We start from the raw sequence: 114723 nt of genomic DNA on the forward strand, positions 1-114723 counted from the left end.
GTCCCGGCGGCTTCGGCGGCCCCGGCGGCCGTCCCGCCCCCGGCGGCCGTGGCCGCGGCGGCGGCACCGCCGGCGCGTTCGGCCGTGCGGGCGGCAAGCCCGTCCGCGGTCGCAAGTCCAAGCGCGCGAAGCGGGCCGAGTACGAGCAGCAGCAGGCGCCGGCGATCGGCGGCGTGCAGATCCCTCGCGGTGACGGCTCGACGCTCATCCGTCTGCGCCGCGGTGCGACCCTCACCGACTTCGCCGAGAAGATCGATGTCAACCCCGCGTCGCTGGTGACCGTCCTGTTCCACCTGGGCGAGATGGCCACCGCGACGCAGTCGCTCGACGAGGACACCTTCGAGGCCCTCGGCGGCGAGCTCGGCTACGTCATCCAGATCGTGTCCCCCGAGGAGGAGGACCGCGAGCTGCTCGAGGACTTCAACATCGACATCGAGGCCGAGCTGGCCGCGGAGACCGATGAGGAGCTCGAGGCCCGCCCGCCGGTCGTCACCGTCATGGGTCACGTCGACCACGGAAAGACCCGCCTGCTCGACGCGATCCGCAACGCCGACGTCATCTCCGGCGAGGCCGGCGGCATCACCCAGCACATCGGTGCCTACCAGGTCCACACGACCCACGAGGGCAACGACCGCGCCATCACGTTCATCGACACCCCGGGTCACGAGGCGTTCACCGCCATGCGTGCCCGTGGTGCCCAGGTCACCGACATCGCGATCCTCGTGGTCGCGGCGGACGACGGCGTGATGCCGCAGACCATCGAGGCGCTCAACCACGCCCAGGCGGCCAACGTGCCGATCGTCGTGGCGGTGAACAAGGTGGACAAGGAGGGTGCGAACCCGGCCAAGATCCGTCAGCAGCTCACCGAGTACAACCTGGTGGCGGAGGAGTACGGCGGCGACACCATGTTCGTCGACGTGTCCGCGCTCAAGGGTCAGGGCATCGACAGCCTCCTCGAGGCCGTCCTGCTCACCGCCGACGCGGGCCTCGACCTGCGCGCCAACCCGAACAAGGACGCCCGCGGCGTGGCCGTCGAGGCTCACCTCGACAAGGGCCGTGGTGCCGTGGCGACCGTCCTGGTCAACTCGGGAACGCTCAAGGTCGGCGACGCGATCGTCGCGGGCACGGCCTACGGCCGCGTCCGTGCGATGTTCGACGAGCACGACAACCCGGTCCAGGAGGCGCTCCCGGCGCGTCCGGTCATGGTCATCGGCCTGACCTCGGTGCCCGGCGCCGGCGACACCTTCCTGGTGGCCGACGACGACCGCACCGCGCGTCAGATCGCGGAGAAGCGTGCGGCCGCCGAGCGTGCCGCCCAGCTCGCGAAGCGTCGCAAGCGCATCTCTCTCGAGGACTTCAACAAGGCCCTCGAGGAGGGCAAGGTCGAGACCCTCAACCTCATCATCAAGGGTGACGTCTCCGGTGCCGTCGAGGCGCTCGAGGACGCGCTGCTCCAGATCGACGTGGGCGACGAGGTCGACCTGCGCATCATCCACCGCGGTGTCGGTGCGGTGACGCAGAACGACGTCAACCTCGCGACGGTCGACAACGCCATCATCATCGGCTTCAACGTGCGTCCGGCCGAGCGCGTCCAGGACCTCGCGGATCGCGAGGGCGTGGACATGCGCTTCTACTCGGTCATCTACCGCGCGCTCGAGGACGTCGAGGCGGCGCTCAAGGGCATGCTCAAGCCCGAGTTCGAGGAGCGTCAGGTCGGTGGCGCGGAGATCATGGAGATCTTCCGCTCCTCCAAGTTCGGCAACATCGCCGGTTCGCTGGTGCGTACCGGTGTGATCCGCCGCAACGCGAAGGCCAAGGTGGTGCGCAACGGCGTCGTCATCGGCGAGCCGACCATCGAGACGCTGCGCCGCTTCAAGGACGACGCCACCGAGGTGCGCGACGGCTACGAGTGCGGTATCGGCCTCGGCAAGTTCAACGACATCCAGGTCGGTGACATCATCGAGACCTTCGAGATGGTCGAGATCCCGAGGGACTGATGGCTGACAAGGCACGGGCTCTGAAGCTCGCGGGCACGATCAAGAAGATCGTCGCCCGCGCGCTCCAGACCGAGATCAAGGATCCGCGGCTGACGTTCGTCACCGTGACCGACGTCCGTGTGACCGGAGACCTCCAGCAGGCCTCCGTGTTCTACACGGTGCTCGGCACGGACGAGGAGCGGGAGGACGCGGCGAAGGGCCTGGCGAAGGCCAAGGGCCGGCTGCGGTCGATCGTGGGCTCGCAGCTCGGCATCCGGCTCACCCCCACGCTCGAGTTCCACCTCGACGCGGTCCCCGAGACCGCGGCGAGCCTCGACCGTGCCCTCCACGAGGCGCACGTGCGGGACGAGGAGCTCAAGCGGCTGCGCGAGACCGCGCAGTACGCGGGGGAGTCGGACCCGTACAAGCACCCCGACGAGGACGAGTCCTAGTTGGGACGCAAGGGCGGTCCCGAGCCCGTCCCCGGCCTCGTGGTCGTGGACAAGCCGGCCGGCTGGACCTCGCACGACGTCGTCGCGCGGGTCCGCCGGCTGGCGTCCACCTCCAAGGTGGGCCATGCCGGCACGCTCGACCCCATGGCGACGGGCGTGCTGGTGCTCGGCATCGGCAAGGCGACCAAGCTGCTCACCTACGTCGTGGGGCACGACAAGTCCTACGACGCCACCATCCGGCTCGGCCAGTCGACCGTGACGGACGATGCGGAGGGAGAGGTCACCTCGACCGCGGACGCGTCCGCGGTGGGGGACGAGGCCATCCGTTCCGCCATCGCCCGGCTCACGGGGGACATCCTCCAGCGACCCAGCGCGGTCAGCGCGATCAAGGTCGACGGCAAGCGGGCGTACGCCCGCGTGCGAGGGGGAGAGGACGTCGAGCTGCCCGAGCGTCCGGTGACGGTGTCGCGCTTCGACCTCCTGGAGGTCCGGAGGGACGATGCCGTGGTCGACCTGGACGTCCGGGTGGACGTGTCGTCGGGCACGTACGTGCGCGCGCTCGCGCGCGACCTGGGTGCCGCGCTCGGCGTGGGCGGTCACCTGACCGCGCTGCGCCGCACACGCGTGGGCGGCATCGGCCTCGACCGTGCGAGGACCCTCGAGGACCTGGGCGCCGTGGTCGACGGCGGCGAGCCGCTCCCGCGGGTGCCGCTCGCCGACGCCGCCGCGGCGACCCTGCCCGTGCTCGAGGTGACGGACCGCGACGCGGTCGCGTTGTCCTTCGGGCAGTGGATCGACGCCGCCGTCGACGGCCCCACCGTCGCCATCGCGCCCGGTCCGCGGGCGGTCGCGATCGTCGAGCCCAAGGCGGGCCGCGCGAAGCCGACCATCGTGTTCGAGCCCGCCGCCGCATCGTCCCCCGCCGCTCCTGCGGCAGAATGACCCGCATGCACGTCTGGCGCTCGCTCGCGGAGATCCCCGACCTGGGTCCCGCCGTGGTCACGCTCGGGAACTTCGACGGCGTCCACCGCGGCCACCAGGCCGTGCTGCAGGCGATGGTGGCGGACGCGCGTGAGCGCGGCCACGTCGCCCTCGCGATGACGTTCGACCCGCACCCCAAGGCGGTGCATGACCCGGCCCACCAGCCGGAGCTCATCACGGGCCTCGACGACCGCCTCGAGCGGCTCGCGGCGACCGGCCTCGACGGGGTGCTGGTGGTGCGTTACACGCTCGACTTCGCGCGCCAGACGCCCGAGGAGTTCGTGCTCGACTACCTGGTGCACGGCCTGCACGCCTCGTGCGTGGTCGTGGGCCGCGACACGCGCTTCGGGCGTGGCAACGCGGGCGACGTGGGGACCATGCGCGAGCTCGGGGCGCAGCTGGGCTTCGCGGTGGACATCATCGACGACGCGTGCGCGATCTCGGAGTCCGGCCGACGCTGGTCGTCGACCTGGGTGCGCGAGCTGCTCGACTCCGGGGACCTGCCGGCGGCGACCGAGGTGCTGGGCCGCGAGCACCGGCTGCGCGGCACCGTCATCCACGGCGACGCGCTCGGCCGCGAGATCGGGTTCCCCACCGCGAACCTCGACCACACCGCCGGGATGATCCCGCGCCACGGCGTGTTCGCGGGGTGGCTCACGGTGCTCGACGGGCATGCCAACGCGCGCGCCGGCGCGCTGGTCGGGGAGCGCATGCCCGCGGCCATCAGCCTCGGCATGAACTACACCGTGGGCGGCACCGACCTGCGCATCGAGGCGTACGTCATCGACCGCGACGGGATCGACCTGTACGACGCGGAGGTCGCGCTCGACCTCGTGGAGTGGCGCCGTCCCATGCTCGACTTCGGGTCGCTCGAGGCGCTGGTGACGGCGCTCGGCGAGGACGTCGACTGGTGCCGCACCGTGCTCGCCGTGCGCGCCTGACGCTCCCGGTCGCGCGCACCGCCCCGCGTCCTGTACCATTGACAGTCGCCGTCAGAACGGCCGCGGATCCCAGTGCACCGGAGAACATGCCCGGTTGCGCCGCGCAACGAACCGAAAGAGAGACCCCAGTGGCACTCGACGCAGCAGTGAAGCAGTCCATCATGACCGAGTACGCGACCCACGAGGGCGACACCGGCTCTCCCGAGGTTCAGGTCGCCGTCCTCACGCAGCGCATCAAGGACCTGACCGAGCACCTCAAGGAGCACAAGCACGACCACCACTCGCGTCGTGGCCTGCTCCTCATGGTCGGCCGTCGCCGCAACCTCCTCAACTACCTCGCGAAGACGGACATCAACCGTTACCGCTCGCTCATCGAGCGTCTGGGCCTGCGCCGCTAAGCGCAGCCCCTCCCGGCGTCTGCCCGGCCGCTCCCCTCAGGGGTCGCAGCGGCCGGGCTTTCGCGTACCCGGGGACGATGCGCGGGCCGGGCCCCGCACGAACGTCGCCGCGCGCGCCCGCGGGGCCCCCGCATCGTCCCTCCCTGCTGTTAGGATTGTCGCGGCCCGGTTCGCCGGGCCGACCAACACAACCTGGCAGGCCAGCCGGATGCTGATCCTCGGTGGTGACCCCCAGAACCCCCTCCCGCAAGGGGACCGTTCTGAGCGTTTCGACTGACGATCAGTGACGCGGCGTGAGCCGCATCCGCCTGCCTGCCACGAATAGGCAAGGAGCAACTCCTGATGGAGGGTCCTGAGATCAAGTTTGCCGAGGCCGTCATCGACAACGGCGCCTACGGCACCCGCACGGTCCGCTTCGAGACGGGTCGTCTCGCGCAGCAGGCCGCGGGCACCGTTGCCGCGTACCTCGACAACGACACCATGCTGCTGTCGGCCACCACGGCCGGCAAGAGCCCCCGCGACGGCTTCGACTTCTTCCCGCTGACGGTGGACGTCGAGGAGCGCTCGTACGCCGCGGGCAAGATTCCCGGCTCGTTCTTCCGCCGCGAGGGTCGCCCGTCGACGGACGCGATCCTCACGTGCCGCCTGATCGACCGTCCGCTGCGCCCGACCTTCGTGTCCGGCCTGCGCAACGAGATCCAGGTGGTCGTGACGGTGCTCGCGATCAACCCGGACGACGCCTACGACACCCTCGCGATCAACGCGGCCTCCGCGTCGACGCAGATCGCCGGCCTGCCGTTCTCCGGCCCCATCGGCGGCGTGCGCATCGCGCTCATCGACGGCCAGTGGGTCGCGTTCCCCAAGTACTCGCAGAAGGAGCGCGCCGTCTTCGACATGGTCGTCGCCGGCCGCATCGCGGGTGACGACGTCGCCATCATGATGGTCGAGGCCGAGGCGACCGACGACGCGTTCGAGCTCATCGCCGAGGGCGCCAAGGCCCCCACGGAGGAGGTCGTCGCCGAGGGTCTCGAGGCCGCGAAGCCGTTCATCCGCGCGCTGTGCGAGGCGCAGATCGCCCTCGCCGCGCAGTCCTCGAAGGAGACCCGCGAGTTCCCGCGCTTCCTCGACTACCAGGACGACGTGTTCGCCGCCGTGTCGGCCGCCATCGAGGGCGACCTCGCCGCTGCGCTGCAGATCGCTGACAAGCAGGAGCGCGAGAACCGTCTCGACGAGATCAAGGACGCCGCGCACGCGCAGTTCGACGGCCAGTTCGAGGGTCGCGAGAAGGAGATCTCCGCGGTGGTCCGCGCGGTCACCAAGAAGACCATCCGCCAGCGCATCCTCAAGGACGGCGTCCGCATCGACGGCCGTGGCCTCAAGGACATCCGTCCCCTCTCGGCCGAGGTCGCCGTGGTGCCCCGCGTGCACGGCTCCGCGATCTTCGAGCGTGGCGAGACCCAGATCATGGGCATCACCACGGTCAACATGCTCAAGATGGAGCAGCAGATCGACTCGTTCAACCCCGAGACGCGCAAGCGCTACATGCACCACTACAACTTCCCGCCGTTCTCGACGGGTGAGACCGGTCGTGTGGGCAGCCCCAAGCGTCGCGAGATCGGCCACGGCGCGCTCGCCGAGCGCGCCCTGGTGCCCGTGCTCCCGTCGCGCGAGGACTTCCCGTACGCGATCCGTCAGGTGTCCGAGGCGCTCGGCTCGAACGGCTCGACCTCGATGGGCTCCGTGTGCGCCTCGACGCTCGCGCTGCTCAACGCCGGCGTGCCGCTGAAGGCCCCCGTCGCGGGCATCGCGATGGGCCTCGTGTCCGACACGGTCGACGGCGAGACCCGCTACGCGGCGCTCACCGACATCCTGGGCGCCGAGGACGCGTTCGGCGACATGGACTTCAAGGTCGCCGGCACCTCCGAGTTCGTCACCGCGATCCAGCTCGACACCAAGCTCGACGGCATCCCCGCCTCGGTGCTCGGCGGCGCGCTGTCGCAGGCCAAGGACGCGCGTCTGCACATCCTCGGCGTGATGGCCCAGGCCATCTCCGAGCCCGACGAGATGAGCCCGCACGCGCCCCGAGTGATCGCGGTGCGCATCCCCGTCGACAAGATCGGCGAGGTCATCGGCCCCAAGGGCAAGATGATCAACCAGATCCAGGACGACACGGGCGCGGACATCTCGATCGAGGACGACGGCACCGTGTACATCGGCGCCACCGACGGCCCGTCGGCGGAGGCCGCGCGCGCCGCGATCAACGCGATCGCGAACCCGCACGTCCCCGAGGTCGGCGAGCGCTTCGTCGGCACCGTGGTGAAGACCGTCGCGTTCGGCGCCTTCATCTCGCTCAGCCCGGGCAAGGACGGCCTGCTGCACATCTCGCAGATCCGCAAGCTCGTGGGCGGCAAGCGTGTCGAGAACGTCGAGGACGTGCTCGGCGTGGGTCAGAAGATCCAGGTGGAGATCACCGAGGTCGACCCGCGCGGCAAGCTGTCGCTCGGCGTGGTCGAGGAGGCCGGCGCGGAGTCCGCGGAGGCCGAGGAGACCGTCGAGGCGTAAGCGCCTCAGGTTCTGACGCTCGAAGGGCGGTCCGGTGCGCCGGGCCGCCCTTCGGCGTTCCTGGGCGCGTTCCCGCGCGGCACGTTGCAGGACCACGCGGCGTTCCGTCCTGCATACGGGTCGCCGCGACCCGCATGCAGGACTGTTGCACCGGTGAACCTGCATGCAGGAGTCGACCGTGCCGGGCGCGGCCCACGGACCCGGACACCGCGCGCGGCGAGCGGGACTAGGCTCGCCCTCATGCCTCACACCCTTCCCCTCGTGCACGCGGGAGCGCTCGGCTCCGACCTCGCCATCGAGCAGGACCACGGCGCCGTCATCCGCCGCAGCATCCTGCCGGGCGGCGTCCGCGTGCTCACCGAGCAGATCCCCGGCATGCGCAGCGCGACGCTCGGCGCGTGGATCGGGGTGGGCTCGCGCGACGAGGCCCCCGAGCACGCCGGCTCGACGCACTTCCTCGAGCACCTGCTGTTCAAGGGCACGCAGCGCCGCACCGCGCTCGACATCGCGGAGGAGTTCGACCGCGTCGGCGGCGAGTCCAACGCGCTCACCGGCAAGGAGTACACCTGCTACTACGCGCGGGTGATCGACACCGACCTGCCGATGGCGATCGACGTGGTGCTCGACATGGTGACCTCGGCTCGCCTCGACCAGGCCGACTTCGACATGGAGCGCGGGGTCATCCTCGAGGAGCTCGCCATGAACGAGGACGACCCGGGCGACGTCATCCACGAGCGCTTCACCGAGGCGGTGCTGGGCGGCCACGTGCTCGGCCGGCCCATCGGCGGCACGCCGGAGATCATCGAGGCCGTCACGCGCGACGCCGTGTGGGCCCACTACACGCAGCACTACTCGCCGGCAGGGCTGATCGTCACCGCCGCCGGGGGAGTGGATCACGACGCCGTGTGCGCGTGGGTGCACGATGCGCTGGTCGCCGGCGGCTGGGACCTCGCGGGCGACGCGGTGCCCGTGGGGCGGCGCGACCGGTTCGCGCCGGTCGAGGCGACCCTCACGCCCGAGGTGCGGATCCGCAGGAGCGAGCTCGAGCAGGCGCACGTGCTGATCGGCACGCGCGGCTTCTCCGCGACCGACGACCGCCGCAGCGTCCTCGCGGTCTACAACGCGATCCTCGGCGGCGGGATGAGCTCCCGCCTGTTCCAGGAGATCCGCGAGAAGCGCGGCCTCACCTACTCGGTGTACTCGTTCGGCGCCCCCAGCACCGAGACCGGGGTCTTCGGCATCTACGGCGCGTGCACGCCCGCGAAGGTCGACGAGGTCGAGCGCCTCATGGCCTATGAGCTCGAGCGCATGGCCGAGGGCGTGACGGAGTCCGAGCTCGAGCGCGCGAAGGGCCAGATCGCCGGCGGCATGGTCCTGCGCCTCGAGGACTCGTACTCCCGCATGTCCCGCCTGGGCAAGGCCGAGCTGGTGTACGGCGACCTGTGGTCCATCGCGGAGATGCTCGGCGACGTGCGGGCCGTGACGGCGGACCAGGTGCGCACCCTGGCGGCGGACCTGGCGGGCCGCGACCGCGTGTCGGTGCGGGTCGGGCCCGCGTAACCGGCGCATCGTCCCTGGTCAGCGCCCGCATGGCGGGTGCTTATGCTGGCCTTACACAGTTGCCAGGCATCTCCCAGGTTCCGTCCATACGGTCTCACCGACAGTCGGTGATGATCGAACGGATGGACGATGCCCCACAACCCTTCCCGATGGACGCGCGTACGGACGTGGGGGGTCCCCGCGGGGGCCGTCCTCGCGGGAGTCGGGCTCGGCGCGGGCGCGATGGCGCTGTGGGGACCCGAGGACGACCCGCAGGGCCGTGACGCCCTCGCGGCGGACGGCGGCGGCACGCAGACCGTCACGGTCGGGCTGCAGACGCTCGAGGAGTCCGTCTCCGCCACGGGCACCCTCGCGGCCGTCGCCTCCGACTCGCTCGCCTTCGAGGCCTCCGGCACCGTCACGAAGGTGAAGGTCGAGGAGGGCGACGTGGTCGAGAAGGGCGACGTGATCGCCACCATCGACACGTTGCAGCTGACGTCGTCGCTGCGGTCCGCGCAGGCGGAGCTCGCGCAGGCCAAGGCCACGGTCGCGAACCTCGAGGACGCCGACGACGGCTCGGACTCGAGCGCCGCGCAGATCTCGGCCGCGACGGCGCAGGTCGCGGTGCTCCGGGAATCGGTGGCGGACGCGAGGGACGCGATGAGCGACGCCACGCTGACGGCCGACATGGCCGGCCTCGTCACCTCCCAGCCGTACGAGGTGGGGGACGTCGTCTCGGGCGGCTCCTCGTCCTCGTCGTCGTCCTCCGGGTCCACCACGCAGCCGGGCGCCGCCACGGCCGCGTCGACCGCCTCGACGGACTCCGGAGTCACCATCGTGGGCCAGGACGAGTGGACGGTCTCCGTGAGCCTGTCCGAGGACGAGGTCGCCGAGATCGCCGAGGGCAACCAGGTCACCTTCACGTCGGATGACGTCGACGGCGAGTTCTTCGGGCTCGTCACCGACATCGCGAACCTCCCCACCACCACGGGCGGCAGCGCGACCTACGCCGTGGAGCTGCAGGTCACCGGCGACGTCGACGGCCTGTACGAGGGCACGTCCGTCACCGCGGAGATCGTCTACCTGCGCGAGGTCGACGTCCTCGCGATCCCCACCAACGCGGTCACCACCACCGATGGCGTCTCCACGGTGACGGTGGTGGACGATGCGGGGGAGACCGAGCAGCGTGAGGTCACCCTGGGCGACACGATCGGTACCTACACCGAGGTCACCGATGGACTCGAGGAGGACGAGCAGCTCCAGGTCACGGTGATGGCATCCGGCGGAACCGGGACCGACGACGCGCAGGACGCGTTCGGCGGCCAGTTCCCCGGTGGCGGCGAGTTCCCGACCGACGGGACCTTCCCCGGCGGCGGCCAGATGCCTGCCGGCGGCCAGATGACCGGCGGGCAGGGCTGATGAGCGCTCCCGTCATCGAGCTGACCGGCGCTCGCAAGACCTATCACACCGGGGACATCGAGTTCGAGGCGCTCCGGGGGATCGACTGCAGGATCTTCCCCGGCGAGTACGTGGCGATCGTGGGGCCGTCCGGGTCCGGCAAGTCGACGCTGATGAACATCCTCGGCTGCCTCGACGTGCTCACCTCAGGCAGCTACGTGCTGGCCGGCGAGGACGTGTCGCGGATGGACGAGGTGGCCCTCGCCTCGGCCCGCAACCGCCGCATCGGCTTCGTGTTCCAGCAGTTCCACCTGCTGTCGAGCCTCACCGCGCTCGGAAACGTCGAGCTGCCGCTGATCTACGCGGGCGTCGCGCCGGCGGAGCGTCGTGAGCGCGCCATGGTGGCGCTCCAACGGGTCGGGCTGGGCGACAAGAGCCGCAACCACCCCGGCCAGCTCTCGGGTGGCCAGCAGCAGCGGGTCGCGATCGCGCGGGCGCTCGTGACCGAGCCCGCGATCGTGCTCGCCGACGAGCCCACCGGCAACCTCGACTCGCATTCGACGCGTGACGTGCTCGGCATGCTCGACGAGCTGCACGCCGAGGGCTCGACCATCGTGCTCATCACCCACGAGTCCGACGTCGCCGCGCGCGCCGGGACCGTCTACAACGTCACCGACGGGCAGTTCGTCGGCGCGGGAACGGGGATCGCCAAGTGAGACCCGCCGACCTGCTCGCCAGCTCCTGGAGGGCGATCCGCTCGCACAAGATGCGCTCCGCGCTCACCATGCTCGGCATCGTCGTGGGCATCGCGTCCGTGGTGCTCACCGTCGGTCTCGGCCTCGGCACGCAGAAGGACGTGTCCGAGCAGATCGCCGCGCTCGGCTCGGATCTGCTCATCGTGTCGCCCGGCTCCTCGACCGACGAGAGCGGCATGCGCGGCGGCTTCGGCAGCGGCGAGACCCTGACGCTCACCGACGCGGACGCGCTCGCGTCCGAGATCGCGGTGCCGGACGCCTCGGACGTCGCCGCGGAGAAGACCGCGAGCCTGTCGCTCGAGTACGGCGAGAGCAACTGGACCACCGACGTCACGGGAACCTCGACCAGCTGGACGGAGGTGCGGTCACGCGACCTGCTGTACGGCAGCTTCTTCACCGAGGAGGAGGCGACGGCAGGGGCCTCCGTCATCGTCCTGGGTGCGGAGACGGCGCAGGAGCTCTTCGGCACCACGAGCGTCGTGGGCCAGGACGTCACCATCGACGGCGAGGCGTACGAGATCGTCGGCGTGCTGGCCGAGGCCGGATCCTCCGGCGAGACCTCGCTCGATGACATGGCCGTGGTGCCGATGACCACGATGGTCGAAGGGCTCGACGCGTCGGGCAACAGCGAGTCCGTGGACACCATCTACGTCAAGGCTGCGTCCTCCGACGTGCTCAGCGCCGCCTCGCAGGAGACCACCGGCCTGCTGCTCAACCTTCACGGCCTCGCGTCGGCGGACGACGCGGACTTCACCGTGGAGGTGCAGGACTCGCTGCTCGACGCGGCGACGTCGGTGTACGAGAAGCTCACCGTGCTCCTCACCGGCATCGCCGCGCTCGCCCTCCTGGTCGGCGGCATCGGTGTCATGAACATCATGCTGGTCTCCGTCACCGAGCGCACCAGGGAGATCGGCCTGCGCAAGGCGCTCGGTGCGGCGCCCGCGCACATCCGCAACCAGTTCCTCATCGAGGCGATGATCCTCGGCCTCAGCGGCGGCGCCGTCGGCGTGATCCTCGGCGTCGGGCTCGCGCTCGCGCTGCCCTCGGTGCTCGGCTCGACCATCGTGATCTCGGGCCTCGCGCTCGTCGTGTCGGTGGTGGTGGCGGTGGGGATCGGCGCGGTGTTCGGCGTCTACCCGGCGGCGCGCGCCGCCAGGCTCGCCCCCATCGACGCGCTGCGCGACCAGTGAACGTGACGACCACAGAACAGGACACCCACATGAACAAGACCCCGATGACCCTCATGATGACCACCCTCGGCGTCGCGCTCCTCGCGGGATGCTCCGCCGGCGAGGCGGCGACCGTGGACGCCTCGGCGCCCGCCGCATCGTCCGACGCGGTGCTCGGCAGCGTCGGCGGCGACGGCGGGCAGGGCCGGGAGCCCTCCGGCGTCACCGGCGAGATCGCGTACGTCGCGGACGGCGTCGCCCAGGTGCAGGACGGCTCCACCCAGACCGCCGTGAGCTTCGGCGACGACACGGCGTTCACCGCGCAGGTCGAGCTGGCGCTCGCGGACATCGCGGTCGGTGCGTGCGTCACCGCGACGCTCGGCGACGACGACGCCGCCACGGCGATCTCGGTCACCGAGGCCGATGAGGACGGTTCGTGCTCGGTCGGCTTCGGCGGCGGCGGGATGCCCGACGGCGACCGACCGGACGGCGACATGCCGACGGACATGCCCACCGCGATGCCCGACGGTGGGGACGTGCCCGCCGACGCGCCGACGGCGATGCCGGAGCTCGGCGACGGCGCGGACGGATCGGGCGGCATGCCGCAGGGCGGGTTCGACATGTCCGACCGCGTGGTCGGCACGGTCACCGCGATCGACGGCGACGTGCTGACCGTCGAGACCTTCTCGGGCGAGGAGTCCACCGTGACCGCAGCCGCGGACGTGACGGTCACCGGCACCGAGGACGCCGACGCGGACGCGGTCGAGGCGGGCCTGTGCATGACGGCGACGGGCGAGGCCGACTCGTCCGGCGGCTATGCGGCGACCTCGGTGTACGTGTTCGACGGCGGCGACGAGGGGTGCGTGTCCGAGATGAGCTTCGGCGGCGGTCGCGGCGGCATGCCCGGCGGTGAGATGCCGGGCGGCGACCAGACCGGCACCTCGGAGCCGGCGCTCGAGAGCGCGTCGTGACCCGCGCGGGCCTGCCGGCGGTGCGCCGGCGTTGGCTGATCGCCGCCGCGCCCGTGGCGGTCGGTGCGGTGGCCGCGACGATGGTGCTGACCGGCGCCTCGTCGGCGTCCGCCACGTACCGCACCGCGGCGGCGCAGACGGGCGACGTCACCCAGACCCTCACGGCGACGGGGGCCATCGCGTCCGCGAGCCGCGACGACCTGGCGTTCCAGGTCGACGGCACGGTCGCGAAGGTCAAGGTGGGCGTCGGGGACACGGTCGAGGCGGGCGACGTGCTCGCGCGCCTCGACGCGGCCGACCTCGAGGACGCCGTCACCGAGGCCGAGCAGGCGCTCGCGGACGCGAAGGAGGCGCTCGCCGACGACCTGGAGGCGCAGAGCGAGGGCACGTCGAGCTCCTCGGGCACAACGACGGCGAGCTCGGCGGCGTACTCGACCGAGGATGCGTCGGGAGGCGGGACCACCGTGGCACTGGCCGTGTACGTCCCGGGCGACACCGGCATCGTCGCCACGGCCGCCGGCGCGGGCTCGAGCGCGGTCGACGAGGCGCGTGCCGCGTTGGTCGAAGCCCAGGACGCGCTGCTCGACCAGTACGACGTCGCCCAGGCGCTGCTCGCGGCGGCGCAGCAGTCCTCGGCTGACGCGCAGGAGATCTGCGCCGCGTTCACGGACACCGATGCGTCCGATGCCGATGCGGGCGACCCCGGCGACGGCACGGGCACCACCGCCGCCGACTCGCTGGCGGCATGCCAGGAGGCGACCGATGCCGCGCTCGACGCGTCCCAAGCCTCGATCGAGGCCCAGGCGACGCTCATGGACCTCGCGGCGGCCGTCGACGACGCCGTCGCCGCGCTCCAGGACGCGCTCGCGGCGGAGTCGGGCTCGACCGCGACGCCCGACGGCTCCGACACGGGCTCCGGCTCGACGGGATCCCTGCCCGACGGCTCCGATGCCGGTGCGACCGGCGGCGCCGCCGGCGACCAGCCGTCGCAGGGCGACACCTCGGTGGGCGGCGGCGCGTCGCTGCCCGGCACGTCGGACGACGCCACCGGCACCGGCACCACGGGATCCGACACCGGCTCCGCCACCGGGACGACGGGCGGCATGAGCGGCTCCTCGACGGCTGCTTCGGTGCCGAGCGCCGCGGACATCCTCGCGGACAAGGCCGAGATCACGGCGGCCCGCGCGGCGCTGAGGGTGGCGCAGCAGCAGGTCGAGCATGCCACGCTCACCGCAGCCGTCGGCGGCACGGTGGTCGCCGTCGGCATGGCGGCCGGCGGGTCCGTGACCGCGGGCGACACGAGCACGGGGATCACGGTGGTGGCAGACAACGCCTATCTGGTGGAGCTCTCGGTCGGGCTCACCGAGGCGCAGCTGCTCGAGGTCGGTCAAGAGGCCGAGCTCACGCTCACCAGCAGCGGCGAGGTCGTGGACGGTGCGGTCTCGAGCGTCAGCACCGTCAACTCGGGCAACGACTTCGCGCAGGCATATGCGGTCACCATCGCGGTGCCGGACCCCGGGTTCTCCATCCGGATCGGCGCCGCCACCCGCATGACCATCACCGTGGCCGGCGCGACCGGGGTGCTCGTGGTGCCGACCTCCGCCGTCGCGAACGCCGCGGGCGACGCGACGGTGCTGGTGGTCGGGGACGACGGGACCGCCTCCGAGGTCGCGGTGGAGACCGGCGCCGTGGGCGCGGTCTACACCGAGGTGACGTCCGGCCTCGCGGCCGGCGACGAGGTGGTCCTCGCCGACCTGACCGCTGGTGTGACCTCCGGCGACGAGGAGGCGAGCGAGTCCACCGGGTTGCTCGGCGGTCTCGACAGCGGCTCCGACGACTCGACGGACCAGCAGATGCAGTTCCCCGGCGGCGGTGCCGGCGGGGGAATGGCGCCGCCCGGGTTCCAGGGCTAGGGGACCGGACGGCGCCGCCCGAGGCGCCCGGTACGCTCGACGCATGATCTCCGTCGCCGTGCTGGGCGCCTCCGGGCGCATGGGTTCCCACGTGGTGGACGCCGTGAACGGCGCCCCCGACCTCGAGCTCGTGGCGGCCCTCGACCACGGCGACGACGTCGCCCAGGCCGCGCGTGCGGGCGCCACGGTGGCGGTGGACTTCACGGTCCCGAGCGCCACCGAGGCGAACGTCCACGCCCTCATCGACGCCGGGATCCACGCGGTGGTCGGCACCACGGGCTGGACGGCAGAGTCCCTGCTACGCGTCGAGGAGCACCTGCGCGAGCGGCCCGAGCTGGGCGTGCTGATCGCGCCCAACTTCTCGCTCGGCGCGGTGCTCGCGATGCGGTTCTCCGCCGCGGCGGCGCGGTACTTCGAGTCCGTCGAGATCGTCGAGCTCCACCACCCCGACAAGGTCGACGCGCCCTCCGGTACCGCGACCCACACCGCGCAGGGGATCGCGGCCGCGCGGGCCGCCGCCGGCATCGGCCCGTCGCCGGACGCGACCACGCACGACCCGGACGGGGCCCGCGGCGCCGTGGTCGACGGCGTCCACGTGCACGCGGTGCGCCTGCGCGGCCTGGTCGCGCACGAGGAGGTGCTGCTGGGCAACCCGGGTGAGCAGCTCACCATCCGCACCGACAGCTTCGACCGCATCAGCTTCATGCCGGGCGTGCTGCTGGGCGTGCGCGAGGTCGCGGGTCACCCCGGCCTCACCGTGGGCCTCGACCGGTACATGGCGCTGTGAGCGTGGTCCGGTGAGCGTGATGCGGCGCCCGGCGTTCCTCGCCGCGGTCGCGACCACGGTGCTGCTCGCGCTGCTCATCGGCGTGGTCGCGAACATCGCGTTCGCGCTGCTGCAGACGCCCGGCGTCATCGCGAAGCTGCTGGGCGCCCTGGTGCTGGTGCTGCCCGTGATCGCGGTGTGGTTCCTGTTCCACGAGTGGCGCACCGGCGTCACCGTGCAGCGGATGGCGACGCGTCTCGAGGCCGAGGGCCGGCTCCCGCTCCATGACGGCGCGCGCGACGCCCAAGGCCGTCTCACCGAGGAGGCCGCGCGCGACATCTATGAGGTCGCGCGCACCGGCGTCGAGCTGGAGCCCCAGAGCTGGTCCGCGTGGTTCCACCTCGCCTGGGCCTATGAGGGCGTCAAGGAGAAGGCCGAGGCGCGAAAGGCGCTGCGTCACGCCGCCGCGCTGTTCCGCGCGCAGGCCTGACGGCGCGTCTCGCTCCGGGCGCTGATCCACACGCCACGGCCTCGGTACGCCCGATTCCGGTCATCCCTGCGCGCGTAGCCGAGGTCTGTGTGGATCAGCGCGGAAACCGTGTGGATCAGCGGTCGGGGACCGGGCGACTGGTCAGAGCGCCGCGCGGTACATCAGCTCCACGAGCTCGCCGCCGGGACCCTCGAGCGTGCGCCGCAGCCCGCCCTCCGCGAGGCCGGCGGAGGTGAGGAAGGCGCGCCGCGCATCGTCCCCCTCGAGGGACCAGGCGCGCACGTCCTCGCGGCCCTGGAGCCGCAGCGTGTCGATACAGGCGGACAACAGGCGCGAGCCGTGGCCCGCGCGACGGTGCTCGGGTGCGACCTCCAGCGCCATGATCTCGCCCGGAGTGATGGCGGCGAAGCCCACCACCCGAGGGCCGTCGCACGCCACGAACACCCGGTGGTCTCGCGACGGTGGCGCCACGATCGCGGCGGCCCACTGCGCGAGCACCTGGTCCGCGGGCAGCGCGTCCGCGGCCTCGCCCATCCAGTCGCGCCAGGCGGCGAGCTGGATCGCGGCGATCGCGTCCTCGTCGCCGGGGACGGCGGGGCGGGCGGAGACGTCGGCGTGGATCATGCGGACAAGCCTAGGGCGGCTCAGCCCCACCCGAGCGCGCGCAGCCCCGCCGCGACGCCCGCCGCCGCGACCACCACCACGATGAACGGTGCGCGCCGCCACAGCAGCACCGCCGCGACCACCAGCGCGGCGACGCGGGCGTCGAACACCAGCGAGCGACCCGACGCGAAGGTCTGCACCGCGACCAGCGCGGACAGCAGGGCCACGGTCACGAACGCCGCGATGCGGTGGACGCGCGGATTCTCGAGCCACGCCTCGGGCACGGAGTGGCCCGCGTCCTTGGTGGTCCAGGACAGCACGCCCGCCGCGACGATCGCGACCCACATCCACGCGTACGCGCTCACTCGGGCACCTCCTCGGGTCGCGGGTGACCCCAGCCGGCGGCGATCGCGACGAGCGCGGCCGCGAGTACCGGCACGCCGGGCGGCGCGACGGGCGTCAGCGCGAGCGCCAGGAGGGACGATGCGGCCGCGACCGCCCGCGCACGACGGTGGGCCAGGCGCGGCCACACCAGGGCGAGGAAGGCGGCTGCGGCCGCGGCGTCGAGGCCCCAGTCCGCGGGGTCGCCGATGCTCGAGCCCAGCAGCGCGCCCAGGAGGGTGATCGCGTTCCAGGCGACGAACACGCCCACGCCGGTCCACCAGAACCCGGCCCGGCGCGCCGGGGGGTCCTCGGCGGGCTGGGCGAGCGCGACCGCGGTGGACTCGTCGATGGTGACCTGGGCGGCCCACGCCTTGCGCCAGCCGCGCATGGGACGCAGCACCGGGGCGAGCCCGACGCCGTAGAAGCCGTTGCGGAGCCCCAGGAACGTGGAGGTGGCGACCGCGGCGGCGGCACCGCCGCCGGCGCCGATCACGCCGACGAACGCGAACTGCGAGCCGCCCGAGAAGATCAGGAGCGACAGCGCGCAGGTCTGCCACAGGTCGAGCCCCGCCGCGACGGACAGCGCCCCGAAGCTGAGGCCGTACGCGCCGGTCGCGAGCGACACCGACAGCGCCTGCTGGCGCGTGCGGTCGAGCGTCAGGAGGGCCACGCGAGCTCCGTGCCGTCGACGTCCGCGAGGCGGGGGAGAGGCGTCGAGACCAGCGGCTCCCGACCGAGCGCCGAGACGTCCGCGACCCAGTGCTCCATCTCGAGCCCGTCGTCGGTATCGAGCGTGCGCCCTACATGGGTGAAGCCCGCACGCCGCGCGACAGCGCCGGAGCGCGGGTTGTCCGGCCGGTGGAGGATCTCCACCGTCTCTGCGGCGGCGTACTGGAGCGCGACGCGCGTCAGCGCGAGGACGGCCTCGGTCACCAGCCCGCGTCCCTCGTGCGACGCGGCGATCCAGTAGCCGACCTCGAGCCCCGGACGGTCGTCGAGCGGGTGAAGGCCCGCGCTCCCCAGGTACTCGCCGCTCGCGCGGTCGAACAGCCCCATGGTGAACTCGACGCCCGCCTCGTGCGCCGTGATGTTCTCCGCGACCTTCGCCGCGCGCTCCTCGGGCGAGGAGGGGGCGCCCCGCGCCCACGACAGCGAAGCCGCGAGACGGTCACGGTTCGCCTCGATCACCCGGTGGACAACCGCGGCGTCGTCCGCGCGGAAGCGACGGATCTCCAGGCGCCCCGTCTCGATGACCGCGGGCACGGGCCACACGCGCCAGTCCAGCTCGGTGCCGTCCTCGTCGCGAAGGACGGGCAGCGGCGTCGACGCGGCGGGCTCGCGGGTCAGCGTGGAGAGGTCCGCGGTCCACACCGCGAGCGCGACGGCGCCACGTGCCTCGATGCCCCGGCGCTCGAACCCGCAGCGCTCCGCGACCGCGTTCGACCTGCTGTTCGCGGGCTCAGCGTGGATCTCGACCCGCGCCGCTCGCGCGCGCAGGAGCGCCACGGCCGTGAGCGCGACCACGGCCTCGCTCACGAGCCCCTCGCCCTCGCGGTCCGCGCGGATCCAGTACCCGATCTCGAGCGCGTCGGGGCCCACCCGCGTGTGCAGCCCCGCGCCTCCCACGAATCCGCCCGTGGCGCGGTCGAACATGCCGAACGAGAAGTCGGTGCCCGCGTCGAACGCCGTGGCGAACTCGGCGACCTTGGCCGCGCGCTGCTCGATGGTCTGCGGCTCGAGCGGCGCCCACGGGATGAACGCCAGCAGGTGGTCGATGTTGGCGAGGATCACCCGGTGCATCGCAGGGACGTCTGCGGCCTCGAGCCGCCGGATCACGAGCCGCTCGGTCTCGATGCGGGCGGGCACGGTCCAGGTCATGGCGTCCATCCTGGCACCGGCCCAGAGAGCCACCGCGCCGCGACCCGGCACCGTCTCAGTCCTGGCGGTGACGCTCCGACGGCACGTACGTGACGAATCGGTAGGTGAGCCCCGACGCGGACACCGCCGGCTCGGTGGCGGCGTCCACCGCCCAGTCCTCGGGAGGCAGCGGGGGAGCGAACGTGTCGCCCTCGACCACCGCGTCGATCTCGGTCACCTCGAGAGCGTCCGCGTGCGCGAGCGCCTCCGCGAACAGGCCCGCCCCGCCGATCACCCAGCGCGCGCCGCCCGGGGCGTGCTCGGCGGCCACGGCCAGGGCATCGTCAAGCGAGGTCGCCCGGAAGGCGCCCTCCGCGACCGGGCCCGACGTCACCACCACGTTGACGCGTCCCGGCAGCGGCCGGAAGCGCGGCGGCAGCGATTCCCACGTGCGGCGGCCCATGATGACGACGTGGCCGCGCGTGAGGGACTGGAAGCGCGCGAGGTCCTCCGGCAGGTGCCAGGGCATGGCGCCGTCGAGCCCGATGACGGGGCGTCCCACCGCGTCGCGGGCCTGCGCCCAGATGGCCTTGACGGTCACGCGGGTCAGACGGCCACGGGCGCCTTGATGCCCGGGTGGTGCTGGTAGTTCTCGATGACCACGTCGTCGATGTCGTAGTCGAACAGCGAGTCCTTCTTCTCGAGCCGCAGCGTGGGGTACGGGAACGGCTCGCGCGCGAGCTGCCGCTCCACCTGCTCGACGTGGTTGGAGTAGATGTGGCAGTCCCCGCCGGTCCACACGAAGTCGCCGACCTCGAGGCCGGTCTGCGCCGCGATCATGTGGGTGAGCAGCGCGTACGAGGCGATGTTGAACGGGACGCCAAGGAACAGGTCAGCGGAGCGCTGGTACAGCTGGCAGCTGAGCTTCCCGTCCGCGACGTAGAACTGGAACAGCGCGTGGCACGGCGCGAGCGCCATCTGCGGGATGTCCGCGACGTTCCACGCCGACACGATGAGGCGGCGCGAGTCGGGGTTGCCGCGGATCTGCTCGACCAGCTCGGAGATCTGATCGACATGACGGCCGTCCGGCGTGGGCCACGACCGCCACTGGTACCCGTACACCGGGCCGAGCTCGCCGTCCGCGTCCGCCCACTCGTCCCAGATGGTGATGCCGCGCTCCTGCAACCAGCGCACGTTGGTGTCGCCGCGCAGGAACCACAGCAGCTCGCCCACGATCGAGCGCGTGTGGACGCGCTTGGTGGTGATGAGCGGGAAGCCCTGTGACAGGTCGTAGCGGAGCTGACGGCCGAAAACCGAGACGGTGCCGGTGCCGGTCCGGTCGCCCTTGGGGGTGCCGGTCGCCAGCACCTCGCGCAGCAGGTCCTCGTACGGGGTGGGGATGGTCACGGGGTCAAGGGTACGGCGGCGGCCCCGACTCGCCCAGCAGCCCGCGCCCGAACATCAGCTCGACGCTGCGATGCCCCAGAACGCGTACTTCTCCGTCACGACGTACGCGCCGTTCCTCCGCTCGAACCTCACCCCGACGGTGCCGCCGCCGTCGTTACGGATCGGCCATTCGACCAGGATGGTGCGACCCCACTGCGAGTACGACTCCTCGGTGATGTGACCCGCGGTGCCGGCGATCTCTCGCACCCGCGCGAGCCGCATGCCCTTAGCGATCTGGCGATATTCCGCCTTGGTGACCTTGTCCGCCTCGGAGTCGAGGGGTCCGTCGAGCCAGATCGCCGACTTGATGACCACCCGCCACACGCCGTCGAAGCGCCTGACGTCGAGGTTGACCACGCCGTAGGGGCTCGTGGTGGGGACCCACCTCATGGTCCGGTACTCGATGCCGCCGGCGTAGTAGCTGTTCTCGTGCACGCCCTTGGAGTCGAAGACCGCGCGCGCGGAGGCGAGCGTGTCGCCCAGCTCGATCGCGTCGAACTCGGCACGGTCCACCTTGCCGGTGTCGTCAGCCGTTGCCGCGGTGGCGCCCGACAGTGCCAGGGCGACGCCCACGGCCGTCGCGACGATGACCTTCAGTCTCATATCGATCCTTCTCAGAGCGCGTGTGCGCGCGGCTGGTCGGTTCACTGGTGTCAGGATGACACCTACTAGGCGCCAACATTGCAGGTAGAAGAAGCATTTCGCAAGGGGCGGCGCACCAGTGGCGCACATGTCACGGCTCCCGCGCGCGCATCTCTGCGCGGAGCGCGTCCGCCCTCGCGACGCCGAGCCGGACCGACTCCATCAGCGTGCCCGTCGCGGCGACGACGTTCGCCGGACCGAGCGCGTCGAGCGCACCCGTTCGCTCGAGCAGGGCCTGAAGCCGTGGCGGCACGCCGCAGATGACGAGCGCGACACCGTCCGCACGCATCTCCGCGGCACGCCGCCCGAGCATCTTGAGGAAGGTCGCCGACGGCACCCCGAAGGATCCGCGGGCGGAGACCACCAGCGCCGCGTCGTTCGCGCCCGTCATGTCCGGCCACTCGTCGTCGAGCCGGCCGATCTCGGCGAAGAAGCCATGCCCGCTGTAATGCACCACCGTGGTGCGGTGCGACGGCAGCACCGCCGGTGCGTCCCCGATCGACCAGCCGTCGTCCTCGCGCACGAGCTCGACGAGCTCGCCGGCGCGGCTGTTCTGGACGGCGGTGAGCAGGATCGACAGCGCCGCACCGATGAAGATGGCCTGCTGCAACGGCAGCGCGGTGGTCGCGACGAAGGTCACCACCATCGCGGCGAGCGACGCCGTCGACGTCCGTGCCACCAGCCGGATGTCCGGAATCCGGCCCTCGACGATCTCGGCGCCGACGATGAGCATGAGCCCGCCGATCACCGCCATGGGGATCTCGCCCGCGACCGGCCCGATCAGGACCACGATGAGCCCGAGCGACAGGCCCGCGAAGATGCCCGACCACCGGGTCCGCGCGCCCGCGCCGGTCGCGACGCCGGTCCGGGACAGCGAGCCGCCGGTGGGGAGCGCGCCGAAGAACCCGCCTACGAGGTTCGCCGCGCCCTGCGCCGTGAAGTCCTTCGACGCGTCGGCGCGGGTGCCGTCGGGGTTCGCGACCGCCGCGCTGATCCCGGCCGCCTGCGCGAGGGCGACGAGCGCGACGGCGATCGCGCCCGTGACGAGCGCGGGGAAGGCAGCCGTGTCGGGGATGGTGAACGGGGGCAGCGAGCGCGGCACCGCGGCTATGTCGGACACCGTCTCGACGTCGCGCGCGAGGACGAACGCCGCGATGCTGGCGACGATCAGCGCGACCAGGGTTGCGAGCGCCCGCAGGCGCGTGACCCGGCGCGCCGCGAACCACACGGCGACGGTCCCGAGGGCGACCGCGACCGTCGGGGCGTGCCAGTCGCCCACGTGGGCGACCGCCTCCACCAGCTTGCCCGCCGTGTTCGACGAGGCGGGCGCATAGCCCGTGGCGTCGGTGATCACGCCCGCAAGGATCTGAACCGCGATGCCGGTGGTGAAGCCCGTCATGACGGCGGTCGACACGAAGGCCATCACCGCGCCCATGCGCAGCAGGCCCATGATCAGCATGACAACGCCCACCAGGACCGTGAGGGTCGCGACCCCGCCGACGTCGCCCGGGTCGAGCCCGGCCGAGGCCATGACGCTTTGCGACGACAGCGCGATCGCGCTGGTCAACGTGGTGACCATGAGCACCGTGCGGGCGAGCATCGAGCCCACGATGGTGGGAACCACGCCGGACCACAGCCCCAGGGGCGCGGCGAAGCCGCCGATGCTCGCGTAGGCCATGCCCTCCGGGATGGAGAACAGGCCCGTCACGAAGCCCGAGGACACGTCGCTCCACCTCGGCAGCGTGAAGCGTCGCTTCGTGTGCGCAGCCGCCGGCTGCCCACTGGCCATGTCCTCACGCTAGCGCCGAGCGAGCGACGATGCGAGGGGCCGGTGCACTTGCGCGCGGACCCCCGCGGGTGAAGGCTGGAGCGTGGGTCCCCTCATCGCCGGAGGCTGCCATGCGCCAGAACGACCCGATACCCGCGATCGAGGAGGCGCACGCGAGGCACCTCGCGACGCTCCCATTCGAGGATGAGCGCGACTTCGAGGACGCCGACCGCGGCTTCCTCGGCACGCTCCGAGACCCGGTGATCCGGGACGCCGACGGAAAGGTCGTGTGGGACGCGTCGACCTACGACTTCATCGAGGGCGAGGCCCCGACCTCCGTGCATCCGAGCCTCTGGCGGCAGTCGACGCTCGTGGCACGCCATGGACTGTTCGAGGTGGTCGAGGGCCTGTACCAGGTGCGAGGCCTCGACCTGTCCGTGATGTCGCTCATCGAGGGCGACACGGGAGTGATCGTCGTCGATCCGCTGATCTCCAAGGAGACCGCGGCCGCCGCGCTCGAGCTCTACCGCGAGCATCGGGGCGACCGGCCGGTGACCGGCATGATCTACACGCACGCGCACCTCGACCACTTCGGCGGCGCGCTCGGCATCGTCAGCGCCGAGGAGGCGACCGAGCGCGCGCTGCCGATCATCGTCCCCGAGGCGCTCGTCGGGCACGCGGTCGCCGAGAACGTGTACGCCGGCACCGCCATGGCGCGCCGTGCGGGCTACATGTACGGCGCTGCGCTCGCACGCGGGCCGCGCGGCCAGGTCGGCGCGGGCCTGGGCCAGACCACCTCGACCGGGCATCCGGGGATCGTGGTGCCCACCCACGAGGTGACCGCCACCGGGGAGAAGGTCACCGTCGACGGCGTCGAGCTCGAGTTCCAGATGGCGCCCGGAACCGAGGCGCCGGCGGAGTTCCATTTTCTGGTCCCTCGCTACGCGGCGCTGTGCATGGCGGAGAACGTCACCCACAACCTCCACAACCTGCTCACCCTGCGTGGCGCGCTGGTCCGCGACCCGAACCTCTGGGCGCACTACCTCACGGAGGCGATCGAGCTCTTCGGCGAACGCGCGGACGTGATGTTCGCCTCGCACCACTGGCCCACGTGGGGTCGCGCGCGGCTGATCGAGTACATCGCGATCCAACGCGACCTCTACAAGTACCTCCACGACCAGACCCTGCGCATGCTCAACAAGGGGATGACCGGCGCGGAGATCGCGGAGACGATGACCTTGCCGCCGGATCTCGAGAAGGTGTGGGGGACGCACGGGTACTACGGGTCGGTGTCGCACAACGTCAAGGCGATCTACCAGCGGTACATGGGGTGGTTCGACGGCAACCCCGCGCGGCTGTGGCCCCATCCGCCCCAGGCGCTCGCGGAGCGCTACGTGGCCGCGATCGGCGGCGTCGACAGGGTCGTCGAGCTCGCGCGCGGCGCCTATGACGCGGGTGACCTGCGGTGGGCGGCGACGCTGCTCGACCACGCGGTGTTCTCCGCGCCGGACCACGCGGCGGCGCGCGGCCTCTACGCCGACACCCTCGAGCAGCTCGCGTACGGCTCCGAGAACGGCACCTGGCGCAACTTCTACCTCTCCGGTGCGACCGAGCTGCGCGAGGGCACCTTCGGCACGCCCACGGCCACGGCCGCACCGGACCTCGTCGTGCAGCTCAGCCCGGAGCAGATCTTCGACGCGATCGCGATCACCGTCGACGGCCCGGCCGCGTGGGACCTGGACCTCGCCATGGATGTGTCGCTCGTCGACCTCGACCGCACGTTCCGCGTCACGCTGCGCCACGGCGTGCTCGTCGCGGAGGAGGAGGCTGCGGGCGGCCGCGACGTGCCGCTGGCGCTCGGGCTCACCAAGGTGAGGCTCCTCGGGCTGGTGGCGGGAGACCTCGACTCGCCGGGCATCGCGGTCACGGGCGACATCACCGTGCTCCGGCGGTTTCTCGAGGTGCTCGATCCCGGTGACCCCGACTTCGAGATCGTGCTGCCGTAGCGGAGCAGCGGACGATGCGCTTGACTGGGCCGCAGGGACACCCGCCGGGGTCAGGGGGCCGGGATGGACGTGCAGGGACTCGCCGAGGTCGCGGATGCGCAGCTCGAGCTCGCGCGCGTCGAGACCAGCGGCCGCCACGCCGTCACGCTCATGGGGGACCGCGACAGCGACCTCCGCCAGACGGTGATCGCGCTCGCGGCCGGCCACCGACTCCACGATCACGAGAGCCCCGGCGAGGCCACCTTGCAGGTGCTGCGCGGCGACGTCGAGCTCACCACGGCGAGCGCCGACGAGACGCTCGGCGAGGGCGACTACCTGGTCATCCCTCCGGAGCGCCACGGCCTCACCGCCGTCACCGACTGCGCCGTGCTGCTCACCGTCGCGACGCGCGCCTGAGCGCCGGCGCCGACCCCTGACCATCCCCGGCGCGCGGTAGGTTTGGCCCATGACTTCCACCTCCCGCCCGTTCGGCACTGTGCTGACCGCGATGGTCACCCCGATGCACGAGGGAGGGGCGCTGGACCTCAAGGCCGCGCAGGAGCTGGCCCGGTTCCTCGTCGCGCATGGTTCCGACGGCCTGGTGCTCTCGGGCACCACCGGCGAGGCGCCCACCACCCATGCGCCCGAGAAGGTGGACCTCATCCACGCCGTGCGCGAGGCCGTGGGCGCGGACGTCACGATCCTCACCGGCGCCGGCTCGAACGACACCGCCCACGCGGTCCGCATGGCCGAGCAGGGCGAGGAGGCCGGAGTCGACGGCATCCTCGCGCTCACGCCGTACTACTCGAAGCCGTCGCAGGCCGGCGTCGTCGCGCACTTCCGCGCCATCCTGGGCGCCACAGGCCTGCCCGCGATGCTCTACGACATCCCGGGCCGCACCGCGCTCGCGATCTCCGACGAGTCCTACGACGAGCTCGCCGCGCACCCGCGCGTGGTCGCCGTCAAGGACGCGACCGGCGGCGTCGAGAACGCCAAGGCGCGCATCGAGCGCACCGGTCTCGCCTGGTACTCCGGCGACGACCCGCTCACCCTCGACTTCCTCCGGGCCGGCGCCGTGGGCGTCGTGTCCGTCTCGTCCCACGTGGTGGGGCGGGAGATCGCGGCGATGATCGCCGCGCATGACTCGGGTGACACGGCCGAGGCCGACCGCCTGCACGAGTCGCTCCTCCCGGTGCACCAGGCCGTCTTCACCGGTCCGGGCGCCACCAACGCGAAGTCCGCGCTGCACTGGCTCGGGGTCGTCCCGAGCCGCGCGATGCGCCTTCCGCTGCTTCCCAACACGCCGGCCGAGCACGACGCGCTCATCGCGAGCCTCGAGGCCGCCGGCATCCATCCCTGACGGAGACTTCATGACCTTCAATCCCGACCTGCTCCCGCCGCCCGCCCTCGAACCCGGCACCCTGCGCCTGGTGCCGCTCGGCGGGCTCGGCGAGGTGGGCCGCAACATGCACGTCCTCGAGCTCGACGGACGCCTGCTCATCATCGACTGCGGCGTCCTGTTCCCCGAGGACCACCAGCCCGGCGTGGACCTGATCCTGCCCGACTTCGGCTACATCGAGGACCGTCTCGACGACGTCGAGGCGATCGTGCTCACGCACGGCCACGAGGACCACATCGGCGCCGTGCCGTACCTGCTGCGCATGCGCCGGGACATCCCGATCCTCGGCTCGCAGCTCACGCTCGCGTTCGTCGAGGCGAAGCTGCGCGAGCACCGCATCAACCCCGTGACCCTCGCGGTCAAGGAGGGTCAGCGCGAGAAGCTCGGCGTGTTCGACCTCGAGTTCCTCGCGGTCAACCACTCGATCCCGGACGCGCTCGCCGTGTTCGTGCGCACCTCCGCCGGCACCGTGCTCAACACCGGCGACTTCAAGATGGACCAGCTGCCCCTCGATGGTCGCATCACCGACCTGCGCGCGTTCGCCCGCTTCGGTGACGAGGGAGTCGACCTGTTCCAGGTCGACTCCACCAACGCCGAGGTCCCCGGCTTCACCACGGCCGAGGTCGAGATCGGCCCCGTGCTGGACCGCCTGTTCGCGCAGGCCACGGGTCGGATCGTGGTCGCGTCCTTCGCGAGCCACGTCCACCGCGTCCAGCAGGTGATCGACGCCGCCGAGTCGCACAAGCGCAAGGTCGCCTTCGTGGGGCGCTCGATGGTGCGCAACATGGGCATCGCCGCGGACATGGGCTACCTGCGTGTGCCCGACGGCATCCTCGTCGACCCGAAGAAGGCCGACGACATGCCGGGCGAGCAGGTCGTCTACATGTCGACCGGCTCCCAGGGCGAGCCGATGGCGGCCCTGTCGCGCATGGCCACCGGCGACCACAAGGTCACGGTGGGCGAGGGGGACCTGGTGATCCTCGCATCGTCCCTCATCCCGGGCAACGAGAACGCCGTCTTCCGCGTCATCAACGGCCTCATGCGCCTGGGCGCGACGGTGGTCCACCAGGGCAGCGCGCGCGTCCACGTGTCCGGCCACGCGAGCGCGGGCGAGCTGTTGTACTGCTACAACATCCTGCGCCCGAAGAACGTCATGCCGATCCACGGCGAGGTCCGCCACCTGCTGGCGAACGGTCACCTCGCGATGCGCACCGGCATCCCGCACGACAACGTGATGTTCGCGGAGAACGGCACCGTCGTGGACCTCAAGGACGGCGTCGCCCGCGTGGTCGGCGCGGTCGAGGTGCACAACGTGTACGTCGACGGCTCGTCGATCGGCGAGATCACCGACGCCGAGCTCAAGGACCGTCGCATCCTCTCCGAGGAGGGCTTCGTGTCCGTGTTCGCCGTGGTCGACTCGACCAACGGCCGCGTGGTCTCCGGCCCCGAGGTGCACGCCCGCGGCCTCGCGGAGGACGACTCGGTGTTCGACGCGATCCTGCCCGACATCAAGAAGGCCATCGAGGAGGCCGCCCGCGGCGGCTCCACCGACACCCACCAGCTGCAGCAGGTGGCGCGCCGCGTGCTCGGGCGCTTCGTGGGCACCAAGCTGCGCCGGCGCCCCATGATCATCCCGGTGGTCGTCGAGGCCTGACGGCCTCCCCGCATCGTCCCTCGGGACGATGCGGGGGTCGGGCGGGGTGGCAACCTCGCCTTGTCGGCGGTGGGCGCTACCGTGCTGTGCCATGGCACAGACGCGACAGACCCGACCCGCGACGAAGGCTTCGCGCTCTTCGTCGTCGAGCTCGCGCGCCGCTCAAGAGAAGAAGCGCCCGCCGGCCGTGCTGCGCGGCGTCGCCGCGATCGGCCGCGGCACGGCGAACGCCGTCGGCTCCGGCGTGCGGGGCATCGGCCATGGCGCGCGTGACGTGCCTCCCGCGGTGCGCCGCGACGGCCAGGCGATCATCCTCATCATCCTCGCGATCCTCATCGCCGCACGCGAGTGGTTCCAGCTGACCAGCTGGGCCGGCACCGCGATCCACTTCGTCGCCGCCGGCCTGTTCGGCGTCCTCGCGTACGGTCTGCCGGTGATCCTCACCATCATCGCGGTGCGCCTCATGCGCGCGCCGCAGGAGGAGAACGCGAACCACCGCATCACGTTCGGCGCGCTCCTGCTCGCCATCACCGTGGACGGCATTATCCACATCGCGCACGGTCGGCCCAGCCCGGCCGGCGGCGTCGAGGCGCTCCAGGACGCCGGCGGCATCCTGGGCTGGGCGATCGGCACGCCGCTCGCGGGCCTGGTGACCGCGCCCCTCGCGGTGGTGGTGCTGGTGCTGCTCGCGCTGCTGTCGGTCCTCATCGTCTTCGGGATCTCGCTGCGCGAGGCCGCCGCCTGGGTCGCCGAGGTCACGCACAAGGTGCGCCACGACGGCGCCGGGAGCGACGCCGCGGACCACGACGAGCTCGATCTGCCCGAGCACCGCACGCTCGAGCGCCCGGGCGAGGCCCAGCAGAAGAGGCCCCAGCACAAGCGGACGGGGAAGGCGAAGCGGCTCATCGAGCGCGCGCTGCACGGCGACCCGCCGGCGGAGGACACGCTCGACTCGTACGAGGCTGATGAGGCGTTCGCGCACGCCGCGACCGTCGACCCGCGCGAGTTCGACGAGATCATCGACCCCGACGCGCACCGCCGCGCCGTGACCGAGCAGATCTCGCCGTACGCGGTTCCCGAGGAGGACCCGGCCCCGTGGGACGACGCCCCGTGGGACGAGCCGGCCGCCGCATCGTCCCCCGACGCGACCACCCAGCTCATCGCGGTGCCCGGCGAGGAGGCCGCACCCGCGGCCCCTGCGACCACCCACCTCGTGCCGCCGGGGGAGCAGGGCGAGCTCGAGGACTCCCGCCCGTACGTGCTGCCGTCCCTCGAGCTGCTGGTCAAGGGCGCGCCGCACAAGGAGCGCTCCGCCGCGAACGACCGCGTCGTGGCCGCCCTCACCAACGTGCTCGAGCAGTTCGGCGTGGACGCGGAGGTCACCGGGTTCACGCGCGGCCCCACGGTGACGCGGTACGAGGTCGAGCTCGGCTCGGGCGTGAAGGTCGAGAAGATCACCCAGCTGAGCAAGAACATCGCCTACGCGGTGGCGAGCGCGGACGTGCGCATCCTGTCGCCCATCCCCGGCAAGTCGGCGATCGGCATCGAGATCCCGAACGTGGACCGCGAGACGGTCGCGCTGGGCGACGTGCTGCGCTCGCCGGTCGCGGCGCGCAACGACCACCCGATGGCGATCGGCATCGGCAAGGACGTCGAGGGCGGCTACGTGATGGCCAACCTCGCGAAGATGCCGCACCTCCTGGTCGCGGGTGCGACCGGCGCGGGAAAGTCGTCGTTCGTCAACTCGATGATCACGTCGATCCTCATGCGCGCCACCCCGAACGAGGTGCGCATGGTGCTCGTCGACCCCAAGCGCGTCGAGCTCACCATCTACGAGGGCATCCCGCACCTCATCACGCCCATCATCACCGACCCCAAGAAGGCCGCGCAGGCCCTCGAGTGGGTGGTGAAGGAGATGGACATGCGCTACGACGACCTGGCGCTGTTCGGCTTCAAGCACATCGACGACTTCAACAAGGCCGTCCGCGCGGGCAAGGTCAAGCCGCTGCCCGGCTCCGAGCGGAAGATCAAGACGTACCCGTACCTGCTCGTGATCGTCGACGAGCTCGCGGACCTCATGATGGTCGCGCCGCGCGACGTCGACGAGTCGATCCAGCGCATCACGCAGCTCGCGCGCGCCGCCGGCATCCACCTGGTGCTCGCGACCCAGCGCCCGTCGGTCGACATCATCACCGGCACCATCAAGGCCAACGTGCCCTCGCGCCTCGCGTTCGCGACCTCCTCGCTGGCGGACTCGCGCGTGGTGCTCGACATGCCGGGCGCGGAGAAGCTGATCGGCCAGGGTGACGCGCTGTTCCTGCCCATGGGCGAGTCCAAGCCCATGCGCGCCCAGGGATCCTGGGTGTCCGAGTCCGAGATCCACGCCGCCGTCGAGCACGCGAAGCGGCAGGCGGACCCCGAGTACCGTGAGGACGTCGTGGCGCCCGCCGCGGGCGCGGCCGGCGCCGTCGCCGAGGACATCGGCGACGACCTCGAGGACCTGCTCGCGGCGGCGGAGCTCGTCATCACCACGCAGCTCGGCTCGACGTCGATGCTGCAGCGCAAGCTCAAGATGGGGTTCGCGAAGGCGGGCCGCCTCATGGACCTCCTGGAAACCCGCGAGATCGTGGGTCCGTCGCAGGGATCCAAGGCGCGTGACGTTTTGGTCACACCTGACGAGCTGGTGTCCACTCTTGCTGTCCTACGAGGGGATTCTGGCGCTACGGTGGGCACCACCAACACGCACCAGCCTGAGGACGGGGAATGGGTGGAGTCCTAGACCTCTTCGCGCAGCCGGCCTTCGTGGCCGTCGTCGGCGCGCTCCTCATCCTGCTCGCGCTGAGCGCGTTCTACTTCTTCTGGCGGTCCGGCCGCGAGCGTGCAGCGCGCGATTCGGCGCTGGCGCAGGAGCGCGCGCTGCGCAGCCAGTTCGAGGCCGTGATGACGTCCTCGCGCGACGGGGTGGTCATCCTCACCCAGGCGGGCGAGGTCGCGCTCATGTCGGACACGGCCTGCACGATCCTGGGCCTGCGCCAGGCGGACGTGCTGGGGGTGCCGCTGTCGCGACTGCCCATCCGGTCGGTCGACGCCCACATGCGGCCCATGATGGCCACGGAGGCGTTCTCGCGGACCGAGGACGGCCGTCCGCGCGTGGTCGGCGTCCCCGGCCGGCGCGGCGTGGACGACATCCGCTGGCTGCACGTGCGGTCGCGACCGGTGGACGATGCCGCGGGCGGGCGTCCCCTCTCGATCGTCACCGTGATGGACACCACCGGTCTGCGCGAGGCCGCGGAGGCCATCAGCCGCTCGGACGCGCAGTTCCGGCGCGCGATGGAGAACGCCCCCACCGGGATGGCGCTGGTGGACCTCGAATGGCGCCTCATGGAGGTCAACCGCGCGTTCGCCGAGATGATGGGCTCGACGGTGGCGGCGCTGCGCGGCACCCCGTTCAGCGCGCTGTCGCACCCGCAGGACCTCCACGCCGAGCGCGACCAGATCCAGCGCCTCTACGACGGCCACCAGAACCACTTCGCGGTGGAGAAGCGCTACGTGAAGACGGACGGCAACGTCGTGTGGGCGGTGCTCGACGTGGGTCTCGTGCGCTACGCGGGCGGCGCGCCCGACCACTACGTGGTGCAGGTGCGCGACACCACCGAGGTGCGCATGCGCTCCGAGCTCATGCAGCACCGCGCGATGCACGACCCCCTCACGGGCCTCGCGAACCGCAACCTCTTCCACGAGGTCCTCGACGACCTGCTGGCGCAGCCCGATGCGGACTCCCGCGTGGGGGTGATCGCGGTCGACCTCGACGGCTTCAAGGGCCTCAACGACCGATTCGGCCACGCCATCGGCGACAACGCCCTGGTCCACGTGGCGGGCGTGCTGCGCGCCGCGACCGGGGGCCGCGGCACCGTGGCCCGTCTCGGCGGAGACGAGTTCGTGATCGCCGTCCAGGACACCGACTGCTCGAAGGCGCTGTTCGAGATCGCCGCGGCCATCCACGACGGCCTGCGCGCGCCGCTCGCCGTCAAGCGGCACCAGATCCAGCTCGCGGCGTCGCTCGGCATCGCGATGGCTGACGAGGACACGGTCGCCGGCGGCGGGGCGTCGCTGCTGAGCGCCGCCGACGCCGCGATGTACCGCGCGAAGGCCGCCGGCAAGAGCCGCACCGAGGTGTACGAGCCGTCGATGCGGATCGCCGACGACAACCAGTCCGCCCTCGCGGCGGAGCTCGCGCGTGCGATCGAGAACGGCGACCTGGTGCTGCACTACCAGCCGATCCTCGAGCTCACGACGCGCACGGTGGTCGGGTACGAGGCCCTGGTCCGCTGGCAGCACCCCACGCGCGGGCTGCTGCTGCCGGCCGCGTTCCTGCCGCTGATCAGCGACCGTGGGCTCGCGGCCACGCTGGGCGCCGCGCTGGTCGAGCAGGCGGCACAGTTCCTCGAGCGATCGCCGTCGGACACCGTGTGGGTGTCGCTCAACGTGTCCGCGGACCAGCTGGGCGACTCGTCGTTCGCGGACGGCGTGCTCGCCTCGATCGGACGCCACCACCTCAGCCCGCAGCGCGTCGTGGTCGAGCTCACCGAGGCCTCCCTGGTCAACCCCAACACCCGCATCCGGCACGAGCTCACGGAGCTCCGCAACGCCGGCGTGCCGATCCTGCTCGACGACTTCGGCACCGGCGTGTCCCCGCTGTCGTACCTGCGCGACCTGCCGGTCTCGGGCGTCAAGCTCGACATGTCCTTCGTCGCAGGCATCCCCGAGGACCCCGCCGGAGCCCGGGTGTCCCGCGCGCTCGGCGCCCTCGCACGCGAGCTCGGGCTGGCGACCATCGCGGAGGGCATCGAGACCGAGGCGCAGGCACAGTTCCTCGCGGACTGCGGGTGGCGCTACGGGCAGGGATGGCTGTTCGGCGTCGCGCAGCCTGCCGCGACCGCGCTGTCGCAGCACCCGCACACCGGCACCAGCCTCATCGACCCGCGCCCCGCGGAACCGGACCCGGTCTACGGCGAGCGCTGACCGCGCATCCGTCCCTACGCGCCGTCCGTGCGCGGCACCGCGACCACGTGGTCCGCCAGCGACGTCACCGGCTCCCGGTGCATCGGCGCGTGAGCGCCCACCGCGTCGGTGACGGCCGCGAGGCGCGAGTCGACCTCCGCGCCTGAGAGCGTGCCCGCGCCGCCTCCGATGTCCGTGAGCACGTGCACGGCGTGCCCGCCGAGACGGTCGACGGTGGTGCCCGTCCACGCCGGCTTGACCTTCACCGTGCCGTCCGCGGCGACGGTGACCGTGGCCGAGAGCAGCACGCCGTTCTGGGTGGCGGCGACACAGCACTGCGTGCCCTGGTTCGACAGGAAGTTGCCCAACCCGAACGCCGTCCACATGCCATGGCCGGACGGCCCGCCGTCGAGGCGCTCGATGGGCTGCGGCACGTGCGCGTGGTGGCCGATGTACAGGTCCACCTGGCCGGAGTCCGCGATCTTCTGCGCGATGGCGCGCTGCGCGTCCGTCGGGGCGGTCTGGTACTCGACGCAGCAGTGCACGGAGGCGAGCACCACGTCGGCGCCCTGCTTCCGGGCCTTGCGCGCGGCGTCGATGATCGGCTGCGGATCGGCGGCGTCCGCGTCGAACAGGCCCACCTGCCACGGTGCTGAGACGGGCATGCCGTTGGTGCCGTACGCGAAGCTCACGTGCGCCACGGTGACGGTGCGGTCGCCGGACGTCACCTCGTAGACCGCCGTGGTCGCCGCCTCCTTCTTGGTGCGCGCCGTCCCTGCCGCCTGGAGCCCGTTCGCGTCGAACGCGTCGAGCGTCGCCTCGACGCCGGCGGTGCCGCGGTCGACGCTGTGGTTCGAGGCCGTCGAGCATCCGTCCCACCCCACCTTCGCCAGGTCGCGCACGATCGCCTTCGGCGCGGAGAACAGCGGGTAGCCCGACGGCTCGACGCCCTCGGGGGAGACGGGGACCTCCATGTGGCACAGCGCGAGGTCCGCGCCCTCGATGTAGGGCCGCACGCCCGCCATGAGGGCGGCGAAGTCGTAGCCGTCCGCGGTGCGCGCGGAGTCGTTGACCGGCGTGTGCGGCAGCACGTCGCCCGCGGCGACCAGGGTGAACCGGACGGGCGCGGGGGCAGGAGTCACCGACGCGACCGGCGCGGGGCCGGACGATGCGGTGGTCCCGGCCGGCGCATCGTCCCCCGAGGGCGCGGGGACGGTCGCGGCGGGCGTGGGTGCGGTCCGCGCCGCCGGCGGCTCGGCACCGCCGCGGGCGCCGCCCACTCCGAGAGCGATGCCCGCGAGCAGCGCGACGAGCGCGAGCCCGCCCACCCACGCGGCGGCGGCGAGCGGACGGGTGCGACGGTTCCGAGGGGGCATGCCTTCAGTATCCCGTCGCGCGCCAAGGACCCCGGAACGCCCGGCCGCGCACCCGCGCACCGCGCCCGCGCATTAAGGTGTGAGCCGTGACCTCCGCTGTTCCCAACGTGCTCACCATCGCGCGGCTCGTGATGGTGCCGGTGGTGCTTGTGCTGCTCGCCGCCGACGGCGGCGCGGAGGGGCCGATGCGCTGGTGGGCCTTCGCGCTGTTCGTCCTGGCGGCGGTCACGGACTTCTTCGACGGCTACCTCGCGCGCCGATGGGGTGTGGTGAGCCCGTTCGGCAAGCTCGCTGACCCCATCGCGGACAAGGCGCTCGTGCTCGGGGTGCTCGCGGTGCTGGTGATGGTCGATGGGATCCCGTGGTGGCCCGTCGCGATCATCGCGGTTCGCGAGCTGTGGGTCACGGTGGGGCGGCTCCTGGTCGCGGCCGGGACCGTCATCCCCGCCTCACCGGGCGGCAAGGTGAAGACCATCGCCCAGCTCATCGCGATCGGGATGTACCTGGCTCCGGGCATGCCGGCGTGGGTCGACGACGCCGCCTGGTGGGTGCTGCTGCTCGCCACGGCGATCGCCGTGGTCACGGGCGTCGACTACACGGTCAAGATCCTGCGCGCGGCCCGAGGGCAGCGCGCCGGCGGTCATGCCGCTGCCTGACCAGGTCCTCACGCGACTGCGCGAGCACGGGGCGACGGTCGCCACGGCGGAGTCGCTCACCGGGGGAGCGGTGTGCGCGGCCCTGGTGTCGGTGCCCGGCGCGTCGGCCGTGGTGCGCGGCGGCATCGTCGCCTACACCGCCCCCATGAAGGCGCGGCTGCTGGGCGTGGATCCCGATGTCATCGCCGCAGCCGGCCTCGTCTCCGCGCAGGTGGCCGAGGCGATGGCGCGCGGTGTGCGTGACGCGACGGGCGCGACCCTCGGCATCGCCACCACGGGTGCCGCCGGCCCCGAGCCCCACGACAACTCCCCTGCGGGCCGGGTGTACGTCGCGGTGTCGGGCCCCTCCGGGGAGGTCAGCAGGCGGCTCGACGTTCCCGGCGATCGCGCCGCGGTGCGCGCGGGTGCGGTGGACGCCGCCCTGGCCCTGGTCCTCGAGTCCCTTGCGGGCGATGTCACATTGATGTAACCCCCACGCGACGGCGGCGGAACAAGGGTGCGGTAGTGTGCGTTGTGTCAGCATGGACAAGGGCCGCATGACAGTGATGAGGGGAGGCCGCATGCCTGTGCTTCGCAACGAGATCGGCGAGGTTCTGCGCGACGCGCGCCTCACGCAGGGCAAGACCCTGCGCGACATCTCCTCCGGCGCCCGCGTCTCCCTCGGCTACCTGTCCGAGGTCGAGCGCGGTCAGAAGGAGGCCTCCTCGGAGCTCCTCGCCTCGATCTGCGAAGCCCTCGACATGCCCATGTCGACCATCCTGCGCGAGGTCTCCGACCGCTTCGAGGCCGCGGAGACGCTCGCTGGCGTGTCCGTGATGCCGTCGATCCCCGACACGGTTCCCGAGCTGCTCAGCTCGATGCGCTCCCGCTAGGCCCGCCAGGGACGTGCGTCTCAGCGAGTTCTGGCTGCTGGCCGACGCGGTCTTCGGCGACTCCTACGCGCGCACGCTCGCGCGCGAGCTGTCGCTCGACGCATTCGACTCGCTGACGCCCGCCGCGGCGCTCGAGGCGGGTCATGCGCCGCGCGACGTGTGGCATGCCTGGTGCGAGCAGATGAGCGTGCCACTGCACCTCCGCGACGGCGGCGACCGCGAGCGGATGGTGCCGCCGCCGCGCTGAACACCTCCGGCGTGTCGTTTCCCTTCGAACAGTTGTTCGATATACCGTGGTCCACAGGACACCACGCGACGGCGTCCGTCCCCCGCGGGGGACGCCGCCGGCGCACTGTCAGAGGGTCGGCGTAGCGTCGTCCTCGACACACGGCAGACCAGCCACGGATGGATGTGAGGAAGCGACATGGCACAGGCAGCGGATCGCGCGAAGGCCCTCGAGGCGGCGCTCGGACAGATCGATCGCCAGTTCGGCAAGGGCTCGGCGATGCGGATGGGCGAGAAGACGGTCGTTCCCGTCGAGGCCATCCCCACCAGCTCTCTCGCGCTCGACATCGCGCTCGGTATCGGCGGCCTCCCGCGCGGCCGCATCGTCGAGATCTACGGACCCGAGTCCTCCGGTAAGACCACGGTCGCCCTCCACGCCGTGGCCAACATGCAGAAGGCCGGCGGCACCGCGGCGTTCGTCGACGCGGAGCACGCGCTCGACCCCGAGTACGCGCGTAAGCTCGGCGTCGACGTCGACAACCTCATCGTGTCGCAGCCCGACACGGGCGAGCAGGCGCTCGAGATCGCGGACATCCTGGTCCGCTCCGGCGGCATCGACATCCTCGTGATCGACTCCGTCGCGGCGCTCGTGCCCAAGGCGGAGATCGAGGGCGAGATGGGTGACAGCCATGTCGGCCTGCAGGCCCGCCTCATGTCGCAGGCGCTGCGCAAGATCACCGGCGCGCTCAACACCACGGGCACCACCGCGATCTTCATCAACCAGCTGCGCGAGAAGATCGGCGTGTTCTTCGGCAGCCCCGAGACCACCACCGGCGGCAAGGCGCTCAAGTTCTACGCCTCCGTCCGCCTCGACGTGCGCCGCATCGAGACCCTCAAGGAGGGCACCGAGCCCGTCGGCAACCGCACCCGCGTCAAGGTCGTGAAGAACAAGATGGCCCCGCCGTTCAAGCAGGCCGAGTTCGACATCCTCTACGGCCAGGGCATCTCGCGCGAGGGCGGCATCATCGACCTCGGCGTCGAGCACGGCTTCGTCAAGAAGTCCGGCGCCTGGTACACGTACGAGGGCGACCAGCTGGGCCAGGGCAAGGAGAACGCCCGCAACTTCCTCAAGGACAACCCGCAGCTCGCGGACGAGATCGAGCGCAAGGTGAAGACCAAGCTCGGGGTCGGCGTGCCCGCCGGCGAGGAGAGCCAGGTGAACCCCGCCACCGAGTCGGAGGACGGTGCTCCCGTCGCCGCGCGCGGCAAGAAGGGCCGCAACGACTTCTAGGCCATGACGGTGATCCCCGACAGCCCTCGTGGGCGCCGCCGTACACGGCGCGCGCCCGCGGGGGACTCCGAGTCCCCGCCGGTCGCGGACCCCGAGAAGGCGCGCGAGCTCGCGCTCGGGATCCTCACCCGTGCCTCACGCTCCTCGAGCCAGCTGCGTGACGCCCTGGTCGCCAGGCGCGTGGAGCCGGGGCTCGCGGAGCAGATCGTCGACCGGTACACCGAGGTCGGCCTGCTCGACGACGCGGCCCTCGCCGCGACCATCGTGCGCACGCGCCACGCCGAGCGCGGCCAGTCGCGTCGCGCGATCCGCCAGGAGCTTGCCCGCAAGGGCTTCGACCAGGACGACATCGGCTCCGCTCTCGACCAGATCGACGACGAGGACGAGCGTGAGCGCGCCGCCGAGCTCGCGCGCCGCCGGTGGGATCAGCTCGCGGCGCACCCCGTCGAGGTGCGCACCAGGCGCGTCGTGGCGATGCTCGGACGCAAGGGCTACCCAAGTTCTCTCGCCTTCGCCCTCGTGAAACACTTGCGGGATGCCGATAGCGAGGACGAGTAGTCCGTCGCGCGGGAAGAGGAGGAGCGGCCGGTGGGGCAGACCCTGACGATCCTGGTGCTGCTGGGCGCCAGCCTCGTCGCGCTCCTGCTGGTCGTGTTCGCCCGCCGCGAGGCCGGTGCGGAGCGCGACGCCGGCCGACGCGAGGCCGAGCAGGTCCGTGAGGACGCCCAGGCCCGGCTCGCCGACGCGAAGCGCCGCGAGGAGCACGCGCATCTGCGGGAGAAGGAGGTCGCGAGCGACCACCGTCACGCGCAGCAGTACGCGCGGGTGCTCGAGGAGCGCGCCTCCGTGGTCGCGCGCGACGAGAAGCGGCTGGAGGCCGAGCGTGCGCGCATCGCGCAGGACCGCGCCCGCGCCCTCGCCGAGGTCGCCCAGACCACCCCCGAGGAGGCCCGTGCCGAGCTGGTCGCCGAGCTGCTCGAGGACGCGCGCCGCGACGCCGAGGTCGCGCTTCGGCGTCTCGAGCGGCGCACCCAGGCCACCGCCGAGCAGCGGGCCCGCGAGATCCTGGTCGACGCGATGCAGCGTCAGGCCGCTCCCTCCTCGGCCGCGCACGCGACCGCATGGGTCGACCTGCCCAGCGAGGAGATGAAGGGCAGGATCATCGGCCGCGAGGGACGGAACATCCGCGCCTTCGAGGCGCTCACCGGTGTCACCGTGATCGTCGAGGAGGGCGTCAACGCGGTACAGCTCTCCTGCTTCGACCCCGAGCGCCGCGAGATCGCCCAGGTGATGCTCGCCGCGCTGGTCGAGGACGGCCGCATCCAGCCGCAGCGCGTCGAGGCGGCCTATGCGCGCGCTGTCGCCGGCGCCTTCCAGCGCCACCGCGCCGCCGGGCTCGACGCGCTCAGCGAGGCAGGCGTGTCCGGCGTCCCCTCCGAGATCGTCGACATGCTCGGAAGGCTACGCCTGCGCACCTCCTACGGTCAGAACGTGCTCTCCCACCTGGTCGAGACGTCGCAGATCGCCGCGGACATCGCCGCCGCGATCGGCGCGGACGTCGAGCTCGCGCGCCGCGGCGCGCTGTTCCACGACCTCGGCAAGGCCTTCTCCCACGAGCAGCAGGGCACGCACGCCGCACTCGGTGCGCGATTCCTCGCCGACCACGGCGAGGAGCCCTCTGTCGTGAACGCCGTCGCCGCCCACCACGACGAGGTGCCCGCCGAGTCCCTCGAGGCCGTGATCGTCCAGGTCGCCGACGCGGTGTCGGCGGCGCGCCCCGGCGCGCGACGCGAGGACCTCGACTCCTACATCAACCGCATGGAGAACCTCGAGAAGCTGGTCCTCGAGCACCACGGCGTCACCCGTGTCCTCGCGATGGCGGCCGGGCGCGAGGTACGCGTGATCGTCGAGCCCGAGGAGATCGACGACCAGGGGACCCAGGCGCTGGCGCGTACAATTGCGGAGCACATCAGCAAGGACTTCACCTTCCCCGGAGAGATCAAGGTGACCGTGATCCGCGAGCTACGCGCGGACGCCGTCGCCGGATAGCGCATGACTGACACCACCCTCGCACCCACGTACCTGGTCAAGACCCTCGGGTGCCAGATGAACGTGCACGACTCCGAGCACATGGCCGGCCTCCTCGAGGGCGCCGGCTACAGCGCCGCGCCCGCCGGCGCGGACGTCGCCGACGTGGTGGTGATCAACACCTGCGCCGTCCGCGAGAACGCCGCGACGCGCCTCTACGGCAACCTCGGCCAGCTCGCGTCGGTCAAAGCGCAACGCCCGGGCATGCAGATCGCCGTGGGCGGCTGCCTCGCGCAGAAGGACCGCGGCGAGATCGTGAACCGCGCGCCCTGGGTCGACGTGGTGTTCGGCACCCACAACATCGACGTCCTGCCCGTCCTCCTCGAGCGCGCGCGCCACAACGCCGCCGCGCAGGTCGAGATCGAGGAGTCCCTCAAGGTCTTCCCGTCGACCCTGCCGTCCCGGCGGGACGCGATCGCATCCGGATGGGTGTCGATCTCGGTCGGCTGCAACAACACGTGCACCTTCTGCATCGTCCCGTCGCTGCGCGGCAAGGAGCGCGACCGCCGCCCCGGCGAGATCCTGGCCGAGGTGGAGGCGCTCGTCTCCCAGGGCGCCGTCGAGGTCACCCTGCTCGGCCAGAACGTCAACTCGTACGGCGTCGAGTTCGGCGACCGCGGGGCGTTCGCGAAGCTGCTGCGCGCGTGCGGCGCCATCGAGGGCCTCGAGCGGGTGCGGTTCACGTCGCCGCACCCGGCAGCCTTCACCGACGACGTCATCGACGCCATGGCCGAGACGCGCAACGTCATGCCGAGCCTGCACATGCCGCTCCAGTCCGGGTCGGACCGGGTGCTGCGCGCGATGCGCCGCTCCTACCGCTCCGAGCGATACCTCGGGATCATCGACCGCGTGCGCGCGGCGATGCCCGACGCGGCCATCACCACCGACATCATCGTGGGCTTCCCCGGCGAGACCGAGGAGGACTTCCTCGAGACCATGCGCGTGGTCGAGGCGTCCCGCTTCACGTCCGCGTACACGTTCCAGTACTCGCCGCGCCCCGGCACCCCCGCGTACGAGCTGGAGCCGCTGCCCAAGGCCGTGGTCCAGGAGCGCTTCGAGCGGCTCCTCGCGCTCCAGGAGCGGATCACTCTTGAGGATTCGCAGAGGTTCGTGGGACGCGAGCTCGAGCTCATGGTCCTGGACGGCGGCGGCCGCAAGGACGGCGACTCGGCCCGCATGAGCGGCCGCGAGCCCGGCAACCGCCTGGTCCACTTCACCGTCCCCGAGGGTGGCGAGGTGCCGCGGCCCGGCGACATGGTCACGGTCCGCGTCACGCACGGCGCGCCCCACCATCTCATCGCCGATTCCGAGCTCTACCGGGTGCGTCGCACCCGTGCGGGCGACGCGTGGGACGCGGCGCAGGCCGGCGACCACGACCACGGCGGCGACTCCTGCGGCACCGGCGCCGGCGCTCCCGCCGGCCCCGTCCCGCTGGGCCTGCCGTCCCTCCGGCGCGGGTGACCATGGACGATGCGCCGGTGGTCATCGCGGTCGTCGGCGCCACCGCGACGGGCAAGTCCGCGCTCAGCCTCGCGCTGGCCGCGGAGCTCGACGGCGAGGTGGTCAACGCCGACTCCATGCAGTTCTACCGCGGCATGGACATCGGCACCGCGAAGCTCGGCGCGGACGAGCGGCGCGGCATCCCGCACCACCAGCTGGACCTGCTCGACGTCCACGAGGACGCCTCGGTCGCGCGCTTCCAGGCCGAGGCGCGCGCGGACATCGCCGCGATCCACGCGCGCGGTCGCCGCGCGATCGTGGTCGGCGGATCCGGGCTGTACCTCAGGGCGCTGCTCGACCGCTTCGAGTTCCCCGGCACCGACCCCGAGCTGCGGGCGGCGCTCGAGGCGCGCGCCGACGCCGAGGGCCCGGGAGCCCTCCACCGCGAGCTCGTCGCCGTCGACCCTGCCGCGGCCGCCAAGATCCCGCCGCAGAACGTCAAGCGTCTCGTGCGGGCGCTCGAGATCATCGCGCTCACCGGCTCCACGCAGAGCTCGCTCCCGCGCCACGAGTACGCGGCGCCCGCGCTCACCATCGCTCTCGATCTGCCCTACGAGCTGCTCGACCCGCGCATCGACGCCCGCGTCGACGCCATGTGGGACGCGGGACTTGTGGGCGAGGTGACCGCACTCGAGGCACGCGGGCTGCGGGACGGAGTGACGGCACGACGCGCCGTCGGCTACGCGGAGACCCTGCGGCATCTCGACGGGGAGCTCGACGCCGCCGGGACGCGCGCGCTCATCGCGCGGCACACCCGGCGGCTCGCCCGTAAGCAGGCGCAGTGGTTCCGTCCCGACCCGCGCGTGCGGTGGATCGACGCCCCCCGCGACCACGGCGACGTCGCACGGGCCGCCGCCGATGCATCGTCCCTGGTGAGGGCGGCCGACGCGGAGCGTCGTACCCGCTGACTAGGCTGGGCGCATGAGGTTCACCAAGGGCCACGGCACCGAGAACGACTTCGTCCTGCTGTTCGACCCCGAGGGCGGCCTCGACCTGACACCCGAGGCGGTGCGCTTCCTCAGCGACCGGCGCGCGGGGATCGGTGGGGACGGCGTCATCCGCGCCGTGCGGGCGAGCGCGCTCGAGGCGGGCGAGGGCGCGGATCCCGCGGCCTGGTTCATGGACTATTGGAACTCCGACGGCACCACCTCCGAGATGTGCGGCAACGGCGCGCGCGTGTTCGGCGCGTTCCTCGAGGCCGAGGCGGGGGAGGACCTCGCGGGCGGCCTCGCCTTCGCGACACGCGGTGGGCCGCGACGCGTGACGTCCCTCGGTGAGGGCAGGTACGCGATCGGCATGGGGGAGTACCGGATCGGCGACGCTCCCGACGGCTTCGACTCCGAGGTCGCGGCGCGCGGCCTGGACCCCGTGCGCCCGGCGCTCAGCGTCGACATGGGGAATCCGCATCACGTGGTCGCGCTGGCGGACACCGCGGAGCTGGAGGCGCTCGACCTCACGGTCGCGCCGCAGGTCCATCCCGTGCCACCGCACGGCACCAACGTGGAGTTCGCCGTCGCGCTCGGCCACGCCGAGGTCGATGGTGTCAACCGGGGGCGGGTCCGGATGCGCGTCCACGAGCGCGGCTCGGGGGAGACCCGCTCGTGCGGCACGGGCGCGTGCGCGGTCGCCCTCGCGATGCGCGCCTGGGGCGGACCGGGCGCGCCCGACGTGTGGGACGTCGAGGTCCCCGGCGGCGTGGTCACCGTGCGCATCGTGGGCCGCGAGACCGTGCTCGAGGGGCCTGCGGTACTGGTCGCGACCGGCACGGTGACAGTCCCGGGCTGAGCGTGCACCCCATCGAGCCGGGCGCGGACGGCGTCCCGAGGATCCACCCCGCGGATGCGGACGAATGGCGCGCCTGGCTCGCCGCGCACCATGCGTCCGCGACCGGGGTGTGGGTGGCGGTCTGGCGAACCGGCACCGGTCGGGCGGGCCTCGTGTACGAGGACATCGTGCGCCAGGCCCTGTGCTTCGGATGGATCGACGCGGTCACCAAGCGCCTGGATGAGCAGCGCACGCTGCAGTACTGCGCGCCGCGCAAGCGGGGCTCCGGCTGGGCGCGCACGAACAAGGCGAGGATCGCGGAGCTCGAGCGCGCGGGCCTGATGACGCCTGCGGGAGCCGCGGTGATCGCGGCGGCCAAGGCGGACGGCTCGTGGACGGTGCTCGACTCGGTCGAGGCGCTCGAGGTGCCTCCGGACCTCGACGACGCCTTCGCGGCGCTTCCCGGGTCGCGCGAGGCCTGGGGGGCGTTCCCTCCCTCGGCCCGCAAGCAGAGCCTCCAGTGGGTCGCGTTCGCGAAGCGCCCCGACACCCGCGCGCGGCGCTGCGCCGCGATCGCCGCCGGAGCCGCGCGAGGCGAACGCGTCCCGTCCTGACCGCACGCGCGGCCGAGCGGGGTTCAGGCGGAGACGCGCAGCACGCGGAAGCCCTTCGAGCTCCCGATCTTCTCGACCGCGCCCCAGCCCTGCGCCGTGATCCACGCCGCGAGCGAGTCCGCTCCCAGGTTCTTCTGCACCACCAAGAACGCCTCGCCGCCGGGCGCGAGGCGGGGCAGCCACGTGGCGAGGAGCCCGTGGAGCGCGTCCTTGCCGATCCGGATGGGCGGGTTGGACCAGATGGTGTCGAACGTCGCGTCGCCGGGGATCTCGTCGGGCAGCGACGCGGTCACCTCGACGCCCAGGCGCGCCGCGTTGCGGCGCAGGAGGTCGAGCGCGCGCTCGTTGACGTCGACGGCGGTGACGGACGATGCGCCGCGCAGGGCGGCCTCGAGCGCGATGGGGCCCCAGCCGGCGCCGATGTCGAGAAGCCGGCCGCGCGGGTCGGGAACCTGACGCAGCAGCACCCGGGTGCCCAGGTCGACATGGCCGGGGGAGAAGATCCCCGGGGCGGTCTCGACCTCGACGTCGCGACCGGCGAGCGTCACAGTGATGGTGCGGCGCTCGTCCGCGGAGGCGGGGCGCGCGGTGAAGTAGTGGTCCTCGCTCACGCACCCGAGCGTATCGCCAGCCGTCGTGCCCGGGCGCCCGTCGCATCGTCCCTCCACAGCCGCGCCAGGGTGTCGGGCCGGGGTGAGACAATGGACGGGTATGAGCGAGACAGCAGCAGATCACCAGGACACGCCCGAGACCAGCCGCGCAGACGCGGTGATCGACCGGGTGCTCTCCCGTGCCGGCACCGCCGTCGCGGAGGGCGGGACCGCCCGCACCGACTACGACGGCGACCAGTACGACCGCGAGGACCGCGCGGCGCTGCGTCGCGTCCAGAACCTCTCGACCGAGCTCGAGGACATCACCGAGGTCGAGTACCGCCAGCTGCGACTCGAGCGCGTCGTGCTGGTGGGCCAGTGGTCGCACGGCACCTCCGAGGACGCGGAGATCTCGCTGCGCGAGCTCGCGGCGCTCGCCGAGACCGCCGGCTCCGAGGTCCTCGACGGCGTCCTCCAGCGACGGCCCCACCCCGACCCCGCCACGTACATCGGCAAGGGGAAGGCGCACGAGGTGCGCGACATCGTCGCCGCCGTCGGCGCCGACACCGTCATCGTCAACGACGACCTCGCGCCCAGCCAGCGCCGCGCGCTCGAGGACGTCGTCAAGGTCAAGGTCATCGACCGCACGGCGCTCATCCTCGACATCTTCGCTCAGCACGCGAAGTCCAAGGAGGGCAAGGCGCAGGTCGAGCTCGCGCAGCTCGAGTACCTGCTGCCCCGCCTGCGCGGCTGGGGCGAGTCGATGTCCCGCCAGGCGGGCGGCCAGGTCGGCGGCGCGGGCGCGGGCATGGGCTCGCGCGGACCCGGTGAGACAAAGATCGAGCTCGACCGCCGCCGCATCCACACCCGCATGGCGCAGCTGCGGCGTGACATCAAGGCCATGGAGCCCGCGCGCCAGGTGCGCCGCGAGAAGCGCCTGGGCCTGCCCAACGTCGCGATCGTCGGCTACACCAACGCCGGCAAGTCGTCGCTGCTCAACCGCGTCACCGGCGCGGGCGTGCTCGTCGAGAACGCGCTCTTCGCGACCCTCGACCCGACCGTGCGCCGCTCGCAGACGCCCGACGGCCGCGAGTTCACCGTGTCCGACACGGTCGGATTCGTGCGCGACCTTCCCCACCAGCTGGTCGCCGCGTTCGCGTCCACGCTCGAGGAGGTCGCGCACGCGGACCTCATGCTGCACGTGGTCGACGCGTCGCACCCGGACCCGGAGAGCCAGATCCGCGCGGTCCGCGAGGTGCTGGCGGACGTGCCGGGCGCGGACCAGGTGAAGGAGGTGCTGGTCCTCAACAAGGCCGACATCGCCGACCCCGAGACCCTCATGCGCCTGCGCGCCCGCCGCGAGATCACCATCGAGGTCTCCGCGCTCACGGGCGAGGGCATCGAGGAGCTGATGGAGCTCATCGGCCGTGAGCTGCCGCGTCCCGAGGTCACCGTCGACGTGGTGGTGCCCTACACGCGCGGGGACCTCGTGAGTGAGGTCCACCGGCACGGCGAGGTGCTCGCCCAGGCGCACGTCGCCGAGGGGACGCACCTCACCGCGCTCGTCGACGCGGGCCTCGCGGCGCGCCTCGAGGAGGCCGGCGTGCCCTCGGCCTCGCTGTGACCGGCGGCGACCAGAGCGCCACCCACGCCGCCGACGCGCTGCTCGAGCGCGCCGTCGGCGCGCTCGGGGGCGAGCCGCGCGAGGGCCAGCGCGCCATGGCGCGCGCCGTCACCGATGCCCTCGACGCCGAGGCGCACGCGCTCGTCCAGGCGGGCACCGGCACGGGCAAGTCGCTCGGCTACCTGGTCCCCGCCGTCGCACACGCCGTGCGCACCGGCGGCCGAGTGGTGGTCTCCACCGCCACCCTCGCGCTGCAGCGGCAGATCTTCACCAAGGACCTCCCTCTGGTGGCGGACGCGCTGGAGCCGGAGCTGGGCACGCGCGCGCGGATCGCGCTGCTCAAGGGCCGCGGCAACTACCTGTGCGTGCACAAGATGGCCGGCGGCTACCCCGACGAGACCGACGACACGATGCTGCCGGTCGGACCCACGAGCGACCTGGGACGCGAGATCGTGCGGCTCAACGAGTGGGCCGAGACCACGGACACGGGGGACAGGGACGACCTGGTGCCCGGCGTGAGCGGCCGCGCGTGGGCGCAGGTGTCCGTGAACGGCCGCGAATGCCTGGACCAGAAGTGCCCCGCGATCGCCGAGTGCTTCTCCCAGAGCGCGCGGGAGTCCGCTGCGCAGGCTCACGTGGTCGTCACCAACCACGCCGTGCTCGGCGTCCAGGCGACCGGCCACGACATGATCGGCGACCACGCGGTGCTCATCGTCGACGAGGCGCACGAGCTCGTCAGCCGCATCACCTCCTCCGCGACCCACGAGCTCACCGTCGTCGCGGTCGACCGGGCCGCCCGCGACGCCCGCCGCTGCGGCATCGTCTCCGAGGACCTCGACCGCGCCGCCCGCCACCTCGACGGGGCCCTCGGCGACTGCTCACCCGGGCGGCTCCGCCTCGGCCTGCCCGACGCCCTCGCGATGGCCGTCGAGGAGGTGCGCGCGGCCGCGCGCGCACTCGTCTCGGAGATCACCAAGCGCTCGGAGGAGCTCGGCGCCGGGGGCAAGGTCGCCGCCGCGTCGCTGGGCGCGGTCCACGACGTGTGCGAGGAGCTCCAGGGCGAGCACGGCCGATACGTCATCTGGCTCGCCCCGCGCGACGGCGACTACGACGCCCCGGTGCCCGAGCGCATCGTCGCCGCGCCCCTCGACGTCGCCGGCCTCATCCGCGACAAGCTGCTCGACGAGAAGGCCTCCGTGATGACGTCCGCGACGCTCGCGCTTGGCGGAGACTTCGGCGCCATCTCGCGTCACCTCGGCGTCGACCATGCCGTCACGCTCGACGCAGGCAGCCCGTTCGACTACCCCAAGCAGGGCATCCTCTACGTCGCGAAGCACCTGCCCAAGCCCGGCATGGGCGGCATCTCGGAGGACGCGCTCGACGAGCTCGAGGCGCTCATCCGCGCCGCCGGCGGCCGCACGCTGGGCCTGTTCTCCTCGCACAAGGCCGCGCTGGCCGCCACGGAGGCGATGCGCGAGCGCCTCGACGTCCCCGTGCTCTACCAGCTCGACGATCAGCTGCCGACGCTCGTGAAGCGGTTCCAGGAGGACGAGAGCGCGTGCCTGTTCGGGTCCACGTCGCTGTGGCAGGGCATCGACGTGCCTGGCCGCACCGCGAGCCTCGTGGTGATCGACCGCATCCCGTTCCCGCGACCCGACGAGCCGGTGGCGCAGGCCCGCACCGAGGCCGTCGCGGCCGGCGGCGGCAACGGCTTCATGGCGGTCAGCGCCACCCACGCGGCGCTGCTGCTCGCGCAGGGCGCGGGCCGGCTCATCAGGTCGAGCACGGATCGTGGCGTGGTCGCGGTGCTCGACCCGCGTCTCGCGACCGCGCGCTACGGCGCGTTCCTCACCCGGTCCATGCCGGACCTGTGGCCCACCACCGATCGTGAGGTGGCGCTGGGTGCTCTGCGGAGGCTCGCGGCGGGCTAGACGCGCCGCAGCACCGAGACGACCTTGCCCATGACGGTCGCGTGCGTGCCGTCGATGGGCGTGTACGCCGGGTTGTGCGGCATGAGCCACACCTGGCCGTCCTTGCGGCGGAACGTCTTCACCGTGGCCTCGTCGTCGAGCAGGGCCGCGACGATGTCGCCGTTCTCGGCCGCGTTCTGGCGGCGCACCACCACCCAGTCGCCGTCGCAGATCGCGGCGTCGATCATCGAATCGCCGGACACCTGCAGCATGAACAGCTCGCCGTCGCCGGTGAGCTGGCGGGGGAGCGCGAACGTGTCCTCGACCTGCTGGTCGGCGAGGATGGGGCCACCGGCCGCGATGCGGCCCACCAGGGGCACCAGGTGGATGTTGTCGGCGGACGATGCGGTGGGCGCCGGGGCGGGCACGGTCGCCTCAGCGGAGGCGACGGCGGGGGCGGCGGCCTCCTCGCCTGGCAGGACCACCTCGATGGCGCGGGGCCGGTGCGGGTCGCGGCGCAGCACGCCCTTGGCTTCGAGCGCGGTGAGCTGGTGCTTGACGGACGACGGCGAGGTGAGGCCCACCGCGTCACCGATCTCACGCATCGACGGCGGATAGCCGCGCTCGAGGACCGTGGCACGGATGAAGTCGACGACGGCGCGCTGGCGGGCGGTCAGCCCCGTGGAGGGGTCGCGCAGCTCGTGGACGGTCACCTCGGTGGCGCGTCCGGCGCCCGTCCCGCCGCGTGAGCTCTCTCCCTGCGCCATGGCTGCTGCCTCCCGTGGAGTGGATGTCAGACCCCGGTGGTCTCCTGGGTTCGACGCTAGGGGAATCCCTGGTGGAAATCAAACATATGTTCGAGCGTGTCTTGCCAGCGTCGGAGCCCGGTGCTAGAACTAGAACACACGTTCGATAGAACACCTGTTCGAATCGAGGAGGCAGAGATGAGCATCTACGCACCGCAGACGGTCGAGGCCCGGGCACGGCGCACGCGCGCCGGGAGGGTGGTCGGCGTGCTCGTGCTGCTCGTGGGCGCGGGAATCCTGGGGCCGCAGGCCTTCGCGTCCGACGGCGCCGCGGAGCCGGTGGCCGTCGACGTGTACGCCGTGGGCGCGGGCGAGACCCTGTGGGACATCGCGGCCGCACGCACCGAGCCCGGCGACGACGTCCGCGACACCGTGGCGGACATCCAGCACCTCAACGCGATGGCGGACACCGCGCTCGTCGCGGGCCAGCAGCTCTACGTACCCGTCGACTGACCACCGGCGCGGGCCGGCTGTTGGGCGTGCGTGCTGCTTCGTGGCAGAGTGAGCGCATGCACTGCCCCTTTTGCCGCAACCCCGATTCGCGCGTGGTGGACTCGCGCACGGCCGACGACGGCTCGTCGATCCGCCGTCGTCGTGAGTGCCCGGCGTGCGGCAAGCGCTTCACCACCGTCGAGACGGCGAGCCTGTCCGTGGTCAAGCGCAACGGTGTGACGGAGCCGTTCAGCCGAGACAAGATCGTCTCGGGCGTGAAGAAGGCGTGCCAGGGCCGTCCCGTGAGCGACGACCAGCTCGCGCTGCTCGCGCAGCGCGTCGAGGAGACGGTGCGCGCGAGCGGCCAGGCGGAGATCCACGCGCAGGACGTCGGCGTCGCGATCCTGCCGCCGCTGCGCGAGCTCGACGAGATCGCCTACCTGCGCTTCGCGAGCGTCTACCAGGGCTTCGACACCCTCGAGGACTTCGAGGCCGCGATCGCGCGCCTTCGCGAGGAGGACGCGGCTAGCGCCCGCTCCGCGGCTTCCGAGGCTTCCGAGTAGCGCTGTCGTAGCCGCCCTTCGCGGGCTTCTTGCCGTAGCCCTTCTTGCCGGGCTTGTCGTCGCGTCCCTTGCCGCGCGAGCCGCCTTGCCGGTCGTCGTACCGGCGCGGGCCGCGCTCGTCGAGGCGTGCCTCGCGCTCGGACAGCCCACGCTCGCGCGCGGCGAGGGCGGCCTCGCGGTCGGCGAGATCGCGCTCGATCCGCGCGAGCCTGTCCTCCATGCGCTGCTGCGTCGCCCGGAGGTCGTCCCCGCGGCTGTCGCGCGCGTCGCGCTGAGGGCGGTCATCGCGGCGCGGGCGGTCGTCCCACGTGCGAGCGGGCCGGTCCTCCCAGCGGCGCTCCTGACGCGGACGGTCCCCGCGCGCAGGACGGTCGGCCCGACCCGGACGGTCGTACTTGCCGCGACGCTCGGGGCGCTGCGGTCGCGGTTCGCGCACCGGCTGCCATGACGGCTCCTGCGCGCCCGTGAGCTCGGTGATCATCGCGAGCGACTCGTCGTCCTCGCCGCGCACCTTGCGGAACGTGACGTCGACCCCGGCCTGCTCGAGCATGCGGTCCGTCGAGCGACGCTGGTGGGGGAGCACCAGCGTGACGACGAGCCCCTCCTCGCCCGCGCGCGCCGTGCGGCCCGAGCGGTGAAGGTAGTCCTTGTGGTCCGCGGGCGGATCGATCTGCATGACCAGGTCGACATGGTCGACGTGGATGCCGCGCGCCGCGACGTCCGTCGCGACCAGCACGGGCACGTCGCCCGCACGGAACGACGCGATCGCGAAGTTGCGCTCCGCCTGCGAGCGGTCGCCGTGGATCGCGAGCGCCAGGACGCCGGCCTCCCGCATCTCGTCCGCGATACGCTCGGTCGCGAGCTTGGTGCGCACGAACACGATGGTGCGACCCTCGCGTGCGGCGATGCGGGTCGCGAGCTGGTACTTCGCGTGCGGCGGCACGTTGAGCACCACGTGGCGCATGGTGGCCGGCTGGTCGTCGCCGTCGGTGACATCGTGCGTGACCGGGTCGTGCATGTACTGCTTCACCAGGCGGTCGACGTCGCCATCGAGGGTCGCGGAGAACAGCAGCCGCTGGCCGCCCTCGGGCACGCCGGCGAGGATCTCGGTGATCTCGTCCATGAAGCCCATGTCCGCCATGTGGTCGGCCTCGTCCATGACGATGAGCTCGAGCTCTGACAGGTCCGCATGGCCGTTGCGCACCAGGTCCGCCATGCGACCCGGGGTGGCCACCACGAGGTGGACGCCGCGCTCGAGCGCCTGGATCTGCTTCGACATCGACAGGCCGCCGGCGACTAGTTTGAGCGACACGTGCATCGCGTGCGCGTAGGGCTCGAGCGCGTCGGAGACCTGCATGCCGAGCTCGCGCGTGGGCACCAGCACGATCGCCTTGGGCCGCCGCTTCTCGGGCCGGGGGCCGTCGGCGAGGCGCACGATCGCCGGCAGGCCGAAGCCGAGCGTCTTGCCCGAGCCCGTGCGCGCCTTGCCCAGCACGTCCCTGCCGGCCAGCGCATCGGCGATGGTGGCGGCCTGGATGGGGAAGGCGGTGACGATGCCGTGGCGCGCGAGCGCGTCGACGAGCGGGTCGGGAAGGCCGAGCTCCGCGAACGGGACGGCGTCGGACAGGTCCGCGGCGTCTATGACAGCACCCGCAGCCGCACCGTGCCCGGCATGCTCGACAGCGCCTGCACGGCCTCCTTGTCGAGGCCGGACGCGACGTCCGTCACCACGTAGCCGAGCTCGCCGCGCGTGCCGAGGAGCTGGGCGTCGATGTTGACGTTGTGCGCGGCGAACACCTGGTTGACCGCGGCCAGCACACCGGGGATGTTCTCGTGCAGGTGGGCGACGCGATGCGAGCCCTGGACCTGGTCGAGCGAGAGGGTGGGCAGGTTGACGCTGAGCGACGTGGACGCGTGGAACACGTAGTCGCGCAGGCGGGTCGCGACGAAGATGCCGATGTCGCGCTGCGCCTCCTCGGTCGACCCGCCGATGTGCGGGGTGAGGATGACGTTGGGCATGTTCTGCAGCGGTGACTCGAACGGGTCGCCCGTCTTCTTGGGTTCCTCGGGGAACACGTCGAGCGCCGCGCCGCCGATCGCACCGGACTCGAGGCCCGCCTTGAGCGAGTCGAGATCCACGATGAAGCCGCGCGACAGGTTGAGGAAGATCGCGCCCTCCTTCATCGCGGCGAACTGCTCGGGCCCGAAGAAGCCCTTGTTGCCCGAGCGGCCGTCGACGTGGAGCGTCACCACGTCGGCCTCGGCGAGGAGGGCGTTGAGCGACGGCATGGGGGTGGCGTTGCCCAGCGCCAGCTTCTCGGCGCTGTCGTAGAAGATCACGTTCATGCCGAGCGCCTCGGCGATGACCGACAGTTGCGAGCCGATGTTGCCGTAGCCGACGATGCCGAGCGTGCGGCCGCGGATCTCGTGCGCGCCCGACGCCGACTTGGACCACACACCCTCGTGGAGGCTGCGGTTGTGGTCGGGCAGGCGGCGGGTGAGGGAGATCATCTCCGACACCGCCATCTCCACCACGGACCGCGTGTTGGAGAACGGGGCGTTGAACGCCGCGATGCCCTTGCGCGCCGCGTGCGCGAGGTCGATCTGGTTGGTGCCGATCGAGAACGCGCCCACCGCGATGAGGTCCGGACATGCGTCGATCACCCGCGCCGTGAGCTGGGTCTTCGAACGGATGCCGAGGAGCTGGACGCCCTGAAGGGCCTCGATGAGCTCGTCCTCGTCCATCGCGCCGCCGTGGTTCTCGACGGAGATGCCGGCGGCCTCGAGGATCTCGGTGGCCTTGGTGGAGAGGTTCTCTAGAAGGAGTGCGCGCACGGGCGTTATCGTCTCGCACTTCTGCGCGCTTCTCCAACTCGGATCCGGACGGGAACCGTGCGATCGGCCGCCCGCGGGCATGGCAGAGTGTCCGCATGGGTTCGGCGGGCAGGATGGTCGTGGTGACGCTGGTGTGCGCCGCGCTGTTCGTGGCGGGCGCGCTGTGGCGCGGGGTCACGTGGTCCGACGTCCGCCATTGGGGCACGCCTCGCAACGTGATCGAGGCGGAGGGCGAGACGGTCCGGATCCCCGTCGCGGAGGGCTCCGCGGTACGGGTGCTGCCCGAGGTGGCCGCCACGACCACGGGCTCCTACGACTTCCTGTTCCCCGACGGCGGCGCCGACGGCGGACCCGTCCGGTACGACCCGTGCCGCGTGCTCTCGTACGTGATCTCTCCCGCCCACATGCCGGAGGGCTTCGAGCCGATCATCCACGCCGCGGTCGCGGACGTCTCCGCCGCGACCGGGCTCGCGTTCGAATACGAGGGCCTCACCGACGAGACAGCGTCCTTCGAGCGCGCCCTGGTCCAGTCGCGGTACGGCGACCGGTTCGCGCCCATCGTCATCGGCTTCCAGAGCGAGTCGCAGAACGCCGACCTCGCCGGCACGGTCACCGGCCTGGGCGGCTCGAGCGCGGTGCCCGGCGCGTACGGCGACGACCGCTACCTGCGCGCCGGCGTCGTGATCATCGACTGGGAGGACGTCGCGGCGATCCGCGGCGACGGCGACGACCTCGCCCGCGCCGTGGTCGAGCACGAGCTCGGCCACGTGGTGGGCCTCGCCCATGTGGGCGACAAGCACGAGCTCATGCACGAGTCGAACCTCAGCCTCATCGACTGGGGTCCGGGCGACCTCGCCGGCCTCGCGCTCGCAGGTGCCGGGCAGTGCGAGGGGCGCTAGGGACGATGCGCCGGCCGGGTGGCCGGGGCGGCATGCCCGGATCTAGAGGCTGAGGCCCTCCGGCAGCGCGGCCGCGTGCACCACCTCGAGGCGTCGCGTGGGCCGGGTGAGCGCCACGTAGAGGTCCCCCGGACGCTCCGCGATCTCGGCGGGCTCGACCACCACGGCGACGTCGAACTCGAGCCCCTTGGACTCGCGCGCCGTGTAGACGTCGATGGTCGGGGAGCCGAGCGCGGTGCGCAGCGCCGTGTGCAGGCGTGGCGGGGCGATCACGGCGACCAGGCCGCCGTCGCCCTCGGCGAACGACGCCTCGTGACCGCGCGCGATGCGTGCCGCCGTCGCGACGGGGTCGGCGTCGCGCGTGGCGCCCGCAGCATCGTCCAGCTCGCGGGCGGCCCGCAGGTCGCTCACGGGCAGGCGCGCCGCCTTGGCGTACGTCTGCGCGGCGTCGGCCACGGCGGCAGGGATGCGGTAGGAGATGGTGAGCTCGCGGAGCTCCCAGCCGGCCTGGAACAGCGGATCCATGGTCTCGGGCCACCAGCGCGTGCCCGCGACCGACGTGGTCTGCGCGACGTCGCCGACGATCGTGAAGGAGCGCGTGGGGCAGCGGCGCAGCAGCATCCGCCACGCCATGGGGCTGAGCTCCTGAGCCTCGTCCACGACCACGTGGCCGTAGGTCCACGACCGGTCGTTGCGAGCCCGCTCCGCGACCGAGAGGCGGGTGGTGCCGCCCTTCATGCGGCTGGCGAGCGCCTCCGCCGTCACCATGCCGCCGTCGCCGAACGTCTCGAGCACATCCTTCGCGTACTGGATCTCCTCCGCGGACGGCTCATCGGCGCGGCGAGCGCGGCCTCCGGGCATCTCACCCAGGAGCTCGGCGGCCTCGTCCAGCAAGGGTACGTCCGCCTCGGTGAACGGCGCGTGCGCGGGGCGCAGCAGCAGGTCGCGGTCGCCCTCGGGGAGCATCCGCGCCGCGTGATCGAGCAGGTGCGGCTTGGAGAACAGGTCGCGCAGCAGCTGCTCCGGCGTGACGGGCAACCAGCACAGGTTGATCGCGATGCGCACGTTCCTGTCGTCCCGCACGTCCCGCTCGAGCTCGATGCGGTCCTCGTCGGAGTACACCTCGAGCTGCTCCACGAGCTGGCGGGTCAGCCGGCCGATCATGTCCTTCGCGAAGGACGCACGCGCCTCGTTGTGGGGCCGCCCCTCGCGTCGCGCGCGGCCCTGCGCGTCCTTGACGTCCGCGCGGCGGATCACCACGGTGCGGCCGTCGATGCGGATCTCGCGGTCCGCGCGCGGCACCCGCTGGCGTTCGCGCACCGCGTTCTTCACGACGTCCGCCATCACGGTGCGGCCCTTGACCTCGGCCGCTCCGTCGTTCTCGACCGCGGTCACGTCGATGCCGGGCACCAGGCCCTCGAGGGTGGTCGACACGGCGCCGGTCTCTCCCAGCGAGGGCAGCACGTGGTCGATGTAGCGCAGGAACGTCCGGGAGGGGCCGATGAGGAGCACGCCGCGCGACTCGAGCTGCTCGCGGTGGTGGTAGAGCAGGTACGCGGCGCGGTGGAGCGCGACGGCCGTCTTCCCGGAGCCGGGACCGCCCTGCACCACGAGCGCGCCGCTCATGGGGGCGCGGATCACGGCGTCCTGCTCGGCCTGGATGGTCGCGACGATGTCGCCCATGCGGCCCGTGCGGCGAGCACCGAGGGCCGCGAGCAGGGCGCCCTCGCCCGCCAGCGCATCGTCCATCCCCATCTCGCGCAACGCCTCGACGTCCAGGACGTCGTCCTCGACCGCGGTGACGCGGCGACCCTGCGTGGTGAGGTGGCGACGGTTGACCACGGCGCCCGGGTTCGCGGCGGTCGCGGAGTAGAACGCGCGCGCGGCGGGGGCGCGCCAGTCGGTCAGCAGCGGGACGTGCTCGGCGTCCGAGAGCCCGATGCGGCCCACGTAGAAGCGCTCGCCGTCGCGCAGGTCGAGACGTCCGAAGCAGAGGCGGTCCTCGACGGCGTCGAGCTGCGCGATGCGGTCCTCGTAGAGCGTCGCGAACGCGTCCCGCTCCGAGCGGTTCTGCGGCGAGCCGGACGGCCCCTCCCTGCGGATCGCGGCGAGCCTGCCGTCGGCCTCGCCGCGCAGCTCGTCGAGCCGCCCATAGAGTCCGTCGACCACCTGCTGCTCGGACGTCAGCCCGCTGCGCTCCGCCGTGAGTCCTCGCTCGTTCGCCATCGGCATACCCTCCGCACCCCCTGCGTTGTCCTCAGGGCAGTCCCTCATTATCGCGCAGTCGCGCGACCACCGGAAGCACCCCCGCCGCACGCGGGTTTCGCGGAGGGCGAGAACGGCGGCCGTCGGAGGCCGACGGTGGAAGGATGGATGATCATGGAACGACCTCTGCTGAGCTGGGATCCGGAGGGTGTGCAGGCCTGGGCCGCCGCCGCTCCGCAGGAGGACGCCGTGCTGCTGCACTCGCTGCGCGGCTTCATCGACGCGGGCCGGGCGGGCGCGCTGGTCGCCGACCACATCCTCGAGGAGGGCGACCCCATCCGGGTCGCGACGTTCGACATCGACCAGCTGCTCGACTACCGGTCGCGCCGCCCCGAGATGACCTTCTCCGTCAACCAGTGGACCGCGTACGACGAGCCGCACCTCGCGCTCGACATGGTCCGCGACCAGGAGGGCGCCGCGTTCCTGCTGCTCCACGGCTTCGAGCCGGACATCCAGTGGGAGCGCTACATCGCGACGGTGCGCGAGGCGCACGACCGCCTGGGCGTGACCCTCACCCTCGGCTCGCACGGCATCCCCATGGCGGTGCCGCACACGCGCCCGCTCACGGCGACCATCCACGGCACCGACCCCGACCTGCTCCCGGACACGCCCACGATGTTCGGCACGGTCACGGTCCCCGCGTCCGCGCAGAACCTGCTCGAGTACCGGTTCGGCCAGTGGGGGCTGCCGGCCGTCAACGTCGCGGTGCACGTGCCGCACTATCTGGCGCAGTCCTCCTACCCGCAGGCCGCCCAGCGCGCGCTCGAGGGTCTCGAGGACCTCTCGGGGCTCGACCTCGACCCGGGCGCGCTCGACGCCGCCGCGGCGCGCGCGACGGAGGAGATCGACCGTCAGCTCGCGGAGAGCGAGGAGGTCCAGGCGCTCGTCGAGGCCCTCGAGAACCAGTACGACGCGTTCCACGAGGCCCGTGGCCAGGGGCTCCCTCTCGAGGGCGGGCTGCCCTCCGCGGATGAGATCGCGGCCGAGTTCGAGAAGTTCCTCGCGCAGGAGCGACGGGATCCCCCCACTCAGCCCTGATTTCTGCCATGCTTGCCCCGGTTGCAAGAACGTAGTGTGCATGAACCTGTCTCACCTGGGTCGGGGAGCGGCATTGCGGCGACAAGGTGGGGCACGGGGCCCCGCCTTCCCGTCCTCCGGGCAAGAAGGTAAGGAATGACAGGCATGGCACAGGGCTCTGTGAAGTGGTTCAACGCGGAGAAGGGTTACGGCTTCATCGCTCAGGACGGTGGCGGCGCGGACGTCTTCGTTCACTACTCGGCGATCGAGACCGACGGCTACCGCTCCCTCGAGGAGGCGCAGCGCGTCGAGTTCGAGGTGACCAACGGCCCGAAGGGCCCGCAGGCGGAGAAGGTCCGCCCGCTCTGAGTTCGAGCATCGGCGGCCGTCGTCCCGGGAGGGGCGGCGGCCGTCGTCGTTCCCGGGGGACGATGCGGCGGCCGGGGGCCTGTCAGCCGGTCCAGTCGGTCGCCACGCCCGTCGGCAGCGGGGCGGATCCGGCGTAGCGGCGGAGCGGCGTCAGGTCGAGGCTGCCGCCCTTGACCGCCGCCAGGACCACGTTGCCGCGCCGCCTGCCCTTGAGCACGGCGTGCTCGCCGATCGCGGCCACGTCGTCGAACGCGCCGCGTGCCGCCGCGACGTCGGCGGCCGCCGTGGGGTCGCCCGGGCGCGTGCCCACGTTGGCGAGCACCAGCCCGCGCGGCCGCAGCGCCCGCGCCGCGTGCCCCCACCACTCGGGGCCGGCGAGCGCGACGGGCGTCGCGTCCCCCGCGAACGCGTCGCGCACCACGAGGTCGAGGCTCTCGTCCCGCCGGGACGCGACGGCCTCGAGACCGTCCTGGGCGCGGATGCGAAGACGCGGCGCGCGCGGCAGGTCCCACCACCCACGGACGAGCTCGGGGAGCGTCGCGTCGACGTCCACCGCGATGTGTCCCGAGTCCGGAAGCCGGTGAGCGAGGTGGCGGGGGAACGCGCAGGCAGCGGCGCCCACGTGGAGCGCCAGCAGGCGCGGGGGAGGCCCCCACGCGTCCACCACGGCGGACAGGTGCCGCATGTACTCGAACGCCAGGACATCGGGATCCGCGTCCAGCGGAGAGCTGGGAACTCCATTGACCCACAGGAACGTTGTCCCATCGGGCTCGTCGCGCAGCTCTGCGACGCCGGTCGCGATGGTGAACTCGACGCCACGGGGCACGTCCGGGGCGACGCGAGGGTTCCGCTGGCGTGGCATGGCCTCACCCTAGACGCTCGTCTAGCCCGGGCGACGCGCGACGGATAGACTTGACCACACGGTGCATCGGAAGGAGGGCGAGATGCCGCTGTCGGAATACGAGCAGCGCGTTCTCGAGCAGCTCGAGAGGGATCTCGGCTCGGACGCCAAGCTCGGCTCTGCGATGGCGCGGGCGTCGAGGCCCCGCGGTCGCTATGTGTGGGCAGGGGTCGGCGTCGTCGCCGGTCTCGGGATCGTCGTGACGGGCGCGGTCACCCAGCTGATCATCGTGGGCGTGGCAGGGTTCGCCGTCATGCTGGCGGCGGCGGTCTGGGCGTTGCTCGCGCCCCGTCCCGTCGGCAGCAGGCCCTCCGCGGGCGGCGACTCGCGCCGGCGCAAGGCCGACAAGAACTTCATGGCCCGCATGGAGGAGCGCTTCGAGCGCCGCCGCGAGCAGGGCGACATCTAGTTTCTGTGGTGCCGTTGCGGATGAATCCGTAGCGCGGAGAAGGCCTCGGCAGATGCCGAGGCCTTCTCGCATGCCTGCGTCCGGTAGCCGCGGGGCCCTCACCCGCGCGCGCGGGCGCCCTTCTCCACGTCCTTCGCCGCCTCCGCCACCACGTTCGCCCACCCGCTGAGGACGTCGACCGCGACGCCGCTGCCCGACGGCGCGTACCGCTGGTCCTCGACCGCCGCGCGCAACGACGCGAGGGCGACCCACGCATCGTCCCCCAGCGCGGGACCGTCGTTGAGGATGGCCAGCTCCGTCTCGGCCGGCGTGAGCGTCTCGTCACCCGCGCGCGGACCGATCCTGCGCCGCATCGACGCCCACGCGCTCTCCGCGTCCGTGATCGACGCCGCGCCCCTGCGAGCGCGCCACCACAGAAGCGCCGAGCCGGCTGCCACGACGATCACCAGGACCGCCACCACGATCCATGACGCGGACGGCCCGCGATCGGCGGCGGCGGGCGCGGGCCCCGCCGATGGCTCGGCCGTCGGGAGCGGACGGTCGGGCTGAGCGGTGGGTCGCGTGGTGTCGCGGATGTCGGGCACGGGGGCCAGGTCCTGCTGGTCGGGCGTCGCGTAGGCGGGACGCTGGCCGGTCTGGACCGCGGGCGTGGGCTCGAAGCGCACCCACCCGTGACCGGGGAAGTAGAGCTCCGGCCAGGCGTGCGCGTCACGGCCACGCACCACGAAGCGTCCGTCCGACTCCGCGCCGCCCAGGTACCCGATGGCCATGCGCGCAGGGATGTCGAGGGTGCGCGACATGATCACCATCGCGGTGGCGAACTGCACGCAGTAGCCGCGTCCGTCCGCGAGGAACGCCGACACCGCGTCGCCGCCCGACGGGGCGACGTCGGTGCTGTACTGGAAGTTGGGCCCGCGCAGGTACTCCTGCAGCAGCAGGGCGGTCTCGTAGCGGTCCGTCGCGGGAGAGGTGACAGCCTCCGCGACCTTCCGGACCTTGTCGATGTCGATGCGCTCGTTGAGCTCGAGGTAGCGGTCGGGGACCGCGGAGTCGCCTCCGCCGGCGATGAGCCCGTCCGCCTCGCGCAGCGACTCCTCGGTGTGGAAGTCGCCGGCCGAACGGACCGTGTAGGTGAGCCCCACCGTTCCCTCGGGGCGGCCGATCAGGACCTCGTCGGTGGACGCGTCGTACGTCCACTCGTCGCCGGCGGCGAGCGACCGCGGCGCCGACGGCACCGGCACGCGCGTCTCGGCTGAGTTGCCGATCGCGATGGTCGCGGTGCTCGGCTCGGAGATGAGCGGGTCGAGGAGATCCTCCGGCCACAGCACGCCCGTGGCCGGGCGCATGTCGCCCTCGGGGTCGCGGTCCCACCGGGTGCCGTCGAACGTGCCGAACGAGTAGGCGCGGAGCACGTCGAGGCGGCCGTCGCTCGACGTGTAGGTGAGCACGGGCTCGGTGGACTGCTCCGTGAGCGAGTGACGTAGGTCGATCTCGAGGTCGAGCCGGGACGCCCCGCCGAGCTCCGCGGGCAGGGTGAGGCGGGGCATCGCGCCCCAGCCGGGCCCGCCGATCGCGAGCGGCGCGGCGACGAGCGCCACCAGCACCGCCGTCACCGTGGCCGCGAGGGCGGCCGCGGGCGGTGCCGGGGCGGCCCCGTCGCGCGCGCGAGCGCGCCACGGACCGCGGTCGCTACGGCGGGACAGCGCGATCACCGCGAGCCATGCCGCGAGGGCGCCCGCGAGCACCACGGTGGCGACGCGGCGTTCGAGCGTGAGCGCCGGCAGCCACGGCGCGAGCAGCAGGAAGCCGGACGACGCGGCGAAGCCCGCGCCCACCGCGACGGCGTCGACCGCGAGGAACAGGCTCACCACGGCGAGCGTGATGCCTCCCGCGAGCGAGGACTCGACCTCGGCGGGCGCGACGGTGTGCTGCGCGTACCAGACGGCACGCTCGGCGACGAGCCGGATCCCCTCGAGGGTCTCCCCGCGCGGGAACCATGAGGTGCCCCCGTCGAGCGTGGGCACGTACGCGACCATGATGAGCCACGCACCGGCGATGCCGCCGGCGACGGTGGGCAGGAACGGTCGGCCGGTGGCGAGCCTCGTGAGCACCACCACGGCCGCCGTCGCGGCGAGCACCGCGGCCATGGGGCGCAGCCAGTCCCCGAAGACCACCAGTCCCGACAGCCCGCCCACGCCGAGGCCCGCCGCGATCGCGATGAGCGGCGTGGCGACCAGCCGCCAGCGGCCCCCGTTCACACGACCTCTTCCGCGAGGAGCCTCGCCCAGGCATCCTCAAGGCGTTCCGGCTCGATGGAGGCGACCGCGCGCCACCCTGATGCCGTGAGCGACTGGACGGTGCGGTCGGCGCGCGCGCGTGCGGGCTCCGGTGCGCGGACGATCGCCCACGCGCGACCCGTCTCGCCCAACGGCGCGAGCGCCCGCAGCGCGACCGTGCCCGAGGGTTCGATGACCGCCACCACGACGTCGCGGTGTCCCGGGTCGAGCCGGCCGGCACCCGCCGCGATGAGCCGATCCGACTCGGCGGTGCTCTCCGTGGGGACCAGGTCGACGGTCGAGTCGAGGAGCGCGGCCCTCGCGGATTCCGCGGCGCGACCGTGGGTGTCGTGCACCGAGGTCTCCTGGGTGCCGGCGATGAGGCGCACGGGGTGGCCCGCCTCGACCACCGACAGCGCGACCGACGCCGCGGCCGTGATCGCCCACTCGAGGCCGCTCGGGGCGGGAGGGAGGCCCAGCAGGATGGTGGCGGCGGTACGACCCTGCTGCTCCTCGGACCTCACGAGCAGCGTGCCGCGGCGAGCCGAGGACGCCCAGTGGACCCGGCGCAGGTCGTCGCCGTCGCGGTAGTCCCGCAGCGACGCGTCATCCGCCGCTGGGGTCCGCGCCCCTGCATGCGCGCGGTCCGCGCTTCCCATGAGCTCGCCCGCGCTCGCGGCCAGGTCCACGACGGTGGGCCACACGGCGACCTCGACGGCGGTGCCGACCGCGCGGTCCGACCAGGCCAGGCCGAACGGGTCCGCTGCCCGCGCCAGCGCCGGACCGAGCAGCCAGCGGCCGCGGCGCGACGGCTCCAGGCGGTAGCGCAGCTCGACGGTCCCGGACCGCCGGGAGATCGCGGCACGGGTCCCGGCGCCGCCCGTCAGCTCGGCCGCGGCCTGCTCGCGCAGCCGCATCGCGCGGGCCAGCGCCCCGCGCACCGCGACCCGCACCGTCACCTGTGCGGGCGCGCCCGCGCTGAGCGTGGCCGGGCTCACCTCACGGGTGACCGCGTGCACGCGCGCCCGGGTGGTGAGCACCTGCGCGACGATCCACGCCGCCGCGACCGCGGCGGCCGCGAGCACCGTCGCGCCGATGAGGACCAGGGGAGCGGAGGCGAACCCGACCCCCACCAGCAGCAGCGCTCCGCCGCCGGCGGCGAGGCCCACCCCGCGGGGGGTCACGACGGTCTCCGCGTCCTGGTCGCGACGCACCGGGGACGTCAGCCTCCTCATCCTCGCGACAACGCCTCAGGCGCGCGCGCCGCGGGCACGGCGACGCGGGCGAGGATGTCCTGGATCACCGCCTCCGCGGTACGGCCCGCGGCACGCGCCTGGGCGGCGGGGATCACGCGGTGGGCGAGGACCGGCACCGCGAGCGCCTTGACGTCGTCAGGCAGCACGTGGTCGCGTCCGGCCATGGCGGCACGCGCCTTGGCGGCGGCCAGCAGCTGCAGCGACGAGCGCGGCGACGCCCCCAGGCGGAGGTCGGCGCTCTCGCGCGTGCCCCGCACCACGTCCACGAGGTACTGCTTGACGGCGGGGGAGCCGTAGATGCCGCGCACGGTGGCGATGGCCCGCTCGAGGTCGGCGGCCGTCGCGACCGCCCGCACCTCCGCGAGGGGGTCGTGGCCGTCGTGCGCGTCGAGCATGGCGATCTCGTCGTCCGAGCTCGGGTAGCCCACGGCGATGCGCGTCATGAAGCGGTCGCGCTGGGCCTCGGGCAGCGGGTAGGTGCCCTCCATGTCGATGGGGTTCTGCGTCGCGACCACGAGGAACGGCGCGGGCAGGGGGCGGGTCTCGCCGTCGACCGTGACGGCGCGCTCCTGCATCGACTCGAGGAGTGCCGCCTGCGTCTTCGGCGACGCACGGTTGATCTCGTCCGCGACCACGATGTTCGCGAACACCGGACCCGGACGGAACTCGAAGCGGTGCTCGTCGCCGCGGAACACGCTGACGCCCGTGACGTCGGACGGGAGCAGGTCGGGGGTGAACTGGATGCGACCGACGGTGGTGTCGAGCGCGCGTCCCAGCGCGCGGGCCAGGGTGGTCTTGCCCACCCCTGGCACGTCCTCCAGCAGCAGGTGGCCCTCCGCGAGGATCGTCGCCAGCGTCGCATCCACCGCCTCGTCGAGCCCCGACAGCACCGTCTGGAGCTGTGTGCGCACCCGCAATGCGAGGTCGGCCACCTCGGCGAGCTGAGCGGCGGTCGGGACGGTCGTCGTCATGGGTTCCCCTCTCCCCTTGGTCCGAGCCTAGTTGAGGCGTGTACGCCCGGGCGAGAGAGATTTCCCTCCACCGCTTTGACGCTCGGACTACCTGGTGTTTTGGTGAAATGTAGCGAAGTATCTGCCGATTTTCCGAGACATGTGGAGGGAAGTGGAGTAAAGTGGGGGCATCGGGAGGGACAGGGAGCCTGAGGGGAGGGGCCGATGTCTGAGAGCACGACGTTCGGCCTCGGGCCCACGGGTGTGTTCCTGGGCACCTTCACGCCGCGCCTCGACGACAAGGGGCGGCTGATCCTCCCGGCGAAGTTCCGTGGTCGGCTCGCGTCGGGGCTGGTCGCAACCCGCGGTCTCGACCGCTGCGTGTTCCTCTTCCCGCTGGACGAGTTCGCGCTCATCCACGACCGGCTGCGCCGCGCGCCGCTCGAGAACAAGGCGGCGCGGGACTACCTGCGCAGCTTCCTCGGGCACGCGAGCGACGACATCCCCGACAAGCAGGGCCGGATCCTGCTGTCGCAGCCGCTGCGCCGCTATGCGGGGCTCGAGCGCGACGTCGCCGTGGTGGGCATGGGCTCGCGAGTCGAGATCTGGGACGCGGAGCGATGGGAGCAGTACCTGGAGGCCGGCGAGGACGCGTATGCGGAGACGGCGGCAGAGATCTTCGACGACATGTAGGAGCGCGTGCCCCGTGGCCTCCTCCCGGATCGCTCTGGCGGACTTCCCCCCGCCAGAGGAGCTCGGAGGGAGACCACGGGGCACGGGCGGACCGGGAGAGGAGGGGCGATGGGCGAGAACGGGAACGATGCGCGTGAGGACGCGGCGTCGCGCCACCGACCGGTGATGCTCGACCGCTGCGTCGACCTCCTCGCGCCCGCCCTCGACCACGAGGGCGCCGTCGCGATCGACGGCACGCTCGGCATGGGCGGCCACACCGAGGGCATCCTCGAGCGCTGCCCGCAGGCCCGCGTGGTCGGCATCGACCGCGACCCGCAGGCCATCGCGCTCGCGTCGGCGCGGCTCGCGCGGTTCGGGGACCGGTTCATCGCCCACCACGCCGAGTACGACGACATCGCCGGCGCGCTCGCGGCCGCCGGCGTCGACCACGCGGACGGCATCCTGCTCGACCTCGGCGTCAGCTCGCTGCAGATCGACGACGCCGAGCGCGGCTTCTCATACGCGCAGGACGCGCCGCTCGACATGCGTATGAACCCGGGCGACCCGGTCTCGGCGGCGGACCTCCTGCGCGACGCCGACGAGCGCGAGCTCGCACGGATCCTGCGCGAGTACGGCGAGGAGCGCTTCGCCGCGAAGATCGCGCGTTCCATCGTGCGACGCCGCGAGACGGACCCGATCACCCGCTCGACCGAGCTCGTCGACCTCGTCCGCGCCTGCATCCCGGCCGCGACGCGCACGCCGGGCGCGGGCAACCCTGCCAAGCGCACGTTCCAGGCGCTGCGCATCGCGGTCAACCGCGAGCTCGAGGTCCTCGAGCGCGCGATCCCCGCGGCGATCGAGGGCGTCGGCGTCGGCGGGCGGGTGGTGGTCGAGTCGTACCACTCGCTCGAGGACCGCATCGTCAAGCGCGCGTTCGCCAAGGGCGCCGAGACCCAGGCGCCCCCCGGGCTCCCGGTGGTGCCCGAGTCCGCGCAGCCGTACCTCCGCCTGCTCACGCGCGGCGCCGAGAAGGCATCGGCCGAGGAGGCCGAGGCGAACCCCCGTTCCAAGCCCGTCCGCCTCCGCGCGGCCGAGCGAATCAAGACCACCCCGCCCGAGCGTCTGAGGAGGACCGCATGAGCGCCGCACCCCTGCGTCAGCAGCGTGCCTACGCGCCCCGCCCCGAGGCGGCGCCGCGGCGCCAGCTCCGGGCGGTCAGCGCACCGGAGACCCAGCGCTCGCTGGTGCCGTTCGCGCTCCTGTGCATCGGGATCGTGATCGCCGCGCTCGCGTCGGTGCTGCTCATCAACACGTCGATGGCGGAGGGCGCCTACGAGCGTCGCGACCTCAAGATCGAGATCGCCGACCTCCACGTCCAGCAGGCGGCGCTCGACGAGACGCTCGACGGCAACGCCTCGCCGGCGAGCCTCGCGAAGCGGGCGGCCACGCTCGGCATGGCTCCCGCGTCCGCGCTCGGCACCGTGTCACTATCGGACGGCATGGTTCTCGAGACAGGGAAGAAGTAGACCGGATGCCTTCGCCCCGCGCGCCCCGCATGGCGGACCCGCGGTTGCGACAGCGGATCCTCACCGTGGTCCTGCTGGCCGTGATCGTCGTGTTCGCCGCCCGGCTGGTGATGATCCAGGCCGTCAACGCCCAGTCCATCGCGGACGAGGCCCTCTCCGAGCGGCTCGTCACCAAGGAGCTCACCGTCCCTCGCGCCGACATCGTCGACCGCGACGGGGTGATCCTTGCGACCTCGGTGGAGCGCTACAACGTGGGCGTCAACCAGGTGAAGATCCGCGACTTCGTGCGCACCGAGGACGGCGAGGTGGTGGCCTCCGGCCCCGCCGGCGCCGCCGACATCCTCGCGCCGATCCTCGACATGGACCCCGACGAGCTCGGCGCGGCGATGGTGGGCGACAGCACGTTCGTCTACCTCGTCAAGGACATCTCGCCCGAGAAGTGGGACCTCATCGCCGCGGAGAAGATCGCCGGCATCGAGCCCGAGCAGGTCTCCAAGCGCGTGTACCCCAACGACTCGCTCGCCGGCAACGTGGTCGGCTTCATGGGAGGAGCCGCCGAGGGCAACGGCACCGTGGGCCTCACCGGCGTCGAGGCGGCGTACGAGGATCAGCTCGAGGGCACGCCCGGCGAGATCACGTACGAACGGGACTCCACCGGCGCGTACCTCATCCCCACCGGCGTCCAGGAGGAGACGGCCGCCGTCCCGGGCCAGGACGTGGTCCTCACGGTCGACCAGGACATCCAGTGGTACGCGCAGCAGCGCGCGCAGGAGGCGATCGCGGAGACCGGCGCGAGCCAGGCCACCGTCGTCGTGCAGGACACGCAGACGGGGGAGATCCTCGCGCTGGTCGACTCGGACTCGGTCGACCCCAACGACCCGGCGGCCTCGGACTCCGACGACCGCGGCGCGCGCTCCGTGTCGACGATCTTCGAGCCCGGATCGACCGCGAAGGTCGTCACGATGGCCGCAGCGATCGAGGAGGGCGTCGCGACCCCGCTGTCGCACTTCACCGCCCCGTACAAGTACACGACCGCGAACGACCAGACGTTCACCGACTCCCACGAGCACGAGACCCAGAAGCTCACGCTGTCGGGCATCCTCGCGACGTCCTCCAACACCGGCACGGTCCAGGTGGGCGAGCTGATGAGCGCGGCGACCCGCGAGAAGTACCTGCGCAAGTTCGGCTTCGGCGAGACCACCGGCGTGGGCCTGTACGGCGAGTCCGCGGGCATCATGCGCGACTGGGAGGACTGGGACGGGCGCACCACGTGGGGCGTCACGTTCGGTCAGGGCATCGCCGTGACAGCGCTGCAGGCCACCCAGGTGTTCTCCATCATCGCGAACGACGGCGTGAAGCTGCAGCCCACCGTGGTGAAGGGTTTCACCGACGCGGACGGCACGTTCACCCCGCGCGAGACCGCCGAGCCCAAGCGCGTGGTGTCGAAGTCGACCGCGAACCAGGTGCTCACCATGCTCGAGGACGTCACCCAGGACGGCGGCACGGGCGTGCTCGCGCGGATCGACGGCTACCGCGTCGCGGGCAAGACGGGCACCGCCCAGGCCGCGGGTGCGGACGGTCGCCTCACGTCGATCGTCGCGTCCTTCATCGGCATCGCCCCCGCCGACGACCCGCGTATCGTCGTATCCGTCATCCTGCGCGACCCGAAGACCGAGATCTGGGGCGGCACCACCGCCGCGCCCGTCTTCAAGGATGTGGCAACCTTTGCGTTGCAGTCCCTGCGGGTGCCGCCGTCCACGACGGACCCCACGCTGTACCCGACCACCTGGAAGTGAGAATGCCGGATCTCTCGATGCGTCCCCACCGCGTCGCCGGCGCCCTGCTCAGCGCCATCGAGGCGCGCGTGGGCGCGGACCTGCACGGACCCGACGTGCGCGTCACGGGCGCCACCGTCGACTCCCGCGGAGCGGAGCCGGGCGACCTGTTCTGCGCCCTCCCGGGAGAGAACGTGCACGGCGCACGCTTCGCGGCGCAGGCCGTGGCGAACGGCGCCGCCGCGATCCTCACCGACGCCGAGGGTGCCGCGGAGTCGCGCGCCACGGGCGTGCCCGTGCTCGTCGTGACGCACCCGCGCCGGTCCGCCGCGCTCGCCGCGGCGGAGGTGTACGGCGACCCGTCGCGGGACGTGCCGCTCGTGGGCATCACCGGCACCAACGGCAAGACCACCACGTCGTTCCTGGTCGAGGGGGCCCTCAGGACGGCACACGAGAAGGTGGGGCTGCTCGGCACCGTCGAGATGCGGATCGGCGACGAGTCCGCGCCCGCGGCTCGGACCACCACCGAGGCGCCGATGCTGCAGGGCCTGCTCGCCCGCATGCGCGAGGCGGGCGTGGGCGCCGCCGTGGCCGAGGCATCGTCCCAGGCCATCGCGCTCGATCGCGTCACCGCGACCCGGTTCGCGGTGGTCCTGTTCACCAACCTCTCCTACGAGCACCTGGACTTCCACCACACCATGGAGGAGTACTTCGAGGAGAAGGCCCGCATCTTCACCCCCGAGTTCGCCGACCGCGCGGTGGTGCTGATCGACGACGAGTGGGGCCGGCGCCTGGTGGACGAGGTGTTCGTCCCCGTCGAGACGGTCTCCACCCGCCCCGGCTCGCCTCGCGGCGACTGGAACGCGGTCGAGGCGTGGCCCACCGAGCGCGGCGGCATGCGGTTCGTGCTCGTGGCCCCCGACGGCTCGCGCCACGACGTCGACATCGCGCTTCCCGGGCTCATCAACGTGTCCAACGCCGCCGGCGCGATCGTCGCCGCGCACGCCGTGGGCGTCCCGCTCGCGGACGCGATCCGCGGCGTCGAGACCGCGCGTCCCGTGCCCGGCCGCACCGAGATCGTCACGACGCGCGACGCCGACACCCCCATGACCGTGGTCGACTACGCGCACACGCCCGACGGCATCGCCAGCGTGCTCGACGCCATGCGCCTCGTCACCCCTGGCCGCATCATCATCGTGTTCGGCTGCGACGGGCTCCGCGACGACTCGAAGCGGCCGGGCCTGGGCACGGCCGCCGCGACCCACGCGGACGTGGTCATCGTCACCGACGAGAACCCACGCACCGAGCCGCCCGAGCACATCCGCGCGCGCATCCTCGAGGGCGTCGACGCGGAGCGGCCCGACCGCCACGACGTGCTCGAGATCGCGCCGCGGTCCGCCGCCGTCGAGGCCGCGGTACGCATGGCCGGGCCCGACGACACCATCATCGCCACCGGCAAGGGCCACGAGACCACGCAGGAGATCGACGGAGTGCACCACCCCTACACCGACGCGGGGGCCTTCCTCGACGCCATGGCCGCGCTGCGCGAGGAGCGCGCGTGAGGCCCGTCACCGCCCAGTGGGTCGCGAACGCCGTCGGCGGGGTCCTCGCCGCGGACGTCGACGCGCTCGTCACCGGCGTCGAGAAGGACTCCCGCGCCATCGCGCCCGGTCACCTCTACGTGGCGTTCGTCGGGGAGCGCGTCGACGGCCACGACTACGTGCCGCAGGCCGTCGCCGCCGGCGCGGCGCTGTGCCTCGTGTCCGAGCCCGTCGACGCCCCGCACGTGCTGGTGACCGACGTTCAGGCGGCGCTCGGCATGCTCGCGCGCGCCTACCTCGCGCTGCTGCGCTCGGAGGGCGAGCTCACGGTGATCGGCATCACGGGCTCCAACGGCAAGACCACCACCAAGGACCTCCTGGCGCAGTCGCTCCCCGACGTGGTCGCGCCCGTGGGCAGCTTCAACAATGAGATCGGCATGCCGCTGACGGTCCTCCGGGCCGGCCCCTCGACACGCCACCTGGTGCTCGAGATGGGCGCCAGCGGCCTGGGTCACATCGCGTACCTCACCGACATCGCGCCGCTCGACATCGCCGTCGCGCTCACGGTGGGCACCGCGCACATGGGGGAGTACGCCTCGCCCGACGACGTCGCGGTCGCGAAGAGCGAGATCGTGAAGGGCCTGGTCCCCGGAGGGGTCGCGATCGTGAACGGGGACGATGCCCGGGTAGCGCCGATGGCCGCGCTGGCGGAGCGCTCGGTGGTCTTCGGCGTGGGCCACGGCGACGTCGCGGCGCGCGCCGTCACCACGGAGCGCGGCCGTGCCTCCCTCGAGGTGGTGCTCGCGGGCGAGCCGCCGCGCGAGCTGCCGAGGCGCACGCTGTCGCTCGTGGGCGAGCATCACGTCACCAACGCGCTGGCCGCACTCGCCGTGTGCCTCGAGTGCGGGCTCGACGCGGACGTGGCCTGGCGGCGCGTGGCCGCCGCACGGCCCGTGTCCGCGCACCGCATGGCCGTCACCGAGCGACCCGACGGCGTCACGGTGATCGACGACGCCTACAACGCGTCGATCGAGTCCGTGCGCGCCGCGCTGCGCGCGCTCAAGCTCGTCGCCGAGGGTGGCCGCAGCATCGCGGTGCTCGGAGCGATCCTCGAGCTCGGGGACGCGTCCACGGAGATCCACGACTCGATCGGCACCGATGTGGTCCGGCTCCGCATCGATCGCACCATCATCGTCGGCGAGGGCGCGCGCGCCGTATACGTCGCCGCGGTCCGCGAGGGCTCGTGGGGCGACGAGGCCGCCTACGTCGATACAATCGCCGAGGCGCGCGCGCTCCTCGAGGAGACGCTGCAGCCCGGGGACACGGTCCTCGTCAAGGCGTCCCACGGCTCCGGCCTGTGGGAGCTCGCCGATCAGCTCGTGGGAGGAGTCGGATGAGGGCGGTCGTGTTCGCGGCAGGGCTGGGGGTCCTGCTGTCGCTGCTGGCGACCCCGGTGTTCATCCGGTACCTCACCCGCCGCCAGTTCGGCCAGTTCATCCGGCAGGACGGCCCGGCGAGCCACCACGTCAAGCGCGGCACCCCCACCATGGGCGGCGTCGTCATCATCCTCGCCGCCGTCCTGGCCTGGCTGGGAGGCAACGTCCTCGTCGGTCGGGCGCCCAGCGCATCGTCCCTGCTCGTCGTGTTCCTCATGGTCGGCCTCGGGCTCGTGGGCTTCCTCGACGACGCGATCAAGATCTCCCGTGAGCGTTCGCTCGGCCTCAAGGCCAGATGGAAGTTCCTGGGCCAGGGCGTGGTCGGGCTGACGTTCGGCGTGCTCGCGCTCCAGTTCCCCGACGCGAACGGGGTGACCCCCGCATCGTCCGCGGTGTCCTTCCTGCGCGACACGAACCTGGACTTCGCGATCTGGGGACCCACGGTCGCCCTCATCGTGTTCGTGATCTGGTCGAACCTGCTCATCACGGCGTGGTCGAACGCGGTGAACCTCACCGACGGGCTCGACGGGCTCGCGAGCGGCACCGCGGTGATCTTCTTCGCGGCATACGTGCTCATCTGCCTGTGGCAGATCAACCAGGCCTGCGGCGCCCCGGGTGCCGGCTCCACCTGCTACGAGGTCCGCGACCCGTGGGATCTCGCGATCCTCGCGGGCGCCATCGCGGGCTCCTGCCTGGGCTTCCTGTGGTGGAACGCGAGCCCCGCGAAGATCTTCATGGGCGACACCGGCTCGCTCGCGCTCGGCGGCGCGATCGCCGGCATGACGATGGTGACGCGCACCGAGCTGCTCGGCGTGATCGTGGGCGGCCTGTTCGTCATGGTGGTCGCGAGCTCGGTGCTGCAGATCGGCTACTTCAAGCTCTCCGGCGGCAAGCGACTGTTCAAGATGGCGCCGCTGCACCATCACTTCGAGCTGATGGGCTGGGGCGAGGTGACCATCGTGACGCGCTTCTGGATCATCGCCGCGATGTTCACGGGGCTGGGCGTCGGCATCTTCTACGCGGAGTGGGTGGCCTCGCTGTGACCGACCTGACGAACCTCGAGGGCCGTCGCATCCTCATCCTCGGGGTCGGCATCGCCGGCACCTCCGCGGCCGAGGTGACGCGCGAGCTCGGCGGCACCCCGGTGACCGTCGACGCCAACGGCGCGGCCGACCACCGCGACATCGCCGAGGTGGACCTCGCGACCTTCGATGTGGTGATGGCGTCGCCCGGCTTCGCGCCGCACTCCGCCGCGGTGCGGGCGTGCGAGGCGGCCGGCCTCGAGATCTGGTCCGAGATGGAGTTCGCGTGGCGCGTGCGCCGCCCCGGGATCCCGTGGGTCATGGTGACCGGCACCAACGGCAAGACCACCACCACTCAGATGGTGGGCGCGATCGCGAAGGCCGGCGGCCTCGACGTGCGGGTGTGCGGCAACATGGGCATCCCCGTGATCCACGCCGCGCGCGAGGAGTCGGATCTGGTCGCGGTGGAGATCGCGAGCCTGCAGCTGCACTTCGCGCACACCATCTCGCCGCACGCGGCCGTCTGTCTCAACGCCGACGACGACCACACCGACTGGCACGGCAGCCTCGAGGCGTACCGCGCGGACAAGGCGAAGGTTTACCAGCACGTCCAGGTGGCGTGCGTGTACCCCGCGGCGGATGCGCTGGTCGAGTCCATGGTCGCCGAGGCGGACGTCGTGGAGGGGGCGCGCGCGATCGGCGTGACGCTCGGCTCGCCGGCCCCGTCGCAGCTCGGCATCGTCGAGGGGCTCCTGGTCGACCGTGCGTTCGTGCCCGACCGCCACCGCGAGGCCGCGGAGCTGGGCGAGGTCGACGACCTCGCGCACCTGGTCGCGGGCGACGTGCCGCCGTACCTCGCCACCAACGCGTTGGCGGCGGCGGCGCTGTGCCGCGCCGTGGGCGTGCCGCCCGAGGCGGTGCGCGACGGCCTCCGGGAGTTCCGGCTCGACCACCACCGCACCGCGTGGGTGCGCGACCTCGACGGCGTCACGTACGTCGACGACTCGAAGGCGACCAACGCCCACGCCGTCGAGGCGGCGTTCGACGGTCGGGCCGACGCCTCGGTGGTGTGGATCGCCGGGGGCGTCGCGAAGGGCCAGGAGTTCTCCGCTCTGGTGGGGGCGATCGCGGGGCGGGTGAGGGCCGCGGTGCTCATCGGCGTCGACCAGGAGCCGCTCGCGACGGCCTTGGCGACACACGCGCCCGAGATACCCGTGGTGTCCATCCCGCCGGGGGAGGATGTGATGAGCCGGGCGGCCCAGGCGGCCCGGGGGCTCGCGGGGCCGGGGGACACGGTGCTCCTGTCACCCGCGTGCGCATCGTTCGATCAGTTCCGCAGCTACGCGGATCGAGGAGAGGCGTTCACCAGGGCGGTGGAGGCGTGGGACCGCTAGGAGGTGGCATGACGGCGACTGCGGCACGACCGGACAGCACCGTCAACGCCTGGCGCTCGCCGCTGACCTCGTACTACCTGCTCGCCTCCGCGACCGGGATCCTGGTGCTGGTGGGGCTCGCCGTGGTGCTGTCGAGCTCGTCGATCGCGTCCATCCGTACCGCGGAGGGCAACGCGTACGCGGGCTTCATGACCCAGCTGATCGCGCTCGTCGTGGGCATGACCGCCCTCATCATCGGCTCGCGGCTGCCCATCACGTTCTGGCGGCGCATCGCGCCCGTGGTGCTGTACGCGTCCATGGGCCTGCTGGTGCTCGTGTTCTTCGCCGGCGAGGCGGTGGGCGGCAACCAGGCGTGGATCCGCATCGCCGGCTTCAGCCTGCAGCCGTCCGAGATCGCGAAGCTGGGCCTCGCGCTCTACCTCGGCGTGGTGCTGTCGCGCTTCCGTGACCGCCTCACGCACCCCAAGCACATCCTCCTGCCCGGCGGGCTCATGGCCGGGCTCGTGCTCGCGCTCGTGCTGCTCGGCCGCGACATGGGCACCGCGATGGTGCTCGTCGTCGTGGTCGCCGTGGCGTTCTGGGTCGCCGGCGTGCCCACCCGGTTCTTCGGGGTCGCGGGGATCCTGGGCGCCGTCGGGATCATCGGCCTGATCTTCTCCGCGAAGTCGCGCGTGGCGCGCATCGAGCAGTGGTTCACCGGCGAGTGCGTCGGCGACGCGTGCTGGCAGCAGACGCACGGCACATGGGCGCTCGCGTCGGGCGGGCTGTGGGGCCTCGGCCCCGGCATGAGCCGCGAGAAGTGGGGCTGGCTGCCCGCCTCGGACAACGACTACATCTTCGCGATCATCGGCGAGGAGTTCGGCCTGCTCGGCACGCTGCTCATCCTCGGAGCCTTCGCGATGATCCTCGTGGCCGTCACCCGCATCGTCACCCGCAGCACCGACCGGTTCGTGCAGATCGCGGGCGCCGCGATCGGTGCCTGGATCGTGGTGCAGGCCGTCGTCAACATCGCGGTCGTCCTCGAGTTCCTGCCCGTCACGGGCGTGCCGCTGCCGCTCGTCTCCTCCGGAGGTTCGTCCCTCATCATGTCGCTGGCCGCCATGGGCGCCCTGCTCGCCTTCGCCCGCAACGAGCCCGGGGCGCCCGAGGCGCTCGCGGCGCGACCGTCGGTGGTGCGCCGGTCCATCGCCGTGCTGTCGCGGGGGCGCCGTGGCTAGCCTCCTGCTCGCCGGCGGCGGCACCGCCGGCCACGTCAACCCGCTGCTCGCCACCGCCTCGACGCTGCTCGAGCGCGGCCACGACGTCACCGCGGTCGGGACGGCCGACGGCCTCGAGGCGGACCTGGTGCCGCGCGCGGGCCTCGACCTCGTCGAGATCGACAAGGTGCCGTTCCCGCGCCGTCCCGACGGCGCCGCCCTGCGCTTCCCCGGGCGCCTGCGCCGCGCGGTCCGGGCCTGCGAGGACGCGATCGATCGGGTGGGGGCCGATGCGGTGGTCGGCTTCGGCGGCTACGTCTCCACCCCGGTGTACCTCGCCGCGCGTCGCCGCAAGCTGCCCATCGTGGTCCACGAGGCCAACGCGAAGCCCGGCATCGCCAACAAGCTGGGCGCGCGCCTCACCGAGCGCGTCGCGGCGACCTTCCCCGGCACGCCGCTGCGCCACGCGACCGTCACAGGACTGCCGCTTCGCCCCGAGATCGAGGTGCTCGCGCGCACGCTCGCGGACCCCGACAGCCGTGCCCGCGCCGCGGCGTCCGCGCGCGAGGCGCGCGGGTGGGCGCCGGACGCGCACGTGCTGCTGGTGTTCGGCGGCTCGCTCGGCGCGGCGAGCCTCAACTCCGCCCTCGCGGGTGCGATCGGCTCGCTGGTCTCCCACGGCGTCCATGTCATCCACCTCACCGGCAAGGGCAAGACGGAGGAGGCGTACCGCGCCCTTGCGGAGCTGCCCGCCCGCAGCCGCGGCATGTACGCCGTGTCGGAGTACGCGCACGACATGGCCGCCGCGTTCGCGGCGGCCGATGCCGTGGTCTGCCGCTCGGGCGCCGCCACCGTGTGCGAGATCGGCGCGCTCGGCCTGCCCGCGCTGTACGTCCCGCTGCCGCACGGCAACGGCGAGCAGGCGCTCAACGCGTCCTCCGCGGTGGAGGCGGGCGCCGCGGTGGTGATCCGCGACGCGGACCTCGCCCCCGGGTCGCTGACCCTGCACGCGGAGAGCATGCTGCTCGACGCGGACGCGCGCGCGGCGATGCGGGAGGCCGCACGCGACATCGGCATCGCGGACGGCGCGGCGCGCCTCGCGGACCTCATCGAGGGCGCGCTGTGAGCGACCGGATCCACTTCATCGGCGTCGGCGGCTCGGGCATGTCCGCCGTCGCGCGCCTCATCGCCGCCCGCGGCTACGCCGTCTCCGGCACCAACCTCACGCAGACGGCGTACTTCGACGCGCTGCGCGACGCCGGCATGGACGTCCAGCTGGGCCACGACGCCGCGCTGGTCGACGGCGCCGCGGCCGTGGTGATCTCGACGGCCGTGCGCGAGACCAACGTCGAGCTCGCGCGCGCCCGCGAGCTGGGGATCCCGGTGTGGCATCGCTCGGAGGCGCTCGTGCGCGCGCTCGAGGGGCAGCGGCTCATCGCGGTCGCCGGCTCCCACGGCAAGACGACCACGTCGGCGATGGTCGCCCACGCGCTGCACGCGAGCGGCGTCGACGCGGGCTTCGCGGTGGGCGCGCGGGTGTTCGGCATCGAGGGTGCCGTCGCGGGCGGCTACGCGGGCACGTCCGGCATCTCGGTCCTCGAGGCCGACGAGTCCGACGGCTCGTTCCTCCGCTACCACCCCGAGGTCGCGATCCTGCTCAACATCGAGCCCGACCACCTCGACTTCCACGGCACCGTCGAGAACCTGCACCGCGCGTTCGCGGACTTCGCCGCGCAGTCGCGCACGGTGGTCGCGTGCGTGGACGATGCGGTGGTGCGGGGCCTCGTCGAGGACGCCCGGGCGCGCGGCGCCAGGGTGGTGACGTACGGGTCCGCGGGCTCGGGTGCGGACGCGGAGGTGGGCCCGGACGGCATCGCCTACGAGGGGCGCACCGTGCCGCTCGCGGTCAGCGCGCCCGGGCATCACAACCGCCTCAACGCGACCGCGGCGTGGCTCGCCGCGCTCGAGGTGGGCGCGGACCCGGAGGCGGCCGCCGCATCGTTCTCGTCGTTCGCGGGCACCGGACGCCGGTACCAGCTGCGCGGCGAGGCCGCCGGCGTGCGCGTGATAGACGACTACGCCCACCACCCGACCGAGGTCGCGGCGCTGCTCACCGCGGCGCGTGACGCGGGGGTGGGGCGCATGGTGGTGCTGTTCCAGCCGGCGCTCTTCACCCGTACCCGCGACCACGCGGCGAGCTTCGGGCGCGCGCTGTCCGTCGCGGACGCCGCCGTGGTCCTCGCGCCCGTCCACGGGGACCGCGAGGACCCCATCCCCGGCGTGTCCTCGGAGTCGATCGCCGCGCATGCGGTCATGCCCGACGGGTCCACGCTGACCCTCGCGGCGGACCTCGAGGACGCCGCGCGCCTCGCCGCCGACGCGGCACGCCCGGGCGACACCGTGTTCACCGTCGGCTCGGGCACCGTCACGCTCGCCGCCGATCAGATCCTCGCACGCCTCGCGGAACGCGATGTCTGAGGTCAGGCGCCCGCCGCGGCCCTCGGCCCCCGTCAAGCGGGCGTCCGCGCCGCCTCCAGCGGCGCCGCCGGCTCCTCCGAGCGCGCCGTCCCCGCGCGTGGAACGGCCGCGCACGGGCACCGTCGCGACAGGGAAGGGGACCGTCGCCACCGGCCGGGGCGGGACCGAGCGCCCGCGCACCGGCGGCGTGCCGGTCACGGCGGAGACCGACGAGCTCGCGCGCGCCTGGCGCCGCGACGGTGCGACCCGACGGCCGGCGCCGTCGACGAGCGCCACGCCCGACGTCTCGGGTCGCTCGCGCCTGGGCGGACGCCTGCGCCGCCACGGCGCGCGCGGCGCGGAGGCGGCAGCCGAGCAGCTCGGCAACGTCACGCTGCGTCTGCAGACGCGGCTCAAGGAGCGGGCCGCCGCGCAGCGTCGCCTCTCCGCGCTCGTGTGGGCCCGGCGCGCCGGCTACGTGCTGATCGCCGCGGTGCTCGCGTGGGTGGTGCTCGCGTCGCCGGTGCTCGCGCTCGACCCGGAGCAGGTCGAGGTCACGGGCTTCGGCACAGTGGTGGAGCCGGAGGACGTCGCCGCGGTGGTGGCGACGCACGAGGGCCAGTCGCTCGCGACGCTGCCGTCGTCCCGCCTCGCGGACGAGCTCCGCGAGGTGCCGGGCGTGCGCGACGCCACGGTCGAGCGGGTGTGGCCGCGCGGGCTGCTCATCGCGCTCGTGTCGCGCGAGCCGGTCGCCGCGGTGCCCGCGGACGACGGCTTCGACCTGCTCGACTCCGAGGCGACCCGCGTGGGCCACGTCGCGGACGAGCCCGACCGCCTGCCCGTGCTCACCGTGCCCGTGGGCAAGGGCAACGAGCGCATCCTCGAGGCCGCGCTCGGCGTGGTCAACCAGCTGCCGGTCAAGCTCCGCAACCGCGTCGAGGACATCAGCGCGACGTCGGAGGACACGGTCACGTTCGTGCTGCGCGACGGTCCGATCGTGGACTGGGGGAGCGCCGAGGACTCCGCCCTCAAGGCGCGCGTGCTGCAGGTGCTGCTCGGCTCCGACGAGGCCGCCGACGCCACCGAGATCGACGTCTCCGCGCCGACCCTGCCGACGACCAAGTCGGCCTGACCGCGGCGCGCGCGAGGCGCATCGTCCCGGCGCGCGAGGCCGCGCCGATAATTCTTCGCGACACGCGCGTGTCTGCGACGGGTTCGGGCCGCGCGCCCGTACCTTCATCAGTGAACGACTTGACATAACTATAACCCTCAACTTGAGGGTTAAGGTTGAAGGGACAGGCACATGGCCGCACCGCAGAACTACATCACGCACATCAAGGTCGTCGGCGTGGGCGGTGGCGGCGTCAACGCCGTGAACCGCATGATCGACGTCGGCCTCAAGGGCGCCGAGTTCATCGCGATCAACACCGACGCGCAGGCGCTGCTCATGTCCGACGCGGACGTGAAGCTCGACATCGGCCGCGAGCTCACGCGCGGCCTCGGCGCGGGCGCGGACCCGGAGGTCGGGAAGAAGGCGGCCGAGGACCACGAGGACGAGATCGCGGAGGCGCTGCGCGGCGCCGACATGGTGTTCGTCACGGCGGGCGAGGGCGGCGGCACCGGCACCGGCGGCGCGCCCGTGGTGGCCCGCATCGCCCGCTCGCTCGGCGCGCTGACCGTCGGCGTGGTGACCCGCCCGTTCGGCTTCGAGGGCCGCCGCCGCGCGGACCAGGCCGAGAACGGCATCGCGACGCTGCGCGACGAGGTCGACACCCTGATCGTCATCCCGAACGACCGCCTGCTCGACATCTCCGACGCGCAGCTGAGCGTGCTCGGCGCGTTCGCGGCGGCGGACCAGGTGCTGCAGGGCGGCGTCCAGGGCATCACCGACCTCATCACCACGCCCGGTCTCATCAACGTCGACTTCAACGACGTCAAGTCCGTCATGCAGGGCGCGGGCACCGCGCTCATGGGCGTGGCGAGCGCCCGCGGCGAGTCCCGCGCGCTCGAGGCCGCGGAGGGCGCGATCGCGTCGCCGCTGCTCGAGGCGTCGATCGAGGGCGCGCACGGCGTGCTGCTGTCGATCTCCGGCGGCTCGAACCTCGGCATCAAGGAGGTCGAGACCGCGGCCCGCCTGGTGCGCGAGGCGGCGCACCCCGAGGCCAACATCATCTTCGGCACCGTCATCGACGACTCGCTGGGCGACGAGCTCCGCATCACCGTCATCGCCGCCGGATTCGACGGCGGCGCCCCGACGCACCGCACCCACGCGGGCGCCCTTGGCGCGATCGAGTCCACGCCGGCCCCCAAGGCGGAGGCGCTCGAGCCCATCGACGCACCCGTCGAGGCGGATGTCATCCCGGCCGCTCCCGTCGCGAAGGACCCCGCGCCCGCGACCGACGCGATCCCCGTGACGCCGCCGGCCCGTCCCGCCGCCGACGCGCTCGACGTGCCCGACTTCCTCCGGTAGGAGGGCGTGCTCGACGCCGGGCTCCCGGTCCGCGCGTTCTTCACCACGCGGGCGGGCGGCGCGTCCGCCGCGCCGTACGACTCGCTCAACGTCGCCACCCACGTGGGCGACAGCCCGGAGACGGTCGCGCTCAACCGCGCGACCGTCTCCGCGTTCGCGGGTGCGCCGGTGTCCTTCCTCCACGCCGAGCACGGCATCCGCGTCGCCGAGGTGACCGTGCCGGCGGAGGACCCGCCGGTCGCGGACGTGCTGGTGACCCGCACCCCCGGTGTGGCGCTCGGCGCGATCGCGGCGGATTGCGTGCCCATCCTGCTGCACGATGCCGCCACGGGCGCCGTCGCCGCCGTGCACGCCGGCCGCGAGGGCGTGCGACTGGGCGCGGTCGACGCGGCGGTCGCCGCGCTGCTCGACCTGCGCACGCCCGCGCAACGGCGCGATCGCCGCGGCATGGCCGCGAGCATCGGCCCCGCGATCTGCGGGCGCTGCTACGAGGTGCCCGAGGAGATGCGCGACCAGGTCGCATCACGCCACCCCACCGCGCGTGCCGTCACGCGGGCGGGCACTCCGGCGCTCGACCTGCCACGCGCGATCGAGTCGCGGCTGGGCGAGCTGGGCGTCGCGGGGGTCCTCCGTCACCGTGTCTGCACGCTCGAGGACCCGACGCTGTTCTCCCACCGCCGCGACGGCGTCACCGGAAGGCACGCGGGCGTGATCGTCTGCGGCGTGTCGGTCCGCTGACCAGGGCGATCACGGCCCTACCGTGAAGACGTTGTCCAGCACCACGACCAGGGGGTCATGATGAGCGCACTGCGCAAGGCGATCCAGTACCTCGGCTTCGACGTGAACGAGCAGGAGGAGTACGGCTACGCCGACCGCGAGCCCGAGCTCGCGCCCGTGACCAACCTGCACGACGTGTCCGAGGTCAAGCAGCACGGCCCCAAGTCGGCGCCCGTCAAGGCGGTGCGTGCGCCCCGTGAGTCCGCCGCGCCCGCGCAGGACCTGCGCCGCATCCAGACCATCAAGCCGCGCAGCTACAACGACGCGCGCCTGATCGGCGAGGCGTTCCGTCAGGGCGTGCCCGTCATCATGAACCTCACGGAGATGACCGACGCGGACGCGAAGCGCCTGGTCGACTTCTCCGCCGGCCTCTCCTTCGGCCTGCACGGCTCGATCGAGCGGGTCACCACCTCGGTGTTCCTGCTGTCGCCCGCGCACGTGGAGATCGGCATCGACGAGGAGCCCCAGCAGGACCAGGCGTTCTACAACCAGGCCTGACCCTCGCGGTAGGCTCGACGCGTGTCCTTCCTTCTTGGCGCGCTCCAGTTCGTGCTGTTCCTGTTCATGATGGCCCTGCTCGCACGCATCGTCATCAGCCTCGTGCTCGTGTTCGCGCGCGACTGGCGCCCCACCGGTGCGGCGCTGGTCGCCGTCGAGGGTGTGCTCACCGCGACCGATCCGCCCATCAAGGCCGTGCGTCGCGTGGTGCCGCCGCTGTCGCTCGGCCAGGTGCGCATCGATCTGGCGTTCCTCATCGTGTTCCTCGCAGTCTCGCTGCTCTACCAGGCCATCGGCTACGCCGCCGTTCGCGCCTGACACCGCACTCTCAAGTGCGTGCCGATACACATGTCGGTACAGTGACGAAATATCAGTACGGCCGGTACCCCGGCCCCTATACCGCGTGAGGTGGAAGTCGATATGGCATTGCTCACCGCCGAGGACGTCCTCAACAAGGCCTTCTCCAAGACCAAGTACCGCGAGGGCTTCGACCAGGACGAGGTCGACGACTTCCTCGACGAGGTCGCCGCCACGATCGCCCAGCTCACGCAGGAGCGCGACGAGCTCGCCGCCCAGCTGGAGCAGGGTGGCGGCGCCCCCGCCGCCGTGCCCGCGCCGGAGGCGACCCAGGAGACCGGCCTGCTCCAGGCGGCGACCGACCCCACGCCCCCCACCCCCACCGGCATGCTCGCGATGGCGCAGAAGCTCCACGACGAGTACGTGCAGGCCGGCGAGGAGGAGAAGGAGCGGCTCATCGAGGAGGGCAAGGCCAAGGCCGAGTCGATCGTCGAGCGCGCCGAGACCGACGCCGCCGCCCGCATGGACGAGCTCAACTCGGAGCGCACGCTGCTCGAGTCGAAGATCGACGACCTTCGCCGCTTCGAGCGCGACTACCGCGCGCGCCTCAAGTCCTACCTGTCGAACCTGCTCGACGACCTCGACCACGCCGAGGGCACCGCTCCCGCGCCGGTCGCGACGTTCGTCGGCGAGGACGCCATGGGCGACGCCGCCGACGAGGCCACGGACGAGGCTCCCGTCGAGGAGGACTTCGCCGCCGAGGCCCCCGCCGAGGACGATGCCGCGGTCGAGGAGGGCGCCTCCGAGGAGGCTCCCGCCGAGGACTCGGGCGACGAGGCCGCCGAGGGCGAGGAGGCGTCGGAGGACGGCGAGGAGCCGCACCCGTTCGCTCCCGTCACGGGCATGACTCCCAAGCTCGCGGAGCAGCCGTACACGCCGCAGTCGACCCAGTTCGGCACGCCGTACACGCCGCAGAGCCCGTGGGGCAAGCCGGCCGAGGGCGACGAGAACAAGCAGGACTGACGCTCGCGACACGCAGGGCGCCGCGCCGAAGGGCGCGGCGCTTTGCTATGTGCTCCCAGGGGGACTACCCTCCTTTCACCAGGCAGAGACGAGGACGATCATGAGCAGCACCGATGTGACCATCGTGGTGGTGGATCCCGCCGAGCTGAAGCCGGCGGATGTCAAGCAGCTTCCCGTGCGTGAAGGCGACGAGGCCTGGAAGATCGCGGACCTTCGTCAGATCGTCGAGGTGCTCAACGCCGACGTCGAGCGCCTCGTCACGGAGCTGGGCGTGACCGAGCACGAGCTCGACGACCTCCTGCACACGTCCGAGGGTGCGGGCGACGACCAGGCGGACGCCGGGTCCACGGCGCTCGAGCGCGAGCAGGAGATGTCGATCGTCAACAACACGCGCGACATGCTCGAGCAGAGCGTCGACGCGCTGCGCCGCATCAAGAAGGGCACGTACGGCGTGTGCCAGTCCTGCGGCCAGGGCATCGGCCGGGCGCGCCTCATGGCGTTCCCCCGCGCGAACCTGTGCGTGACGTGCAAGCAGCGCGAGGAGCGTCGTTGACCTGGAGGCCGGCGTTCTGGCTGTTCGCCGCGGGCGTGGTCGCGCTCGACCAGCTCACCAAGCAGTGGGCTCTCGAGGCGCTCGAACCCTACGTCGAGCATCCGGTCATCGGTGACCTGCTGTCCATCCAGCTGGTGTTCAACTCCGGGGCGGCGTTCAGCCTCGGCGACGAGTCGACGTGGATCCTCACGATCATCGCGCTGCTCGTCACCGCGGGCATCGTGGTCTACGGCCGGCGCGCGCAGGCGCGCTGGGCCGCGGCCGTGTTCGGGATCGCGCTCGGCGGCGCCGTGGGCAACCTCATCGACCGACTGTTCCGTCAGCCGTCGTTCGGCGAGGGCCACGTGGTCGACATGATCAACTACGCCGACCAGTTCGTCGGCAACGTCGCGGACATCGCGATCGTGGGCGCCGCGATCTGGATCGTCATCGCGGGGCTCATGTCCAAGCCCATCCTCGTGCCCACGGGGGACGATGCCGCGGCCGGGTCCCGCGCATCGTCCGACGAGGTGCCGGGAGAGGCCGCGCCGGAGCCCTCGGCGGGCGCCGAAGGCGACGGCTCCACCGACGACGCGTCGCGCCGTGGCTGAGACCCGCTACCTGCCGGTCCCCGACGCGCTCGTGGGCGAGCGGGCCGACGCGGCGCTCGCACGCATGCTGGGGCTGTCGCGCACCAAGGCGGCGGAGATCCTCGACGGCGATCACGTCATGCTCGACGGCCGCACCGTGGGCCGCTCGGACCGTCTCGCCGACGGCATCCTCGCGGTCGACATCCCCGACGAGCGCCCCGCCGCTCCCGAGCCGCCCATCCCCGGTGGCCTGAGGGTCGCGTACGAGGACGAGGACGTCGTGGTGGTGGACAAGCCCATCGGCGTCGCCGCGCACCCGTCGCCCGGCTGGACCGGTCCCACCGTGGTGGGCGCGCTCACCGGCGCCGGGTACCGCCTCGCGGAGGCGGGCCCCCCGGAGCGCCAGGGGATCGTCCACCGTCTCGACGTCGGCACGTCCGGGCTCATGGTGGTCGCGCGGACCGTGCCCGCGTACTCGTTCCTCAAGCGGGCGTTCAAGGAGCGCACGGTCGAGAAGATCTACCACGCGGTCGCGCAGGGGCACCTGGACCCGACGGCCGGCACCATCGACGCGCCCATCGGGCGTCACCCCAGCTCGGACTGGAAGTTCGCGGTGGTGGAGGGCGGCAAGCCGTCCGTCACCCACTACGAGGTGCTCGAGATGTTCCCGAGCGCCTCGCTGCTCGAGATCCACCTCGAGACCGGCCGCACCCACCAGATCCGGGTGCACATGGCTGCGATGCGGCACCCCCTCGCGGGAGACCTCACCTACGGCGCCGACCCGACGCTCGCGAAGCGGCTGAACCTGACCCGCCAGTGGCTGCACGCGCACGAGCTCGCGTTCGAGCACCCCACCCGCGGCGGCGAGGTACGGGTCACCTCGACGTACCCGGACGACCTCGCGGCGGCGCTGGACGTCCTGCGTGGCTGACGTGCACGTCGAGGTGGTGCGCACGTCAGCGCAGCTCGAGGACGCGATGCGCGTGCGCATCGCGGTGTTCGTGGACGAGCAGGGCGTCGCGCCCGAGTCCGAGCGGGACGCGCAGGACGACGACCCGCGCACCGTGCACGTGGTCGCCTATGCGGCGGACGGCGAGGCGCTCGGCACCGGGCGCCTGCTCGCGCCCCATACGGACGACTTCCACGCCGATCACGGTGCGATGGACCCCTCGAACCCGCATATCGGCAGGCTCGCGGTCACCGCGGCCGCGCGGGGGACGGGCGCGGGCCGCGCCCTCATGGAGGTGCTCGAGGCGGAGGCGCTCGCGCGCCACGGGTCCGGCGGCGGCGTGCGTGTCGAGCTGAGCGCCCAGGACCAGGCGATGCCGTTCTACTCGCGGCTGGGCTACGTCGCGCACGGCGACGGCTACCTCGACGAGGGCATCCCGCACCACGACGCCTACAAGGACCTCGTCGCGGGCTGAGCGGGGCCCGGACGCCGTGCGTCAGTCCCCGAGCGAGTCGACGAACTCCACGGCGGCGGCGCTGATCTGTGCGCGCGCATCGTCGTGGGAGATGGTCGAGGTGCCGTCGCCGCGCTGCGTGCCGTAGTCGCCGAAGTACGCGTGGACCGCGCCCTCGACCACGGTGAAGTGCGCGTCGGCGGGCAGGTCCGCGCGCGACGCGTCGATCGCCGCGGGAGTGGACAGGCCGTCCTCGCTGCCCGAGATCGACTCGACGGCGGCCGTGAGCGAGCCGCTGATGTCGCCCGCCGGGTAGGAGGCGAACAGGAGCAGGCCCGTCACGGGGGTGAAGGCATCGGCGGAGGCGTCCGCCTCGGCGCTCATCGAGGCGACCACGCCGCCGAGCGAGTGCCCGCCGACCACCCACTGCGAGACCTCGGAGTGGGTGGCGCGGGCCGCGTCGAGCGCGCCCAGGTTGAAGAACGCGATCCCGAACGGCTGCTTCGTGATGACCACGGAGTGGCCCGCCTCGGCGAGCGGTCGCAGCACGGCGGCGTACGCGCGGGCGTCCACCAGCGCGCCCGGTTGGAACAGCACGCCGGTGGAGTCGCCGCCTCCCGCGGGCGTCATGGTGATCGCGGTCGCGGACTCGGTGACCGTCACCGTGCCGTCCGACTCCATCGCGGCCAGCGCGGGTTCGACCGCGGTCGCGGGGCGCATCCATGCGAGCACCGCGATCCACGCGACCGTCGCGAGGATGCCGCCGACGCGTGCGAACAGGAGGAGGGCACCGCCCGCGCGGCGCGCACGTCGCCACCGCCACAGGGTGAGCGCCCCGAGCACCGCCGTGACGGCGAGCGTCACGCCGTACGCGGGGTGTCCGTGCACCACGCCGCCCCACGCCGTCGCGGCGAGGATCACGGGCACCAGCACCGCGAGCGCGGCCAGCGCGCGGATGGTCCACGCCTCCCACGCGGGGGAAGTACGCGGAGTGTCGGGTGCGGCGTCAGGGGTCATGGCAGGCAACCTAGCCGATCCCGGCGAGCGCCTTGCGGATGCGCTGCTCGCTCACGGGCCCATCGGTCCCCAGCCGCTGCGCGAACAGGGACACCCGCAGCTCCTCGAGCATCCACCGCACCGCCTCGAGCGCCGCCGCGGTATCGGGACTCGTGCGCCCGTTCGCGTGCGCGGCGCGCACCGCGTCGTACGCCTCGATCGCCTGTCCCACCTGCCACGCGAGCTGCGCGTCCTTCGCGGGATCCGTCTGCGCCTTCTCCAGACGATGCGCGGCCGCCTTGAGATAGCGCGCGAGGTGGGGGAGCCGGTCGGGCGGGGTCGTCCGGATGAAGCCGTCGCCCACGAGCGCCGTGGACTGCTCGCGGAGCTCCTGGAGCGTGGCCAGCAGCGCCAGCGAGGTCGCTCCGCGCACCGCGACGTCGAGCTCGCGGGCGGCGGCAAGCGCGGCCGCCGCGTGGCGGGCGATCTCGAGCACGCGGTCCTCGAGGCCGGCCCGCACGTGCGCGCGGAGCGCCTCGTACGACGCCCGGTCGCGCACGGCGCCCGCCGCCGGCGCGAGCGTGGCGACGGCCGCGGCCTGGAGGTCGTCCACCAGGGCGTCGGTCGAACGGTAGGGGGAGGCGCCGAGCGCGAGCGACTCGGCGGGGGACCATCGGGTGGTGACGCGCTTGGTCGCGAGCCCCACCTCGGTGAGCAGCAGCCGGCGGACGCCGCGCGCGTGCGCGGCGTCGCGCTCGGCGGCGTCCGCGAGCACGCGCAGCGCGGCGCGCGTCCCCTCCTCCACGATCGCGGGGTAGCCGCGCGCGACCACGCCGTGCACGGTGCCCTCGACCTCGTCGGGCAGCGCGTCCAGGTCGGGCCACGTGGAGAGCGCCGCGACCTCCGCGACGGTCGCGCTCGTGGGTCGCGGCGCGGCACCACCCCCGGCAGCCGTAGCCGGGGCGACCGCGGCGGGCGACCCGGCCCGGGCATCGTCCCCCCGGCCGCGCGACGCGGCGTCCGCGGCGCGCTGCACCGCGGTGCGCACGGCGGCCTGCGCCTGAGGTGCGAGGGAGCGCTGCAGGAGCAGCAGGTCGTGCGACTCGTCGAGGATGCGCTGTCCGCGGCCGCGGGGCTCCACCACGCGGAAGGTCATGCGGAGGTGGGCGGGCAGGCGCTCCTCCAGACCGTCCCACGCGTCCGCGGGGATCTCGACGTCGCGGAGGTCGCGCACGGCGCGAGCGAAGGCGTCGCGGAAGGGTTCGGCCATGTCGCCGGCGCGGACCACGTCCTCCCACGCGGGCAGGCGCTCGCCCATCCACGCGACGATGTCCCGGGCCGCGTCGGGGGCCGGCACCAGGAGCCGGCGCACGGACTTCGGCAGCGCGCGGATGGTCGCGGTCACCAGCTCGGGCAGCATGCCCGGCACCAGCCAGTCGAACCCGTGGGGGATGACGCGCGCCAGGACGCCCACGGGCACGTGGACCGTCACGCCGTCCGCGGCGGTGCCGGGCTCGAACTGGTAGGTGAGCGGCAGCTCGAGGTCGAGCTGAGGCCACCGCTCGGGGAACTGGGACGCGTCGACGGCCGCGTGCTCGGGGACCAGCTCCTCGAGGGTGAGCGTGAGCAGCTCGGGGTCCTCGCGGCGCGCGCCCTGCCACCAGCGGTCGAAGTGGCGCGCGGACACGATGGTCTCGGGCAGGCGCGCGTCGTAGAAGCCATGGAGGGTGTCCTCGTCGGCGATGACGCCGCGGGTGCGGGAGCGCGCCTCGACCTCGGCGGCCTCCTCGAGCACCCGCTGGTTGCGGCGCCAGAAGCCGTGGTGCGTGGTCCACTCGCCCTGCACGAGGGCGTGGCGGATGAAGAGATCCCGCGCCTCCTCGGGGTTCACCTTCGCCCACAGCACGGGGCGGTCGGCGACGATCGGGACGCCGTAGAGCAGCACCTTCTCCGTCGCCATCGCCGCGCCGCGCCTGGACGACCAGTGCGGCTCCGAGTAGGTGCGCTTGGCGAGGTCGCCCGCCAGCTCCTCGGCCCACGCGGGGTCGATGCGCGCGACGTCACGCGCCCACAGCCGCGACGTCTCCACGAGCTCGGCCGCCATGACGAACTCCGGCGGCTTCTTCGACAGCGGCGAGCCGGGGTTGATCGCGAAGCGGATGCCGCGCGCGCCGATGAACTCGTTGGAGGCGCGCTTGCGGGCCTTCCGCATCTCCTTGGCGCGCGCCTCGCCCTTGAGGTGGGTGAAGGAGCTCGCCTTGAGCTGGAGCACGTCCTGCGCGCCCACCTGCGACAGCAGGCCCGCGAGGATCGACCGGTGGATCCCGTCGTCGTCCCACACGTGGCGGAGCGCGCCCGATCCCTCGGGGTCCTCGACCGGGGACGGCTTGCGGTACGCCATCTCGATCTCGATGGACTTCGCGGCCTCGCGCAGCTGCTGGACCAGGTCCTGCCACTCGCGCACGCGCAGGAAGTTGAGCATCTCAGACCTGCACAGGCGCCGGAACTGGTTGCCCGACAGCGCGTGCTGGCGCTCGCGGACGTGCTCCCACAGGTTGAGGTAGGACAGCAGGTCGGACGCCGGGTCGGCGAAGCGGCGATGCAGGAGATCGGCCTCCTCGCGCTTCTCGGAGGGGCGCTCGCGCGGATCCTGGATGGACAGCGCGGCGGCGATGACGGCGACCTCGCGCGCGACGCCGTGGCGCGCCCCCTCGACGATCATCCGGGCCTGGCGCGGGTCGATGGGCAGGCGCGCGAGCTTGCGGCCCGTGTCGGTGAGGGCGGTGCGACCGTCGCGCACGGAGATCGCGCCCAGCTCGGACAGCAGCTGCACACCGTCGCGGATCGCGCGCGTGTCCGGCGGCTCGACGAACGGGAAGCGCGCCATGTCGTCCGGGCCCTCGACGACGCCGACCGAGATCATCTGCAGCAGCACGCTGGCGAGCGACGTCCGCAGGATCTCGGGCTCCGTGAAAGCGGGACGGCCCTCGAAGTCCTCCTCGGAGTACAGCCGGATCGCGATGCCGTCGGCGAGGCGACCCGCGCGTCCGGAGCGCTGGCGCGCGCTCGCCTGCGAGACGGGCTCGATCGGGAGGCGCTGGACCTTGGTCGCCTTGGAGTAGCGCGAGATGCGCGCGGTGCCGGGGTCGACCACGTAGTGGATGCCGGGCACCGTGAGCGAGGTCTCGGCGACGTTGGTCGCGAGCACGATCCGCCGGGCGGTGTGACGCTCGAACACCCGGTGCTGGTCGGCGGCCGACAGGCGGCTGTAGAGCGGCAGGATCTCGACGCGGCGCGGGTGGCGGGGGTCGCGCGCACGCTCGCCCAGGTGCGCCTCGAGGCCCTCGGCGGCGTCGCGGATCTCGCGCTCTCCCGACAGGAAGACCAGGATGTCGCCGTCGCCCCAGCTCATCAGCTCGTCGCACGCGTCGACGATGCCCGCGACGAGGTCCTTCTCCTCGCCCTTGGTCGCGCCCTCGAGCGGGCGGTAGAGGATCTCGACGGGGAACGTGCGGCCCGTGACCTCGACCACGGGCGCCTCGCGAGGGTCGCGCTCGCGGGCCTCGGCGACGTCGGCATCGTCCGCCGGGTCGCGCTGCGGGAGCGGGCCGCCGGCGGCGAAGTGCCGCGCGAACCGCTCGGAGTCGATCGTCGCGGAGGTGATGACGATCTTGAGGTCGGGGCGGCGCGGCAGGAGGTTGGTGAGGTAGCCGAGCAGGAAGTCGATGTTGAGGCTGCGCTCGTGCGCCTCGTCGATGATGAGCGTGTCGTACGCGAGCAGGTCGGGGTCGCGCTGGATCTGGGCGAGCAGGATGCCGTCCGTCATCACCTTGACCAGGGTGTCCTCGGAGCTCTGGTCCGTGAAGCGCACCTGGTAGCCGACGATCCTGCCCAGCTCGGTGCCGATCTCCTCCGCGATGCGGTCCGCGACCGAGCGGGCCGCGATGCGGCGTGGCTGCGTGTGGCCGATCTGGCCGGCGCGGCCGCGACCCAGCTCGAGGCAGATCTTGGGCAGCTGCGTGGTCTTGCCCGAGCCGGTCTCGCCGGCGACGATCACCACCTGGTGGTCACGGATCGCGGCGGCGATCTCGTCGCGCCGTGCGCTGACCGGGAGCTGCGCGGGGTACGTGATCGGGGGGACCTCGACGGCTGCGCGCCTGGCGGCGGCCGCCTCGAGCGCCCGGCGGCTGACCCGGGGACGATGCGTGGGCTGGGCGGGCGCACCATCGCGCCTGCCGCGTCCGCGCCGGTTCCGCCGGGGCCTGGTCTCCTCGCTCACCGGGACATTCTCCCAGCCCGCGGGGACGGCGGGTCAACGCCCCCAGAAGTGGGGGATATGCAGGGGATTCGGCGTCCCGATAGGTTCGGCGCGCGGCCGTGTGCGCCGCGCGAGCAGAGGGGGAGCGATGCGGGCGTGGCACGGCGTGGTGCTGGTGGCGGGGGCGGCGACGATGCTGGCGGGGTGCGCGACGGCGAAGACGCCCGGGGCGCCGGGCGCGGGTACGACGGCGGCGTCCACGACGCCGCCCATCACCGCCGACGCCGCGCCCGCGACGAGCGGGTCGCCGGCGGAGCTGCCGACGGTCGAGGTTTCCGCGGAGGCGAGCGCGGTGCCCTCCGCCGAGCCGGGTGCAGGCGCCTCCCTCGCGGACGTCGAGGGGCGCTGGTGCCTCGCGGAGCCGGGCCTGCGCGAGGACGAGTGCGTCACCATCGCGCTGCCCGTCGTGCGCGTCGACGGGGCGCCGCAGGACGAGTACCTGTACGTGAGCGGCGACGACCCGCGCGACCAGACGGTCGCGGATCTCGCCATCGCCCCGAACAGCGACGAGTGCTGGACCGCGACCGTCGACGTGTACCCGGCCACCGGCGGCGCGATGCTGGTCTACTGCCCGGGCGGCGCCGCCTCGGGCGAACCCGGCATCGACGAGCCGGAGCATCTCGAAGGCGCGTTCCTCGGTGTCGACGTCGCCGACGTCCTTGCGATGGACCGGCTGTACCTGACCCAGGAGGCGGATCCGTACCCGTACCTGCGCGCCGACGCGTGAGGCGCCGCGACACCGGGACGCGACCCGCGCATCGTCCCCTCGCTGTCGGTGGGCACTCCTAGAATCGTCCCCATGCCGGCCAAGGATTTCGTCCACCTCCACGTCCACACCGAGTACTCGATGCTGGACGGGGCGGCGAAGATCGGCGACCTGTTCAAGGAGGCCGAGCGGCTGGGCCAGTCCGCCATGGCCACCACGGACCACGGATACCTGTTCGGCGCGTACGAGTTCTGGAACAAGGCGCAGGCCACGGGCGTGAAGCCCATCATCGGGCTCGAGGCGTACCTCACGCCCGGCACCGCGCGGGGCGACCGCACGCGCGTGCGGTGGGGCGAGCGCGGCCAGGAGAACGACGACGTCAGCTCGGGCGGCGCGTACACCCACGCGACCATGTGGGCCCGCGACACGGGCGGCATGCACAACCTGTTCCGCCTCGCGTCCTACGCGAGCCTCGAGGGCCACTTCTACAAGGCGCGCATGGACCGCGACCTGCTGCAGCGCTTCTCCAAGGGCATCATCGCGACCACCGGCTGCCCGTCGGGCGAGGTGCAGACGCGCCTGCGGCTGGGCCAGTACGACGAGGCGCTGCGGGCGGCCGCGGAGTTCCAGGACATCTTCGGCAAGGACTCGTACTACGTCGAGCTGATGGATCACGGCCTGGACATCGAGAAGCGCGTGTTCGAGGACCTCCTGCGGATCTCGAAGGCGATCGGCGCGCCGCTCGTCGCGACCAACGACCTCCACTACACGAAGAAGGAGGACTCGGTCTCGCACGAGGCTCTCCTGTGCGTGCAGTCGGGCTCGACGCTCAGCGAGCCCACGTACGACCAGGGCGGCAAGCGCTTCGCGTTCTCCGGCGACGGCTACTACGTGAAGTCAGCCGAGGAGATGTGGCGCATCTGGGGCGACTACCCGGAGGCGCTCACCAACACCCTCGCGATCGCCGAGCAGTGCGAGGTGGAGTTCAACACCAAGGCCGACTACATGCCGGTGTTCGACTGCCCGCCGGGGGAGGACGAGCACTCGTGGTTCGTCAAGGAGGTCCAGAAGGGCCTTCACCTGCGGTTCGGTGAGGAGATCCCCGCGCACGTGCAGGAGCGCGCGAACTACGAGATCGAGGTCATCGCGGGCAAGGGCTACCCCGGCTACTTCCTGGTGGTCGCCGACTTCATCCAGTGGGCCAAGGACAACGGCATCCGCGTGGGGCCGGGGCGTGGCTCCGGTGCCGGCTCGATGGCCGCGTACGCGATGAAGATCACCGACATCGACCCGATCGAGCACCAGCTGTACTTCGAGCGCTTCCTCAACCCGGAGCGCGAGTCCAAGCCCGACTTCGATGTGGACTTCGACGAGCGCAGGCGCGGCGAGGTCATCCAGTACGTCACCGACAAGTACGGCCAGGACCGCGTGTCCATGATCGTCACGTACGGCACCATCAAGGCCAAGCAGGCGCTCAAGGACTCGACGCGCGTGCTCGGCAAGCCGTACTCGCTGGGCGAGACGCTCACCAAGGCGTACCCCGAGGCGATCATGGGCAAGGACATGCCCCTGATCGGCGTCACCGACGCCACGCACGCCCGCCATCACGAGGGCCAGGACTTCCGTGCGGTGCTCGAGGCGGACCCCGAGGCGCAGCAGGTGTTCGAGCTCGCGCAGGGTCTCGAGGGCCTGAAGCGTCAGTGGGGCGTGCACGCGGCCGGCGTCATCATGTCCTCCGACCCGCTGATCGACATCATCCCGATCATGCGGCGCGAGCAGGACGGCGCGGTCATCACGCAGTTCGACTACCCGACGTGCGAGACGCTCGGCCTGGTCAAGATGGACTTCCTGGGCCTGCGCAACCTCACCATCCTCGACGACGCCCTCGAGAACATCGTCGACAACGGCAAGGAGCCGCTGGTCCTCGAGGACCTGCCGCTGCACGACGACGGCGCGTTCGAGCTGCTGGGACGCGGCGACACGCTGGGCGTGTTCCAGCTCGACGGCACCGCGATGCGCCAGCTGCTGCGCCAGATGCGCCCCGACACGTTCGAGGACATCTCCGCCGTGCTCGCGCTGTACCGCCCCGGCCCGATGGGCATGAACTCCCACACCAACTACGCGGAACGCAAGAACGGCCGCCAGGCGATCGCGCCCATCCACCCCGAGCTGGATGAGCCGCTCAAGGAGGTGCTGGGGATCACCTACGGCCTGATCGTGTATCAGGAGCAGGTGCAGCGCATCGCGCAGATCGTCGCCGACTACACGCTGGGCGCCGCCGACCTGCTGCGTCGCGCCATGGGTAAGAAGAAGAAGGAGATCCTCGACAAGGAGTTCGAGCCCTTCGAGGCCGGCATGAAGGCCAACGGATACTCCGACGCCGCGATCAAGGCGCTCTGGGACACGCTGCTCCCGTTCGCCGACTACGCGTTCAACAAGGCGCACACCGCCGCGTACGGGGTGCTGTCGTTCTGGACCGCCTACCTCAAGGCGCACTACCCGACCGAGTTCATGGCGGCGCTGCTCACCTCGGTGGGCACGGACAAGGACAAGTCCGCGCTGTATCTCGCGGAGTGCCGTCGCATGGGCATCACGGTGCTGCCGCCGGACGTCAACGAGTCCAAGGCGACGTTCGCCGCCGTCGGCGACGACGTCCGCTTCGGCCTCACCGCGGTGCGCAACGTGGGCGCGAACGTGGTCGCGGAGATCGTCAAGGCCCGCACCGAGCAGGGTGCGTTCACGTCCTTCGCCGACTTCCTCGACAAGGTCTCCGCGACCGTGTGCAACAAGCGCACCATCGACTCGCTCATCAAGGCCGGCGCGTTCGACTCCTTGGGCTACTCGCGCCGCGCGCTCAACGCGGTCCATGAGCAGGCCATCGACTCCGTGATCGGGGTGAAGCGTCAGGAGGCGACGGGTCAGTTCGACCTGTTCGCCGACGCCGCCGACCTGGGCGGGGGAGTGACGGTGGAGGTCCCCACGCTCGACGAGTGGGACAAGAAGACCAAGCTCAACCTCGAGCGCGACATGCTGGGCCTGTACGTGTCCGACCACCCGCTGTCGGGGCTCGACCACGTGATCCGCTCGGAGGCGACGCACCAGATCCTCAACGCGACGCCCGCGAACGGCGTGAAGGAGAACGACCAGATCAAGCTCGCCGGCCTGGTTACCCGCGTGGACCGTCGCATCGCGAAGTCGGGCAACCCGTACGCGATCATCGCGCTCGAGGACATGACCGGCGAGACCGAGATCTCGTTCTTCGGCAAGGTCTACGAGACGTACGCGCGCGACCTCGCGGATGACGCGGTGCTCGCCATCAAGGTCCGGTGCCGTGAGCGCGGCGACGGCGGGCTCCAGTTCTCCGCGGTCGAGGTCAACGTGCCGAACCTCAACGTGACGGACACGTCGCCGGTGGCGATCACCGTCCCGGCGTCGCGCGTCACGCCGCCGCTGGTCGAGCAGGTCAAGGGGATCCTGCGCTCGCACCCCGGCGCGATCGAGGTCCGCATGGTGCTTACCGGCCCCGAGAAGCCGCTCACCATGCGGCTGGGTGACGAGTTCCGGGTGTCGCGCTCGTCCGCGCTGATCGGCGATCTCAAGGCGGCGCTGGGCCCCAACTGCCTCACCGGGGCATAGCGCCGCCTGCGTGCGACCCTGAGCGCATGAGCCCTATCGCCTGGGAACGCCTCGAGGGCGCCGCGCTCGCGGTCGTCGCGTCGGCGGGAGCGATCGCGCTCGACGCGTGGTGGTGGCCGCTGGCGCTGTTCCTCGCGTTCGACCTGAGCGCGCTCGGGTACCTGCGCGGGCCGCGGGCGGGTGCCTTCGCGTACAACCTCGTCCACTCGTACTGGGGCCCGGCGGCGCTCGGCGCGTGGGCCATCGCCGCCCAGGCGTGGGACGTCCCCGGTGACGTGCGGTGGATCCTGATCGGCGCATCGTCCTGGCTGTTCCATGTGGGCGTGGACCGAGCCCTGGGCTACGGGCTCAAGCACGACGACCACTTCCAGCACACCCACCTGGGGTGGATCGGGCGCGGACGCCCGGACGCTCCGCGCGGCCTATGACGCGGTGACGGTCGCGCCCGCGCCGTCAGAGGCATCGCTCAGCTGCGCCCACAGGCCGTCGAGCGACAGGCCCACCTCCGCGGCGACGGCGGCGATGGTGGCGAACGCGGGGGTGGCGACGCGTCCCGACTCGATCTTGCGCAGGGTCTCGGGCGAGATGCCGGCGCGAACGGCGACCTCGAGGATGGTGCGCTCGCCGCGCGCCTCGCGCAGGGCGGTGCCCAGGCGGCGGCCGCGGTCGATCTCTGCGGGGGTGAGGGGAAGCCGGACCATGCCGGTATTGTAATGCCGGTATAGAAATACCGGTGCGGCGCACGCACCGGAGGGAAGGCGGGACATGATCGAGATCCTTGCGCCGGCGCAGCTGCCGCGTGCGCGAGACGTGGGCGCCCTCGTCGGCGACATCCTCGCCGACCTTCGACAGCGCGCGGTGCCCGGCGTCAACCTGCTCGAGATCGACGCGTGGACGCGCGACGCGATCCGGGCGGCGGGCGCGGAGTCCTGCTACGTGGACTACGCGCCGTCGTTCGGCGAGGGACCCTTCGGCTACTACATCTGCACGTCCGTGAACGACGCGGTGCTCCACGGCCGCCCCCGCGATCGTGCGCTCGCCGCCGGCGACCTGCTCACGCTCGACCTCGCGGTCTCGCTGCGGGGGATGGTGGCGGACTCCGCCGTCAGCTTCGTGGTGGGCGGGGGCGGGACGCCCGAGGCGGCCGCGCTGATCGACGCGACCGAGCGGGCGCTCGCCGCGGGGATCGCCGCGGCCGGACCCGATGTGCGCCTCGGCGACGTCTCGCACGCGATCGGCGCGGTGCTCACGGATGCCGGCTACCCGATCAACCTCGAGTTCGGCGGGCACGGCGTCGGGTCGACCATGCATCAGGATCCTCACGTGCCCAACGCGGGCCGGCCCGGTCGCGGCTACCGCCTCCGGCCGGGGCTGCTCCTCGCGCTCGAACCGTGGGCGATGATCGACACGGACGAGCTGGTCACCGACGCCGACGGGTGGACGCTGCGCAGCGCGACGGGCTGCCTCACCGCGCATAGCGAGCACACCATCGCGATCACCGAGGACGGCGTCGAGGTGCTCACGGCGCGGTGACGCGGCGCCCGGGCCCGCATGCCGGCGCCCGGGCCCGGTGAGGCCCGCGCGAGCGCCACTAGACTCGGCACGTGCTCTCTCGGATCGACCTCCGCGGCCAGGACCTGTCCGCCCGTGAACTGCTGTCCATCGTGCCCCGCGCCGACGTCAACGTCGGCGACGCGCTCGCCGTGGTCGAGCCCATCATCGAGGACGTGCGCGTCCGCGGCGAGGCCGCGCTCAAGGAGCTGGGCGAGCGCTTCGACGGGGTCGTGCCGGAGCACGTGCGCGTCCCCGAGGCCGCCATCCGGGAGGCGCTCGCGACCCTCGACCCCGCCGTCCGCGACGGCCTCGAGGAGGCCATCGACCGGGTGGGTCGCTTCCACCGGGCGACGGTCCCGCCGCCGGTGGACGTCGAGCTCGCGCCCGGCGCCGTCGTGTCGCAGCGCTGGATCCCGGTGGGTCGCGTGGGCCTGTACGTGCCGGGCGGGCTCGCGGTCTACCCGAGCTCCGTTGTGATGAATGTGGTCACCGCGCAGGCGGCGGGTGTGCCGTCGATCGCGGTCACGAGCCCCCCGCAGAAGGCGTTCGGCGGGCTTCCGCACCCGACCATCCTTGCCGCGTGCGCGCTGCTCGGCGTCACCGAGGTGTACGCCGTCGGCGGCGCGCAGGCGATCGGCATGCTCGCGTACGGCGTCGAGGGCCTGTGCGATCCGGTGGACGTCATCACGGGCCCCGGCAACGTGTACGTCGCCGCGGCCAAGCGCGCGGTGAACGGCGTGGTCGGCATCGACTCCGAGGCGGGTCCCACCGAGATCGCGGTGATCGCGGACGCGACCGCGACCCCGCGCTGGGTCGCGGCGGACCTGCTCAGCCAGGCCGAGCACGACCCGATGGCGGGCTCCGTCCTCATCACCGACTCCGAGGAGCTCGCGGAGGCCGTCGAGCGGGAGCTCGGCGCGCTCGCGGACGCCACCAAGCACCTCGCCCGCACCAAGGAGGCGCTCACGGGTCGCCAGAGCGCGGTCATCCTCACCAGCGGCCTCGACCAGTCCGTCGCCGTGGCGGACGCGTACGGCGCCGAGCACCTCGAGATTCACACCGCCTCCCCGCGCGAGGTGGCGGCGCGGATCCGGAACGCCGGCGCGATCTTCGTCGGCGAGCACTCACCGGTGCCGCTCGGCGACTACCTCGCCGGCTCCAACCACGTGCTGCCCACGGGTGGCACGGCGCGCTTCGCGTCGGGACTCGGCGTGACCGCGTTCCTCAAGGCCGTGTCCTTCATCGACTACAGCGCGGACGCGCTGGGCGCCGTGGGGGAGAAGGTGGTCGCGCTCGCGGAGGCCGAGGACCTGCCCGCGCACGGTGCGGCCATCCGGGCGAGGCTCTCGGAGTAGCCCCCGACGCACCCCGCGCGTGCCCGCGCGCGTCCGCGGACCACGCCCTCAACGACACGCCGTGTCGGTTTCGTCACCGCATGTACACGGCGGGTTCGCGCGCCCGCCATAATCCTCTCACCGCCATCGTCGGCGGCCCATGACTGAGGGGAACCATGACTCGCTCCATCGCGGCCTCGCGCCGTCCATCCGGCCGCGCGATCGCTGCCTCCATCGCGCTCGCGGGTGCCTTCGCCGCGTTCGTGCCGACCGCCGCCCACGCCGAGGAGGCGTTCGAGCCGGGCATGCCGTCGATCGTCGGCGACGTGGTCGTCGGCTCGACCGTCACGGCCGACGCCGGGACCTGGACGCCCGAGCCGGAGCTCACCTATTCGTGGTCCGTCGACGGGCTCGAGGTCGGCACCGACATGGCGTATACGCTGCAGGCGGGTGACGGCGGCGCGAGCCTCGTCCTCGACGTGACGGCGCACCTCGACGGCTACTCGGACCTCACGGTCTCGACCGAGCCGGTCACGGTCGCGCTCGCGACGCAGGAGGAGTTCACCACCGCGATCACGGGTCGCTGGGTCGTGGGCGAGACCGTCAGCGCCGCCGTTCCCGCGGGCGACGGCGTCACGGTGCAGTGGCTGCGCGACGGCACCGCGTTCAGCGGAGGCACCGCCGCCGACTACGTGCTGCGCCGTGCCGACGCCGGGCACCTCATGTCGGTGGTCGTCACGCGTTCCATCCCCGGCTACGTCGACGCCGTCGCCACCGCGACCGGCGCGAGGACCGTCCTCAACGCCTTCGGCTCCGCGCCGGTACCGACCATCGCGGGCCCGGTGCGCGCCGGCAGCACGCTCACGGCGGTGACCGACGGCCTCAGGCCCGCGGACGCCAAGGTGGCGTACCAGTGGTTCCGCGACGGCGTCGCCCTCACGGGACGGACCAGCGCGACCCTCCCGCTCAAGAACATCGACCAGGGCAAGCGCTTCTCGGTGGTCGTCACCTACTCGAAGCGCGGGTACGCCGCCGTGACGCAGTCGTCGGCCCAGACCAAGGCCGCGGCCGCCCGCCCCAAGGTCGCCTCGGCGAACGGCTACTACCGCGTGGGCAAGGACATCCAGCCCGGAACCTACTTCCGCACCGGCGCGAAGATGTGCGAGTGGTACCGCCTGTCCGGCAAGGACAAGAACAAGCAGAAGTACGTCCTCGGCAACAACGGGGGATGGAACCGCGTGTACATCCAGGTCAAGGCGACCGACACCTGGGTGCACTTCCGTGGCTGCGGCGGCTGGACCAAGTTCGACGGCACGGGCGCGAAGCGCTCCGTGATGGGTCAGGACGGCACCTACGCGGTCGGCACCGACATCAGGCCCGGCACGTACACCGCCGAGGACATCACCGGGATCGACATCGACGGCTTCCACCTCCACTGGTGCCTCTACGTCTCGGAGACCCGCCCGCTGGGCAGCGAGAGCTCGCTCCAGGACATGGGCGTCTACCAGTCCGGACCTGTCACGGTGAAGGCCAAGGCCGGCGAATTCCTGCAGGTGATGGGCTGCGGCAGGCTCACCCGCGTCAGCTGAGCATCACCACGGGAGGGGCGTCGCGCGAGCGGCGCCCCTTTCGCATGCCCGGGCGCCGCGCGGCGGGACGATGCCCCTACCGCACCCCGAGCACGAACGGCAGCACCTCCTGGGCACCCGCCTGACGCAGCAGCCGCGCGGCCACGGTGAGGGTCCAGCCCGAGTCCGTGAGGTCGTCGACCAGCAGCAGGCGGCGACCCGCGACGGTGCCGGGAGACACCTCGAGCGCGAGCCTGCGCGCGACCCCCGCGAGGCGCACCGCCGAGTTGACGTCGTGCCGTGAGGGTTCCGTGAGCGCCGCCACCGGGCCGACCGACCCGAGCAGCGGCACCTCGAGCCAGCGCGCGAGACCCGAGGCGAGGTGGTCGACCAGCAGCGGCCGGGTCGCGGAGCGGACCGCGATCACGCCGTCGACCACGGGGCGCGCGCCGGCCCCTCCGTTCACGCCGACGCCGCCGACCCACAGCTCGTCCCAGTCGCGCAGCACCCGCACCGCCGCGGTCCGCAGCGGCACCGGCGTCTCGCCGTCGACCGGGCGCCCGTCCTCTCCGCGCGATTCGAACAGGTCACGCAGCGCGCCCGACCAGCCCAACCCGTCGAGCCGCGCCACCGCGCGGCCAGCGGCCGCCTGCTCGCCGGCCGGGATGCGGCCGCGCAGGTCGAGCCCGAGCGCGTCCATCCCGGTGGGCCACTGGCGGCGAGCGACCACCTCGACGCCCACGCGGTCGAGCCCCGCCTGCGCCGCCTCGACCGCGGCGGCAGACGGCGCGCCGGGCAGCGTCACGCCGCCGCACGCGTCGCAGCGGCCGCACGCCCAGCCGTCCTCCAGCTCCGGGTCGTCGAGCACGTCCCGGAGGAACGCCATCCGGCAGCCCGACAGCCCCTGGTACTCCAGCATGGTGCGCTCCTCGGACCGCCGTGCCTCGGCGACGCGCGCGTACCGCTCCGCGTCGTAGGCCCAGGGCTCCCCGGTCGCGATCCACCCGCCCTGCACGCGTCGCACCGCTCCGTCGACGTCGAGCACCTTCAGCATCGCCTCGAGCCGCGACCGTCGCAGGTCCACGCGCGCCTCGAGCGCCGGTACCGACGTGGGCGCGTCCGGCGACAGGGCCGAGAGCGTCGCACGCACCGTCTCCTCGGGAGGGAAGGCCTGCGAGCCGAACCACTCCCAGATCGCCCGGTCCTCGCGCCCCGGCAGGAGCGCCACCACCGCGCGCTCGACGCCGCGTCCCGCGCGGCCCACCTGCTGGTAGTACGCGATGGGGGAGGACGGCGCGCCCAGGTGCACCACGAACGCCAGGTCGGGCTTGTCGAAACCCATCCCCAGCGCGGACGTCGCGACCAGCGCCTTCACCCGGTTGTCCCGCAGCTCGCCCTCGAGCCGCTCACGCTCCGCCGGATCCGTCTGGCCCGTGTACGCCGCGACCTCGAGCCCCGTGGCGCGCAGCTGCGACGCGACCTCCTCCGCAGCGGAGACCGTCAGGCAGTACACGATCCCCGACCCGTCGAGCGCGCCCAGCGACGAGGCGAGCCATGCCACGCGCGCGGCGGGGTCGGGCAGGTCGAGCACCGCGAGGTGCAGGGACTCGCGGTCGAGCGGCCCGCGCAGCACCAGCACCTCGGGGCCCGCGCCCGCCCCGGACACGCCCAGCTGCTCGGCCACGTCCGCGGTGACGCGCGCGTTCGCCGTCGCCGTGGTCGCGAGGACGGGGATGCCCGCGGGCAGCTCCGCCAGCAGCGTGCGGATGCGGCGGTAGTCGGGGCGGAAGTCGTGGCCCCAGTCCGAGATGCAGTGCGCCTCGTCGATCACCACCAGCCCCGCGTCCGCCGCGAGGCGCGGCAGCACCTCGTCGCGGAACTGCGGGTTGTTGAGCCGCTCGGGAGAGCACAGCAGCACGTCCACCTCGCCCGCGGCGATCGACGCGTGCACCGCGTCCCACTCGGTCACGTTCGCGGAGTTGACCGTCACCGCCCGGATCCCCGCGCGCGCGGCCGCCGCGATCTGGTCGCGCATGAGCGCGAGCAGGGGCGACACGATCACCGTGGGGCCGGCCCCGCGGGCGCGCAGCAGCCGTGTCGCCACGAAGTAGACCGCGGACTTGCCCCATCCCGTCCGCTGCACCACGAGCGCGCGGGCCTGCCGCTCGACCAGCGCGGAGATCGCCGTCCACTGGTCCTCGCGGAGCGCGACGTCGCCGCGCCCCACCAGGGCGCGCAGCGCCGCCTCGGCGTCCTCGCGGAGGGACGATGCGGGGGCGAGGGGGGCGGGGGAGGCGACCATCCCCCGATGGTAGGGCGGGGCTCCGACACCACCCTCGCCGCCATCAGCGGGGACGATGCGCGGCATCGGTGACACGCGCATCGTCCCGTCGCGACCGGCACAGAAGTTCGGGTAGCCTAACTTCCCATCGACGGCGCCGTCCCGGCGTCGTCGCACCCCGAGCACGCACGTCAGACCGGAGGACCGCGGGTGTCGAACACGCTGGTCGAGCGCAACCGCGAGCGCGCGGAGCGCTCGCACGGACCCATCCGGCGCATCGTCACCCTGATCGGACCCGCGTTCGTCGCGGCGGTGGCGTACGTGGACCCCGGCAACGTCGCCGCCAACCTCACGGCGGGTGCGGAGTACGGCTACCTGCTCGTGTGGGTGCTGGTCGCGTCCAACCTCATGGCGGTGCTCATCCAGTACACGTCCGCCAAGCTCGGCCTGGTCACCGGACACTCCATGCCCGAGCTGCTGCGCGGCCGCCTGGGCCGCCGCGGTCGCCTTGCGTACTGGGCGCAGGCGGAGGTGGTCGCCGCGATGACGGACCTCGCGGAGGTCATCGGCGGCGCGCTCGCGCTGTACCTGCTGTTCGACCTGCCGCTGGTGCTGGGCGGCCTCATCGTGGGGCTCGTCTCGCTGGGCCTGCTCGCGGTGCAGAGCCGCCGCGGCCAGCGCCAGTTCGAGATGGTCATCATGGGGCTGCTCGCGGTGATCGCGATCGGGTTCATGGCCGGTCTCGCGGTCTCGGACACGGACTGGGGCGGGGCGGCGGCGGGACTGGTGCCGCGCTTCGAGGGACCGGGCACGGTGCTGCTGGCGGCGTCGATGCTGGGCGCGACGGTGATGCCGCACGTGATCTACCTGCACTCGTCGCTCGCGCGCGACCGGCACGGCGTCGGCCACGACAAGCCCAAGCTCGCCCGCCTGCTCCACGCCACCAAGTGGGATGTGGGGCTGTCGCTGCTCATCGCGGGCTCCGTCAACATCGCGATGCTGCTGCTCGCCGCCGGGAGCCTGCGCGGCGTCGAGGGCACCGACTCGATCGAGGGCGCGCACGCCGCGATCGAGTCCGCGCTCGGGCCCGTCATCGCGGGCGCGTTCGCGGTGGGCCTGCTCGCCTCGGGCCTCGCGTCCACGTCGGTGGGCTGCTACGCCGGCTCGGCGATCATGGGCGGGCTGCTGCACCGTCACATCCCCGTGTGGTTGCGGCGCTCCATCACGCTCATCCCCGCGCTGGTGCTCCTCGGCGCCGGCGCGAACCCCACCTGGGCGCTGGTGATCTCGCAGGTGGTGCTCAGCCTGGGCATCCCGTTCGCGGCCGTCCCGCTGGTGCGGCTCACCTCCGACAGGGCGGTGATGGGCGAGCACGCGAACTCCCTGCGCGTGAAGGCGGTCGCGTGGACCGTGGTGGGGCTGATCGTCGCCCTGAACATCGCGCTGCTCGCGCTCACGCTGCGCGGCGGGGGAGCGTGACGGGGCTCACTAGAATCGCCCCATGACCCTGCCGATCCGCCCCGACCTCGCCGGGCTCGAGCCGTACGGCGCGCCTCAGCTCGAGGTGGCCGCCCGTCTCAACGTCAACGAGAACCCGTACTCGCCGCCGGACGCCGTGGTCGACGCGATCGCATCCGCCGTGCGCAAGGCCGCGGAGGGCCTCAACCGCTATCCGGACCGCGACTTCCTGGGCCTGCGTCAGGACCTCGCGACGTACCTCGCGGCGGAGAGCCACGTGGACTTCCTCGAGGCGCGCAACATCTGGGCCGCCAACGGCTCCAACGAGGTCATGCTGCACCTGCATCAGGCGTTCGGCGGCCCGGGACGCACCGTGCTGAGCTTCGCGCCCACCTACTCGATGTACCCCGAGTACGCGCGCGACACCCTCACCGAGTACGTGACGTTCCCGCGCAGCGACGACTTCACGCTCGACATCGAGGCCGCTGCCGCGGCGATCCGCGAGACGCACCCGGTCATGGTGATCGTCGCGAGCCCCAACAACCCCACCGGCACCGCGCTGCCCCTCGCCCACGTGGAGGCGCTGCTCGCGGCCGCCTCGGACGTGCCGGGCGGCTGCATCGTCGTGGTGGACGAGGCCTACGCGGAGTTCCGTCGCCGCGGCGTCCCCAGCGCCGCGACCCTGCTGCCTGACCACCCGCACCTCGCGGTGAGCCGCACCATGTCGAAGGCGTTCGCGCTCGCGGGCGGACGGCTGGGCTACCTCGCGGCGCACGAGGAGGTCATCGATGCCCTGCGGATCGTCCGCCTGCCGTACCACCTCAGCGGCGTGACGCAGGCGACCGCCCGCGCGGCGCTGGCCCACCACCGCGACCTCCAGGCCCAGGTCGACGAGATCCGCGCCGAGCGCGACGACACCGTCGCCTGGCTGCGCGAGCAGGGCTACACGGTCGCGGACACGGACGCGAACTTCGCGCTGTTCGGCCCGTTCGAGGATCGTGAGAGGGTATTCCAGGGCCTGCTGGAGCGCGGCGTTCTCATCCGCGTCACGGGCCCCGAGGGTTGGCTGCGGGTGTCGATCGGCACGCCGCAGGAGATGGCGCTGTTCCGCAGCGCCCTGCTGGAGGTCACCGCATGAGCCGCACCGGTCGCGTCGAGCGCACCACGTCCGAGTCCTCCGTCCTGGTCGAGCTCGACCTCGACGGCTCGGGCCGCACGGAGATCAGCACGGGCGTGCCGTTCTACGACCACATGCTCACCGCGCTCGGCAAGCACTCCCTCATGGACCTCACCGTCCGCGCCACGGGCGACATCCACATCGACTCGCACCACACGGTCGAGGACGTCGCGATCTGCATCGGCGAGGCGCTCAAGCAGGCGCTCGGCGACAAGGCCGGCATCTCCCGCTTCGGTGACGCCCTGGTCCCGCTCGACGAGGCCCTCGCGCAGTGCGTCGTCGACGTCTCCGGCCGCCCCTACTTCGTGCACGTCGGCGAGCCCGTGGGCCAGGCGACGCACCTGATCGGCGGCAACTTCGCGGGCTCCCTCACGGGCCACGCGCTCGAGTCCATCGCGCACCACGCGGGCATCTGCGTGCACATGCGCGTGCTCGCCGGCCGCGACCCGCACCACATCGTGGAGGCGCAGTTCAAGGCGCTCGCCCGCGCGCTGCGCTTCGCGGTCGCGACGGACCCGCGCGTCGAGGGCATCCCGTCGACGAAGGGCGCGCTTTGACCGACGTCGCCCTGCTGCTCACCCCGATCCCGAACCCGCGCTTCCTCACGGCGCTGTGCGCGCTGCACAAGGTGCGGGGGCGCGTGCTCGAGACCAGCGGCGGACCCATCGCCGTGCTGGACCATGCGACGGCAGGGTCCGCGCGGCACGCCGCCCGGGCGCTGTCCGGCTTCGTCAAGGGCGCCGAGTTCCTGCTCGCGGAGAGCCGTGACGGCAACGTGAAGGTCGAGCTGTGGAAGGCGGGCGCGATGGAGCGGGAGCTCCCCGCGGGCCTCGCGCTCGCGGACGCGCCCGGCGTGGTGACCACGCTCCTCACCGGCGCGCAGACCCTCGACCAGGTGGCCGAGACCCACGAGCAGAAGGTCCAATCGACCGACATGGGGCGCGTGAAGGCGTACCGCGAGCTGCTCAGGGAGACCAAGGCGCTGAAGAAGGCGCAGTCATGACCCGGCCGCTCGTGTGCGTGTTCGACTACGGCTTCGGCAACGTCCGCTCCGCCACGCGCGCCCTCGAGCACGTGGGGGCGCGCGTCGAGCTCACCTCCGACCGCGTGGTCGCGGAGAACGCCGACGGCCTGGTGGTCCCGGGCGTGGGCGCCTTCGCGGCCGTCATGGACGGGCTGCGCGCCGCGCGCGGCGACCAGATCGTGGGTCGCCGCCTGTCCGGCGGCCGCCCCGTGCTGGGCATCTGCGTGGGCATGCAGGTGATGTTCGAGCGCGGCGTCGAGCACGGCACCGAGTCCGAGGGCCTCGACCAGTGGCCCGGCGTGGTCGAGCTGCTGCAGACGCCCGTCGTGCCCAACATGGGCTGGGCGCACGTCGAGGCGCCTGCGGACACGCGGTTGTTCGCCGGCGTCGAGGACGAGCGCTTCTACTTCGTCCACTCGTACGGCGCCCGCGAGTTCCCGCTGGGCACCACCGAGGACACCGGCCGCTTCGCCGCGCCCCTCGTCACCTGGTCGACCGCCGGCTCGGGCGACGGTGAGGACCGCTTCGTCGCCGCCGTCGAGAACGGCCCGCTGAGCGCCACCCAGTTCCACCCCGAGAAGTCCGGCGAGGCCGGCCTCCAGCTGCTCCGCAACTGGGTGACGTCGCTCTGACCGACGTGACCCCCGCATCGTCCCCCCGAGAGGAAACCATGACCGAGACCCCCCGCCTCGAGCTTCTGCCCGCCGTCGACGTCGCGGACGGCCAGGCCGTCCGCCTCACGCAGGGCGAGGCCGGCTCCGAGACCGGCTACGGCGACCCGCTGGCCGCGGCGCTCGACTGGGTGAACGGCGGCGCGGAGTGGATCCACCTGGTGGACCTCGACGCGGCGTTCGGTCGCGGCTCGAACGCGGAGCTCCTGGCAGACGTGGTGAAGGCGGTGGACGTCAAGGTCGAGATGAGCGGCGGCATCCGCGACGACGAGTCGCTCGAGCGCGCCCTCGCCACCGGCTGCGCCCGTGTCAACCTGGGCACCGCGGCGCTCGAGAACCCCGAGTGGACCGCCCGCGCGATCGACCGCCACGGCGACCGCATCGCGGTGGGCCTCGACGTCCGCGGCACCACGCTGGCCGGCCGCGGCTGGACGCGTGACGGCGGAGACCTGTGGGAGGTGCTCGCGCGCCTCGACGCCGCCGGTTGCGCCCGCTACGTGGTCACCGACGTCAAGAAGGACGGCATGCTGTCCGGCCCGAACCTCGAGCTGCTGCAGCAGGTGTGCGAGGCCACCTCCGCGCCCGTGGTCGCGTCGGGCGGCATCAGCTCGCTCGAGGACATCGCCGCGCTGCGCACCCTCACCGCCTCCGGCATCGAGGGCGCGATCGTGGGCAAGGCGCTCTACAACGGCAACTTCACGCTCCCGCAGGCGCTCGACGTCGCCGGGCGCCCGTAGCCTCCCGCCCCCCAACGCTTCGCGCGCGCCGCGCGTCTATCCTGCGAGAGGGAGGGACGATGCGCGCTCTGGCGGTCCTGATGGCGGCGGCGATGGTGCTGGCCGGGTGTGCGACGGCGTCCGACCCGGGCGGTGCGGCCGAGCCGACCGCGATCCCGACCCCGGGGTGCGAGGAGACGCGCGCGTACGACCGCGACGCGGACGTCACCGGCAGCATCCCGCTCGACGGTGAGATCGATGCGGCGTGGCTGTGCGTGTACTCGCCCTCGGACGTGTGGACCCTGGTCGACGGGCCCGCCACGATCGAGGACACGGACGCGCTGCGCGCGCTCGTCGACGGGTTCGAGCCCGCCGACCCGGGCGCTCCGTGCACCATGGAGCTCGGCCCGGAGTACCTGGTGACGGCGGTGAGCGGCACCGAGGTCACGTCGATCGTCCTTGAGGCGTACGGCTGCCGCTGGGCACGACTCGACGGATCGGCGGACGTGTTCTCCACGCCGGACGGCGCGATCGCCGACCTCGAGGCGCTCGCGGGCCTGTGAGGGGCCGGAGCGTCGGACCCTGCCCCTAGCATGGAGCCATGAGCGAGTCCGAGCCCCGCAAGGAGATCCCCGAGTCGATCTTCGCGGATGACGACGGCAGCGCGGACGCGCGGCTCGCGCAGGCCCTGATCCGCTACTCGCACGGCAAGGCCCCGCTGCTCGACGTGGTCGACGCGCTTGCCTACGCGCGCGTCCTCATCCCGGTGATGGCATCGGGGGAGAAGCGTGTGATCGGCAAGCATGGGCTCGAGCAGGACGAGGTCGCCTCGACGGGCGTGGTCGCCGTCGAGATGCCCGACGGCCGTACCGCGCTGCCCGTGTTCACGGACGTCGACGCGATGCGCGCGTGGAACGAGCGCGCCCGCCCTATCCCCGCTGAGGGGCCCCGTGCGGCGCTCGCCGCGGCGGCGGAGGGGTGGAGCAGCCTGGTCCTCAACCCCGGCATGGAGACGGTGCTCATCCCGCGCCCCGCGGTGTGGTCGCTGGGCCAGGGCGAGCCGTGGCGGCCCGCGGTGGTCGAGGGAGAGGTGGCCGCGGACATCCGCGCGGCCGTTCAGGAGTCCGTCGCGCTCGACGGATCGCTTCGCGGCGTGGATGCCGTCCCCGGGCGCGGTGCCGAGATCGCGGTGGTGCTCCGCCTGGTGCCCGGGCTCACCCAGCCGGAGCTCGACGCCGTGATCGAGCGCGTCCAGCACGAGCTCGCCCGGTCGGCGGTGGTCGCGCAACGCGTCGACAGCGTCGAGCTGCGCCTCGCGCAGGCCTGATCCCGCCCGCCCGGGCGCGCGCTCAGCAGGTCGTGTCGACCGTGGTGCGCGGCGCATCGTCCTCGAGGAAGGCCTCGAGGCGCGGCAGGGTGACGGCGCCGGCGAAGTCCTCGCCGTCCGAGGAGAAGACCACGCCCACCACGTCGCCGGCCGCGTCGGTGAGCGGCGAGCCCGAGTTTCCCTCGCGCGCGAGCACCTCGACGAAGTAGATCTCCGCCCCGTCCCGGTCGAGCGCGTTCTCGCGCAGCCCGCGATACGGACCGGTGCGCGACGCGAGCGGGCCGCCGAGCGCGAAGCCCGACACGGTGAGCGGGTCGCCCACCGCCGGCTCCTCGGTCGCGAGGGTGGCCGCCTCGGGGAAGGCGCCGTCGATGGTGAGGAGCGCGAGGTCGTCGTCCCGTGAGTACTCGGCGGCGGTGACGTGGTACTCGCGTCCCTGATAGTCGGTGAGCTCGATGACGGTGGTGGCGCGGACCACGTGTCGGTTGGTGACGGCGTGGGTCTCGTCGAGCATCCACGCGGTGCCGTTGCGGTAGGAATCGCACGCGACCGCCCACACCCGCAGCGCCACCCGCTCGCCGCGGGTGAAGCCGTCGCCCTGTTGCGGGGCGGTCGAGGGCTCGGCGGGAGTGGGCGTCGCATAGGGCGGGGGAGACAGCGGCACGCACGCGGCGAGGGTGAGGGCCGCCGCGAGGGTCGCGGCGAGCGCGGGGACGCCAGGACGCCGACTCCTCATGCGGATCAGCCGTGCTTCGCCTGGAAGCTCACGTACGCCGCGGCCACCTCGGAGCAGAAGTCGCGGATCGACTGCTCGGACTCGTCGACGCTCGACGCGACGTAGCGGTCGATGTTCCTGAGCACGTCGAAGTGCTCCGACTGCGCGTCGACGCAGTGCTGGTACGCGTCCACGATGTCCTCGAGCTCCTCGACCAGCTCGGTGCCCTGGGCACCCTGGTTCACCGCGGAGGAGTACTCCTCCTTGAGCTGCGCGAGCTGCTCCTTCGCGCCCTCGAGCTCGGACAGGCGAGCGTTCTGGTCGGAGACCTCGTCGACCAGCGTGTCGACGCGGTCGCGCAGGTCCGCGTTCTGCGCCTCCCAGTTCCCGCGCGCCGTCGCGAGCAGGCCCACCGCGACGGCGAGGCCCACCAGCGCGGCGAGCGTCACGGCGAGCGCGATCGCGAGGCCGCGGCGTCGGCGCGGTCGGGAGATGCCGGTCGAGGAGTCGGCCCCGGCCGGGCCGTCACCCGGCTCGACCGGTTCCCCGTGCTCCGGCTCCGTCACAGCCCGCCCGGGTTGGAGGAGGTGCAGCTCTGCTCGGGCACGAACAGCGACGCCTCGTCGAGCAGCGAGTTGAGCGTCGAGATGGGCACGATGAAGCTCTGGTCGGAGAAGTTCTTCGCGTAGATGACGCCCACCACGTGGCCGCTCTCGTCGAGCACGGGCGAGCCGGAGGAGCCCTCCTGGACCTTCGCGCTGGTCGCGAGGACCGTGCCCACCGCGGCCTCGAGGGGGTCGGTGGTCGCGCCGAGCACCACGCCGGTGGTGGTGGTGAGCTCTCCGCCGTTGGGGTAGCCGACCACGGTGATGACGTCGCCTTCGGTCGGGTCCTGCTGTGCGCGGAAGGCGTAGGACGTGCCGAGCGCCTCCTCGGTGGTGACGATCGCGATGTCCGCGACGGTGGTGGTCGACGCGGCGGTCGCGGCGATCGACCGGCCGTCGTACGTGGTGAGGGTGATGCGCTTCGCGTCCTCCACCACGTGCCGGTTGGTGACCAGCGTGTGGTTGTCGAGCGCGAACCCGGTGCCCGTCGCGATGAATCCGCAGCCGACGTTGCGGACGCGCACGGTCATGCGCTGCGCCGCGGAGAACCCGTCGGGGGAGAGCACCACCGAGCCGTCCCCCGGGGACACGGACGGGGCGGGCACGAAGTCCTCGGGCATGGCCCCCGGCTCCTGCGGGAGCGATGCGCAGCCGGTGAGCGTGAGGGCGGCGGCCAGGGTCGCACCCACGAGCGTCCTGCGGGTCACGGAGCCACCGACTGCTGGAACGCGACGTTGGCATCCGCGGCGGACTGGCACAGCTCGTCGACGCTCGCGCGGAAGGCGCGCAGCTCCTTGGGCTTGATGTCGTCGGGGTTGTCGAGGTACTCGACCAGCTGCGTGTGGCCGTCGATGCAGCGGCTGAGCGACGTCGCGACGGCGCTCGCGTTGGTGATGATCGTCTGGAGCGCGGCGATCTCCTCCTGCGCGTACGCGGCGTCGTCGCCCCACTGCGCGTTCTCGGCCTGGAGACGCGTCACCGTGTCCTTGGACGTGCTGAGCTGCTGCGACACCAGGTCGAGCTGGTCCTGCGTCACCGTGAGCGTGTCGCGCTCCTGCGCGAGCTCGGAGCCGATGTCGTAGTTCGCCTCGGTGATCGCGACGGCGCGCTCCTCCCACGCGTTCGAGACGCGCCACAGGTACGCGATGAGCGCGGAGGCGGCGAGCAGCAGCACGGTGAGCATCGCGACCACGACCACGAGGCCCACGGGCCGGGGACGATGCTCGATCGCGGGCTCCTCGTTGTCACCGGGCTCCGCGGCCGGGTGGGCGCTGTCGCTCGCGTCGTCCTCGTCCGTCACCACCGGGTCGGCGTCGTCGTCCTCGCCGAACGGGTGCGCGGCGTCGACGGTCGGCTTGGGCGCGCCGGCGCCCACGATCGGGATCTCGTCGGTGTCGACGTGGTCCGTGCGATCCGTGGGGTCGACCGGCCTGTCGGGGATCGCGGGAAGCGTCACGGGGAAGAAGGGGAGGCGGGGGACCGGGGTGCCCTCACGAGGGCTCGCCGCCGTAGCGAGGTCGCCGCTCGCGACGCCTCGACGGCTGTCCTCCCCAGTCGTCACTACGTGACCGCCCCCGTGTACTTCTCGCCGGGCCCGTCTCCGGGCCGGTCCGGGATGGCCGAGGCCTCCCGGAACGCCAACTGTACGCTCCGCAACCCGTCCCGCAGGACGCGCGCGTGAGTGTCGCCGAGATCGGGCGCGGCCGCCGTGACCAGGCCGGCGAGCGCGTTGATGATGGTCCGCGCCTCGTCCAGGTCCGTGAGCTCGTCGCCCTCCTCCGCGAGGCCGCACCGAAGCGCGGCCGCACTCAGGAGGTGAACGCTTACGGTCGTGATAAGTTCCACGGCGCCCACCTCGGCGATGTCGCGGGCGGCCTGGCCGGCCCCCGCATCGTCCCCTGCGAAGGCGCCCCCCGCGGGGGTGTTGGCGGCGTCTTCAGGCGCGCCGGGACCTGTTGCCTGGTCATCACTGCTCATAGTTGCTATTCTTGTCCATCGACCGGTTGCGGCAGGTGCTGCAACACGCAAGTGGAGTCCACCTCCCACCCTAGGACCGCGAGGACCAGGGTCTAGGTTCCGGCGGCTGCCGCGAGGCAAGCCGTGCGTTTCCGCGGTGGCCTCTGCTCGTGTTCGGGCAGGGGCCTTTTCCCGTTTCTGGGGTGGGTGCCGGCCAGGAGGTCGCACAGAGCAACGGTAAGGAGCCGCTATCAACGAGCCGCGCATCAACGAGCGCATCCGAGTCCCCGAGGTCCGCCTGGTCGGCCCGAAGGGTGAGCAGGTCGGCATCGTCCGCATCGAGGATGCCCTCCGTCTGGCGCAGGACGCCGAGCTCGACCTGGTCGAGGTGGCGCCCAACTCGCGTCCTCCCGTCGTCAAGCTCATGGACTACGGCAAGTTCAAGTACGAGGCTGCGGTCAAGGCGCGTGAGGCACGTCGCAACCAGGCGAACACCGAGATCAAGGAGATGCGGTTCCGCCTGAAGATCGACGAGCACGACTACGAGACCAAGAAGGGTCACGTGGTCCGGTTCCTCAAGGGTGGCGACAAGGTCAAGATCACGATCATGTTCCGTGGTCGCGAGCAGTCCCGCCCCGAGATGGGCCGCCGCCTGCTGATGAAGCTCGCGGAGGAGGTCCAGGAGTTCGCCGTCGTCGAGAACGCGCCGAACCAGGAGGGCCGCAACATGTCGCTGGTCCTGGGTCCGCTGAAGAAGAAGGCGGAGGCCAAGGAGGAGCAGCGCAAGGTGCGCGAGGAGCGCAAGGCCGCGGAGGCGGCGGCGCGCGAGGAGCGCAAGGCACCCCACCAGGATGCCGAGCCGGTCGCCGAGGAGTCGGCAGCCGAGTAGTCGTCGCAGGACGCACACAGTCTTCGGGCGCCCGCCGCCCGTGAAACGTGCTGGGCTCCACCGGGCCCAGCCAGACCTAGAAGGAGAGGCAGCAATGCCCAAGAACAAGACCCACTCGGGTGCCAAGAAGCGCTTCAAGCTCACCGGCACCGGCAAGGTGAAGCACGCCTCGGCGATGAACGTCCACAAGTTCGAGGAGAAGCACTCGTCGCGCAAGCGCCGCGTGGCCCAGGACCAGATCCTGTCCGACGCCGACTCGAAGAAGATCAAGAAGCTGCTGGGCAAGTAAGCCCCGCCCCCACACACGTACCTTTAGGAGAACTGAAATGGCACGCGTCAAGCGGGCGGTCAACGCCCAGAAGAAGCGCCGGACCACCCTCGAGCGCGCCGCTGGTTACCGCGGCCAGCGTTCGCGCCTCTACCGGAAGGCGAAGGAGCAGGTCACCCACTCCCTCGTCTACTCGTACAACGACCGCCGCAAGCGCAAGGGCGACTTCCGCAAGCTCTGGATCCAGCGCATCAACGCTGCGGCCCGTGCGAACGGCATCACCTACAACCGCTTCATCCAGGGCCTCAAGGCCGCTGGCATCGAGGTGGACCGCCGCATGCTCGCCGAGCTCGCGGTGAACGACGAGGCCGCCTTCGCGACCCTCGTCGAGACCGCGAAGAAGGCCCTTCCGGCCGACGTCAACGCGCCCGCCGCGTAAGACGCCTTCCCTTCAGGGAGATCTCGCATGACGGAACGCCCCGCCGGGCCTGCTGACCTCACCGTGACGCTTTCGAATCCGAAGGCCGAACGGGTCAAGAGAGTCGCGGCCCTGGCGGGGCGTTCTGCGCGTTCCCGGGCCGGCGCGATCCTCGTCGAGGGTCCGCAGGCGGTGCGCGAGGCGGTCCGCTTCGCCGCGCCACGGGTCCGGGACGTCTACCTGTCGCCCGACGCGTCGCTGCGTTACCCCGAGATCGGGGCCGAGGCGCTCGCCGCCGGGCTGTACGTCCACCTGGGCACCGACGCGGTTCTCGAGGCGATGAGCGCGGACGCGCAGGGCGTGGTCGCCGTGCTCGACTCCACGGGCACGTCGCTCGACGACGTGGTGGCCGCCGCGCCGCGCCTGGTCGCGGTGCTGTCGAACGTGCGCGACCCGGGCAACGCGGGCACGGTGATCCGTGTCGCCGATGCCGCGGGTGCCGACGCGGTGGTGCTCGCCGGCGAGTCCGTGGACCCCGGCAACCCCAAGGTGATCCGCTCCACCGCGGGCTCGCTGTTCCACCTGCCGGTGGCGCGCGCCCCGCTCACGGAGGCCGTCGAGGCGCTCCGCGCCGCCGGCCTCACGGTGCTCGCCGCGGACGGCTCGGGCGAAGACCTGCTGGGCGACCCCGCCGCGGGTGCCGGCGCGGGGGGCGACGAGTCGCTCGCCGGACCTACCGCGTGGGTCTTCGGCAACGAGGCCTGGGGCCTGCGTCCGGAGGAGCTCGAGCTCATGGACGCCGTGGTGCGCATCCCCATCTACGGCCACGCCGAGAGCCTCAACCTCGGCACCGCCGCCGCGGTGTGCCTCTACGCCTCGGCCGCCGCGCAGCGCGGCTGATCCCGCGCCGTGCGCCGGTAATCTCGCGCCGCCCTGTGACGAAGACCACCCGGGGATTCGGCTGAAACGCCCAGGTGAGAACCGACAATAGGTACATGAGGTTCGGGGTGATCAGGAGTCGCGTGGCGCGGTCGCGCGGCATGGTCGTCGCCGTCGCCATCGTGGTCCTCACCCTGGTCGCCCTCATGGTGACCTCGATCCTCAACGCCGTGGTCGCGGACCGCACCCTCGACGCCGCCAGCGCGGACACGTACGCCTACGTGGGCGACCTCATGTCGGAACGCGTCGCGACGTTCGCGGGCGCGGCCTCGGACGTGGTGGAGGGCACCGCCTCCGAGCTTGAGCGTCACGGCGGCGCGATGGATCAGGACGACCTGCTGCGGGCCCTCGCCGACCGTCTCGAGCGCGAACCCGCGGTCGGCTCGATCTTCGTCGCGAGTCCCGATGGACGGCTCACGGCGGTGGCCGGCATCGAGGGGACCGGCCTCGCGGCCTCGGATGACGACGACGCGGCGTACACCCGGCTCGCCGTCTCGCCCGTCCTGGAGGGCGGCGCGACCGTCGTCACCACCCGCTACAGCGAGGACCTCGTCGAGCTCGACTCGACCGAGGCCTCCATCGACTACTCGGTGACGTCCCGCGCCTGGTACCAGGACGCGCTCGCGCACGATGGCGTGACGTGGACGGAGCCGTACATCTCCGCGCGCAACGGCGAGATCGTCGTCTCTCCGGTGACCGCGGTCGCCGTCGACGGCGAGACCGCCGCCGTGGTGGGCGCGGACCTGGACCTCGACCTGCTGGGTGCGCTGCTCGAGGACATCCCGCTCGGCTCGGACGCGCGCGCGTTCATCCTCACCGGCGACGGCCGCGTGGTCGCCGCCCCGGCGGGCGCCCGCGAGGAGCTCCGCCGCATCCTCGGCGCCACCGACACGCCGCCGAGCGCCGCCGACTTCGACCTCCCGACAGTCGCGCCCACGGCCCTGGACCAGGCGGGCGAGGCCATCCGCGAGCGCGGCGACACCGTCAGCCTCGAGCGCGAGATGGATGCCGAGACGGGCCTCGACTGGGTCCTCCACCTCGAGGCGAGCGCGAAGGACCTCACCCCCTCGCTCAACGACTTCCAGCGCACCGCGGTGTGGGTGACCTCGCTGTCGATCCTCATGGTGATCGTCGCCGCGGTGGTCGCGCTGCAGCTGTGGCGCCCCATCCGGACCATGCGCGTGCGCGCCGCCACGGACGCGCTCACCGGACTGGCCAACCGTTACGAGTACACGCGTCGCCTCCGCGCGATCCTGCGCTCCGCCGAGCAGACGAGCGACACCATCCTCCTCATCGCGCTCGACCTGGACGACTTCAAGCAGGTCAACGACGACTATGGGCACGACGCGGGAGACGTGGTGCTGGCCGCGGTCGGCGACACGCTCCGCGGGTCGGTGCGTCAGCGCGATGTGGCCGCGCGCGTGGGCGGCGACGAGTTCGTGGTCGTGATGCGCGTGGGCGACCGGGCCTCCGCCGTCGAGCTCGCGCGGCGCATCCGCGACGACGTCGCCCTCGCGATCCTCGAGTCCTTCCACGGCGCCTCCGGCGTGGGCGCGACCGCGGGCTTCGCCACCACCGCGACCACCGGCTACGACGCGCACACGCTCCAGACCGCCGCCGACGACGCCCTCGTCGCGGGCAAACGCGTCCGCAAGGGCCGCACATATGCCTTCGGCCACGCGGCGGGCACGGCGGGCGGCGGCGCACCCAGGGACGATGCGGGGGAGACCTCGCGCCCGGCTGATAGTCTCCCCGGGAACTGAGGAGGCCCCATGGACAACACACGCCGGCTCGACATCCCCGACGCGCGGGGAAAGGTCGAGGTCGACGGGGTCCTCGGGCTGCTCTACAAGATCCGCATCGACGGTGACGTCATCAAGCGTCGCAAGGGCGCGTGGGACATCCCGCTCCGCAAGGGCGGCGTCGCCAAGCTCACCTCGAACGGGCTGCTCCCCGGCTTCCAGACGCTGCGCCTCGACGGCACGCCCATCCTCAAGATGGGCGCCCACGTCGAGCCGGCGGTCAAGGTCGCGATGTTCGCCCCGCTCCTGCTGATCCTGTGGAGCTTCATCGGCGCGATCCTCGCGGTCATCATGTTCTTCACCAACATCTTCCTGGTGAAGAACCCGCAGATGCCCCGGGCGCTGCGGCTCGGGCTGCCGATCGTCAACACGGCGGTCATGGCGATGGTGCTCACGGTCCTGCAGGTCCCGAGCCCGATCTTCTAGCCGGCGATGTCCCGCCGCCTCGCCGTCCGCAGCCCGTCCGACCCGCTGCCGTGGGCGTTCGGGGCGGTGATCGTCGGCCTTGTGGTGATCGGCCTCACCACCCTCGGCGTCCGCGCGAGCGTGAGCGCGGACGCGGAGAACGCGGCGATCCAGGGCGCGACCCTGGTGGGCGACGCCACGGCCGTGCAGCTCGAGGGCGCGACGCGTCCCGCGGAGGCGGCCGCGCGCGGTGTGGCGGCGTCCGTCGCCGCGGACCCCAGCATCGTCCAGGACTCCGAGCGCGTGCTCGACGAGCTCGGCCCCCTCATGGACGGCCAGGCCGCGATCGCCGCGATCACCGTGATCGGGGAGGACGGCACGGTCGTGGAGCTCGACCGTCGCAGCCCCGGCATCGTCCGCACTCCCGCCGCCCCCGAGGCCACGTGGATCGAGGAGGCACGCCGGTCCGGCACCGTCGTGTGGAGCGATCCGGAGCGCGCGCGCGAGGTGGGTCGCACGGTGGTCCACGCGGCGCTCGCGGCCCGCGACGGCGATGGCGAGCCCGTCGCGGTGGTGGCCGTGCGCCTCGACGCCGGCATGTTCACGGGCGCGCTCAGCGGGTCGCCCGCGATGACCTACGGCGACGCATCCGTGATCGGCTCCAACGGCGTCACCCTGGCGGGCGACCCCGCCCTCACGTTGCCGGACGATGCGGTGACCGAGCGGGCGTCGGCAGGCATCGTCGCGCTGGGGAACCCCGTGACGTACGCACGCGCCGTGAGCGACAGCCTGCCGTGGACGCTCACGGTCGCG

Annotated in this window: 108 protein-coding genes (1 of these 108 only partly in view); 81 read left to right on the forward strand and 27 right to left on the reverse strand. The window is 72.5% G+C overall.

Features of this window, described 5'->3' with window-relative positions:
- The 14 genes from infB to AOM01_RS12945 form a co-directional block, all read left to right on the forward strand.
- A partial coding sequence (gene infB / locus AOM01_RS12880; RefSeq protein WP_062294268.1) for a translation initiation factor IF-2 occupies positions 1–1997 on the forward strand: 1997 nt, incomplete at its 5' end.
- The gene (gene rbfA / locus AOM01_RS12885; protein WP_062294270.1) at positions 1997–2428 is read left to right on the forward strand and encodes a 30S ribosome-binding factor RbfA; all 432 of its coding nucleotides are present in this window, start codon (positions 1997–1999) and stop codon (positions 2426–2428) included. The genes infB and rbfA, both read left to right, overlap by 1 nt.
- Positions 2429–3370 carry a tRNA pseudouridine(55) synthase TruB gene (gene truB / locus AOM01_RS12890; RefSeq protein ID WP_062294272.1) on the forward strand — a complete coding sequence of 314 codons (942 nt, stop codon included), beginning with the start codon at positions 2429–2431 and terminating at the stop codon, positions 3368–3370.
- A gap of 5 nt (positions 3371–3375) precedes the next feature.
- Positions 3376–4350, forward strand: a complete 975-nt coding sequence (locus tag AOM01_RS12895; RefSeq protein WP_062294274.1) for a bifunctional riboflavin kinase/FAD synthetase — start codon at positions 3376–3378, stop codon at positions 4348–4350.
- A gap of 128 nt (positions 4351–4478) precedes the next feature.
- Positions 4479–4748, forward strand: coding sequence for a 30S ribosomal protein S15 (gene rpsO, locus AOM01_RS12900; protein WP_062294277.1), 270 nt, complete (start codon positions 4479–4481; stop codon positions 4746–4748).
- A 342-nt stretch (positions 4749–5090) separates the two neighbouring features.
- Positions 5091–7310, forward strand: coding sequence for a polyribonucleotide nucleotidyltransferase (locus AOM01_RS12905; RefSeq protein ID WP_062294279.1), 2220 nt, complete (start codon positions 5091–5093; stop codon positions 7308–7310).
- 240 nt (positions 7311–7550) lie between these two features.
- Positions 7551–8870, forward strand: coding sequence for a M16 family metallopeptidase (locus AOM01_RS12910; protein ID WP_062294281.1), 1320 nt, complete (start codon positions 7551–7553; stop codon positions 8868–8870).
- A gap of 129 nt (positions 8871–8999) precedes the next feature.
- Complete coding sequence (locus AOM01_RS12915) at positions 9000–10268, forward strand: efflux RND transporter periplasmic adaptor subunit (RefSeq protein WP_082110253.1); 1269 nt, start codon at positions 9000–9002, stop codon at positions 10266–10268.
- The gene (locus AOM01_RS12920) at positions 10268–10963 is read left to right on the forward strand and encodes an ABC transporter ATP-binding protein (RefSeq protein ID WP_062294285.1); all 696 of its coding nucleotides are present in this window, start codon (positions 10268–10270) and stop codon (positions 10961–10963) included. The genes AOM01_RS12915 and AOM01_RS12920 overlap by 1 nt, the downstream gene beginning before the upstream one ends.
- On the forward strand, positions 10960–12192 hold the full coding sequence (locus AOM01_RS12925) for an ABC transporter permease (RefSeq protein ID WP_228374308.1): 1233 nt from the start codon (positions 10960–10962) through the stop codon (positions 12190–12192). Before AOM01_RS12920 ends, AOM01_RS12925 begins: the two co-directional genes overlap by 4 nt.
- A 2-nt stretch (positions 12193–12194) precedes the next feature.
- Entirely contained in the window at positions 12195–13142 is a 948-nt protein-coding gene (locus AOM01_RS12930; protein ID WP_169746565.1) for a hypothetical protein, read from the forward strand.
- Entirely contained in the window at positions 13139–15055 is a 1917-nt protein-coding gene (locus AOM01_RS12935; protein ID WP_062294289.1) for a permuted SH3 domain-containing protein, read from the forward strand. The genes AOM01_RS12930 and AOM01_RS12935 overlap by 4 nt, the downstream gene beginning before the upstream one ends.
- Before the next feature lie 43 nt (positions 15056–15098).
- A complete protein-coding gene (gene dapB / locus AOM01_RS12940) occupies positions 15099–15842 on the forward strand; it encodes a 4-hydroxy-tetrahydrodipicolinate reductase (RefSeq protein ID WP_062294290.1) in 744 nt (247 codons plus the stop codon).
- 10 nt (positions 15843–15852) lie between these two features.
- Positions 15853–16311: a hypothetical protein gene (locus AOM01_RS12945; RefSeq protein ID WP_156155987.1), complete on the forward strand. Its 459-nt coding sequence runs from the start codon at positions 15853–15855 to the stop codon at positions 16309–16311.
- Between the two features lie 141 nt (positions 16312–16452).
- Here the strand turns inward: AOM01_RS12945 and AOM01_RS12950 are convergent, their stop codons facing one another.
- From AOM01_RS12950 to AOM01_RS12985, 8 genes are all read right to left on the reverse strand, one after another.
- Positions 16453–16935, reverse strand: coding sequence for a GNAT family N-acetyltransferase (locus AOM01_RS12950; RefSeq protein WP_062294294.1), 483 nt, complete (start codon positions 16933–16935; stop codon positions 16453–16455).
- A gap of 20 nt (positions 16936–16955) precedes the next feature.
- Complete coding sequence (locus tag AOM01_RS12955; protein ID WP_439645133.1) at positions 16956–17279, reverse strand: AzlD domain-containing protein; 324 nt, start codon at positions 17277–17279, stop codon at positions 16956–16958.
- The gene (locus AOM01_RS12960) at positions 17276–17968 is read right to left on the reverse strand and encodes an AzlC family ABC transporter permease (protein WP_062294296.1); all 693 of its coding nucleotides are present in this window, start codon (positions 17966–17968) and stop codon (positions 17276–17278) included. Before AOM01_RS12960 ends, AOM01_RS12955 begins: the two co-directional genes overlap by 4 nt.
- Entirely contained in the window at positions 17956–19176 is a 1221-nt protein-coding gene (locus tag AOM01_RS12965; protein WP_062294298.1) for a GNAT family N-acetyltransferase, read from the reverse strand. Before AOM01_RS12965 ends, AOM01_RS12960 begins: the two co-directional genes overlap by 13 nt.
- A 55-nt stretch (positions 19177–19231) precedes the next feature.
- A complete protein-coding gene (locus AOM01_RS12970; protein ID WP_174441897.1) occupies positions 19232–19756 on the reverse strand; it encodes a dihydrofolate reductase in 525 nt (174 codons plus the stop codon).
- A gap of 5 nt (positions 19757–19761) precedes the next feature.
- On the reverse strand, positions 19762–20562 hold the full coding sequence (locus AOM01_RS12975) for a thymidylate synthase (RefSeq protein WP_062294300.1): 801 nt from the start codon (positions 20560–20562) through the stop codon (positions 19762–19764).
- 54 nt (positions 20563–20616) lie between these two features.
- Positions 20617–21204 carry a hypothetical protein gene (locus AOM01_RS12980; protein ID WP_062294302.1) on the reverse strand — a complete coding sequence of 196 codons (588 nt, stop codon included), beginning with the start codon at positions 21202–21204 and terminating at the stop codon, positions 20617–20619.
- A gap of 130 nt (positions 21205–21334) precedes the next feature.
- Positions 21335–23032 (reverse strand): SulP family inorganic anion transporter, encoded by a 1698-nt coding sequence (locus tag AOM01_RS12985; RefSeq protein WP_062294304.1) that lies wholly within the window; start codon positions 23030–23032, stop codon positions 21335–21337.
- 110 nt (positions 23033–23142) lie between these two features.
- On the opposite strand from AOM01_RS12985, the gene AOM01_RS12990 reads away from it, so the two are divergent.
- From AOM01_RS12990 to AOM01_RS13015, 6 genes are all read left to right on the forward strand, one after another.
- A complete protein-coding gene (locus AOM01_RS12990; RefSeq protein WP_062294306.1) occupies positions 23143–25017 on the forward strand; it encodes an alkyl/aryl-sulfatase in 1875 nt (624 codons plus the stop codon).
- Positions 25018–25080: 63 nt separating this feature from the next.
- On the forward strand, positions 25081–25413 hold the full coding sequence (locus tag AOM01_RS12995; protein WP_062294308.1) for a cupin domain-containing protein: 333 nt from the start codon (positions 25081–25083) through the stop codon (positions 25411–25413).
- A 49-nt stretch (positions 25414–25462) separates the two neighbouring features.
- On the forward strand, positions 25463–26356 hold the full coding sequence (dapA, locus tag AOM01_RS13000) for a 4-hydroxy-tetrahydrodipicolinate synthase (RefSeq protein ID WP_062294310.1): 894 nt from the start codon (positions 25463–25465) through the stop codon (positions 26354–26356).
- Between the two features lie 10 nt (positions 26357–26366).
- Entirely contained in the window at positions 26367–28049 is a 1683-nt protein-coding gene (locus tag AOM01_RS13005) for a ribonuclease J (protein ID WP_062294313.1), read from the forward strand.
- A gap of 91 nt (positions 28050–28140) precedes the next feature.
- Positions 28141–30828: an FtsK/SpoIIIE family DNA translocase gene (locus AOM01_RS13010; RefSeq protein WP_082110255.1), complete on the forward strand. Its 2688-nt coding sequence runs from the start codon at positions 28141–28143 to the stop codon at positions 30826–30828.
- Complete coding sequence (locus tag AOM01_RS13015; protein WP_082110256.1) at positions 30813–33071, forward strand: EAL domain-containing protein; 2259 nt, start codon at positions 30813–30815, stop codon at positions 33069–33071. The genes AOM01_RS13010 and AOM01_RS13015 overlap by 16 nt, the downstream gene beginning before the upstream one ends.
- 14 nt (positions 33072–33085) lie before the next feature.
- Here the strand turns inward: AOM01_RS13015 and AOM01_RS13020 are convergent, their stop codons facing one another.
- On the reverse strand, positions 33086–34426 hold the full coding sequence (locus AOM01_RS13020) for a CapA family protein (RefSeq protein ID WP_062294315.1): 1341 nt from the start codon (positions 34424–34426) through the stop codon (positions 33086–33088).
- A gap of 86 nt (positions 34427–34512) precedes the next feature.
- On the opposite strand from AOM01_RS13020, the gene pgsA reads away from it, so the two are divergent.
- From pgsA to AOM01_RS13075, 11 genes are all read left to right on the forward strand, one after another.
- Positions 34513–35082: a CDP-diacylglycerol--glycerol-3-phosphate 3-phosphatidyltransferase gene (gene pgsA / locus AOM01_RS13025; protein WP_062294317.1), complete on the forward strand. Its 570-nt coding sequence runs from the start codon at positions 34513–34515 to the stop codon at positions 35080–35082.
- The gene (locus tag AOM01_RS13030; protein WP_062294320.1) at positions 35069–35551 is read left to right on the forward strand and encodes a CinA family protein; all 483 of its coding nucleotides are present in this window, start codon (positions 35069–35071) and stop codon (positions 35549–35551) included. The genes pgsA and AOM01_RS13030 overlap by 14 nt, the downstream gene beginning before the upstream one ends.
- 91 nt (positions 35552–35642) lie before the next feature.
- Entirely contained in the window at positions 35643–35954 is a 312-nt protein-coding gene (locus AOM01_RS13035) for a helix-turn-helix domain-containing protein (protein WP_062294322.1), read from the forward strand.
- Between the two features lie 13 nt (positions 35955–35967).
- Positions 35968–36201 (forward strand): DUF3046 domain-containing protein, encoded by a 234-nt coding sequence (locus AOM01_RS13040; RefSeq protein WP_062294324.1) that lies wholly within the window; start codon positions 35968–35970, stop codon positions 36199–36201.
- 177 nt (positions 36202–36378) lie between these two features.
- The gene (gene recA, locus AOM01_RS13045) at positions 36379–37470 is read left to right on the forward strand and encodes a recombinase RecA (protein WP_062294326.1); all 1092 of its coding nucleotides are present in this window, start codon (positions 36379–36381) and stop codon (positions 37468–37470) included.
- A gap of 3 nt (positions 37471–37473) precedes the next feature.
- Positions 37474–38028 carry a regulatory protein RecX gene (locus AOM01_RS13050; RefSeq protein WP_062294329.1) on the forward strand — a complete coding sequence of 185 codons (555 nt, stop codon included), beginning with the start codon at positions 37474–37476 and terminating at the stop codon, positions 38026–38028.
- A 30-nt stretch (positions 38029–38058) separates the two neighbouring features.
- Positions 38059–39519, forward strand: coding sequence for a ribonuclease Y (gene rny / locus AOM01_RS13055; RefSeq protein ID WP_062294332.1), 1461 nt, complete (start codon positions 38059–38061; stop codon positions 39517–39519).
- A gap of 3 nt (positions 39520–39522) precedes the next feature.
- Positions 39523–41019, forward strand: coding sequence for a tRNA (N6-isopentenyl adenosine(37)-C2)-methylthiotransferase MiaB (gene miaB, locus AOM01_RS13060; RefSeq protein ID WP_062294334.1), 1497 nt, complete (start codon positions 39523–39525; stop codon positions 41017–41019).
- Between the two features lie 2 nt (positions 41020–41021).
- Positions 41022–41966 carry a tRNA (adenosine(37)-N6)-dimethylallyltransferase MiaA gene (gene miaA / locus AOM01_RS13065; RefSeq protein WP_062294336.1) on the forward strand — a complete coding sequence of 315 codons (945 nt, stop codon included), beginning with the start codon at positions 41022–41024 and terminating at the stop codon, positions 41964–41966.
- 13 nt (positions 41967–41979) lie between these two features.
- Positions 41980–42843: a diaminopimelate epimerase gene (gene dapF / locus AOM01_RS13070; protein ID WP_062294338.1), complete on the forward strand. Its 864-nt coding sequence runs from the start codon at positions 41980–41982 to the stop codon at positions 42841–42843.
- A 2-nt stretch (positions 42844–42845) separates the two neighbouring features.
- Complete coding sequence (locus AOM01_RS13075; RefSeq protein ID WP_228374309.1) at positions 42846–43436, forward strand: YdeI/OmpD-associated family protein; 591 nt, start codon at positions 42846–42848, stop codon at positions 43434–43436.
- A 23-nt stretch (positions 43437–43459) separates the two neighbouring features.
- Here AOM01_RS13075 and AOM01_RS13080 read toward each other — a convergent pair whose 3' ends face one another.
- Complete coding sequence (locus tag AOM01_RS13080; RefSeq protein WP_062294340.1) at positions 43460–44047, reverse strand: class I SAM-dependent methyltransferase; 588 nt, start codon at positions 44045–44047, stop codon at positions 43460–43462.
- 100 nt (positions 44048–44147) lie between these two features.
- On the opposite strand from AOM01_RS13080, the gene hflX reads away from it, so the two are divergent.
- Both hflX and AOM01_RS13090 read left to right on the forward strand, forming a co-directional pair.
- Entirely contained in the window at positions 44148–45650 is a 1503-nt protein-coding gene (gene hflX, locus AOM01_RS13085; protein WP_062294342.1) for a GTPase HflX, read from the forward strand.
- Entirely contained in the window at positions 45647–47581 is a 1935-nt protein-coding gene (locus tag AOM01_RS13090; RefSeq protein ID WP_062294344.1) for an ATP-dependent DNA helicase, read from the forward strand. Before hflX ends, AOM01_RS13090 begins: the two co-directional genes overlap by 4 nt.
- Here the strand turns inward: AOM01_RS13090 and lexA are convergent.
- On the reverse strand, positions 47578–48327 hold the full coding sequence (gene lexA / locus AOM01_RS13095; protein ID WP_062294346.1) for a transcriptional repressor LexA: 750 nt from the start codon (positions 48325–48327) through the stop codon (positions 47578–47580). The genes AOM01_RS13090 and lexA overlap by 4 nt on opposite strands.
- Positions 48328–48504: 177 nt before the next feature.
- On the opposite strand from lexA, the gene AOM01_RS13100 reads away from it, so the two are divergent.
- The gene (locus AOM01_RS13100) at positions 48505–48819 is read left to right on the forward strand and encodes a LysM peptidoglycan-binding domain-containing protein (protein WP_062294350.1); all 315 of its coding nucleotides are present in this window, start codon (positions 48505–48507) and stop codon (positions 48817–48819) included.
- 56 nt (positions 48820–48875) lie between these two features.
- Positions 48876–49361: a transcriptional regulator NrdR gene (gene nrdR / locus AOM01_RS13105; RefSeq protein ID WP_062294351.1), complete on the forward strand. Its 486-nt coding sequence runs from the start codon at positions 48876–48878 to the stop codon at positions 49359–49361.
- Here the strand turns inward: nrdR and AOM01_RS13110 are convergent.
- Entirely contained in the window at positions 49324–51003 is a 1680-nt protein-coding gene (locus AOM01_RS13110; RefSeq protein WP_062294561.1) for a DEAD/DEAH box helicase, read from the reverse strand. The two genes, nrdR and AOM01_RS13110, sit on opposite strands and share 38 nt — an antisense overlap.
- Positions 51000–52205 (reverse strand): phosphoglycerate dehydrogenase, encoded by a 1206-nt coding sequence (gene serA / locus AOM01_RS13115; RefSeq protein WP_062294563.1) that lies wholly within the window; start codon positions 52203–52205, stop codon positions 51000–51002. The genes AOM01_RS13110 and serA overlap by 4 nt, the downstream gene beginning before the upstream one ends.
- Before the next feature lie 86 nt (positions 52206–52291).
- On the opposite strand from serA, the gene AOM01_RS13120 reads away from it, so the two are divergent.
- Positions 52292–53095 carry a hypothetical protein gene (locus AOM01_RS13120; protein WP_156155988.1) on the forward strand — a complete coding sequence of 268 codons (804 nt, stop codon included), beginning with the start codon at positions 52292–52294 and terminating at the stop codon, positions 53093–53095.
- Between the two features lie 42 nt (positions 53096–53137).
- On the opposite strand, the gene AOM01_RS13125 is transcribed toward AOM01_RS13120, so the two are convergent.
- Positions 53138–55321, reverse strand: coding sequence for a HelD family protein (locus AOM01_RS13125; RefSeq protein WP_062294565.1), 2184 nt, complete (start codon positions 55319–55321; stop codon positions 53138–53140).
- Between the two features lie 153 nt (positions 55322–55474).
- Between AOM01_RS13125 and AOM01_RS13130 the strand changes: the two genes are divergently transcribed.
- Together AOM01_RS13130 and AOM01_RS13135 are read left to right on the forward strand one after the other, a co-directional pair.
- Complete coding sequence (locus AOM01_RS13130) at positions 55475–56398, forward strand: PAC2 family protein (protein WP_062294567.1); 924 nt, start codon at positions 55475–55477, stop codon at positions 56396–56398.
- A 144-nt stretch (positions 56399–56542) separates the two neighbouring features.
- Entirely contained in the window at positions 56543–56746 is a 204-nt protein-coding gene (locus tag AOM01_RS13135) for a cold-shock protein (RefSeq protein WP_062294355.1), read from the forward strand.
- Positions 56747–56828: 82 nt separating this feature from the next.
- Here the strand turns inward: AOM01_RS13135 and AOM01_RS13140 are convergent, their stop codons facing one another.
- On the reverse strand, positions 56829–57608 hold the full coding sequence (locus AOM01_RS13140) for a spermidine synthase (protein ID WP_062294358.1): 780 nt from the start codon (positions 57606–57608) through the stop codon (positions 56829–56831).
- A gap of 82 nt (positions 57609–57690) precedes the next feature.
- Between AOM01_RS13140 and AOM01_RS13145 the strand changes: the two genes are divergently transcribed.
- Entirely contained in the window at positions 57691–58056 is a 366-nt protein-coding gene (locus AOM01_RS13145; protein WP_062294359.1) for an SCO2097 family morphological protein, read from the forward strand.
- Positions 58057–58154: 98 nt separating this feature from the next.
- Here AOM01_RS13145 and AOM01_RS13150 read toward each other — a convergent pair whose 3' ends face one another.
- Genes AOM01_RS13150 through AOM01_RS13160 form a run of 3 tightly spaced genes read right to left on the reverse strand, consistent with a single transcriptional unit; the run spans position 58155 to position 62559 of the window.
- On the reverse strand, positions 58155–60314 hold the full coding sequence (locus AOM01_RS13150; protein WP_062294361.1) for a transglutaminase TgpA family protein: 2160 nt from the start codon (positions 60312–60314) through the stop codon (positions 58155–58157).
- Positions 60311–61516, reverse strand: a complete 1206-nt coding sequence (locus AOM01_RS13155) for a DUF58 domain-containing protein (RefSeq protein ID WP_169746566.1) — start codon at positions 61514–61516, stop codon at positions 60311–60313. Before AOM01_RS13155 ends, AOM01_RS13150 begins: the two co-directional genes overlap by 4 nt.
- A 47-nt stretch (positions 61517–61563) precedes the next feature.
- Entirely contained in the window at positions 61564–62559 is a 996-nt protein-coding gene (locus AOM01_RS13160) for an AAA family ATPase (RefSeq protein WP_062294366.1), read from the reverse strand.
- A 204-nt stretch (positions 62560–62763) separates the two neighbouring features.
- On the opposite strand from AOM01_RS13160, the gene mraZ reads away from it, so the two are divergent.
- The 21 genes from mraZ (at position 62764) to AOM01_RS13265 (ending at position 83168) form a co-directional block, all read left to right on the forward strand.
- A complete protein-coding gene (mraZ, locus tag AOM01_RS13165) occupies positions 62764–63231 on the forward strand; it encodes a division/cell wall cluster transcriptional repressor MraZ (protein ID WP_062294368.1) in 468 nt (155 codons plus the stop codon).
- Positions 63232–63339: 108 nt separating this feature from the next.
- Positions 63340–64350, forward strand: coding sequence for a 16S rRNA (cytosine(1402)-N(4))-methyltransferase RsmH (gene rsmH, locus AOM01_RS13170; RefSeq protein ID WP_062294370.1), 1011 nt, complete (start codon positions 63340–63342; stop codon positions 64348–64350).
- Positions 64347–64736 carry a cell division protein FtsL gene (gene ftsL, locus AOM01_RS13175; RefSeq protein WP_062294372.1) on the forward strand — a complete coding sequence of 130 codons (390 nt, stop codon included), beginning with the start codon at positions 64347–64349 and terminating at the stop codon, positions 64734–64736. The genes rsmH and ftsL overlap by 4 nt, the downstream gene beginning before the upstream one ends.
- Before the next feature lie 5 nt (positions 64737–64741).
- Positions 64742–66532, forward strand: coding sequence for a peptidoglycan D,D-transpeptidase FtsI family protein (locus tag AOM01_RS13180; RefSeq protein WP_228374310.1), 1791 nt, complete (start codon positions 64742–64744; stop codon positions 66530–66532).
- Between the two features lie 2 nt (positions 66533–66534).
- Positions 66535–68073 carry a UDP-N-acetylmuramoyl-L-alanyl-D-glutamate--2,6-diaminopimelate ligase gene (locus AOM01_RS13185; RefSeq protein WP_156155991.1) on the forward strand — a complete coding sequence of 513 codons (1539 nt, stop codon included), beginning with the start codon at positions 66535–66537 and terminating at the stop codon, positions 68071–68073.
- Positions 68070–69449: a UDP-N-acetylmuramoyl-tripeptide--D-alanyl-D-alanine ligase gene (locus tag AOM01_RS13190; RefSeq protein WP_062294376.1), complete on the forward strand. Its 1380-nt coding sequence runs from the start codon at positions 68070–68072 to the stop codon at positions 69447–69449. Before AOM01_RS13185 ends, AOM01_RS13190 begins: the two co-directional genes overlap by 4 nt.
- On the forward strand, positions 69446–70531 hold the full coding sequence (mraY, locus tag AOM01_RS13195; protein ID WP_062294378.1) for a phospho-N-acetylmuramoyl-pentapeptide-transferase: 1086 nt from the start codon (positions 69446–69448) through the stop codon (positions 70529–70531). Before AOM01_RS13190 ends, mraY begins: the two co-directional genes overlap by 4 nt.
- Positions 70528–71904, forward strand: coding sequence for a UDP-N-acetylmuramoyl-L-alanine--D-glutamate ligase (gene murD / locus AOM01_RS13200; RefSeq protein ID WP_228374311.1), 1377 nt, complete (start codon positions 70528–70530; stop codon positions 71902–71904). The genes mraY and murD overlap by 4 nt, the downstream gene beginning before the upstream one ends.
- Positions 71905–71912: 8 nt before the next feature.
- Complete coding sequence (locus AOM01_RS13205; protein ID WP_062294380.1) at positions 71913–73121, forward strand: FtsW/RodA/SpoVE family cell cycle protein; 1209 nt, start codon at positions 71913–71915, stop codon at positions 73119–73121.
- Positions 73114–74226: a UDP-N-acetylglucosamine--N-acetylmuramyl-(pentapeptide) pyrophosphoryl-undecaprenol N-acetylglucosamine transferase gene (locus AOM01_RS13210; RefSeq protein ID WP_228374312.1), complete on the forward strand. Its 1113-nt coding sequence runs from the start codon at positions 73114–73116 to the stop codon at positions 74224–74226. The genes AOM01_RS13205 and AOM01_RS13210 overlap by 8 nt, the downstream gene beginning before the upstream one ends.
- A complete protein-coding gene (gene murC / locus AOM01_RS13215) occupies positions 74223–75578 on the forward strand; it encodes a UDP-N-acetylmuramate--L-alanine ligase (RefSeq protein ID WP_062294381.1) in 1356 nt (451 codons plus the stop codon). The genes AOM01_RS13210 and murC overlap by 4 nt, the downstream gene beginning before the upstream one ends.
- A 97-nt stretch (positions 75579–75675) precedes the next feature.
- The gene (locus AOM01_RS13220) at positions 75676–76689 is read left to right on the forward strand and encodes a cell division protein FtsQ/DivIB (protein WP_062294383.1); all 1014 of its coding nucleotides are present in this window, start codon (positions 75676–75678) and stop codon (positions 76687–76689) included.
- Between the two features lie 171 nt (positions 76690–76860).
- Positions 76861–78027 (forward strand): cell division protein FtsZ, encoded by a 1167-nt coding sequence (ftsZ, locus tag AOM01_RS13225; protein WP_062294385.1) that lies wholly within the window; start codon positions 76861–76863, stop codon positions 78025–78027.
- Positions 78028–78033: 6 nt separating this feature from the next.
- Positions 78034–78765, forward strand: a complete 732-nt coding sequence (locus tag AOM01_RS13230; protein ID WP_062294388.1) for a purine nucleoside phosphorylase YfiH/LACC1 family protein — start codon at positions 78034–78036, stop codon at positions 78763–78765.
- Positions 78766–78822: 57 nt separating this feature from the next.
- Positions 78823–79302 carry a cell division protein SepF gene (locus AOM01_RS13235; RefSeq protein WP_062294390.1) on the forward strand — a complete coding sequence of 160 codons (480 nt, stop codon included), beginning with the start codon at positions 78823–78825 and terminating at the stop codon, positions 79300–79302.
- A gap of 21 nt (positions 79303–79323) precedes the next feature.
- On the forward strand, positions 79324–79620 hold the full coding sequence (locus AOM01_RS13240; protein ID WP_062294392.1) for a YggT family protein: 297 nt from the start codon (positions 79324–79326) through the stop codon (positions 79618–79620).
- 102 nt (positions 79621–79722) lie between these two features.
- Complete coding sequence (locus tag AOM01_RS14510) at positions 79723–80622, forward strand: DivIVA domain-containing protein (RefSeq protein WP_156155992.1); 900 nt, start codon at positions 79723–79725, stop codon at positions 80620–80622.
- Positions 80623–80722: 100 nt separating this feature from the next.
- Positions 80723–81175 (forward strand): TraR/DksA family transcriptional regulator, encoded by a 453-nt coding sequence (locus AOM01_RS13250; RefSeq protein ID WP_062294394.1) that lies wholly within the window; start codon positions 80723–80725, stop codon positions 81173–81175.
- Positions 81172–81765, forward strand: coding sequence for a signal peptidase II (gene lspA / locus AOM01_RS13255; RefSeq protein ID WP_169746567.1), 594 nt, complete (start codon positions 81172–81174; stop codon positions 81763–81765). Before AOM01_RS13250 ends, lspA begins: the two co-directional genes overlap by 4 nt.
- Complete coding sequence (locus AOM01_RS13260; protein ID WP_062294395.1) at positions 81758–82675, forward strand: RluA family pseudouridine synthase; 918 nt, start codon at positions 81758–81760, stop codon at positions 82673–82675. The genes lspA and AOM01_RS13260 overlap by 8 nt, the downstream gene beginning before the upstream one ends.
- Positions 82668–83168: a GNAT family N-acetyltransferase gene (locus tag AOM01_RS13265; RefSeq protein ID WP_062294397.1), complete on the forward strand. Its 501-nt coding sequence runs from the start codon at positions 82668–82670 to the stop codon at positions 83166–83168. The genes AOM01_RS13260 and AOM01_RS13265 overlap by 8 nt, the downstream gene beginning before the upstream one ends.
- 21 nt (positions 83169–83189) lie before the next feature.
- On the opposite strand, the gene AOM01_RS13270 is transcribed toward AOM01_RS13265, so the two are convergent.
- Both AOM01_RS13270 and hrpA read right to left on the reverse strand, forming a co-directional pair.
- Positions 83190–84164 carry an alpha/beta hydrolase gene (locus AOM01_RS13270; protein ID WP_062294399.1) on the reverse strand — a complete coding sequence of 325 codons (975 nt, stop codon included), beginning with the start codon at positions 84162–84164 and terminating at the stop codon, positions 83190–83192.
- Positions 84165–84174: 10 nt separating this feature from the next.
- Positions 84175–88422 carry an ATP-dependent RNA helicase HrpA gene (gene hrpA / locus AOM01_RS13275; protein WP_062294401.1) on the reverse strand — a complete coding sequence of 1416 codons (4248 nt, stop codon included), beginning with the start codon at positions 88420–88422 and terminating at the stop codon, positions 84175–84177.
- Positions 88423–88549: 127 nt separating this feature from the next.
- Here hrpA and AOM01_RS13280 point away from each other — a divergent pair, with 127 nt between their 5' ends.
- The 3 genes from AOM01_RS13280 (at position 88550) to AOM01_RS13290 (ending at position 93231) form a co-directional block, all read left to right on the forward strand.
- Positions 88550–89188, forward strand: coding sequence for a hypothetical protein (locus AOM01_RS13280; RefSeq protein WP_062294403.1), 639 nt, complete (start codon positions 88550–88552; stop codon positions 89186–89188).
- 72 nt (positions 89189–89260) lie between these two features.
- Positions 89261–92803: a DNA polymerase III subunit alpha gene (dnaE, locus tag AOM01_RS13285; RefSeq protein ID WP_062294405.1), complete on the forward strand. Its 3543-nt coding sequence runs from the start codon at positions 89261–89263 to the stop codon at positions 92801–92803.
- A 26-nt stretch (positions 92804–92829) separates the two neighbouring features.
- Positions 92830–93231 (forward strand): DUF4260 domain-containing protein, encoded by a 402-nt coding sequence (locus AOM01_RS13290; RefSeq protein ID WP_062294407.1) that lies wholly within the window; start codon positions 92830–92832, stop codon positions 93229–93231.
- Here AOM01_RS13290 and AOM01_RS13295 read toward each other — a convergent pair.
- Positions 93226–93504, reverse strand: coding sequence for a helix-turn-helix domain-containing protein (locus AOM01_RS13295; RefSeq protein WP_062294409.1), 279 nt, complete (start codon positions 93502–93504; stop codon positions 93226–93228). The genes AOM01_RS13290 and AOM01_RS13295 overlap by 6 nt on opposite strands.
- A gap of 64 nt (positions 93505–93568) precedes the next feature.
- Between AOM01_RS13295 and map the strand changes: the two genes are divergently transcribed.
- The 3 genes from map to AOM01_RS13310 all read left to right on the forward strand — a co-directional run bounded on the left by map (position 93569) and on the right by AOM01_RS13310 (position 97280).
- Positions 93569–94336 (forward strand): type I methionyl aminopeptidase, encoded by a 768-nt coding sequence (gene map, locus AOM01_RS13300; RefSeq protein ID WP_062294411.1) that lies wholly within the window; start codon positions 93569–93571, stop codon positions 94334–94336.
- 71 nt (positions 94337–94407) lie between these two features.
- A complete protein-coding gene (gene hisD / locus AOM01_RS13305) occupies positions 94408–95712 on the forward strand; it encodes a histidinol dehydrogenase (protein WP_062294413.1) in 1305 nt (434 codons plus the stop codon).
- Positions 95713–95867: 155 nt separating this feature from the next.
- Positions 95868–97280, forward strand: a complete 1413-nt coding sequence (locus AOM01_RS13310) for an Rv1352/Rv1906c domain-containing protein (RefSeq protein ID WP_062294414.1) — start codon at positions 95868–95870, stop codon at positions 97278–97280.
- A gap of 76 nt (positions 97281–97356) precedes the next feature.
- Here the strand turns inward: AOM01_RS13310 and AOM01_RS13315 are convergent, their stop codons facing one another.
- A complete protein-coding gene (locus AOM01_RS13315; RefSeq protein WP_062294416.1) occupies positions 97357–99561 on the reverse strand; it encodes a RecQ family ATP-dependent DNA helicase in 2205 nt (734 codons plus the stop codon).
- 189 nt (positions 99562–99750) lie between these two features.
- Between AOM01_RS13315 and AOM01_RS13320 the strand changes: the two genes are divergently transcribed.
- From AOM01_RS13320 to AOM01_RS13355, 8 genes are read left to right on the forward strand one after another with little or no spacing between them, the layout of a single operon-like run.
- Positions 99751–101019 carry an Nramp family divalent metal transporter gene (locus AOM01_RS13320; RefSeq protein WP_082110259.1) on the forward strand — a complete coding sequence of 423 codons (1269 nt, stop codon included), beginning with the start codon at positions 99751–99753 and terminating at the stop codon, positions 101017–101019.
- Positions 101020–101041: 22 nt separating this feature from the next.
- Positions 101042–102136: a histidinol-phosphate transaminase gene (locus AOM01_RS13325; protein ID WP_062294418.1), complete on the forward strand. Its 1095-nt coding sequence runs from the start codon at positions 101042–101044 to the stop codon at positions 102134–102136.
- Positions 102133–102732, forward strand: a complete 600-nt coding sequence (hisB, locus tag AOM01_RS13330; RefSeq protein WP_062294420.1) for an imidazoleglycerol-phosphate dehydratase HisB — start codon at positions 102133–102135, stop codon at positions 102730–102732. The genes AOM01_RS13325 and hisB overlap by 4 nt, the downstream gene beginning before the upstream one ends.
- On the forward strand, positions 102729–103178 hold the full coding sequence (locus AOM01_RS13335; protein ID WP_062294423.1) for a hypothetical protein: 450 nt from the start codon (positions 102729–102731) through the stop codon (positions 103176–103178). The genes hisB and AOM01_RS13335 overlap by 4 nt, the downstream gene beginning before the upstream one ends.
- A complete protein-coding gene (gene hisH / locus AOM01_RS13340; RefSeq protein ID WP_062294425.1) occupies positions 103175–103831 on the forward strand; it encodes an imidazole glycerol phosphate synthase subunit HisH in 657 nt (218 codons plus the stop codon). Before AOM01_RS13335 ends, hisH begins: the two co-directional genes overlap by 4 nt.
- A 38-nt stretch (positions 103832–103869) precedes the next feature.
- Positions 103870–104607 carry a bifunctional 1-(5-phosphoribosyl)-5-((5-phosphoribosylamino)methylideneamino)imidazole-4-carboxamide isomerase/phosphoribosylanthranilate isomerase PriA gene (gene priA / locus AOM01_RS13345; protein ID WP_062294426.1) on the forward strand — a complete coding sequence of 246 codons (738 nt, stop codon included), beginning with the start codon at positions 103870–103872 and terminating at the stop codon, positions 104605–104607.
- Between the two features lie 59 nt (positions 104608–104666).
- Entirely contained in the window at positions 104667–105149 is a 483-nt protein-coding gene (locus AOM01_RS13350) for a hypothetical protein (protein WP_062294429.1), read from the forward strand.
- A 38-nt stretch (positions 105150–105187) separates the two neighbouring features.
- Positions 105188–105913 carry an SseB family protein gene (locus AOM01_RS13355; RefSeq protein ID WP_062294431.1) on the forward strand — a complete coding sequence of 242 codons (726 nt, stop codon included), beginning with the start codon at positions 105188–105190 and terminating at the stop codon, positions 105911–105913.
- A 22-nt stretch (positions 105914–105935) separates the two neighbouring features.
- Here AOM01_RS13355 and AOM01_RS13360 read toward each other — a convergent pair whose 3' ends face one another.
- From AOM01_RS13360 to AOM01_RS13380, 5 genes are all read right to left on the reverse strand, one after another.
- Positions 105936–106649, reverse strand: a complete 714-nt coding sequence (locus AOM01_RS13360) for a S1 family peptidase (RefSeq protein ID WP_062294432.1) — start codon at positions 106647–106649, stop codon at positions 105936–105938.
- A gap of 5 nt (positions 106650–106654) precedes the next feature.
- Positions 106655–107194: a PilN family protein gene (locus tag AOM01_RS13365; protein WP_062294435.1), complete on the reverse strand. Its 540-nt coding sequence runs from the start codon at positions 107192–107194 to the stop codon at positions 106655–106657.
- Positions 107191–107940: a S1 family peptidase gene (locus AOM01_RS13370; protein WP_062294437.1), complete on the reverse strand. Its 750-nt coding sequence runs from the start codon at positions 107938–107940 to the stop codon at positions 107191–107193. Before AOM01_RS13370 ends, AOM01_RS13365 begins: the two co-directional genes overlap by 4 nt.
- Complete coding sequence (locus tag AOM01_RS13375; RefSeq protein ID WP_062294439.1) at positions 107937–108689, reverse strand: hypothetical protein; 753 nt, start codon at positions 108687–108689, stop codon at positions 107937–107939. The genes AOM01_RS13370 and AOM01_RS13375 overlap by 4 nt, the downstream gene beginning before the upstream one ends.
- 104 nt (positions 108690–108793) lie before the next feature.
- The gene (locus AOM01_RS13380; RefSeq protein WP_228374313.1) at positions 108794–109210 is read right to left on the reverse strand and encodes a DUF1844 domain-containing protein; all 417 of its coding nucleotides are present in this window, start codon (positions 109208–109210) and stop codon (positions 108794–108796) included.
- Positions 109211–109487: 277 nt separating this feature from the next.
- Between AOM01_RS13380 and infC the strand changes: the two genes are divergently transcribed.
- From infC to AOM01_RS14765, 7 genes are all read left to right on the forward strand, one after another.
- Positions 109488–110078 carry a translation initiation factor IF-3 gene (gene infC, locus AOM01_RS13385; RefSeq protein WP_267127732.1) on the forward strand — a complete coding sequence of 197 codons (591 nt, stop codon included), beginning with the start codon at positions 109488–109490 and terminating at the stop codon, positions 110076–110078.
- A 94-nt stretch (positions 110079–110172) separates the two neighbouring features.
- Complete coding sequence (gene rpmI / locus AOM01_RS13390) at positions 110173–110367, forward strand: 50S ribosomal protein L35 (RefSeq protein WP_062294442.1); 195 nt, start codon at positions 110173–110175, stop codon at positions 110365–110367.
- Positions 110368–110404: 37 nt separating this feature from the next.
- Positions 110405–110785: a 50S ribosomal protein L20 gene (rplT, locus tag AOM01_RS13395; RefSeq protein WP_062294445.1), complete on the forward strand. Its 381-nt coding sequence runs from the start codon at positions 110405–110407 to the stop codon at positions 110783–110785.
- 27 nt (positions 110786–110812) lie between these two features.
- Entirely contained in the window at positions 110813–111664 is an 852-nt protein-coding gene (locus AOM01_RS13400) for a TrmH family RNA methyltransferase (protein WP_062294447.1), read from the forward strand.
- Positions 111665–111759: 95 nt separating this feature from the next.
- Complete coding sequence (locus tag AOM01_RS13405) at positions 111760–113466, forward strand: diguanylate cyclase (RefSeq protein WP_082110261.1); 1707 nt, start codon at positions 111760–111762, stop codon at positions 113464–113466.
- A gap of 9 nt (positions 113467–113475) precedes the next feature.
- Positions 113476–113931 carry a hypothetical protein gene (locus tag AOM01_RS13410; protein WP_062294452.1) on the forward strand — a complete coding sequence of 152 codons (456 nt, stop codon included), beginning with the start codon at positions 113476–113478 and terminating at the stop codon, positions 113929–113931.
- A gap of 6 nt (positions 113932–113937) precedes the next feature.
- Positions 113938–114723 carry the 5' portion of a GGDEF domain-containing protein gene (locus tag AOM01_RS14765; protein WP_062294453.1) on the forward strand. Its footprint extends 642 nt past the window's final position, so 786 of the gene's 1428 nt are visible here — the first part of the coding sequence; its start codon is at positions 113938–113940; the stop codon falls past the right edge of the window.

The organism is Demequina phytophila, from assembly GCF_000971135.1.
Taxonomy (GTDB): Bacteria; Actinomycetota; Actinomycetes; order Actinomycetales; family Demequinaceae; genus Demequina; species Demequina phytophila.

What these genes read in the sequence shown, in the direction of transcription:
- map (WP_062294411.1), top strand. Translation starts at nt 93,569, where the DNA reads ATGATCGAGATCCTTGCGCCGGCGCAGCTGCCGCGTGCGCGAGACGTG.
- AOM01_RS13030 (WP_062294320.1), top strand. Translation starts at nt 35,069, where the DNA reads ATGCCGCTGCCTGACCAGGTCCTCACGCGACTGCGCGAGCACGGGGCG.
- AOM01_RS13280 (WP_062294403.1), top strand. Translation starts at nt 88,550, where the DNA reads ATGCGGGCGTGGCACGGCGTGGTGCTGGTGGCGGGGGCGGCGACGATG.
- AOM01_RS12905 (WP_062294279.1), top strand. Translation starts at nt 5,091, where the DNA reads ATGGAGGGTCCTGAGATCAAGTTTGCCGAGGCCGTCATCGACAACGGC.
- miaB (WP_062294334.1), top strand. Translation starts at nt 39,523, where the DNA reads ATGACTGACACCACCCTCGCACCCACGTACCTGGTCAAGACCCTCGGG.
- rbfA (WP_062294270.1), top strand. Translation starts at nt 1,997, where the DNA reads ATGGCTGACAAGGCACGGGCTCTGAAGCTCGCGGGCACGATCAAGAAG.
- AOM01_RS12920 (WP_062294285.1), top strand. Translation starts at nt 10,268, where the DNA reads ATGAGCGCTCCCGTCATCGAGCTGACCGGCGCTCGCAAGACCTATCAC.
- AOM01_RS13160 (WP_062294366.1), bottom strand. Translation starts at nt 62,559, where the DNA reads ATGACGACGACCGTCCCGACCGCCGCTCAGCTCGCCGAGGTGGCCGAC.
- AOM01_RS13250 (WP_062294394.1), top strand. Translation starts at nt 80,723, where the DNA reads ATGAGCAGCACCGATGTGACCATCGTGGTGGTGGATCCCGCCGAGCTG.
- AOM01_RS13270 (WP_062294399.1), bottom strand. Translation starts at nt 84,164, where the DNA reads ATGACCCCTGACGCCGCACCCGACACTCCGCGTACTTCCCCCGCGTGG.
- AOM01_RS13235 (WP_062294390.1), top strand. Translation starts at nt 78,823, where the DNA reads ATGATGAGCGCACTGCGCAAGGCGATCCAGTACCTCGGCTTCGACGTG.
- AOM01_RS13180 (WP_228374310.1), top strand. Translation starts at nt 64,742, where the DNA reads ATGCCTTCGCCCCGCGCGCCCCGCATGGCGGACCCGCGGTTGCGACAG.
- dapB (WP_062294290.1), top strand. Translation starts at nt 15,099, where the DNA reads ATGATCTCCGTCGCCGTGCTGGGCGCCTCCGGGCGCATGGGTTCCCAC.
- miaA (WP_062294336.1), top strand. Translation starts at nt 41,022, where the DNA reads ATGGACGATGCGCCGGTGGTCATCGCGGTCGTCGGCGCCACCGCGACG.
- AOM01_RS13290 (WP_062294407.1), top strand. Translation starts at nt 92,830, where the DNA reads ATGAGCCCTATCGCCTGGGAACGCCTCGAGGGCGCCGCGCTCGCGGTC.
- AOM01_RS13140 (WP_062294358.1), bottom strand. Translation starts at nt 57,608, where the DNA reads ATGCCACGCCAGCGGAACCCTCGCGTCGCCCCGGACGTGCCCCGTGGC.
- rsmH (WP_062294370.1), top strand. Translation starts at nt 63,340, where the DNA reads ATGGGCGAGAACGGGAACGATGCGCGTGAGGACGCGGCGTCGCGCCAC.
- AOM01_RS13130 (WP_062294567.1), top strand. Translation starts at nt 55,475, where the DNA reads ATGGAACGACCTCTGCTGAGCTGGGATCCGGAGGGTGTGCAGGCCTGG.
- AOM01_RS13100 (WP_062294350.1), top strand. Translation starts at nt 48,505, where the DNA reads ATGAGCATCTACGCACCGCAGACGGTCGAGGCCCGGGCACGGCGCACG.
- AOM01_RS13135 (WP_062294355.1), top strand. Translation starts at nt 56,543, where the DNA reads ATGGCACAGGGCTCTGTGAAGTGGTTCAACGCGGAGAAGGGTTACGGC.
- hisB (WP_062294420.1), top strand. Translation starts at nt 102,133, where the DNA reads ATGAGCCGCACCGGTCGCGTCGAGCGCACCACGTCCGAGTCCTCCGTC.
- AOM01_RS12895 (WP_062294274.1), top strand. Translation starts at nt 3,376, where the DNA reads ATGCACGTCTGGCGCTCGCTCGCGGAGATCCCCGACCTGGGTCCCGCC.
- AOM01_RS13360 (WP_062294432.1), bottom strand. Translation starts at nt 106,649, where the DNA reads ATGAGGAGTCGGCGTCCTGGCGTCCCCGCGCTCGCCGCGACCCTCGCG.
- AOM01_RS13410 (WP_062294452.1), top strand. Translation starts at nt 113,476, where the DNA reads ATGGACAACACACGCCGGCTCGACATCCCCGACGCGCGGGGAAAGGTC.
- mraZ (WP_062294368.1), top strand. Translation starts at nt 62,764, where the DNA reads ATGTCTGAGAGCACGACGTTCGGCCTCGGGCCCACGGGTGTGTTCCTG.
- AOM01_RS13295 (WP_062294409.1), bottom strand. Translation starts at nt 93,504, where the DNA reads ATGGTCCGGCTTCCCCTCACCCCCGCAGAGATCGACCGCGGCCGCCGC.
- AOM01_RS13400 (WP_062294447.1), top strand. Translation starts at nt 110,813, where the DNA reads ATGACGGAACGCCCCGCCGGGCCTGCTGACCTCACCGTGACGCTTTCG.
- mraY (WP_062294378.1), top strand. Translation starts at nt 69,446, where the DNA reads ATGAGGGCGGTCGTGTTCGCGGCAGGGCTGGGGGTCCTGCTGTCGCTG.
- AOM01_RS13205 (WP_062294380.1), top strand. Translation starts at nt 71,913, where the DNA reads ATGACGGCGACTGCGGCACGACCGGACAGCACCGTCAACGCCTGGCGC.
- AOM01_RS12915 (WP_082110253.1), top strand. Translation starts at nt 9,000, where the DNA reads ATGCCCCACAACCCTTCCCGATGGACGCGCGTACGGACGTGGGGGGTC.
- AOM01_RS12910 (WP_062294281.1), top strand. Translation starts at nt 7,551, where the DNA reads ATGCCTCACACCCTTCCCCTCGTGCACGCGGGAGCGCTCGGCTCCGAC.
- AOM01_RS12990 (WP_062294306.1), top strand. Translation starts at nt 23,143, where the DNA reads ATGCGCCAGAACGACCCGATACCCGCGATCGAGGAGGCGCACGCGAGG.
- AOM01_RS13035 (WP_062294322.1), top strand. Translation starts at nt 35,643, where the DNA reads ATGCCTGTGCTTCGCAACGAGATCGGCGAGGTTCTGCGCGACGCGCGC.
- ftsZ (WP_062294385.1), top strand. Translation starts at nt 76,861, where the DNA reads ATGGCCGCACCGCAGAACTACATCACGCACATCAAGGTCGTCGGCGTG.
- AOM01_RS12950 (WP_062294294.1), bottom strand. Translation starts at nt 16,935, where the DNA reads ATGATCCACGCCGACGTCTCCGCCCGCCCCGCCGTCCCCGGCGACGAG.
- AOM01_RS13185 (WP_156155991.1), top strand. Translation starts at nt 66,535, where the DNA reads ATGCCGGATCTCTCGATGCGTCCCCACCGCGTCGCCGGCGCCCTGCTC.
- AOM01_RS13010 (WP_082110255.1), top strand. Translation starts at nt 28,141, where the DNA reads ATGGCACAGACGCGACAGACCCGACCCGCGACGAAGGCTTCGCGCTCT.
- rpmI (WP_062294442.1), top strand. Translation starts at nt 110,173, where the DNA reads ATGCCCAAGAACAAGACCCACTCGGGTGCCAAGAAGCGCTTCAAGCTC.
- AOM01_RS13015 (WP_082110256.1), top strand. Translation starts at nt 30,813, where the DNA reads ATGGGTGGAGTCCTAGACCTCTTCGCGCAGCCGGCCTTCGTGGCCGTC.
- AOM01_RS13050 (WP_062294329.1), top strand. Translation starts at nt 37,474, where the DNA reads ATGACGGTGATCCCCGACAGCCCTCGTGGGCGCCGCCGTACACGGCGC.
- AOM01_RS13310 (WP_062294414.1), top strand. Translation starts at nt 95,868, where the DNA reads ATGACTCGCTCCATCGCGGCCTCGCGCCGTCCATCCGGCCGCGCGATC.
- dapA (WP_062294310.1), top strand. Translation starts at nt 25,463, where the DNA reads ATGACTTCCACCTCCCGCCCGTTCGGCACTGTGCTGACCGCGATGGTC.
- dnaE (WP_062294405.1), top strand. Translation starts at nt 89,261, where the DNA reads ATGCCGGCCAAGGATTTCGTCCACCTCCACGTCCACACCGAGTACTCG.
- lexA (WP_062294346.1), bottom strand. Translation starts at nt 48,327, where the DNA reads ATGGCGCAGGGAGAGAGCTCACGCGGCGGGACGGGCGCCGGACGCGCC.
- AOM01_RS13125 (WP_062294565.1), bottom strand. Translation starts at nt 55,321, where the DNA reads ATGGCGAACGAGCGAGGACTCACGGCGGAGCGCAGCGGGCTGACGTCC.
- AOM01_RS14510 (WP_156155992.1), top strand. Translation starts at nt 79,723, where the DNA reads ATGGCATTGCTCACCGCCGAGGACGTCCTCAACAAGGCCTTCTCCAAG.
- AOM01_RS13145 (WP_062294359.1), top strand. Translation starts at nt 57,691, where the DNA reads ATGCCGCTGTCGGAATACGAGCAGCGCGTTCTCGAGCAGCTCGAGAGG.
- AOM01_RS12965 (WP_062294298.1), bottom strand. Translation starts at nt 19,176, where the DNA reads ATGACCTGGACCGTGCCCGCCCGCATCGAGACCGAGCGGCTCGTGATC.
- recA (WP_062294326.1), top strand. Translation starts at nt 36,379, where the DNA reads ATGGCACAGGCAGCGGATCGCGCGAAGGCCCTCGAGGCGGCGCTCGGA.
- AOM01_RS13005 (WP_062294313.1), top strand. Translation starts at nt 26,367, where the DNA reads ATGACCTTCAATCCCGACCTGCTCCCGCCGCCCGCCCTCGAACCCGGC.
- AOM01_RS12995 (WP_062294308.1), top strand. Translation starts at nt 25,081, where the DNA reads ATGGACGTGCAGGGACTCGCCGAGGTCGCGGATGCGCAGCTCGAGCTC.
- AOM01_RS13020 (WP_062294315.1), bottom strand. Translation starts at nt 34,426, where the DNA reads ATGCCCCCTCGGAACCGTCGCACCCGTCCGCTCGCCGCCGCCGCGTGG.
- ftsL (WP_062294372.1), top strand. Translation starts at nt 64,347, where the DNA reads ATGAGCGCCGCACCCCTGCGTCAGCAGCGTGCCTACGCGCCCCGCCCC.
- hisH (WP_062294425.1), top strand. Translation starts at nt 103,175, where the DNA reads ATGACCCGGCCGCTCGTGTGCGTGTTCGACTACGGCTTCGGCAACGTC.
- AOM01_RS13120 (WP_156155988.1), top strand. Translation starts at nt 52,292, where the DNA reads ATGGGTTCGGCGGGCAGGATGGTCGTGGTGACGCTGGTGTGCGCCGCG.
- AOM01_RS13315 (WP_062294416.1), bottom strand. Translation starts at nt 99,561, where the DNA reads ATGGTCGCCTCCCCCGCCCCCCTCGCCCCCGCATCGTCCCTCCGCGAG.
- AOM01_RS13380 (WP_228374313.1), bottom strand. Translation starts at nt 109,210, where the DNA reads ATGAGCAGTGATGACCAGGCAACAGGTCCCGGCGCGCCTGAAGACGCC.
- AOM01_RS13405 (WP_082110261.1), top strand. Translation starts at nt 111,760, where the DNA reads ATGAGGTTCGGGGTGATCAGGAGTCGCGTGGCGCGGTCGCGCGGCATG.
- hflX (WP_062294342.1), top strand. Translation starts at nt 44,148, where the DNA reads ATGAGCGAGACAGCAGCAGATCACCAGGACACGCCCGAGACCAGCCGC.
- priA (WP_062294426.1), top strand. Translation starts at nt 103,870, where the DNA reads ATGACCGAGACCCCCCGCCTCGAGCTTCTGCCCGCCGTCGACGTCGCG.
- AOM01_RS13350 (WP_062294429.1), top strand. Translation starts at nt 104,667, where the DNA reads ATGCGCGCTCTGGCGGTCCTGATGGCGGCGGCGATGGTGCTGGCCGGG.
- AOM01_RS12985 (WP_062294304.1), bottom strand. Translation starts at nt 23,032, where the DNA reads ATGGCCAGTGGGCAGCCGGCGGCTGCGCACACGAAGCGACGCTTCACG.
- rplT (WP_062294445.1), top strand. Translation starts at nt 110,405, where the DNA reads ATGGCACGCGTCAAGCGGGCGGTCAACGCCCAGAAGAAGCGCCGGACC.
- AOM01_RS13355 (WP_062294431.1), top strand. Translation starts at nt 105,188, where the DNA reads ATGAGCGAGTCCGAGCCCCGCAAGGAGATCCCCGAGTCGATCTTCGCG.
- AOM01_RS12980 (WP_062294302.1), bottom strand. Translation starts at nt 21,204, where the DNA reads ATGAGACTGAAGGTCATCGTCGCGACGGCCGTGGGCGTCGCCCTGGCA.
- AOM01_RS13325 (WP_062294418.1), top strand. Translation starts at nt 101,042, where the DNA reads ATGACCCTGCCGATCCGCCCCGACCTCGCCGGGCTCGAGCCGTACGGC.
- dapF (WP_062294338.1), top strand. Translation starts at nt 41,980, where the DNA reads ATGAGGTTCACCAAGGGCCACGGCACCGAGAACGACTTCGTCCTGCTG.
- nrdR (WP_062294351.1), top strand. Translation starts at nt 48,876, where the DNA reads ATGCACTGCCCCTTTTGCCGCAACCCCGATTCGCGCGTGGTGGACTCG.